Consider the following 115343-nt stretch of genomic DNA (forward strand, 5'->3'; position numbering starts at 1 on the left):
AGTTCTTCCAAGCTTTGTTGATTCACAAATTGTGCTATATAGAATATTAGTTATTACATATATTATCAAGAACATTGGTTGTCTTTGTGCAATGTAAAAACCTGCGAATTTTAATAAAAAGTCAAAAACTAATAATAAAAGTAAAGCTAATGCTATAGCTACTATTTGATCTATAGTTGCAGCTAAAAGTCTTTTTATAAACTTAACTGCCTTTCCATCTTCTTTTACTTCTTCATTATTTACTTCTTCGTTATTTACTTCTTCGTTATTTACCTCTTCGTTATTTACCTCTTCATTATTAATTATTTCATTATTAGCCATTCCCTCTTCATTATTCATTACTACATCTTCTCTATCTACCAATTTTATATCCTCCTAAATTAAAAGTTAAAGTATGTACTATTTTTTAAAATCATAGTTTTTAGAATCTAATTTGTATAATAAGAAATCATCCTTTATCGTTATTGTTTCTACTAATCCATTTACATTTGTTTCTATAGTTCCATTACTATTTTGGTTTACAACTATATCTTTTATTTGATTATCTAATTCTGAGTAATCTCTTTCTGGATTATTTGTCATAGCTTCTGAAAATAATGCTATGGATGTTTCTTCAAAATTGAATTTGTCTTCAGTTTTTATTTGGTCCAAATCTAACTTAAATCCTATCTTTAGATTTAAGCTTCCACTAGCCATATCTGCCCCATACATCTTAAATCCATAATACATACTTTCCATTCTATTTGGTTCAGGATTTAAATTGTCTATATATATATGGTTATCGTTAATTGTTTCTCCATTTTCTTCTGTAACTTTTTCTTCCTTAGAATATTCTAAGTCATAAAAAGTAGCCACCTCTTCTATTCTTGACATTATTTCATCATTTAAAATAGTCACTTGGTCTTTTGTATAATCTTCTGCCCATACACCTTCACCTATAAATTGCTTTTCTTCAACTTTAGGTGGTTCTTGAACTGTTTTTGCTTGTTTATCATTTGAATTTCCGCTACACGCCACTAATGATGTAGCCATTATTCCGCTAATTACAATCATTAAAAATTTTCTTATCATAATAATCCCCCCTAGGATTTTTTAATCTTATGTATTTATAGTTTCCTAAATCCAATTTATTATAACACTAAAGTGGCTATTTTAAAAGCCTCTGTCACATAACTGCCATAATAGCAAATGGACAAAGATAAATTTTCTCTGCCCATTTTATTACTAATTATTTTACAACTTGTGATACTATTATTGCTATTCCAATTAAAGCTCCTGCTAAAAATATAGCTATTGCTATGTTCCCCTTCTCTAATTCTTTATTAAAATCAGCTGGTATTATTGCATCAAATATCTTGTATCCAATTACCAATACCAATATTCCGACTGCCCCAAATAATAAACTTAATCCTAAGTTCATAAGTGTACTTAAAACTATATCCATATCCCATTCCCCCTTCAATTTAGATAGTTATATAATTAATTTTATCACAAATATCAAATCTATAATATAACATATTTTATAATTTATAGGATTATATTGTTATTTTATCTTTCATCTTTTCGAAAGTCTTATCACCTATTCCTTCTATATTTTTCATTTCATCTATTGATTTAAATCCTCCATTTTTTTCTCTGTACTCAATTATACTTTTTGCCTTAACTTCTCCTACTCCATTTATTTTTTGAAGTTCTTCTAAAGTGGCAGTGTTAATATTAATGACTCCATTTTCTGAAGTGCTCCCATTATTAATATTTGTATTATCATTAACATTTGCATTTGATAAGTTATTCTTATTTGGTATAACTATAAGTTGATTATCTCTTAATTTATCCGCTCTATTTATTTTCTCTATGTTAGCCTCATCAGTTAGCCCTCCAGCTTTAGTTATTAAGTCCCTAATTATACTTCCTTCACTTATTTCATAAACATCTGGATTAACAACTTCCCCTTTTATTTCAACAACTATCATTTTAGTGCTTTGGGGAGATTTATTTTTTCCATTTACTTCTTTAATAGGCTCTGCACTTACTTCTGCACTATCCTCAGCATGAGATTCTTCATCTACAAATATATTTTTCATATATTCATCTTTAAATACCTTAGATTTATTTCTTCCATACAAGATAAATGATGTTAATATACATATGAAGACTAGTATAATTAATACTATATTTCTCTTTGTTAAAAATTTTTCCATTTTTTTATCCATAAATCACCTCTAATTGATAAATCTTTATCTTAATTATTAACTTTTTATTAACATTTTAACTAAAATTTACTTAATTATTCATAAAATATAGAATGATGTCCTTATTTCTGATAAAATATTTTTGTCTATATGTAATAAGTTTATTATGGGAGAATTAATATGAAAAAATTTATGAGAAAAATCTTCCTATTCACTGCTTTTATATGCAGTGTTTTTGCTGTAAATGTAAAGGCTACTGAATTACCTCAAGTATATTCTGAAGGTGCAGTATTAATGGATGGAAGAACAGGTAAGGTTATTTATTCTAAAAATGAGCATACTCAATATGAGCCTGCCTCAACAACTAAGGTTATGACAGCATTAGTTGTTCTAGAAAATACAAAGTTAACTGATAAAGTTACTATTGGTGAAAAACCAACTCTAGTAGATGGATCTGCAATTGGTATAGCTAAAGGAGAAGTTTATACTGTTGAAGAACTTATGCTAGGCCTTTTATTAGAATCTGGTAACGACTGCGCTGAAGCATTAGCTGAACATGTTTCTGGATCTAATGAAGAATTTGCAAAACTTATGAATGCTAAAGCTAAAGAGCTTGGTGCATTAGATACAAATTTTAAAAACCCAAGTGGTTTACACGAAGATGGGCACGTTACTACAGCTTATGATTTAGCACTTATAATGAGGGCTGCTTATCAAAACGAAGACCTTGTGAGAATTGCGCAAACTGAATCTCACAAATATGTAAATCATCCATTTTCTGATGGTAGTGAAAAATGGGCTACAAATAGAAACCAGCTATTTAATGAATATACTCCTTATTATTATCAATATGCTTATATTGGTAAAAATGGATATACTCCAGAAGCAAATCATACATACACCGCTACTGCTATGAAAGATGGACAATTTTTAGTAGCAGCATTATTAAATGCTACAGATAAGGATAACTTTTATACAAATATAGGTCCGTTATTTAATTATGGATTTGATAATTTTGAAACTATAAAGCTTATCAATAAAAATGATGTGCTTGATACATATAAAATTAATGATGATATATCTATCCCTTTACTGGCTAAAGAGGATTTATATTATACTAAATCTAAATCAGAAGGAATACCTTCATATACTGTAGATTATTCAAAAAAGGATATAAGTAAGAAAAATATAAATAAAGGGGATATTCTTTTAAAAGCTAAAATAAATATTAATGGAGAAACTATATCGTCCTTAGATTTGGTAAGTGGAGCTAATAGAGAATATAATAGTCAGGTTAAGATAAAAGAAAAATTGTCTAATTTAGTAACTACACCTAAATTTATTGTCATTGTTGTAGTTGTAGTAGTTATTTTAGTAATTCTTATTAGATACTTATTTTTATCTATAAAAAGAAAAAATCTTAGAAGAAGAAGACCTAGGTTTAAATAAGCTTGAAGTCATAATAAAAGAAAAGTGTGTTGTAAAATGATTTATAAGTCATTTTACAACACACTTTTCTTTTATTAGTAAAATATACATTGTAGTTACTTTTATATATAAAAAAGTAACTACATCTCTGCATCTAAGTGCAAATTTAAAAAGTAAAATGTAGTTACCTTAATTTTAAAAAAGATAACTACATTTGTATAACCATATATTACTTTAAATATTCTATAAGCTTTTCTATGTCCTCTGGAACTCTTGCTCTAAGACTTAATTCCTTTTTAGTTCTTGGAGATTTAAAATCTAATCCATAAGCATGAAGCGCTTGCCTGTTTATAACTTTTCCATCTTCTTCACATCCATATAAAGTATCTCCCCAAATCGGATGTCCTAATGAACTTAAATGAACTCTTATTTGATGTGTTCTCCCTGTTTCTAACAAGCATTCAACTAAATCTGAATCGTTAAATCTTTCTATAACCTTATAATGAGTTATACTTCTCTGTCCTCTTTCATCAATAACTCTTCTTATAGTTCCTTCTTCTTCTGGCCTATATATCGGTAAATCTATAGTTCCTTCATCATTTTCCATATGTCCGTGCACAACTGTAAGATATCTTTTTTCAACATTATTTAAAGTCATTTCTTTAGATAATTCCATATGTGCATATTGATTTTTAGCTATAATAATAAGTCCAGATGTATCCATATCTAGTCTACTTACAAGCCTAACAATGCACTTTTGATTACTTTCTTTAAAATAATGCATTAAGGCATTAGCTAAAGTACCACTTTGATATCTTTTTGTTGGATGAACCACCATATTAGGTCCCTTATTCACCACTATTATATCTTCATCTTCATATACAATATCTATTGGTATATCTTCTGGATCTATATTTTGAGTTTCTTCTTTTACTAAATCGATTATCACTTCTTCATTGTTTTTCAGAACATAATTCATTTTTACAGCTTTATTATCTACAAAAATCCTTTTATCTATTGAAGCACTTCTAATTAACCTAGATGATAATCCTAGTTCCTCTTTTAAAAATTCTCTAATTTTTCTTCCTTCGTATTCTTTTGAAACAACCGTTTTTATAGTACTCATTTTTCCTCCTAGTAAAAAGGAGCTGTCGCACATTTCTACAATTTACATTAAACTGCTTTCTGCGACAGCCCCTTTTAGTTTCCAAATAAGTTATAATCTTTACCTAATAATATTACAACATCATATTGTTTATATTCTGATTTGCCTATCTTTTCAAACTTTTGTATACCTGTATCATTTTTAAGCAAATCCTTCAATTCCTTATTATCTGATTGAATTACACTTTTCTCTACATTATCAGTATTTCCAACTTCTACATTTGCATATCCAAGAGAAAGTAAACTATCTTTTGCACTAGATGCTAATCCATCAATTTTTGTTCCGTTTAATACTAATACTTTTAGATCTTCTTTATTTATTGAAGTTATAACTGGAGCTGATGAAGAGCTTTCTGCTCTTAATGCATTTATTAAATCTCTATTTGTATCTTTATCGGCAATCAAGAAAGATTCGCCATAAAGATATTCTGATTGACCTTGAAGAGTAGTCATAACTATATTCTCTGACTTTAATCTCATAATTTTCATACCAAGAGAAATTAAAGTCTTAGCTGGAATATTAGTTTCAACATTTTCACTTATAGCTTTTAATATTTTTGGTGCCTTAAAAACTATACTTGGGCTTAAAGCCTTATCTACAACCTTACCAATAAATTGATGTTGGTTATTGATTCTACCTAAATCCCCTTCTTCTCCTCCACTTCCATCATTATTTTTTCTCCATCTAAAGAACTCTTCTGCTTTTTTACCATCTAATTGAACAGTTTCTCCAGCTTTAAAGTTTATGTGAAGATCTTGTTCATCATCATCATAGAACATATCTTGCTCTATATACATTTCTACGCCACCTAAAGCATCTATTATACTTCTAAAGGCATTATAATCTACTTCAACTATATAATTTAAATTTATACCTAATAAATCCTCTACATGTGTCTTTATCTCATCTTCCCCACCTATAACATATGCAGCATTTATCTTCCAATACCTTCTATATTCACCAGTGTCTAAATAAGCATCTACTTCAATCATAGTATCTCTTGGTATAGACACTATATGAACCTTCTTAGTATTAGGATTATAATTTAAAACCATTATAGTATCACTTCTTCTACCAGCTTTATTTTGATTTTCTGTATCACCTACATCCATACCTAAAATCAAAATATTTACAGGATCTTTAGATGATACTGGTGCTACTCCAGTACCTAAATTATTTGTTTTTAATCCTGACAAGAAGTTAAATATATATATCGCACTTCCAAGTATTAATACTAATAGAATTGTTATTATAAATGTTGCTATTCTCTTTCTTTTTCTCTTTTTCCTTCTAGCTTCAATTCTTTTTCTTTTAATTTGGTCATCTTTAGAAGGTCTTCTTCCCTCTCTATTTTCCAGGTTTTCTCTCCTACTCCCCATCCTTTTAATTCCTCTCTGATTTTTTTCATAGTTAAATAAATTCAGTTCTTATTTATTTAGTAATAAATAATTTCTAGCTTTTATACTATTTATATCAATAGGAAACCCTTTATCTAATAAATATTTAATAGTATGAGTTAATCCTTGAAGAAGGCCTTTATCTAAATCAGCAAAGCTTTCTTTTCTAATTAAATCTACTCCTGGAAAATTTCTACCTGGCTCTATCATATCAGCCATATAAATAATCTTGTCTAGATTACTCATATTTTCTTTTCCCGTAGTATGCCATCTCATAGCACTTAATATTTCTTCATCTTCTATTTTAAAAATCTCCTTACCTAATATTGGTGACACAATACTATGCCATAATTCAGGAGTTTTTTCTTCATCATATGATAAATTGATATTATTTTTAGCCATGATATCCTTTAACTCATAGATAGTCATATTTTTAGCTATATCATGAGCTAATGCTGCTATTTCAGCTTTCTTTTTATCTACCTTATTTATTTCAGCTAATCTTATTGCTGTTTCAACCACACCTAAAGTATGTTTATATCTACTTTCAGTTAAATGCTCTTTAAGGTAGATTTTCATTTCTTCTTTACTAAGCATATATCTTCTCCTTAAATATCGTTATAAATTCATCTCTCTTTAATATTTTCACAATAATCATAAATATTATTTTCTTTAATAAAATCTAGAACTCCTTTAGGAATAAAAAAATCAATTCTTTTCCCCTCTTTAATTCTAGATCTTATCATAGATGATGAAATTTCTAAGTCCATTATATCTAAAAAGTTGATACTTGTGTTATATTTTTTCTCAATTTCATTCTTTTGTAATTTTAATGACTCTTTGTCATATCCTGGTCTATTAAATACTACTAAATTAGAAGTCTTAAGTATTCTATCTGGATTTTTCCACTTTTCTATATTTATAAGACAATCAGCTCCAGTAATAAAGTATAATATATTATCAGTAGATTTAAAGTTTTCTAAGGTTTCATAGGTATAACTAAAACCTTCTTTTTCTATTTCATAATTACTTATTTCAAAATCCTCATAACTTTTTATAGCTTCTTGAACCATTTTATACCTTAAAGGAGCCTCTAATATATACTCATTTCTTTTATGAGGTGGGCTCCCTGCAGGCATAAAAATCAATTTATCTAAATTCAATTGACATTTAGCTTCATATGCAATATACAAATGTGCTAAATGAATAGGATTAAAGGTTCCTCCTATTATGCCAATCTTTTTCATAAAAATTCTCTATTTACTAGGTATTTCTATCTTAGGTTTTTTTGAGGATTTTTTATATAGAACTATTTTGCTTCCTATAGCTTGAATTCCTTCACAATCAATCTTCTCACATATATAATTTGATACTTCTCTAGCTCCTAAACCACTATTTTCAAGTACCTTTATCTTAATAAGTTCTCTTGCTTCTAAAGCTTCAGTTAATTGTGTTAAAAAAGCTTCCTCTACTCCATTTTTACCAACTTGGAATATTGGATCTAAGTTATTTGCAAGCCCTCTTAAATATGCTCTTTGCTTTCCTGTTATCATTATTTATCCTCCTATAAAATATACTCAAACTCAAAATCGTTAAGTCTTACCATGTCTCCATCTTCTATTCCCATTTCTCTTAACTTATCAAATACACCTTTGTTTCTTAGTACCTTATGGAAATATCTTAATGAGTCAGCATCATGGATATTTACTGAATTTAATAGTCTATCTACAAATGATCCATAAACTACATATACCTTGTTATCATCTTCTCCATCTTCGATAGATACATCATATGTAAATCTCTTTTCTTCTTGTACAAATCTTTCTTCGTCACTGATTTCTAAATCCTTTATTGGAATTTCTGAAAGCATTCTACCTGCTTCTTTAATTATTTCTTCAACACCTGATTTTGTTGCTGCAGACATCTTATATACTTTATCAAAGCCTAGTTCATTTACTTTTTTCTTAAAGTCTTCAAAAATTTCTTCGTCATAAAGCATATCTGTTTTATTTGCTACAACTATTTGAGGTCTATCCCATAGTTTAACTGAATATTTCTTAAGTTCTTCATTTATCTTAACGAAATCTTCGAAAGCATCTCTACCTTCTATTCCTGATATGTCTACTACATGTATTAATAATCTAGTTCTTTCAATATGTCTTAAGAAATCTAATCCTAATCCTACACCTTCAGCAGCACCTTCAATTATTCCTGGTATATCAGCCATTACAAAAGCATTCATTCCTTCAGCCTTTACAACTCCAAGGTTTGGCTTTAATGTTGTAAAATGATAGTTTGCTATCTTTGGTTTTGCTGCAGTTACTGTTGAAAGGAAAGTTGATTTTCCTACATTAGGGAATCCTACTAATCCAACATCTGCAAGTAATTTAAGCTCTAATGTAATCCATCTATCTTCACCTGGCATACCTGGTTCTGCAAAGTGTGGAGCTTGCCTTGTTGGTGTACAGAATTTGCAATTTCCTTTTCCACCTTTTCCTCCTTTTGCAATTACAAAAGTATCATCTTTATGTGAAAGGTCTGCTATAATCTTATTAGTTTCAAAATCCCTGATTATTGTTCCCATAGGAACTTTAACATGAAGATCATCTCCATCTTTACCATAACATTTTGAACCTTCACCTTTTCCACCAGCTTCAGCTACAAACTTCTTTTTATATTTAAAGTCTAAAAGTGTAGTTAAACCTGGATCTACTTCAAATATTACACTTCCACCTTTTCCACCGTCTCCTCCATCTGGACCTCCAAGTGGAACATATTTTTCTCTTCTAAAAGACACACATCCGTTTCCACCATCTCCAGATTTAACGAATATCTTAGCCTTATCTATAAACATAAAATCACCCATCTTTCTTTAAATTATTTATAATAATATAAACACTTACTTACTTTATATTATCTCACTATTTTTAATGTTTATTATATCATGCGCAAATTAATTTCTAATCCATTAAATTAATGGACAATTGACAGTGTACAATGGGCAAGTTTTATTCATTGTCAATTGCCCATTTTTTGTTCTTACAAAATAAAGCACCCTAAAACAGGGTGCTTTTTAGAAAAAATAATATTATTCTGCTATTTCTTCAACATTTACTGGGTAAATGCTAACTTTCTTTTTGTCTCTACCCATTCTTTCAAATCTAACGATTCCGTCTTCTTTAGCAAAAAGAGTGTCATCTCCACCTTTACCAACATTAGTTCCTGGATGGATCTTTGTTCCTCTTTGTCTAACTAAAATGTTACCAGCTAAAACGAACTCCCCGTCAGCAGCTTTAACTCCTAATCTCTTTGATTCAGAATCTCTACCGTTCTTTGAGCTACCTACCCCTTTTTTGTGGGCAAATAATTGAAGGTTCATTATTAACATACTATTGCACCTCCTCTTTCAACATTCTTATATATTCACTGTCTTTTTCATTTCCCAAACTCAATTTAAGAGATTGTATCAAGCTTTCTATACTTTTTTCAAAAGTTAAAAGTAATACTTGGCACTTCTCTATATCCTCGTTATTAAGATTAGATAAGTCTATGTGTAAGAAACCATCATCTATATCATACTTAACTTTAAGCTGCAGTACTTCTTGAATACCTATTAGGGTACTTTGAGATAATACTGAAACCGAATTGCAAATCATATCATAAGCATCTCCGACCTTCTTCATTTCAGCTCTTGATAAAGCATGACCTTTTATCTTAAATCCAAGGCATAAATTATCTTTTTCAAAAATCTTTACTTTAATCATAATAATTAAGCTTCGATTTTTTCGATTACTAACTTAGTGTATGGTTGTCTGTGTCCAGTTTTCTTTCTGTAGTCCTTCTTTGGCTTATACTTGAATACTGTAACCTTCTTAGCTTTGCCTTGAGCAACAACTTTAGCAACAACCTTAGCACCTTCTACAACTGGTGTACCAACTTTTAAAGCATCACCATTTGAAACTGCTAATACTTCTGTTAATTCAACTGTTGAGTCAACTTCAGCGTTAAGTTTTTCAACGAATATTACGTCTCCTTCTTGAACTCTGTATTGTTTTCCTCCTGTAGATAATACTGCGTACATTAAAAACACCTCCTCTTATTACGGTCTCGCCAACCGAGGTACAAAGCTCTAAACTTTGTTTATATAAAAACCTCATATGTGCGGTTTAACATCTGATATTGTATCATAATATTATGTTGCTTGTAAAGAAGTTTATTCATATTTTTCATAGCCACTTATTCTTAAGTTTTTTATATTTTCCTTTTGACTATTAAATATAAGTGGTTCTATTTTATATCCTTCGATTCCATCCATAAAATTCAAATAAATTTCTTTATTTAATGAATTTATATTACTTAAAAATGAAAAAATATCTTCTTTTACCATTTCTTCATAATTACTATCTAGTTCTATATAAAATGAATTAATAGAGTTTTCTTCTTCACCTTTAATTATCTCATTTCTTATCAACTTTTCTATATATGATAGCTTTAAAACATATCCTTCTTTATTACACCTTTTGCAGCCTTCTTCTAAATATTCATATATTGATTTCCCTCTTCTTTTTCTGGCTATTTGAACAAGGTCTAGCTCTGTAAAAGGGAAAATTTTCATATTACCTTTATCTTCTTTTAAAGCTTCCTTTAAAGCATCCATAACAAAGGCTTTTTGTGAAAAATCCCTCATATCAATAAAATCTATAACTATTATTCCACCAAGATTTCTAAGTCTAATTTGTCTTCCTATTTCACTAGCCGCTTCTATATTTGTTTCTAATATAGTTTTATCAAAATTTCTGCCTTTAATATTTTTAGATGAGTTAACATCTATAACGTACATAGCTTCTGTTTTATCTATTACTATATTTCCTCCACAATTTAAAGCCACTTTTTTATGTCTTAATTTTAGGATTTCCTTTTCTATTCCATAGTAATCAAATAGACTTCTCGTATTATTAAACTTCTCGATGCTAACTTTATCATTACCTTCTAACAATGATTTTACTTCATTTAAATCTTCTTCATGATTTAAAATTATTTTACATTCATTGCCTAAGTTTTCTCTTATTACTTTATTTAAAATAATATTTTCTCCATAGACTTTTCCTAGCTTTAAACTATATCTTAATTTTTTTATAATTGCTTCTAGTTCTGATAAAAGACTTACTTTTTCTGATAATAAATCTTCATCACTTGCATGAACTGCTTCTGTTCTTATTGTTATTCCATATCCATCTATATTGTTAATAGCCCTTAATATTCTTTCTTTTTCTTCTGTATTACTAATTCTCTTGGAAAAGTTAATTTCTCTTCCTCCTAAAGTTAAAACCATAAATCTTCCTGGTATGCTTATATTTTTACTTACTTTAGCACCCTTATTGTTTATTGGCTCTTTTATTACTTCAACTAGTATTTCATCGCCTTTTTTTATTCCTTCACTTTTAAGTTCATTGCTAAAATACATATATGCCTCTTTTTCTAAACCAATATCTACAAAAATAGAATTGATAGCGGGCACTATATTTTTCACTCTTCCTTTATATATCTCGCCCATTTTAGGTCCTGAAGAGTGCTCCTCCACGAAGCACTCACTTAAAATTTTATTATCCCTTATAGCAATTCTTAAAAGCGGCTCATCTCTTTCAATGAAAATCTCTCTCATAAGATACACTTCCCTAAATACATTTATATATCGGTATGTACTTATTATCTTTCAATACATACATTTCTTCTCTCTTTATATCTATAAAAGCATCCTCTAATATTTCAGGAATATTGCTCTTTATATACTCTGCCACTAAATCTGGTGATAAATGTTCTCTACTTCCTGATGATATTAATATATTTAAAATTAACTCATCATTGTTTATCCAATGCTTCATTTCTTTTATCATTGTCTTTAGATTTACTTCTTTTTCACCTTTTTTACTTTTCTTTATAGTAGTCCACTCTGACTTATTAATAAGCTCTTCTATTTTACTTTCAACCACATTTGAATCGCTACAAAGCATCTTTATAGTAAATCTAGCTGCATCTACTAAAGCCATAGTTTGAGGTAATTTCTTTTCCCCTTCTTTAGTTATAACTTTTCTTGCATTTAAGAACTTAATTCCAGATGCTGTCTTAGCATTTAATCTATCTATTATTTCTTTTTCTTCTAATTCTTCAACTAAAACTATATCCATATATTCAGCATCAGAATAAACTCCAACAGATAAGGGTTGTGCTATAGATAATGCCATATGTGGATTAAATCCCTTTGAGTACTCCATTGGAAGATCAGCTCTTCTTATTACTCTTTGTATTGTTCTCATCAAATCTAAATGAGATATAAATTTAACGCTAGATTCTTTAGTAAACTTAATTACATAACGCACCTTCAAAACACTTCCCTTCTTTAAAGTTTACATTTATTCCACAACCTGTACATCCTTTTCTACAATTTTGTGTAAGCTCTGCTCTTTTTGCTTTTTCATTTTCTACTTCTAGATATTTTCTGTTTACTCCAATATCTATGAAGTCCCATGGAAGTATTTCATCATAGCTTCTATCTCTATATACATAGAAATCTTCATCTATATTACATTCTTTCATAGCTTCCATCCATATATCATAATCAAAGTACTCTGACCATCCATCAAACTTAGCTCCCTTTTCAAAAGCTTTAATTAAAAGATCACAAGTTCTTCTATCTCCTCTTGCAAATACAGCTTCCATAAATGAAGTCTTTTGTTCATGATAGTTATAGTGTATAGCTCTTGACTTTATTGCACCTTTTACTGCATCAATCTTTTGCCAAACTTCATTTGGTCTAGCCATAGGAGCCCATTGGAATGGAGTAAATGGCTTTGGTACAAGTATTGAAGTACTTACTGTAATCTTTAAGCCCTTTGCTCTCTTTTCTTTAGGAATTCCATAGTAAACGGCAGCCATCTTTTCTGCAAGTTCACCTATACCAGCTGCATCTTCTATTTCTTCATAAGGAAGTCCTACTATAAAGTAAAGCTTTATAGTGCTCCAACCTGACTCAAAAGCACTTTTAGTCGCTTCTAATATTCTTTCTTCTGTAAGTCCTTTATTTATAATATCCCTCATTCTTTGAGATCCAGCTTCTGGTGCAAAAGTTAAACCCGTCTTTCTAACCTTTTGTATTTCTTTTATTAAATCAACAGAAAAAGCATCTACTCTTATAGACGGAAGGGCAACCCCTACATTTTTACCACTATGTTCTAAAATTAAATTGCTTACAAGACTTTGTATATCTGAATAATCACATATACTTAATGATGCTAAAGATACTTCTTGATATCCAGTTGCATCTATCATCTTTCTTGCTTGGTCTAATAATGTATTGGTAGTCTTTTCTCTAACTGGTCTATAAATCATACCAGCTTGACAGAATCTACATCCATTTGTACATCCTCTTGAAGTTTCTAAAACTACTCTATCATGTACTATTTCAGAATATGGAACTATCATATCTAATGGAAAATCTACTTTATCAAAATTATTAACTATTCTCTTTTTAATTTTAGCTGGAACATCTTCAAACTTAGGCTTAAACTCTTTTATAGTTCCATCTTCCTTGTATGTAACATTATATAAAGAAGGAACATAAACACCTTCTATTTTTGCTATTTCTCTTAAAAACTCTTTCTTTTGTCCTTTTCCCTTGTACTTCTTATATACATCAAGAACTTCATTCATGACTTCTTCACCTTCTCCAATTTCAAAGAAGTCTACTATATCATATAGAGGTTCTGGATTATATGCACAAGGACCTCCAGCCATAATTATCGGTTCTTCTTCTCCTCTTTGTGAAGCTCTGATTGTGATACCAGCCATATCTAGCATATTTAGTATATTTGTATAACTCATTTCATATTGAAGTGTAAATCCTAATATATCAAATTCAGTAAGAGCATCTTTTGTCTCTAATGTCATTAGAGGTATTTCATTTTTTCTAAGCTCAGCTTCCATATCTGGCCATGGAGCAAATACTCTTTCACAGTATGTATCTTTTCTTTCATTTATTGTATGATAAAGTATTCTTGTACCTAGATGAGACATCCCTACTTCATATACATCCGGGAAACAAAATGCAAATCTTATATCAACATCTTTTGGGTTCTTAACTACTTGATTCAATTCACCACCAACATATCTTGATGGCTTTTCAACCTTATGTAAAATATGGTCTGTAATTTTGTTCATAATCTTTCCTCCTAAAGTGAGAATAATCCATTAAAAAAGAAGTATATCTCTATACTTCTTTTATATCTTTTATATCTTTTCTATTCTAGCATATATACATCTAAAAAGTAAATCTATTACTCACTATATACACCTTATAAATTTATACCATTTTTAGATATCAAAGCTTTCTGTTTTATATACTCCTCCAAAGTCATATTTCCATAAGCCTTTAACCCATCAATTAGCTCATCTTCATTTAATATATAAATAAGCTTCATATCATCATCTAAAATATAAAATGTATTAAATTTGTTTCTATCAACTAAAGCTAATACATTAACAAGTCCCTGCTTGTAATATACTGATATGGATTTATTTTCTATATATTTATTTTTTAAAAGCTTATTTCTTTTTTTAACTACGTTGCTCATAGTTATATACATTGTAGTATGCTCTTCCATTCTAGTAATGTATATTATGATTACTGCACCTATAATCATACTTATATTTAGACTATGTAGAAATATATAAATAATAACTGATATTATAATAAATAAAGCTGCTATTGAAAAACTAACTATACTAATTATCTTTTGGGCTTTTTTAAACAATATTTTTTTTGATAAAATAATTTCTAATATTCTTGATCCATCTAGTGGATATGCAGGTAATAAATTAAATACTGCTAACCCTATGTTTAAATACATACTAGTTTCTATAAAACTAGTATTATAACTAATATTTATAATATAGAAAAATATCGCAAGAACTATATTTAATAATGCTCCCGATAAATAAACCATAATTTTTTGATTTTCTTTTAAACTATCTATATCTATAAGTTCTGCCTTCATTCCAAATACATGGAATTCCATATTATAAAACTTACAACCAAACCTTAATGCAACTAGTATGTGCGCTAGCTCATGTAGAAATACCCATATTAACGCAAATATAAACATACTGTTATAACTGCAAACTAAAACTATTAATATTATTTCTGCCAATATTTTTTTTGTCTCTCTCTTCATTTATATCTCCCTAAAAATTGCTACATCTCTATATAAATCACCCTCTATTTCTAACCTCTTGAAATTAAAATCACCTTTGATAATTATTGATTATCTGTAGTATTCTCTTCAGTTAATGTGCTTTGACTTTCATCTATGTTATCTTGTTCTTGTGTATTAGTATCTTTATCTATACTTAATTTATCATTAGCTTCCAATAGATCTTCTTTATTTTGCATATCTCTAGAGTCTCCGGATTCATCAATATTTGTTTTTGCTCCTTCTTCTTTAAAGCTTGGAACTTCTTTATCTAAATTTTTTATTTCACTCATTACATCAGTATATTTTTCTTCTATAATATTAAATACACTTTTATAATCAATCCCCATCTTATCCATGCTTAATAATATATTATCGTAATTAAAATTAGTACCTACTGTAGTTTTACATATATTATATAGCTCCTTCGCATTACTATTAGGTATAGTCTTTAATGTAAAAACTCCTAAGAGCAATAAAAAAGTACATATTAATCTAAGAATAAACTTATCTATATATCCCATACTTTTTTTAGGTGTTGCAGCTCCATAACTTCCCCTTTGATAACTAAAATTATGAACATTTCTTACATTTGGATATATGTCATCCCTCGTACTAATTATCCTTTCTTGCTTATCAGGTTTTCCTTTTACTTTTTTCCTTATTTTATCGTAATATTCCTTGTACTCCTCTCTGTACCTGTCCATACACCTCACTCCTATCTCTTAATATTGTATTTATATTTTCAGTAATAGTGATTTATGCTACATACGATATATTTTGCAATCTTAAATAAAAAAAGCTATAGAAGATTCAAAGCCTTCTATAGCTTTTTTATTATTAAAAATATATTTTTTTCCTTCTCATTCCTACGTTTAGAACTAATCCAATTGACATTACAGTTGTAAGTAATGAAGTACCTCCATAACTAAGTAAAGGTAAAGTTATACCTGTAATAGGCATAAGTCCTATAGTCATACCTATATTCTGTAAAAGTGCAAATAAGAAATATGCAACAAGACCTACACAGATTATTGAACCAAAAGTATCTTTAGCTGTTCTTCCTATCGCTATCATTTTAGAAATCAAAAGTCCATATAGCAATAATAAAAGTGCTGCACCTGCTATTCCCCATTGTTCACCTATACTTGCAAATATAAAGTCAGTTTGAACTTCTGGAACATATTGAGCTGCATATCCTACAGAGTTTTCCTTAGTTGAAGATCCCTTTAATCCCAAAACTCCTCCATTGCCTATACTTATAAGAGATTGTCTAAGTTGATATCCCGACTGTGAAGTATCTGACTCTGGATTCATAAATGAAGTTATTCTTTTCTTTTGATAATCTTGAATAAGTCCTGAATTCCAAACTATTATCACGGCCAAAAGTAATGATAAAATTCCACCACCAATAATTTTTAAATCTAGTCCACCAATAAAAAATATTCCTAAAACTATAAAGAATAAAACCATTGTCATCCCCATATCTGGTTGTATAACTATAAACACTGCTGGAACTATAGCATAGAATGCCATTGTTAAAAAGTTCTTCCACTCATTGATTGTCCCATTCATTTCTTCTAATGTTTTTCCTAGCATCATTATAGTAGCCATTTTGGCTAATTCTGATGGTTGAAAGGATAATGGTCCAAGTCTTATCCAACCTCTTGCTCCATTAATGTCAGTTCCTATAAATATAGTAACTATAAGCAGAAGTATAGATCCCCAATAAAAAAGAGGAGTATATGACTTTAATAATGTATAGTCAATTGCTACAACAAAATATAAAGCTACTAAACAAACAACAAACCATAATGATTGTCTCTTTAAGAATAATGTTCCAAATTCAGCTACACTAGCTAAATATATATTAATTATTCCGAATATCATTAAAGCAATCATTGAAAATAACATCACTTTATCTATTTCTTTTAACTTTTTAAAGTCTATTTTAAATTTTGATAACATATTTCACCTCCATCTTTCAACCTAAGAATTATTATATCCAAAAATCAATGCTTTCTCTATAATAATTGAGATAAATAATTAAAATTTAAGAAAATATTAATTAAATTTAATTTAAAAAGAGAAAAAGTGTGTTAACTTTTTCTCTTATGGTTGTTTTATGTTTTTTATTGGAATATTAGCTACTAAAGCTGGATTATTTCCCTCAACATTTTCAGTTTTGCTTACGGCTATTTCAACATCATCTGCCTCTATTTCTACATACTTAGATAGAACTTCTAATATTTCCATTCTTATTTTTTCTAGGGTTTCATGAGGTAAATCCCCTCTATCATGTATTAATATTAACTTCAGTCTATCTTTTGCCACCTCTTTAGGTGTTGGTTTATTTGAAAACTTTCTAAAAAATTCCACCTCTCATAACCCCCTACTAACGCTTAAATAATCTTTTTAGTGATGCAAAAAAACCTTCTCCCCCTGTTTTTAAATCTAAAAGGGGTACTTCTTCTCCATTTATTCTTCTAGCTATGTTTTTAAAAGCTTGTCCAGACATTGATTTATCATCAAGGACTATAGGTTCTCCTTTATTTGTTGAAACAGTTATATTTTTATCATCAGGAACTACACCCAAAAGTTCTATTGATAAAGTTTCAATTATGTCTGGAACATCTAGCATATCTCCTCTTTGAGTCATTTCATAATTTAATCTGTTAACTATTACTGCATGATCATCTAGACCTTTTGCATCTAATTTCCCAATAACCCTATCAGCATCTCTTACTGAAGTTATTTCTGGATTAACTACAACAATAGCTCTATCTGCTCCAACAACTGAATTCTCAAACCCTTGCTCTATTCCTGCTGGGCAATCAATTAAAACATAATCAAAATCTTCTTTTAATTCATTAACTAGTTTCAGCATATCTTGTGGTCTTATATCATCTTTATCTTTAGTTTGAGCTGTAGGTAATAAACATAAATTTTGATACCTTTTATCTTTTATTAAAGCTTGCTTAAGTCTACATCTATTTTCTATAACATCTGTTATTGTATAAACTATTCTATTTTCAAGCCCCATTAAAACATCTAAATTTCTAAGACCTGTATCACCATCTACAACCACAACCCTTTTATTTAGTGCAGCTAAAGCAGTACCAATATTAGCTGTAGTTGTTGTTTTTCCAACTCCACCCTTACCTGATGTAATAACTATAGAAATTCCCATTTTTTCTCCCTCCAACGCTATATATATTTCTTTGGTAAATATGGCTCTACCACGATAATATCGTCTTTAATCTTTGCTAGTTCCGGATACGATGGCTTTACACCATCTTCTGGCGCTATAGTAACTATCTCCGCTATTTGGAGTATTTCTGGTTGAAGGCTAAAAGCTGAAATTATAGCTTTTTTATTGCCACCTACCCCAGCATGCACTTGACCTTTAATTGTTCCTAAAACAATTATATTTCCCCCTGCGTAAACCTCAGCTCCATTATTAATATCACCTATTATAACAATATTCCCATGATACCTTACTAATTGTCCGCCTCTTATTGTTTTCTTTATAAATTTAGTTTTTCCTTCATATACGCCATTAAAAATTTTACTTTCTTTTTGCTCTTCTTCTTCTTTAACCTCTTCAAAAGCACATTCTTTGATTTGTATTTTTTCAAATAAAACATCTTTTAATCTTAAAATATCATTTTCATCTACATTCTTTAAATTAGCTGAGATTTTAAGAGATGCGCCTTTGTAAAATCCTTGCCCTGCTGTTAGCTTATCTACTAATACTTCCAGCATTTCATCAAAATCACTAAATCTCTCCATATCAATAGTTGCATTGATACCTTCTTTTGTACCTTTTATCTGAATTCTATCGTCATTCATTGGTCACCCTCCACCAATAATTAAAGCTTCAATAATTATAAACTTTATTATATATCTATAATTATACAATTATATTATATCACTTAACAACAATAATTTACATAATTTATAATAAAATAAAAAAAACCATGTAAAAACATGGTTTTTATTGGTTATTGATTATTTGTACTAGTATTACTATTACTATTTGTATTAGTATTTGTTGAGCTGTTATCTAGCTTTATACTATCATCTTTATTATCTTTAAGAGGTGATTCTACAACATATTTTCTAAATGATTCTGATTTAGAAGCATATGAAGGATCAAGTTTCAATAATTCATCCTTAAAGAAAGCTTCGTATATAGCTTTATGAATTGTTGCACCTTCACTACCTTTTTTACCATCATAAATAGTAGAGAAAATAGCTATTTGCGGATTATCTAAAGGTGCCATACTTATATAGTTACCATATGCTAATCTACCTTGAATAGTATATTGTTCATCTGTACTAAAGTCGGCTGTACCTGTTTTTCCTCCAACCTTAATAGGGAAATTAGCAAAACTTGTATATGCAGTCCCATTACTTGGACTAGTATTAACTCTATACATTCCTTCTTTTATAGCTTGTAAATAATCTCCTGGTATTTCTAACTTATCAACAACCTCAGGTTTATATTCTTTTATAACTTCTCCTGTTGGTGATGTTATCTTATCTACAATAGTAACCTTATATCTTGTTCCACCACTTGCTAAAGTTGCAACATAGTTTGCAAGTTGAACTGGCGTAAAGTTATTAATCCCTTGCCCAATAGCACTTGATACTATTTGGCCTGCAGTTTTCATCTCTGCTGGCTTATTATTTATAGTGTAGAATGCAATTGCATCTGAAATAACGCCTGCTTCTTCATCAATATCTACAGTTCTTCTCTTTGATGCTTCTTCAACAGCACTCTTATACTGTGGCGATATATCCATTATCTTTTTAATATATGGTAATATGCTTTCGGCAAATTTTGTATTATCTCTTATTTCTTCATCCGTACCAACTTTAGATAGTGCATCCTTCATTTGAGTCTTAAGAGCAGTTTTTGCTTCTTTTAATTCATCAGAATCATTTTCATTATCCTCTATATCAAATGGTATAAATGAAAATGAATAATAATTTCCAGCCTTTAGTGCACCAACTATTTCAAACATTGGAGTACTAAGTACTTGATTTTTCCAAGAATAAAAGTTGTATACTTGCCCAAAATTCTCTTGTATTTGAATTCCTGTTGCTGGATTAGCTGCTTGTGGTGACTTTGGATCTACTCCAAGCCCAAATTTCCATGCATATTTTGCTAGGGTATCTAAAGCATTAATATCGCCACCATTTTGCTTATACAATCTATATCCAAGTTCATAAAAATAATAGTTAGATGATACTTGTAAAGCCTTTCTTAAATCAGTTGCTCCATTTGCTACCCTTTCAAAATTTTCACGTACTTCAGGTAAATCTTCATTGCTCCATGTACCACTAGTATCATTCATAGATTCATATTGAGTAACTACACCTTCCATCAATCCAGCCACAGCTGTAAGTGGTTTAAATACTGATCCTGGTGGTAATGAACCTTGAGTTGCATAATTGAAAAAGTTTTTTGGGTATGCATCTATTCCATCCCTTCTTTTTCCTGTATCTTCATCTACCGGGAATAGCTCATCTATATTTCCTGTGGCACCAGTTCTTTTCATATACTCTTTAGCAAAACTATCTATATCTGGATCAAAGTACTGCTTTGATAAATCTTCTGTTAGCCTTCCTGGTATTGAAAAAATATTAGGATCATATCCTGGATAACTAACCATAGCAATTACTCTTCCAGTATTAACTTCTATTGCTACAACAGCACCTCTAGTTGCATTTGGCGCAATACCTTTTATACGTTCCATGGTATCTTTCATCGCTTGTTCAGCTGCATATTGAACATCCTTATTTATTGTTAAGTGAACATTATTCCCTGGATAAGAATCTAATTTAAATAGTTCTTCTGTCACTCTTCCTTTAGAGTTAACTTTAACAGTTGTTCCGCCTTTAGTTCCCTTTAACTGATCCTCAAATGCTGATTCTATTCCTGCTACACCAATTAAATCAGAAGACACATCATATCCTCGTAATTCATAATTTGTTTCTTTAGAAGCATCTATAGATGATAAATATCCTAAAGCTCCTGATGCTAAGTTATTGTAAGGATAGTATCTAATAGGTTCTATACTTACATCTATACCTGCTAAGTCATTTAATTTTTGATATATTATAAATGCAGTATCTTGCTTTATATTAGAAGCAATTGTAACTGCTCTATACCCCTTAAAACTTTGCATTTTTACAGCATCTTTTATTACTATATAATTTCTTATATCATTAATTGAATATGTGGCTAAAAGCTCATCTAATATTTCCTTACCTGACATATCATCATAAGCTTCCATCTTATCTTCATATGCATTTACTCTTGCCTCATATTCTTTATCACTTTCCCCATCTTCTTGGATAGGAGATGGATTTATAAGCTCTTGCATATCATAAATCTTAACTAATTCATAAAAAGTTTCCTCTGCAGATAGCTTTAAAAGTTCACTATCTACTTTAGCAATTTCTTCATCTGTATAATCTGACTCCTTACCTTCAAAAAGCTCTTTTTCTATAGCTTCATTTAAGCCTCTATCTCTTTTAAATCTAACTTCTACTATTTTTTTAGTCTCTGCATCATCAGTCTTAAAATCAAAATAGAATTTTCCACTACTATCTATCTTAAGCATTAAATCATCTTGAAATTTTTCTCCATTTTCAGATAATATTTTAAATACTTTATCCATAGTCTCATAGAAATTCTCTTTTTCATCACTTGGCTTAGTATATGTTAATGTATATGTTTGAATATTTGTTGCTAAAACATTTCCTTCACTATCATATATCTTTCCTCTAGGTGCTTTTTCTGATATAAATCTTGTCGAACTTATATCTGCCTTTTCCTTATAATCCTCATGTTTATAAATCTGAATATATATGAGCTTTGACATTATTACAGTGAAAAGCGCTAGCATTATAATATTTAAAACAGTATATCTTGAAATCTTCTTCTTCTTTTTCGGTTTATTTACTATCATTTAAACCTCCATGACTTTTTCTTATATTCAATATCATAAAGCCTTAAAACAAAATTATACCCTAAAAACATTACTACTGAACTATATAAAGCAGTAAACATTCCTATTTGTATATCTATAGATTTTCCCATGAACTTAAATATTGTAAACACTGCTAATACCTTTAATATATATAAAAATATAACCGATATTACTGGTATAAGTTTCTTTTCTCTATAAATGTTTTCACCTATAATTGCAGCTATTAAACATATAAGCATATTTATTAATGCATTGATACCAAATCCATTATAGAAAAATACATCCTGCATTAATCCAGTCATAACCCCAATAAACACAGCTTCTGATTTTCCATTTATTATAGAATACGCAATTGCAAAAACAAAAAGCAAACTTGGATAAGCACCTTTTATAGCAAAAAAAGGCATAAGAGAATTATCTAGTATTAAAAGTACTAATGAAATTAAAATTAAAACCCACTTTTTCATATATTAACCTCTAATTATCATATTTTACTTCTCTTGTTTCCTTAGGTATAACTACAAAAAGTTCTTCTAGCTTATTAAAATCAACAAAAGGCTTAACTATAGCTGTTTTCATTACTTTAACTTCATCTGTTTCTATAGATAAAACTTCTCCAATTCTGATTTCCTTAGGATATATTTGTCCAAGTCCTGATGTAACTATTACATCACCTTCTTTTATTGATGAATCTATAGGCAAATTAGTAACTTTTGTTAATCCTTGCTTGCTATTACTTACATATCCCTTTAAGATTCCAGTTGTTTCCCTTGTACTATTTACCATTACTGAAACTGCTATATTTTCATTTAGCAAGCTTTGAACTATAGCCCAATTTGACCCAGTACTAGTTACCTGTCCCACAAGTCCCTTGTTTGAAATCACAATCATGTCTTTTTTCAAGCCATCATTTTCACCTTTATCAATAACATATCCATTTGAAAAGCTTTCTCCGCTATACCCGATTATTTCACAACCTAAGTAATCATAGCTGTTCTTTGAATTTTTAAAATTTAAGACTTCTCTAAGTCTATCATTTTCTTCTTTTAACTTATCGTATTCTAATAATTTATTTTCTAAATCTATATTTTCTTTAGTTAATTCTTCATTTTCTTCTTTTATTTTTGAGAAATTTAAGAAGAAATCTAATGTTCCTTTTATCTTATCATTTATTGAATAAACTACTTTTTGAAGAGGATTAACAGCACTACCTACACCACTAGAAACAATACCTTTTTGTTCATTATTCATTGTATAAATAATTATGCCTAAAAAGGCAACTGACAGCACTATTATAGTAACTGCCAGTTTATTTTTTAGAAGCTTCATTATTGACCTCTTTGACTCTTACTTAATTCATCAAAGTTATCTAATGCCTTACCTGCTCCTAAAACAACACAATCAAGCGGTGTTTCTGCTATGTGAACAGGCATATTTGTTTCGTGGTTAATTAATTGATCTAAACCTCTTAGTAGAGCTCCTCCACCAGCTAACATTATTCCTTTTTCCATTATGTCTGCTGCTAATTCAGGTGGTGTCTTTTCTAAAGTTGTCTTTATTGATTCTATGATAGCATATACAGGTTCTTTTAATGCTTCTCTAATTTGAGTATCTGTAACTGTTACTGTTTTTGGTAATCCAGTAATCATATCTCTACCTTTAATTTCCATACTCATTTCTTCATCATCAATCTTATATGCTGAACCAAGTTCCATCTTAACTTGCTCTGCTGTTCTTTCCCCTATCATTAAGTTAAATTCTTTTTTAATGTATGCCATTATTGCTTGGTCTAATTCATCACCAGCAACTCTTAATGACTTACTTGTTACTATTCCACCTAATGAGATTATAGCAACTTCTGTTGTACCGCCTCCGATATCAACTATCATGCTTCCTGTTGGCTCTCCAACTGGAAGTCCTGCTCCAATAGCTGCTGCCATAGGTTCTTCCATTAATACAACATCTCTTGCCCCTGCAAACTTAGCTGCTTCTTCTATAGCTCTTCTTTCAACTTCTGTTACCCCTGAAGGATAACAAACTATAATTCTTGGACTAGTAAATGCACTCTTGCTAGTTACTTTTTCTATTAATTTTTTTAACATTGTTTGTGCTACATCAAAATCAGCTATAACACCATCTTTTAATGGTCTAATAGCTACTATATTTCCAGGTGTTCTTCCTATCATAAGTTTAGCTTCAGCACCTACAGCCAAAGGTTTTCTTGTTGTACTATTAATAGCCACAACTGAAGGTTCGCTTAAAACTATACCTTTACCTTTAACAAAAACAAGCGTATTTGCTGTTCCTAAATCTATTCCCATATCCTTATTACTACTGAAAAATCCCATATGAATTCCCCTTTCGCTTAAATTATTCCTTTTTCTTTTAAACTTACAAATTTATCTTTTCCAATTATTAAGTGATCCAATAAATCTATCCCTATTATTCTACTACATTCCTTTAATCTTAATGTAATATTTATATCCTCTTTGCTCGGTGTAGGATCCCCTGATGGATGATTATGACAAATAATTATACTTGAACTGCTTTTCTTAAGAGCTTCTTTAAATATTTCTCTCGGATGCACTATAGATGTGTTAAGGCTTCCCTTAAAAACATCCTTGATACCTATAATATTATTTTTTGTATCTAACATTATTAACTTTAATATCTCTTGCTTTAAACTCATCATCTCATTTATTAAAAGCTTTGCTATATCACTTGGAGAAGATATACTTTTACCTTCTCTTATTAGATTTAATGAATTAAACCTTCTAAAGAGCTCTCCTATAGCTAATATCTGACTTGCTTTTATATTTTTTATTCCTTTTATACTAGTAATTTCACTGATACCTATGTCCAATAAACCATTAAGTCCATCAAACTCTGAAAGTATTCTTGTACTTAAAGAAATTACATTTTCGCCTCTTGTCCCCGTCCTCAAAATCACAGCAAGAAGTTCTGCATTACTTAGTATTTCAGGTCCGTTTATAAGCAATTTTTCTATAGGTCTTTCTTCTTTTGGTATATCTATCACTTTTATACTATTATTCATATAAATACTCCTCAAAATAATAATAGTTTTATTAATAAATATACCCTAAATCCCTATTATTTAACCTTCTTAAGCATTTTATTTAAAAGATTTAATGGTAATCCTACTACATTATAATAACAGCCATTAATACCTTCTATAAAAACTCCACCATACCCTTGTATTCCATAAGCACCTGCCTTATCAAGCGGTTCTCCAGTCTTTATGTAACTTTTTATCTCCTCTTCAGTTAAATTAGAAAATTTAACTTCAGTATAAAGAGATTCTTTTTCAACTTTATTATTGTACATGTTTATCACTACTAATCCAGAATAAACTCTATGAGTTTTTCCACTAAGTTGTTTTAACATGCTATATGCATCTTCTTCATTATTTGGTTTTCCTAAGATTTTATCATCTAAAACTACTACTGTGTCTCCTGCAATTATTATAGCTTCTTCTTTTAGACTCTCTTTAACGCTAAGAGCCTTTCCCTTAGCTAAATCAATTACATATTCATCTACATTTCCGTTAAATAAAATCTTACGTTCATCGAAGTCACTTACTATTATGTCAAATTCATCTACTATTCTATGCAATAGTTCCTGTCGTCTTTCTGAGCCAGACGCTAATACATAATTCAAACCTATCACATCCTATTTTTACACATATTTTATAGTATTGACAAAACGGTATGGTTTAATCATTTAAGTTTTAAAATATTTAAATTAGCAATGCAAAGATATAAAGACAAAGCCATTTATCCCTATCTTATATCTTATATAGTGTATCATTATATAAGTTTTCAAACAAGTGGCTTTGTCTTTCTTTATTTAATTTTTATTTATTTGTAATAGTTTTGTTATTTTTATCCATATGCTGTTTTTTATTTCTGCCAGTTCACTAAAATAGAATAAATATACCCTAATTCTGATACTATATTTTCCTTATTAATAGTTTCTGGTAATGATTCTATATGCGCCTTATATTCTTTAAGTACATCTACCCCATCACCTTCATTAACCTCATTTAATTCCTTGGTCCAATTTTTAAAATCACTAGTATTTATTTCTTTTACTTCATCTTCACTTGCAGTATTTATTATTTGTAGATATCCTTCTGTTATAGCTCCTATTTGTCCTTGGACTTCATCATTTTTATTTAATGATACACCTATTTTAGCATTTTCAATTGACTTTTCTTTTAATTTTTCTGTTATTTCAGAACTATCCTCTTCTTTTGCTATACCAGCTAGGACTTTAAATTTTCCTGTTTCGTCTTTAATCATAAAAGAGTTAAATTCGTTTTCTATTTTGGCTAACACTTGTTTAGCATTATCTTCTTTTGAAAAATAACCACATTGTATAAATGCAAATTTTTGCTCTTGAACCTGCTGTGTATTATTTTCGGCATTATTATTTACATTCACTACCGGCTCTTGTGTTATTACATTTCCTTTATTGATATCAGGAATAATCTTAAGTAATACCCATGCTCCTATTAGCCCTATAACTACAGCTGCAAGTGTTGTCATAACTAAGGAAGTCAAAAACTTAGCCCCCTCATTTTTCTTTTTGTAATTATATTTTGTGTACTTCATTTTATCATCCCCCTCTTTTTATATTAAATATATATTCAAGTGGATTTAATAATATTCATTATGTAAATTATTTTTTTTAATTTTGCATAACAAAACATCCTCAACCTCTCCATTATTTCCATTTTAACTTTTCAGTAAATATAAATAGCTAGACTATAAAATAATAGTCTAGCTATTTATATTTACATATTTATTTAATTATTAATAAGTTTATTTTAATTCTTTTAAAACTTCTAATAAGTAATCCCAAACATTTTTAACTGATGTTATACTCATGTGCTCTTGTGGTGTATGAACATCATAAAGGTCTGGTCCAAAGCTAATCATATCTAGCTTTCCTAGCTTTTCATTAAATAATCCACATTCAACTCCAGCGTGAATAGCAACGATCTTAGCTTCTTTACCATACATTCTCTTATAAACATCTTGGCAAATTCCTCTTACTTTTGATTCGCTATCGTATTGCCATTCTGGATATCCTGCAGTTGTTTCAAATTCTGCTCCCATAAGTTCTGCTATAGTTTTACTTCTTAAAACTATTTCATCTTTTAATGATGCAACTGAACTTCTTATAGCACTGTCAAATTCTACTTTATTACCTTCAGTAGTTACAACTCCTAAATTAGTTGAACTTTCTACTAAATCCTTTATTTCCACACTATTTGTGTTTATTCCATTAGGTATTAAGTATAATAAGTTTACAACTTTTTCAGTAGATTCTTTTGTAAATACTTTTTCTACATTTTCTGTATTTTCTAAGATAGTGATATTAACGCCAGGATCTTGAGTCTTTAATTCATTTAATAAAACTTTATTCCAGCTATTTATTAATTCCTTAGCCTTTGCTACATCTTCTGATTTTAATCCTATTATTGCATCAGCTTCTCTTGGTATAGCATTATTTTTAGATCCACCATTTACTGAAACTAATTTATAATCTACAGCTAATAAAGATTTTAAAATTCTACCCATTATCTTGTTAGAATTTCCTCTTTCCTTATTTATTTCCATTCCAGAATGGCCACCTTTTAATCCCCTCACTGCAATATGTAAGAAGTTATTATAATCACCAGCATCTTCTAGAGTTACATTTAATGTATGTTTGCTTCTTATTCCACCTGCACAACTTACTAATAAATGACCTTCTTCTTCATTATCTAAGTTTAATAATATTTTTCCATTTATATGCTCTTTTGAAATTGCCATAGCTCCTGACATACCAGTTTCTTCATCTGTTGTTATTAATACTTCTATTGATGGATGTGGTATATCTGTTGATTCAAGAATTGCTAAAGCATATGCAACTGCAATACCATTATCTGCTCCTAAAGTAGTGTCAGTTGCATAAACCATATCATCAACTACTCTTAACTTTAATGGATCTTTTTGAAAATCATGGTCTGTTCCTTTATTTTTTTCACAAACCATATCCATGTGACCTTGAAGTATAACAGTTTCAGAGTTTTCATATCCCTTTGTTCCTGGTTTTTTTATAATAACATTTAATGCTTCATCTTGTATTACTTCTAAATTTAATTTTTTTGCTACATTAACTAAATAATCACTTATAGCCTTTTCATTTCCTGAGCCTCTAGGTATTTGTGATATTTCCTCGAAGTATTTAAAAACGCTCTTTGGTTCTAAATTTTGTAAAATGTTCATATTTTTTTCTCCCTTCATAGTAAATTATGTTAGAATTATTATATAGTTTTAAGTATATCATAGTATATATAATACTTAAATTATATTTTTTTATTATGATTATTCAAAATATTCTTTATATTGTATGTGCTAATTTAAATGTGAGGTGATCTTTATGCAAAAAACAAAAATGATTTTTACAATCGGACCTGCTAGTGATAACGAAGAGACTTTAAGAGAATTTATCAAAATAGGAATGAGTGCTGCCAGATTAAATTTTTCTCATGGTACTCATGAAACTCATAAAGAAAAAATTGATCTTATAAAAAAATTAAGAGAAGATTTAAATGCCCCTACTGCTATCATTCTAGATATTAAAGGACCTAAAATTAGAACACATAATTTTGTAAATGACGGAGTTGATCTTAAAGAAGGTCAAAATTTCACTTTCATTTGTGGTGAAGAAATACTTGGCGATACCGAAAAGTGCTCCATATCTTATGTAGATTTATATAAGGATGTTAAAGTTGGTGGAGAAATCTTAGTTGATGATGGTCTGTTAAGATTTAAAATAGAAGATGTAACAGGAAATAACATTAAGTGTAAAGTAACAGTAGCTGGAACTATTAAAAATCACAAGGGTGTTAATGTTCCAAATGTAAAAATAAATTTACCTTCAATAACTGAAAAGGATAAGAAAGATTTAATCTTTGGTTGTGAGAATAAAGTTGATTTTGTTGCAGCTTCATTTATTAGAAAAGCTTCCGATATTGAAGATGTAAGAAATGTTTTAAAAACTCATGGTGGTAATTATATACAAATTATTGCAAAGATAGAAAATCAAGAAGGCGTAGATAACATAGATTCTATAATAGAAGCAGCCGATGGAATAATGGTAGCTAGAGGCGATATGGGAGTTGAAATTCCTATTGAAAAAGTTCCTATTATTCAAAAGAACATAATTAGAAAATGTAATGAAGCTGGTAAAATAGTTATAACAGCTACCCAAATGTTAGATTCAATGATTAGAAATTCTCTTCCTACAAGAGCTGAAGCTTGTGATATATGTAATGCAATATTTGATGGAACCGATGCAATCATGTTAAGTGGTGAAAGTGCAAATGGAAATTATCCTATAGAAGCTGCCGAAACGATGTCTAGAATAGCAATAGAAACAGAAGATAATTTAGATTATAATTATTTAAATCAAAGATTAAAAGAACCTTCATTAACATCATTTTCTGAAGCAATTAGCTATTCTGCTTGTAGAAGTTCAAACCTTTTGCATGCAAAAGCAGTTGTTGCTGCCACAAATAGCGGCGCAACAGCTAAGCTTATATCAAAATATAGACCTAAGTGCCCAATTATTGCTATAACTCCCCACGATGAAGTTAGAAGAGGATTAAATCTTAATTTTGGTATTTTCCCTACTAAATGTGATGTATTTACTACTACTGATGAAATATTAAGTGAAGCTAAAAAAGTTGCTACTAATTTATCTATAGCTGAAAAAGGTGATGATATAATAGTTGCAGCAGGAATGCCAAGTGCTACTACTGGTGGAACTAATATGCTTAAAATAGAAAAGGTGTAGTATAATTTTGCTTGCTTATTCAGCTCACTAAGTTAAGACATAATTATATATCAAACTTATAAATTAATAAAAAATTCAGCTTAAGCTGAATTTTTTATTAATGTCTATTTTTAAAATTATAGAATGCTCCTAACATTCCTGCATCATTCTTATGCTTTGCAAATTCCAACCTTGTTTTTTCAGCAATGCTCGGCAAGAGATATTTTTTTATAGCCTTATCAAATTTCGGTTTTAGATATATATCTTGAGCCATAATTCCTCCCCCTAGAACAACTACTTCTGGATTAATGACATAACATATATTAGCTATGCCTATTGCAATAACTTCCACCATTTCATCGATTGCTGTGATACATATTTCATCACCTTTTTTAGCTTCTTCAAAAATATTATAGCCATCCCACTTTTCTTCTGAAGACTTTTTTCTTTCGGCAACTTTTTTTGTCAGAATACTAGTTGCTCCTAAACTCTGAAAATCACTACTAAACATATGCATATAACCTATTTCACATGCACTATTACTAAAGCCATGAAATACTTTTTCATCAATTAGTATACATCCACCAATTCCAGTTCCTATGGTAAGACACAATGTTATTTTACTATCAATAGCTGCCCCGGAAATTCTCTCTGCTAATCCTGCACAATTCACATCATTCTCAACTTCACATGGAATTAGAAATCTTTCTTCTAATTCTTTTTTAAATTTAGTTCCGGCATATCTAGGTATTAGAGGAGAAGAATAAAAAATCTCTCCTTTTTCAATATCAACCATCCCTGCTGTCGAAATACATATTCCTACCAATTCATATTTTTCTAAATATTTTTCTACTATTCTAAAAACTTTATTTAGAATCTCAGGTCCACCTTTATGTGCTTCTGTATCCATATTATCTTTTATTAATATTGTTCCATGCTCAGCAATAACTCCATATTTTATTGCAGTTCCTCCAATATCAATACTTATATAGTTCTTCACAATTTCACCTCTTCTAAGAACTTTTTACTTAACAATATTTTTTAATAGCTCTTTTAATCATAAGAGCAGCTTCTTTTGCAATTGGAATATCTTCATTACTCAATGCTACTAATGGTTCTCTTACACTTCCTATATCTAAATCTTCATTTATACGAAGAATCTCCTTTATTACTCCATACATATTTCCATGACATGAACACATTTTGTATATAATTTCATTAATATCATATTGAAGTTTTTTAGCTTCTTCTATTCTATTTTCAATTACAAGATCATTTAATTTTAAAAATAATTCTGGCATAACTCCATAAGTACCACCAATGCCCCCCTCTGCACCAATAGCACGTCCACTAATGAATTGTTCATCTGGACCATTAAATACAATATAATCATCTCCACCAGCTGCACAAAACATTTGAATATCCTGTACTGGCATAGAGGAGTTCTTTACCCCAATTACTCTAGGGTTCTTACGCATCTCTGAGTAAAGCCCCTGTGTTAAAGCAACTCCTGCGAGCTGTGGAATATTATATATTATAAAATCTGTATTTGGAGCAGCATTACTCATAGCATTCCAATAATCTGCAATTGCATACTCAGGAAGTTTGAAATATATTGGAGGAATTGCTGCAATTGCATCTACATCTAAACTTTCTGCATGTTTTGCAAGTTCTACACTATCCTTTGTATTATTACATGCAACATGAGCAATCACCGTAAGTTTTCCTTTTCCAACTAACATTACATTTTCAAGAATAAGCTTTCTCTCTTCTACACTTAAATAAATACATTCTCCGGAAGATCCATTTACATAAATGCCTTTAACACCTTTTTTTATGTAAAATTCAGTAAGCTTCCTCACGCTTTCAGGACTTATCTCTCCATTATCATCATAGCATGCATAAAATGCAGGAATTACTCCTCTATACTTATTTAAATCCCTCATAATAATCTCCTTTCGCCACACAAGGCTAATTTATTTATTATATCGTAACTCATCTACAAATGCTTTTGTAATAAGCTGAGGTCTTGTTATAATAGAACCAACTACAACACTATAGCATCCTAATTCAATTACACGTTTAACTTTTTGTGGTGTATTTATATTACCTTCTGCTATTACTGGATGTTTTGCTTTTGAAAGAATCTCTCTAATAATCTCAAAATCATTATTTTCGATTTTAAGATTTACACTCTGTTCTGTATAACCAACCATTGTTGTACCGATAAAATCAAATCCTAGTTCATCTGCATGAAGAGCTTCCTCTACAGTAGAACAATCTGCCATAAAAAGTTGATCTGGATATTTCTTCTTTACTTCTTTAAAGAATTCATCTAATGTCTTTCTCTCTGGTCTCATTTCACAAGTAGCGTCAAGTGCTATAATCTCCGGTTTTACTTCCATCAATTCATCAATCTCATTCATAGTTGGCGTAATATAAACTTTAGAGTCATCATAATCTCTTTTTATAATTCCAATGATGGGAAGATCCACTTGTGACTGTATCTCAGCGATATCCTCTTTTGTATTTGCACGAATTCCAGCTGCACCGCCTTCTTTAGCTGCAAGTGCCATTCTGCCCATGATAAATGAGGAATGAAGTGGTTCATTGGGCAATGCTTGACATGAAACTATTAATTTGCCTTTTAAACTATTAACTTTATTATTCATAACACATTCCTTTCTGTATAACATTATTTGAAATTCATTACTTAAAGCCCATGATAATTTTCATGTCTTTTGAATATTTTGTAGAAAATAAATGACTGAATCAGCGCTAAGACAGAAAATCCACATATAATTAATATTGTAAAAAGTAAGAACATAGATATTCCAGAGTAAAATAGCATCAACATAAAAGGCACATTAAGAATTATAAGCAGTATAGTCCATTTAAAATTAACAATACTAATTACAAATGAATTTTTAAATACTTCTTTTATTGTAATTTCAAATCTAGACAAAATCGGAAATGCATATAAAAATATAATGTATCCCCAAATTGCTACTATATAACATAGCACTTGTAATACCTTTAATCTATCACTTCCAGTTATTCCTATAATTCTTAAATCAATTATAATGAAAAGTGTTATTATAATTGCTATCATTCCAATTATTGTTCCTTGCCTAAAATTTTGCTTAAATGATTTTAAGAAGCCTCTTATAATATGCGATTCTTCATTTATTACCATTTTTAATGTTACTGAGTACATAGCAGTAAAAGATGCTCCTATTGTCACAATAGGAATACAGCATATAATGAACAAAAGATTCAATACCACCAAATCAAATATTCTTGAAAAAAAGCGCATAATTCCATTATCTAGATTAAATATTTTGCTTAACAAATACTCTCTATTGCCTGACATATTCTTCTCCTATCATTTATTTTAACTACTAATTTACAGCTACTTTTACTCTCAGGTAAAAACTTAAAATGGAACTATCTTTCACATACCTGCTAATTAAAGGTCATTGCGTCTCGACAGTTCCATTTATATAAATTAACCTTTTATAGCTCCCATTGTAATACCTTGTGTAAATGATTTTTGGAACATTAGAAATACAGCAACTATTGGAATTGCTGATAAAGCTGCACCTGCCATTATCAATCCATAGTTTGTTGCCATTTCAGCTTGCATAGTTGCTACACCAAGTGAAACTGTAAGTTTATCTCTTGATGAAAGCATTACTAACTGCATAAAGTAATCATTCCATGTATTAATAAATGTAAATATTGCTAATGCAGCAAATCCAGGTTTTATAATTGGAAATGCAATATTTACAAATGTTCTTAGTTCACCACAACCATCAATTTTTGCTGACTCTAATAATTCGCCAGGAATATTTTCACTAAATTGCTTCATTAAAAATACTCCAAAAGGCCATCCAATCAACGGAAGAATTACAGCTGCTAATGTATCATGAATCCCTAAAAAATTTACAATCCTCACTAAAGGAACTAATACAACTTGCTTTGGTAATGCCATTGCTGCAATAAAAGCAGAAAATAAAAGTTTTTGACCATAAAATCTCTTCTTAGCCAAAACATATCCTGCAAGTGAGGATGTTATGCACACTAAAATCATTGTAACTAATGAAATGAAAATACTATTAAACAACCATTTTCCTGCTGGATTTTGAATAAGTAATTGTTTAAAGTTCTGCAATGTTGGAGCTGTTGGCCACCATTGTGGTGGAATTTTAATCGTATCAGGCTGAGCCTTAAACGCACCTGTCATAATCCAATAGAAAGGAAATACAAAAATAATAGTTAAGATACTCAAAAGTATTATTGTTATTACCCCAAAAGGTGTGATTTTTTTCTTCATTATGTTCTCCCCTTCCTAATATTCTACATCATTACCTAGAATTTTGAATTGTGCAAAGCTTATAAGACCAATTAATACAGCTAAGAATACTCCCATTGTATTAGCGTATCCATACTCAGAAAGTTTAAATGCTTTCTCATATAGATAGTACATGATTGTACTAGTAGAATAATTTGGTCCACCTGATGTCAACAACTGAATTAAGGCAAAGCATTGAAATGAGTTTATTGTTGTTATAACTACTATATAAAGTGTTGTCGGCAATAAGCTTGACCATTTAATTTTCCAAAATACTTGGAATTCATTGGCTCCATCTACACGAGCTGCCTCTACTAACGACTTATCTATATTTCCTAATGATGCTATATAAAGTATAATCGGCTGTCCAACTGACGTAGTAAGTAATATAACTACAATTGCAATTAACGCATACCTTTTATCACCCAACCAGCTAATATTCTGATCAATAATATTTCCTGTTTTTAAAATATAATTTAATATACCTGACAAAGGATCATAAATCCATTTCCATACAACCGTAACAGCCACACTTCCTGTAACAACAGGTAAGAAAAATACACAACGAAAAAAGGAACGAGTGAATGCACTTTTTTCATATGTTTGTGAAGCTACAAATAAAGAGAAGATAACTACAATTGGAACTGATCCTATTACAATTATTAGGGTATTTATTAATGATTTAACAAATACTTTATCATTAAACATATTTATGTAATTATCTATTCCAACAAATGTAAAATCAGTCATTGTATAATTAAAGAAACTTGTAACAAATCCCATGATCATAGGAGTCAAAACAAATATTACAAAAAATATTAATACAGGAGCAAGAAAAAAGTATGACACAACAGTCTCTCTCATCTTTAATTTGCTTGAAACTTTCATATTTTCCCTCCAATCACTTATCTAAAAAGTAATATTTGAAAAATATCTTCTTGCACATTAAAATAATGTACAAGAAGAAATTATTTCACTATACTTATTTCTTTATTGTTTCATTTGCTTTTTTAGTAAAATCATCTAAAGCTGCTTTTGGTTCTGCTTCTCCATTTGATACTGATTGAAGCATCGGGAACCATAAAGTTCTCATTTTAGCAAATCCATCAATTGTATTGTAATAAGTAGAATAATATTCTGTCCAAGAACCAATTTCTTTCATTCTTTCATCACTATATATTTCACCAAAAGATGTACGAACTGGGAATGCACCTGTTCTTTCAACGTTCTTTGGACCCCATTCTTTGTTATCACAAATAAATTGAATGAATTTTTTAGATGCAGCTATTTTAGCTTCATCACCATTATTGAATACGCAAAATCCATTTACTAAGTATTCTAATTCTGGTTTTCCATCCTCTGATGGGAATGTTACTTCTAAGTAATCAACTTTACTTGATTCTAATAATTTAGCCTGTGTGCCTGGTTGTGCTGATGACCATAAAAGCGTAAATGCAGTTTGTCCATTTGCAAAATTTTGAATATCAGCAGAACCATCATATTGAGATCCATTCATTAATAAACCTTTTTCTATTAGACTCTTGATTAATTCCATTGATTTAACAGAATTCGCATCATTTGTGGTATATTCTGTAAGTGAATCATTTGTTATGCTAGTGCTATATAAGTTTGTGAAGAAAGCACGTGTACCTTGGTCTCCACCTTGTCCATTACTGAATAATGATCCTGGATTATATCCCTTAGCTTTTAAGGCTTCCAAAACCTTTACAAAGTCATCAGTTGTCCATCCTTCTTTTACTAAATCAAGAACTCCTGCATCTTTTAACATTGTTTTGTTAAATGCCATGTAGAAAGGACCAGAACTTATTGGATACATATAAGCAGTATCTCCTGCTTTACAAGCTTGTAACAACGTATCATTATTTACATCTTTTACAAATTCATCTGTAAACATATCATTTAATTCTACTAGTTTTCCTGATTTCCCATAGTTAATTATACGCCCTGGAGCATCGAATAAAACATCTGCCATTGTACCTGCTTCAATGGCTGTAGTAATCTTCTCAGCACCTGAAGTGAAGTCTATAGTCTCTAATTTTACAGTTATGTCTGGATTTTCTTTTTCAAATGCAGCAATTATTTTTTGTTCCCATGTTCCTACTGCATCACTTGCATTTTCTTGAGTAAATGTTGGAAATGCCCACCAAGTTATCTGTGTTTTTCCACCGTCATTACCTTTTGAGTCATCAATAGACTTTTTGCCACAGGCTACAAGTGAAACGGACATCACTCCGGCAAGTAGAGTAACTAATAATTTCTTTTTCATTTAATATACCTCCCATAATAAACTTTATTTAAATTTTTATAGATTATCATTACCCTCAGTTTCTTATTTCCTTTTAAACCATATTAGAGTCATATAATTATTTTTAATAGCTTCTATTAATTTTTTATTTAAATTATCTAAATATACAATTGTATTTTAAAATTATATAAACGAAAATTATTTGTAAACATTTTCTAAAAAGAATATATCATGTCTGAAAATTTTTTTCAATATATTTACATAAAAAAAATTTTTTTTATTATTTGTTTGTTTTTTCCATAATATATGATATCATCATATTATGATTAATATATAAATCAAAGGAGGATAAAAATATGGTAAATATGAAAAAAACTATTTTATGCTTTGGTGATTCAAATACTCATGGATATAACTCTTCAAATAATGGTCGGTTTACAGAAGACGAACGATGGACTTGTCTTTTATCTAAATATCTTGGAACTAATTATTCTGTAAAAGAAGAAGGCCTTAGTGGAAGAACAACTGTCTTTAGTGATCCACTTTTTGAAGGTCTAGATGGAATTTCATATATTTCTCCATGCTTAATGACACATGAGCCTATTGATTTATTAATCATTATGCTTGGAACAAATGATACTAAGGAGCGTTTCTCTGCTACATCTCAAAACATTGCAAGAGGCTTAGAACGTCTTACTCAAAAGGCAATCTCAACTACTGCTGCATGGAGAAGTAATCCTAATATTCTGTTGATTGCACCACTTCCAATTGAAGTTGGTTATGAAAATACCGCTGTTTCGGGTGAAATGGGAAAAGGTTGTGCAGAAAAATCAAAAACACTTGCTTATCTATACAAAGAAGTGGCAGAAAGAAATAAGTGCCATTTTTTAGATTCAGCTTCTATCAAAGGTATGACTATGTATCCTTATGACTATATGCATCTCAGCAAGGAAAGCCATCAGTTACTTGCATGTAAACTTTCTGAGCTTATTCCAGATATTTGCTGATTTTAATCTTTTTAAGTAACTTTTAAATATAAGAACTAAATCTTATATTTACTTTTTAATCTTTATATTTTTATCCCCCTAATTTATAAAAAAAAAATTTAGTTAAAACTAAATTTCAGATTACTTAAAACCCTATATTCAAAATTGTAATATTCATTATTAATAATTACTTGTAGTTAATATAACTTTTATTATATAACTAAAGGAACTTATAATAAAATAAGTTCCTTACAATAAATTTATATTTATATTTATATTTATTTTTAAATATTAAAATAATCCTTTAAACAAGTCTCCTAATGATACACCTTCATCATTATCGTTATATTGTAAATATTCCTTTGACTTTTCTTCTGCATCTTTTATAGTTAATGATATTCTCTTATTTGTCTTATCAACATCTAAAACTTTAACTTTTACATTTTGTCCTAGTTTTAACACATCTGATGGTTTAGCTATGTTTTCTTCTGATATTTCATTTATATGAACTAATCCTTCTACTCCAGGGAATAACTCTATAAATGCTCCAAAGTTAAGGAACTTAACTACCTTACCTTCTAAAATACCACCAATTTTTAAGTTTGATACGTTTGTTTCCCATGGATCTTGATCTATATCTTTTAATATTAATGATACTCTTTCATTTTTAGTATCTACTTCTCCAATAAATACTTCAACTTTATCTCCTATATTAACCACATCTTCAGCTCTGTGTACTCTTCCCCAAGATAAGTCATTTAAATGAATTAAACCAGTTATTCCTCCAATATCAACTATTGCACCTGCTTTAATTATCTTTTTAACTATTCCAGTTCTTTTTTCTCCTGACTTAATTGATTTCCATAATTCTTTTTTCTTATTTTCATATATAGCATCTTCTAAAACTCTTTTTGATGCAACTATCTTTCTTGATTTAAAATCTAACTCAATAATTCTAACTTCTAATTCTTTTCCTACTAATGTGTTTAATTCTATTCTTTCTCTTGAAGCTAATGATGCAGGTATAAACACTCTTATATTTCCATAATAAGCAACTAAACCTCCCTTAACTTCTTCCTTAACATAAACAGTTACATTTTCTTCATTTTTAAAAGCTTTTTCAATTTCCTCTCTCTCAGTTATTTCTAAAGCCTTTGTTCTTGAAAGCTTAACATATCCTTCTCCATCGTTAGGTGATAAGACATATACTTTTATTTTATCTCCTTTACTTACAACTTCCCTAGGATCTTTCTCAGTATTCGTTAAATCTTCCTTTAAAATCATTCCGTCAAATGCATAATTGATATTTACCATAACTTCTTTATCATTTACATCAATTATTTCACCATCTAATATATCGCCTGTTCTTATTCTTTTAACATCGAAGTCTTTTAATAAATCTCCCATTGTTCCTTCTAAATTTTGATTTGTCATGTATTTCACTCCTTAAAAATGTTGTATAATAAATTAATTTTAGAATAATCTGATATTGATTACAAGACTTTAAATTTATTAATATCTTCATAATCTCAAATATATTTATTATATATACTCAAACTTATATAAATTATTTAAATATGCTATAATTAAATATATTATAAAAAAATCTTAAATCATTTCCATAAGTTATTTATTAACTCTTAAAAGGTTATTATTAAATATTAAATGGTAGTATCATTACGATATAGTGAGATGTATTTAGATTTTTAATGCTTTCCTTAATTTTTGCTACTATTTACCTTTAAATGAGTTTTGAGAAATTATTATTTTTACTATAATATATAAATACAATCTTTTCTTGGAGGTGAAATTTATAAAAAAGAATAATAGAAAACTAATTTTCACGTTACTATTAACTTTTGTTTTCCTAACTTCTAGTTTTCTTATTGATGCAATCTCTGTATTTGATAATATTACGCATGGGGAAATAACTGTTTCTGCTAAACCTAGAAGCTCCGGAAGCTTTAAATCTAGTTCTGGCTTTAAATCTAGTTCTAAATCTAGCTCTAGTAGCTTTAAATCTAGTGGTGGTAAATCAAATGTTTCTAAATCAAGTAGTAGTTTTAAAAGCAGCTCTTTTAGTAATAGCTCAAAGAGTTCCAACAGTTCTAAATCAAGTACTAGTAGCAGTAATAGTAAATCAAGTACATCAAGTTCAGACTCAAAATCCACATCGACTTCATCTAGTGGATATAAAAGCGGTTCCTTTAGCAATGTAGATAAAGGTAAGTCTGGAACCTCTAAGAACTTTTCATCTGGATCATTTAGTACAACTTCAGATGATGAAAAGAAGAGTTCAAGTAATTCTACAAGTGAAAACAAAAACACCCAAGATAAAGATAATACGAATACAACAACTAATTATGATAAAGGCTTTTCTTTCGGGAAAATGGCATATGGACTTTCTGCTATGAGAAATTTTGGTTTTAGCAGAGGGGGAGGTGGCATCTCCTTTGGTTCTATATTTACACTTGCTATTATCTTCATAATTATAGTTATTGTAATACGAATTTATTTGAAAAATAGAAAATATTAATTTCAGGAGGACAAATTATGGGAATTTTTACAAGGATGTCAAATATGTTAAAATCAAAGGTAAATTCAACTTTAGATGAAATGGAAAATCCAATAGAATTATTAGATCAAAAAATTAGGGATATGGAAAAACAACTTAATTCAGCTAAATTAAACTCTGCACAAATCATAGGAAATGCACATGAAATTAAAAAGAAAATGGAATCTGCTGAATTAGAAGTTAAGGATTTTGAAGATAAGGTTAAATTAGCTTTATCTAAAAACAATGAAGATTTAGCTAAAAGAGCTTTAGCTAAAAAGATTGAATCTGAAAAGAAATATACAAATTTAAAATCTAGCTATGAAACTGCAAGAGCTCAAGCAGATACTATTAAAAAGAATCTAGCTGCGTTAGAATCAGAAATTGAAAAGACAAGAAATTATAGAGATGAAGCTGCTGCAAGATATAGCAATGCAAAGGCTACTCAAAAAGTTAATGAAGTTCTTGCTAATGTGCAAACAAAATCAAATTCAATTGAAATTGATAGCATAGAAAGAAAAATTCAAAAACATGAATCACTATCTAATGGTCTAGGTGAGCTTAGAGATGTTGATAATTTTGATAGTGAATTTGATGCTTTAGATACTGTTGATCTTGATTTAGAGCTTGAAAAATACAAAAATGCAAATTAGGTGATTAAATGTCAAGTACTATTGATTTCATAAATGAAGAAAAGGCTACTATTGGTAAAGTATATACCGATATAACTTATGCTATAAGTGAAGTTAGCCCTTTCCTTGATGAAAATATTTTAAAAAAGAGAAAGTATTATTCTAAACTTCCCATCTTAAAAGAATATATGGATATGTTAAATGATGCAGAATACTCTAATAAAAATAAAAAATTTAGTTTTTTCAAAAAAGATAATAGTGTTTTAAAACTAACCGACTATAAACAAAATAACTTAGCAGCCTTTAATCAATTTGAAAATTGTTCTAAATGTTCATGTTTAAACTGCATAAAAGAATGTCAATTTCAAAGTTGCAGTGGTTGTAGAGCTAATTCATATATAAAAACCTGTGATAAATCTAAATTAAATGTTCGCTTTAATAATAACTTTATTTTGGATTTAACTAATAACAATACAGGTAAAGCTAGTAGATATAAGGTTCTTGCTACTATAGAAAATTGTGAATATGATAGATTGTATATAGCATTAGAAAACCTTAGTGATTCTAACGATAAATTTATTCTTTATTATTATCCTGGAATTTCATCTGATGAGTTTGGTGAAATAACTGATGAAGAAGAATTTAATTTGGTTGTTGAAACCTATGAACAAGCTTAAATTTTATTAGTAATTCTTAGCGAAGAGAAATTTTTGCACAGTGAACTATTTTCTCAATATATAAAAGGGGCTCGCGAAACGCGAGCCCCTTAGCTTATTTTAATGCGCTAATTCTAATAGCTTAATACTATTAAAATATGCAACATATAAATCTTTTTATTATATTTTCATATTTTATCTTATCCTACTAAAGTATTTCTAAAAATATTACTCTTTCATTATTCTCTAGTAAAAACTAGTTCTTTTTCCGTAGACATTTCTTCATTAAATTCATATCCATCTAAATTGAATCTTTTTACATCCTCAATATCCTCTATTTCATTTTGAATGATGTATCTACTCATCATACCTCTAGCCCTCTTAGCATTTAAAGAAATTATTTTATACTTATCACCTCTAAATTCCTTAAATGTTATTGTAATCACATTTACTTCTTCTCTATTAACCAATCCTTCAATAGATTTAAAATACTCTTGAGATGCTAGATTTATTATAGTCTTATTTTTATGCCCCTTTATTTCTTCTAATATACTTTCTTCTAAAGTTTTATCCCAAAATTCATATAAATCTTTTAAATCATTAACTGGTAACTTTATTCCCATTTCTAATCTATATTCATTAATCCCATCAAATGGTCTTAATACTCCATATAAACCAGATAAAATCCTTAAATGATCATTTGCATAAAAAAGCTCAGAATGAGATAAACTTCCAACGTCCATCCCTCTATAAGCATCCCCCCTAAAGGCTAACAATGCTTGTTTAGAAGTATCTAGTCTAGTTGTCCATTTTTCAATTCTATCCCTATTTACTGTTGCTAATTTAGTACTTATCTTCATAAGTTTTTCTAAAGAATAACTATCATATTTAGTTAATTCATTCATAATTTCCTGCGACTTTTCTAAAAATCTCGGCTCACTCATTGGTAAGTTATTATCTTTTTCTTCAAAATCTAAAGTTTTTGCAGGAGAAATAACTATTATCATAACCAATCCTCCTATATATTTTTATTATACTATTTTCTTCTTTCTCATTTCGCTATAGCAATAATTAATTATATCACTTCTTTTTATTATACCAATAAATATTCCTTCATCGTCTACTACTGGTACAAAATTTTGATTTGTAGCAAGTGAAATTAAACTTTCTACATCTGCATTTATTGAAACGCTTTTATGCTTTCTTTTTCTTGGAATATCTATAATTCTAACATTTTCAGTATTTTTAAAATTTAAATCCGGAGTATTTTTTAGCTTCCATAGCAAATCTCCCTCTGTTAATGTTCCTACATATTTTCCTTCTTTATCTATTAATGGAATAGCTGTATATCCATGATGTTCCATTCTCTCTATAACTTGTCTCATGGTTGCATCTAAATATTCATATATAACCTCATTTTTAGGTGTTAAAAAAAATGCTATATTCATATTTTATCAATCTCCCATACTTATAATTTAAAACTAAGACACATATACATTTTATCATAATTACAATGTAATAGTTTTAAAATTATAATTATTTAATATTTTATTAATTTATCATCTAGTTTTTTGATCTTATAACTATAATTCATATATTCTATTTCATCTACAATAGTAGAAATTTCTTTATAAACTTCCTCTCCACTAAAAGTCTTTTTTACTATTACCTCATTTAAAATCTTATTGTTACACTTAGGACATTTACAAAGAGATACAAATCTCCATTTTATAGGTATAAAATCATGCTCAATTTCTAAATCCACATTACACTTAGGACATTTGCAGTTTATCTTATCCAAATCTAAATTATACTCTGATAAATTTTTTATATCTACTGCAGGCATATTATAAATATCTTTAATTATATAATTTTTGAGCACTCTTGAATTATATATTCTTTTAAATACTAAAGAAGTATAAATAGCATCATTTAAAGCATCATGCAACTTATCGTTATCTATTCTTATTTTTAATTCCTCTAAGGCATTTTTCAAGCTAAGTGATTTCTTTTTAGCTAGTATTTTTGTTGAATACTCTTGTAAATCAAGATAGTTTTTAAGCCAATCTAAATTATCATATTTATGATATACTGCATTGTTAATTATTTCAATAATATCATCCTTTGCCCAAGAGCAGATAATATCACCATCATCTATAATTCTTGATAAATTCTCAATTCCTACCTCGAATGATACTCCATTTTCTAAATCCTCTTCTTTTATGTTTGTTATTTCTGATATTTTAGGGTTTAGCACAGGAATAACAGATGGTTTTATATATTCTTTAAATTCTTCAAGCGGCTTCATATAATTATCTAGTTTTATTGCACCTATTTCTATTATTTCATTATCTAAATCTATATTTTGTAAATTAGGATAATCATCAAATATATTTGGATAATACTTATGTATTCCTTCTAGATTATTAAATTCTAAATCAATTATTATAAATGCCATTTTTATACCTCTCATCAATTATTATTATAGGTATATTATGCCATTTTTATTAATATTTTTCACTAGTATTTAGAATTTTTACTATATAAAATTTGAAAATATATCATAAAATTCAATTTAAAATATTAAATTCAAAATTATATAAATACTATTATTTTAAATTCACAATTTTAAATAGAGCTGTCTTAGACAGCTCTATTTATTTATCATTAAACTCTATGCCTGCTAACTTCATCAAATGGACTGCATTTTGAGTTGTACTTCTTCCTTCTCTCAACTTATAATCAAATTTAATATTGTTTTTTTCATAGTATTCTTGGAAGTTATAATTTTTAATCCATTTCTTTGTTTTTTCTAAATCGCATAATTCTAAATCATGAGTAGAAACAAGTCCCATAGCATTATTTTTTACTAATTGGTTTATAAGAACTTGTGCACCTTCATGTCTATCCTTTGAATTTGTACCTTTAAAAATTTCATCTAATAAGAAAAATACCTTTTCTCCATTTTGGGCAGCTTCGATAAGTATCTTTATCCTTAATATTTCTGCATAAAATGATGATATACTTTCCTCTAAGTTATCCTTAGTTCTCATACATGTATATATACTAAAAATACCACAAGTAAAACTTTTACTACAAGTAGGAGCTCCTATATAGCTTAAAAGTAAATTTAACCCAATAGTTCTTAAAAAAGTACTTTTACCCGACATATTTGAACCTGTTATTAAAGCAACCTTTGCATCATCTTTTAATGTAAAACTGTTAACTACAGCTTTTTCACCTAACATAGGATGACCTACATTTATACCTTCGACTACATCTGATGTACTAATCTTAGGATAAGTCCATTTATCAAAATCAAATGATAAATTAGATACACTAGATAAGGCTTCAAACTCTCCCATTATATTAAGCCATTGTTCTAGTTTATCTCCATTTAGTCTTCTCCACTCTTCTAAATTTCTTAGAATAAAAGTGTCTGACAATACAGTTACATTTAATAATAAATAATATGCGTTAGATGAGCTATCCCCTAACCAGTCAACTAATCTTTTAAGTGCTTTCATTTCATCAACACAACTTTTATTTTCAGAAGAATATAATTTATTCTTTAGCTCTTTTAAAAGTACTGAATCAAAATTTTCGCTATCTATAAGAGTTAATAAATTTGTATATGCCTCTATATCTTTTTTATGTTTATCAAATAATCTTATAATTTGTACTAAATCCTTTGTAAGTATTTTTACTACTAAGTAATTAATCATAAAAACTAAAATGATATAACTTATTGGTAATACTTTTAAAATTACTAATACTATTGATATCATAGTAATTGCTATAAATAAATAGGGAACTACCTTAAATAATGGTTTTATTTCACTTTTTCCATTTGCCCACTCTAAAAGTTCATTTATATCTTTTGTCCCGCTCTTTTTAATAGTGGATTTAACTTCTAGACGTTGTCTCCACTCTACTTTTTCACCTAACTCATTTATAGCTTCTTGCTTTTTTAATATTTCTTCTCTATTTGGAATTGTCTTTAAGTTTAGCATTTGAGATAGCTTATTTCTTCCAAACTTAGTTTTTGTTGAATTAATCATTTGAAAAAGCGAATTTCTTCCAAATATATCTAAATCACTTGCAAAAGGATGCTCATCTCTTAAAAATTCTTCACCTTTATCTTCTTTTTCTTTAAAAGTCCCCTTTATTCTAGCTATTCCATTACTATTTATATTTATATATACTTTATATTCTTTTTTCTCTTGAATTTTTTTATTATGATAATATGCTACTACAATAAATATGGCTGTAAACATAACTATCGATAATATTAATAATACTATGCTTTCTCTTTTGTAAAAATAGTATGCCGATAATATAGCCATAATAACTATAATTAACCTTAAAGTAGAAAGCTTAGTTATAACTTTATTTAGATCTTTTATCTTCTCTTCATATTTTGAGATTTTACTTTCATAAAAACTTAATGCTCTGCTCATAATTTACACCACCCTTACTTAATAATTTTATCATATAAACTTACTATCTTCTAATTAGAAAATAAAATATCGGATATAAGCATTCTTACTATACCTATTATCCGATATCTTTTAAATCTTTATTTAATAAAAAAATATTTCAACTATAGATATTAACTTTTTAATGAATTATATATGGTTTCTAAATTATATTTCATACCTTCTAAATAGCTTTTATTATCTTCCTTAGTTTCAAGACTATATATCTTTTCTACTTTAGCTCCAACTTCTTTTGCTAAAGTTTCTGATTCCTTTGCACTTGCTGTAGATTCACTAAATACAACTTTAACACCATTTTCCTTACAGTAATTTATTAAAGCTTCTAAATTTTTTGGAGTTAATTCACCTTCTCCAAAAACATCTGCTATACTTTTTTGAGTTAATCCAAAGTCTCTACATAAATAAGCAAAGGCTGCATGTCCAGTAACAAAATCTTTATTTGTTATTTCTTGAAACTTAGTTTTGTATTCATCCTGTAAAGTAGTGAAATCTTTATTTAACTTTTCATAATTACTTTCATAGTAATCTTTATTTTCTGGGTCTATCTCAATTAAAGCATTCTTTATGTTCTCAGCTTCTTTTGCTGCATCGCTTAAGCTTAGCCACATATGAGGATCATTTCCTCCATGGCTGTGATCATGATCATCTTCTTCGCCCTCTTCATGATCATGATCTTCTTCTGATATACTAATTGGTTTTATACCATTACTAGCTTCTACTACTTTAATATCTTTGCCTTCTATTGTATTTAAAACAGAGTCTATCCATTCCTCCATTCCAAGCCCATTATATACAAACATGTTTGTATTTATTAAATCTTTTAAATCCTTTGGCTTAGGGTCAAAACTATGTGCATCACTACCATCTGGTATAATTGAAAATACTTCTACCTTATCTCCACCTATTGCTTCTGTAAAGTCTTTAAGAGGATTAATTGTAACACCTACTCTTAATTTTTCTCCATTATCATCATTACTTTTATTTACACATCCAGAAAAAGAAAAGATGATTCCCAGTATAAAAGTTAATCCCAATAATTTTTTCTTCATTTCTCCACCTCTTTTGCAAATGATTTGCATTATTCATTGGTATAATTTTATCTTCTTATACTATTATTGTCAATACTACAATGAAATATAATTAATTTCTATATTTTTCTTTTCCAATATATTCTTCTCTCTAGATTGGCATGTAAATATTAATAATTGTTTAAATTTACAACTTAGAAGCAAATCAATGGCTTTCTCAGTTCTATTATCGTCGTATTGTACAAAAGCATCGTCTAACGTAACTGGGAAATCCATATCCTTATATATCATATTAATAAATGCTAGCCTTAAAGATAAGTATAATTGATCATTTGCTCCATTACTTAAAATAGCTCCAGGTAGAACATCCAACCCCCTTCTTACTTTCATCTCATATGAATCCGACACCATAACATCATCATAGCTCTTATTTGTTAAATCCTTAAAGTATTCTATAACACTAGAATTTAAAATATTTCCAAAGTTTCCTCTAACTTCTCTTATAGACTCATTCATTTTTTCTATAGCTAATTCGGTAGCTTTTAACCTTAATTCAAACTTATTAATCTTTTCCCTAACATCTTCTATTTCTTCTTCTATTTGAGGTATATTTCTTTTACCTATAAACCTATTATTTAAATCATTTTCAACATCTTTTATAGACTTCTCAATTTCTATTAATTCATTTGATTTTATTGAAATCTGATTATCTATCTCATCTTCTGAGGAATAAGTATAATTTATATTTTCGTTAATTATGTCTTTTAAATCTTCCTTTATTGCATCTATATCCTTATCCTTAGTTAAAGCCTTATAAGTTTCATCTATACTTTCTAATGTTCTAACAATTTCATCTCTTTGCTTTACTTTTTGTTTTATTTCTAATAACTTTTCTTCTAAACTGAATAAATCTATATCTTCTAGGCCTATAAATTCAAGCTTTTCTCTTATTCTTTTTTCTCTTATTTCAAGTTCTTTTTGTAATTTATTTATTGATTGCTCTTCTTTTTCTATGTCTATTTTTATAGATAAAATTTCCTTATTTACTTCTTCGTATTTAGATAACATTAATATTACTTCATTTACATCTCTTGTCTTTGCTAAATCTAATATATATTCTATATAATCTTCGTTATTTTTATAGTTTTCTTCAACCGTCCTTATATTTAGAACAGAGACTTGAATTTCCTTTTCTGTTATCTTTATATTTTGCTTTTCTTCATACAAGACAAACTCATCAAAAAGCTTTAATTTTCTAATAAAATCTTCATAAGAAGTTGCTCCAACTAACTTTGTATATTTGAAAATATCTTTTTCTATTTCTTTTATATCTTCTTCTAATTTATCAATATTAAATAAACTATTATGCTTATCAATATTATTCATCTCTGTTCTTAAATTAAAAGATTTAAATGTAAGAAGGCTTATAATGCCTGTTAATATAACTATTAAAAGTAAGTTATCTCTAAATAGAAAAATAGATAAAGCTAAAATAACAGCAAAAATTATGATTGATAAATTAATCAATTTATGCTGACTTTTCAATTTAATGTCTATATCTTTTTCTCCTACTTTATTAGATGAATTCTCTAATTTAAATTTAAGCTCTTTTAACTTATCTTCATATTTTTCTAATATCTTTCCTATTTCATCTCTTATTCCTCTAAAATTAATAGAACTTCCTATATAATCCTTCTTTTTTTCTATATCTCTTTTTATAAGATTTATATCATTGTTTAAAACTTCATAGTTTTTCATTTTCTCCTTTAGGTTTTCTCTTTCCATGATAGCTTTCATAAACTTATTTTTATCTTCACTTGATAAGTTTTCTATGAAAAATAAATTTTCAAACTCATTTCTTTTATTTAAATAAATTTCTTTACTATTATTCAACTTCTTTTCTTCTTCAGATTTCATATCCAATATACTAAAGTATAATGAATTTTCATCCTTTATATCATTTAGTAAAACTTCATCTATTACACCATTTCTAGAAGATATACTTTCTTCTATATATCTTTCCTTTTTCTTCAACTCTTCTTTCTTCTTTAAATATTCAGTTATTTCTTCATATTCTTTTTGAAGCTTTGCTTTTTTCATATATTTCTTATATATATCTAAATTCTTAAGTTCTTTTCTTAATTCTTCTCTATTATCTTTTAAAGTAATTAAATTTTGTTCTTTGTCTATACTAGATTCCGATAATTTATAAGCCTCATATTTTTCTTCGTTTAATGAATTATATTTATTTCTAAGTAAATCTAATTCTCCTGTTTTTCTGCTTGTAGTTATAGATTTTTTTATAGTATCTAACTTCTCTAATGCTTTTTGCAGTGAAACACTTTCTTCGCCACTACCTAATAAGTTTGCTGCCTTATCTATTATTTCTTCTTCCTTATCCTTCGAGATAGCTACACCTAATTGACTTATAAATAATGTTTTTAGAAATGTTGATGAGTTTACATTAAAAAAGTACTTTCCTGGTTCATCTTTTGGTATATCTAAAACTATATCACCTGATTCAGCATCTATTACTTCTGATACATCTTCCTTCTTAGTTGAACCAAAACTTCTCCTTATAATATAACTTCTGTTATTATGTGTTACATATAGTTCTCCTCTAATCTTATCTCCATCAATAGGCATAAATCTTACTCTATCATTATTTTTAATATCCTTGCTTCTTTTGGAATTCATACCATAGAGCCAAATTCTAATAAAATTTTGAATAGTACTTTTACCTTTTTCATTTTCACCGTATATTAGATTTATTTCATTATTAAGCTCAATCGTCTTATCTTTTAATCCCGCAAAAGAAATAATATTTATCTTATTTATAATCATTTAAATTCACTTCCTCATGTGACAAACATTGGATGCCTATCTTTAATGCTAATTTTATCACTTCGTCATCATAGTCATCATCTGCCATTTTATCTAGTAGCTTTCTTGCATAAACCCCTTTAACAGAATAATCCTTTGATATTTTATCAAAATCTAACTTTACATCAGTATTATCAATTACTTTAACAAAGTAAAAATAATCTTTTACTTTTTCAAATGCTATATCTTCATTTAAGTTGATATATGATTCTATTTCACCCTTTAAAATAATTTTATATAAATTATTCCTTCTGTCTTCTTCATTTATAGAATTTATTATCTTTTCTTTTATTTCTTCATAACTAATAGAATTACTTATATCTACATCAACTACATAATAATTTCTTTTTGAAGTTCTAATAAATCTAAGATCAACAGCACCTTTTGAAACATCTCCAACTATAACACCTTTATCTCCAAGTTCATCAAAGCCTCTTCCCTGAGGACATCCTGCATAAGCATAGCAAGTATTTTTTTGTCTTAATATTCCACTGTAGTTATGTCTATGACCTATAGCTATATAATCTAATTTACTCTCTTCTATATCCCTTAAGGTTATTGGATTATAATCATTTCCTTCATCACTATTTGATATATCACCATGTATAACCATTATATTTATATATTTTTCATTTATAGAAATATTCTTTAACATACTCTTTTTAACATGATGAGTATTAAAGCCTGCTCCCCATACAACAGTTTCTAAATCCTGCAAAACTACAGATTCAATTGAACTTTTGAATATATGAACATTATTTGGCCATTCTATCATTTTATAAAATGACTTTTCGTAATATGGATCATGATTACCAGGAGATATAAACACTTTTATGTTGATTATTCTTTCTAATTGATTTTTAATAAAACCTAGTGTTTTTTTATTTACTGTTAAATTATCAAAAATATCCCCAGTTAATAGTAAAATATCAACAGAATTTTCTATACACATGTTTATAATCCTACTAAAAACTTCTAAAAGCTCTTCTTTGCTTATTAAAGCTATATTTTTATTTAAATCTTTAAATGGAGTATCAAAATGCAAATCTCCAGCTTGTAATATCTTAACTTTTTTCATATTATCACCTTAATTATAATTATTCCCAACGAACTTTTGTTCTCATTTTATCATTTTTCATCTTTCAGCACAATATTTATGCCCATAGATAAACGCTATATTTATTCATTATTAATCATATCATATATAAGTAATAATAAAGCTTTAATATTTTAATACACCATCCAGTTAATTAATAGTATACAAATAAAGATGCAGGCAAACTTACCTGCATCGATTTTAGTTTGTTATATTTATTTCTCCAATTCCCATGCTAATATCAAATACATATTTATTTTCCCCAGATGTTTTAGCATTTATATTAGCTTTTCCAAGTCCAGAATCTGTTCTTATACTTACTGGTGAATCTGATGGTATCCTTATATTAGTATTTCCAACGCCACCTTCAAAGATTAAATTTCCATTTACATTTCCCAATGATACTTCTATGCTTCCGACTCCACCTTCAATATTTATATCTCCAGTCATTTCTTTTGTTTCTAATTCAACATCTCCTACTCCACTTTCTAAATCAAGTTTATTAAATGAAATATCTTTTATGAGTAACTGTCCTACTCCTGAACTAATACTTATATTATCTACTTTCAAATCTCTAACTTCATATTCCCCAACACCAAATTCTAAATCTATATTTCCGTTATAGCTATTTGGTATCTTTATCTTTAAATCGCTAGTAGAATCTCTATTTATACTATTACGCTTCTTTGATTTTTCATTAATTGTTAGTTCATCTGAACTTTTATCTATTGTTATACCTTTAGATAGCTTTCCTAAAGTACCTGAAACTTCAATATCCTTACCTTCATAGTACATTACTTTTACACTACTAACTTCTATTTTTATATTAATATTATTTATACCTTCTATTGTTTCAACCTTATTTATACTTTCCCCACTATAATTAGTTGAATTGCTATCATTATCATCATTTCTACTTTCAACCCCAAACTTAACACTACAACCTCCTAACATAACGCTGAGCGATAGTACTAAAAATATCTTAAATAGCTTTTTCATAATTATATCCCCCTTAAATAATATCTAATTTTTTATCTAGATGATTTATTGCTATTGTTACAAGAATACCTACCCACAAAATCCCCAAAAGCATAGAAATCAAATCAATTTCTATAAATGATCCTAATTTTAAATAAATATATGGAAATAAATTAGTTATAAACCTGTTTATTCCTGAAACAAAACTTTGGATAATTCCACCGCCTACTATAACAGCAAGTATGCATAATCCTACATTATAAATATATGATGAAAATATTACTATAAATGAAATAATTACAATATATGCTGCTGTAGTTCCAAAAGCCACTCCAAATACCGCCATCTTAACTACTTCTGCCATTGCATTGCCAGAAAGGCTTGATACTATATATGCAACAAGAGCTATACTCCATTGCAAAATTATAAATTCTATATACTTAGCAATCATAAATTCCCAAGCCTTTATTGGTAATGTAAAAATTAATTTACCATTATCTTTTGATATTTGTGATATAAACTTTATTATTGAAGTAATGAAATTTATTGCTAGAAATGTTGAAATGAAAGCAATACTCATAACCGACATTAACTCTCCAATAAATGGTACCTTTATAAATATTCCTAAAGTTAACATACATAAAATTATAAATACACTCATATACAATATCTTGCTTATTCCTGAATTGTATTTTCCAAAATTATATTTTAAAATATTTAAAATATTTTTCATACTATCCCTCCTTATTCAAATTACTCTGCAAATACTTTTCTATAAACTTCATCAATAGATAGTTTATACTTTTCTCTCAACTCTTCTGCTTCTCCAGATTCTATTATTTTTCCATCTCCTAAAAAAGCAACTTCATCGAAGATTCTCTCAAGCTCACCAATATAATGAGTAGTTATTATCATTGAACTTTCCTCTGATAAATTTTCTAATATAGCATCTAAAATTTTTTCTCTTGAAACAGGATCAACCCCTGATATAGGCTCATCTAACAAATATAACTTAGCTTTTCTACTTAAAGTTAATGATAAGTTAAATTTTTCATTTGTTCCTTTTGATAAATCCTTTATTTTAGATTCAATATCTAAGTTCATAAAATCTAAATAATATTTCATCTTTTCCATATCAAAATCATTAAAGAAGTCTGAATATAATTTTATTGCATCCTTTATTTTCATCGCTTTATGAAAAATATTTTTATCTTGTAAAAATGCAATATAATTTTTAGTTTCAACTCCTAAAGATAATCCATTTACCTTTATTTCTCCTTCATCAGCTTTTAAAAACCCTTGTATAGTATTTAAAAGAGTTGTCTTCCCCTGAGCATTAGGTCCCATTATTCCCAACACTTTTCCCTTTTCTAGCTTTAAATTTATTCCATTTAATACTTTCTTTCCTTTTATAGTTTTATATAAATCTTTTATTTCTAATAAATCACTCATATTAATCCTCCATATATCTTTCTAATATAATTGCTAATATTTTTTCTTTTGTGAATCCTAAGGCTTTTGAATCTTCAATAAATTTATCTATGGTTTCATTAAATATCTCTTGTCTTAAATCATTTATCCTTTTCTCATCTTCTGTAACAAATTTTCCAATTCCTCTTTGAGTATAAATTAAATCTTGATTTTCTAATTCAGAATAAACCTTTTGCACTGTATTGGGATTAACTTTCAATTCGCTTGCATATTCTCTTACAGACAAAATTCTTTCTCCTCCTTTTAAATCCCCTGAAACTATTCTTTTTTTCATATAAGCAATTATTTGAAGATATATCGGTTCTTTTGAATTTAATTCAAGTACCATTTTTTATCTCCTTCCTCAACAGTATTAGTGTATTAATTAAATAATACACTAATACTGTTTTTTTTACTATTTTTAATTATATGTAAATTTAATCATTATATTCATTTATCCGTATTTAGTATTGATTATCTTTAACTTTCTTTATTTTACTTATTATTTGGGAAACATAGCTTTTTATAAATATTTTTATAAAATTATTTATAATTCTATATATTCATAATAAGATTAAATTTTTTTATAAATAAAAAAGAGGCATCTAAAATAAAAACTTTTGTTTTTATTTTAGAAATACCTCTTCTTTTTTTGAATGGTTACAATACTAAATTCTTTGGCGGTATATCCATCCTGTCTTCTTAACCCTTAGTTAATTTGTTCCTGTGGCTTACTTTATTGAACTTTCGTATTGTTCAACCATTCTTTTTACCATCTCGCCACCTACGGAACCACATTGTTTTGATGTTAGGTCGCCATTGTAATCGCTAAATGGAACTCCTAACTCTGCTGCAACTTCATTCTTGAATGCACTTAATCCTTTTCTTGCTTCTGGAACTAATGTCTTTGCCATTTGTAATTCCTCCTTTGGCTATTGGTTTTGTAAACTACTTTTAAAATTGAACTCCCTCTCATTTAAAAGTTTTCTGTTTACACTATTATATTAACCTTAATCTAAATTTATATTCTTAGTAAATTATAGATAGTTTAGAATATTTTATATGCAGGATATTTTATCATTTTGTGCACAAAATATTTAGTGAATATACTAAAAAGGAGGTTCTCTATGAAGATTTCTATGTTAAAATTTAAAAATATTAAATATAAATCAATTTCTATTTTTATAGTTTTATCTACATTACTCTCTATATGTAACATATCTAATATATCCATGGCAATTATAAATTCACCAGATACTATCCCATTTCTTGAGGATAAATTTTTAATATTAGATATTAAAAAAAATTATAAACTTCCTCCTAGATTTAGAAGCATTCAAGAACTAAATATTTCAGGTTGTGCTCAATTTAGACCTAGCCAAATAGATAATATAAAAGTAGCTATAAATAGCCCTAAAATAACTGTAGTTGACTTAAGACAAGAATCTCATGGATTCATTGATGATAGTCCAATAAGCTATTATAGTTTTTTTCAACTTATAAATAGCAATTTGAATGCTCAAGAAACATTAAAAGCAGAAAAAGAAGATTTATTAAAAATAGCGATAGGTTACAATATTCCAATTTTTAAAACAACAGGTGAATATCTAGAATCATTAAAAGCAAATACTGTATCAAATGAAGAAAGTACTTGCAAAAATTTCGGGTTAGGCTATAAAAGAATTTCAGTAAGAGATAATTCAATCCCCAAACCTGAATCAGTAGATGACTTTATAAACTTTGTTAATACTACATCTGATGATGTACATATACTATTTCATTGTGATGCTGGAGATGGAAGAACAACCATGTTTATGTCCATGTTCCAAATGATGAAAAATCCAACCAATGCATCACTATCAACAATACTTAATGACCAAATTGCTATCGGTGGAATAGTACTAACAGAAAATATTCCAAGAGCTACTTTCCTTGAATATTTTTATAATTATACTCTAGAAAATAAAGAATCTGGATTTAAGACTAACTATTCCACATGGCTAAAAAATAAAAAAGGCCTATATAGTGAGAGTGCTCCATTACCTGATGAAAATGAACCTATAAATGAAAAAAGTTAAAAATAAAAGGGTCTCACATTTCGTGAGATCCTTCATAAAAATAAGAAATTAACTTTTTTAAGGCAATAAACTAATTGAAATTAAATAAATCTTATATCAAATAACTTTTTGAGACTACGCTTTCAATCTATAAATATAATATTCCTAAAAATATAGCAACATAATGTAATGTGCTTCCTGCAATTACAAATAGATGCCATATAAAATGATTGTATGGCATTTTGTCTAATGCATAAAATATACATCCTATAGTATAAGCGAGCCCTCCAGCTACTATATATATTAATATTTTCATAGGTACTAAAAGCAAAACTGCCTTAACATTAAGTACTATGATCCAACCCATTAATATATATAGTATTGTTGATAAAATAGCAAATTTATCTATCCAAAACACCTTAAACATTATTCCTAGAAATGTAATTATCCACAGTGCTAATAATATTTGCATAGATTTTTTATCACTATTCAACAATATTAATATAATAGGAGTATATGTTCCTGCTATTAATAAATATATTGATGAATGATCTAATATCCTTAGTATTCTTTTTACTAAATCACCTGGAATACTATGATATAAAGTGGATCCAAGATATAGTATTATTAGACAAATACTATAAACCCAAACTCCAATAACAGCATAATTACTACCAGAGTTTGATGCTGCTATAATTAAAAACACGCTTCCAATAATAGCTAGTATAGCTCCCACTCCATGTGTTACAGCATTTGCTATCTCTTCACCTTTAGTATAAAAATTATAAACTGTCTGTTCATTTTTATTGCTCATAAGTATCTTTTTCTTCACCCTCTAACATTTTTAATTACTTTAATATATTGCTCTTTAATCAATATATTATTCTTTTTATAAAAAGGAACAATCTTTTTAACCTTAAAGATTGTTCCTAAAACTTTACTTATTTTTTTTCTCATGTATTTCAACTTTATTTATATCTCCGGATATCACATCTATATCGTTATTAAAATATATAAATTTCTCCTTAGGCAAGCCTTTAAATATAACAGGTATAATTGGTGATTTCAAATTTTTTCTCATTTCATCTAAAGGAAATTCTATTAATATGTCTCCTTCATTTACTATATCTCCCTCTTGAACAAAAGCCTTAAAGCCATTCCCATTTAAATTAATACTATCTATTCCTATATGAATGAATACATCAAATCCATCTAATCCCCTAATAGTTATAGAATGGCATGTTTTCGATATTGTTAATACCATTCCTCTTATTGGAGATATTAAAACATTATTTTTCGGATCTATAGCAAAGCCATCACCAATAAGCTTCATAGAAAATATAGGATCTGGAACATCCTCTAACCTCAAAAGTTTTCCAGTGGAAGGGATCATAATAGAACTTTCTATTTTAATACCTTTTTCTATTTTCTCTATCTGTTTTTTCTTTTTAATTTTTATTTCTTTCCCATCTATGATATCTTTCATTTGCTCCTTAAGCATATCTGACTTAGGTCCAAATATAGCTTGAATATTCTCTCCGATTATCATTAAATCAGCTGAACCTAATGCCTTAAGTTTACTTCTGTTTACTAAACTTATATTCTTCACTGTAACTCTAAGCCTAGTTATACAAGCATCTAGGTATTTTATATTCTTTGGCCCTCCAAAAGCATCTAATACCTTATAAGCTAAATCTCCATCAGAAATATCTATATCAATTTCACTTTCTTCTCTCTCTCTTCCTGGTGTCTTTAAATCTAATTTTCTTATTATATATCTAAACCCCAAATAATATATAGATGCAAATATGATTCCCACAATTAATACCCACCACCATTTTGTTCTATTGGGAATCACACCAAATAATATAAAATCTATAAGCCCACCAGAAAATGTTAATCCTATCTTCACATTTAATATTTGCATTATCATAAATGACAAACCTGCAAATATACAATGTACAGCAAATAAAATTGGAGCAACAAATAAAAACATAAATTCAATTGGCTCTGTTATTCCTGTTAAGAAAGATGTTAACGCACCAGAAAATAATATACCAGCTACCACTTTTTTCTTATCACTATCTGCCTCATGATACATTGCTAAAGCAGCTGCTGGAAGACCAAACATCATAAATGGAAATTTTCCAGTCATAAATGTTCCTGCTGTAAACTCTACTCCATCCTTTAATTGAGCAAAAAATATTGCCTGATCTCCAATTACTAATTGTCCAGCTAAACTAGTATATTCTCCAAACTGATACCAAAATGGATTATACCATATATGATGCAATCCAAAAGGTATTAGCGCTCTTTCTATAATTCCAAAAATTAAAGCTGAAATAGTTGGATTAGTTCCTATCATACTCCTTGAAAAAGCTAATAAAAAATTCTGTATAGGTGGCCAAATTACTACCATCATTATCCCTATTATTAATCCTGCTATTGCAGATACTATTGGTACAAATCTTTTTCCTGAAAAAAATCCTAAGAACTCTGGTAACTTTATGTTATAAAATTTTTGATATATAACTGCTGAAATCATACCAATCACTATCCCACCAAAAACTCCTGTCTGAAGAGTAGGAATTCCAAGTACAACATCATACATTGGATTAGTATCAACCTGTAGTAAGTCAACTCCAGCTGTTATTCCGACAGTCATATTCATTATTAAAAAGGACACTATTGCTGCTAATGCTGCAACCCCGTCTCCATTGCTCATACCTATAGAGACTCCTACTGCAAATATTAGTGGCAAATTAGAAAATATAATATCACCTGAAGATGACATTATATTAGCAATTAGTTGAAAGTTTTCTCCAGATAACATTGGAAAATTGCTTATTATATTGGGATTTTGTAGAAATGTTCCAATTCCCATTAAAAGTCCAGCCGCTGGTAGTAATGCAACTGGTAACATTAAAGATTTACCTATCCTCTGAAGAACTCCAAAAGATTTTTTTAGAAATATAGTATTCATTTTTCCTCCTAATAATCCTATATTAAAGTAAAGACTTAAGCACTAAATTCTTAGGCTTAAGTCTTAATAAACATATTAATGATTACTTCGCAGTACAGAGATAACTCTGTGTATATGCATAGTTAAATATACTATTTCATCTTCATTTACTTTATAATCATAATTACTTTCTATATATTTTTGTATCTTTTTAGCGCAATCATAAGCTTCGGGATAACTTTTGGATGCTATATCCAAAAATTCGCTACTATCATCATTATTTTGATTATTTGTTACTACTCTCTTTGCAAAATACTTAAGGTGAGTTAATAATCTATCATAGTTTAAATCTTCTTCATTAAACTCAACTGAGTAGTAATATCTAATTACGTTTAACACACCTTTAATTATGTTAGTTGCAAGTACTGATTCTTTTGCCGTTTCCTGATAACTTGCATTAACCAGATGTAAAGCAATAAACCCAGCTTCATCTTCAGGTAAATTTATTTTCAATCTATTATTTATATAATCTACTGCCCATAGGGCTATTTTATATTCTTCTTTGTGTATTCTTCTTATTTCATCTAATAAATCATTTTTAATTTTAACATTATTTTTATATCTCTTAATCGCAAATGCAATGTGATCAGATAAAGAAATATATATTTGTTTATCTAAATTTCTATTTAACTCTTTATCTGCATAAGATATAATTTCATGAGATAATTCAAATATACCATCAGGTATTTGATTTATAAGCTTTTTAAGTTTATTACCCATTCGCTTATCATCTACTACAAATATTTTTTCTATTTTATTTTCTTCTATTTCTTGCCCTACTTTCCTCTTGAAGGCGATCCCAGATCCCATAAGAATAACTTCTTTCTTAGTCTTTGGATCTATTGAAACAACAACATTATTGTTTAATATCTTTTCTACAACCATATTACCTTCATTCTCCTAACACTTGGAAAATAAAATACCTAAATCAAGATATTATCTTAATTTAGGTATTGCCTGCTTTACAGTAACAATCCATTTACTTACTTATTTATTATGATAGCATTGTAAACAACTACTGTCAAGCGCATACCATTAAATTTATACATATTTATCCATTTTTTTAATTCATTAACATCGCCATTACATTTATCTACTTTACATAGTATATTTAGTAGGTAATATTATTATAAATTCACTACCTTTTTCAGGTGCACTTCTGACAAATATTTTACCATTATGTAATGTAACTAATTGCTTTGTTACTGTTAACCCTAAGCCACTTCCTCCATGTTCTTCTGATACATCATTATAAGCTTGACCAAATCTATCAAATATAGCATCATGATATTTTTTTTCTATTCCAATACCAGAATCCTTAACCGATATCTTTACCTTCTTACCTAAATCTATTATTCTTACTTCTATTTTCCCACCCCTTGGTGTAAACTTAACTGCATTTCCAACTAGATTTACAATACATTTTTCTATTTCACTACCATCGCACTCTATTATTTTCTCTTCTACTTCTGGATCAATTATTAGCTCTATACCATTTGCTTCAACAAAATCCTTCATAGATAAAACAACTTCCTCTACCAAATAAACAATATCATATTTTTCAATTCTTAATTTATAAGATCCAGATTCAATTTTAGATGTATCTATTATATTATTTATTAACTTCAATAACCTATCAGAATTTCTTCTCAAAGTACTCATATAATAAGAAAGCTTTTCTTTAGGTATTTCCTTATCTTCTTCATTTAATTTAGTTATTAATTGTTGAGTTGATATAATAACATTAAGTGGAGTTCTAAGCTCATGAGATAAATTAACAAAATAATTATTTTTATATTTTTCATTTTTTATTAGCTTATCATATAACTCTTTGTTTTCTTTAAACTTATTATTTAACTCATGAGTTCTTTGCTCTACTAAACTATCTAATATCTTCACCCTGTTCCATATTATATAAAGTGCTAAGAAGCCTATTAAAGCATATATTACATAAGCTAATGGTGTTTTCCAAGGTTTCATTTCAACTTCAAAAGTTACTGTGGTCGCTTTACTCCAATCTCCGCTTGAATTTCTTGCAACAACTTGAAATTTATATATTCCTGAATCTAGGTTTGTATAACTTACATAATTTCTATCATCAGAAAAAATCCAATTTTCATCTAATCCATCTAATTTATATGCATATTGAATTTTACTTACATTTCTATAATCAGGCATAAAAAAGTTAAATTGTATATTGCTATTCTTATAACCTATTTTTATATTAGATATATCTAGAATTTCTTTTTCTCCACTATAGACACTATCAATAACTACATTAGGAGAAAACTTTTTCTCTTCCAATTGGTTTGGATAAAAACAAGTTAGCCCATTTATTCCTCCAAAAAACATTTCTCCACTTTTGCTCTTAAAATATGAATAACCATTAAATTCATTGCTTTGAAGTCCATCTGTAACATTATAGTCAACAAATTTATCATTTTTTATATCAAATTTTGATATTCCATAATTTGTACTTATCCATGGATTATCATAATCATCTATTAAAATACCATTTATAAAGTTATTTGATAAACCTGAACTTTCTGTGTATTTATGAAACTTTTCTGTACTTCTATCAAATTTATTTAATCCGTATTGGCTTCCTATCCAAATATTATTTTTACTATCTACCGCTATAGCTTTTAATGCATTAAAGCTTATGCTATGTTTATCTTCTTCATCATTTCTATAACTTTTTATCTCATTTGTATTTTTATTTATTTTAATTAATCCACCGTTTAAGCCTGAAGCTATCCATATAACCCCATCCTTATCTTGAACTATATCTGAAAACATATTTTCAGTTATTCCATTTTTAATAAAAATGTCCTTATATGATTTAAATGTATTCTTTCTATCAAAAGTACATAGTCCATATCTAGTTCCTATCCATAATAGACCTTCATTATCAATATATAATGTTCTAACATCATTAGACACTAAGCTATTTTTATTATCTTCATCATAATATCTAGTAAATTTCTTTGTTAGTTTATCATACTTATTTAATCCCGATTCTGTTGCTATCCAAATTTCATTTTCTATCCCAACTATATCTCTTATATAATCATTGCTTAAAGAATTTTCATCATTTGAGCTTTTAAATTTAGTTATCATTCCACTTTTTCTATCTATTACATTTAATCCTTCATGTACTGTTCCAACCCATAAAAGGCCTTCATCATCTTCATATATTCCAGCCATCATATTTTCACTTAATGAATTAGTATTAAAAGGATCATTTTTATAATTCTTGAATGAATTTTGAGGGTTAAATAAACTTATTCCATCATAAGTTCCAACCCAAATTGCACCAGATTTATCTTCAAACAAACTTAATATATTATTACTTACTATGCTTTGTGGATCATATACTTTAGATTTATAATTAATAAATTTATTTTCTTCCTCAATCAGTCTACTTAATCCATTATTAGTTGCAATCCATAATTCACCTTTGCTATCTCTTAATATGTATCGTACAAAATTTCCTGCTATGGAAGAGTCGTCGTTAGGATCATTTTTAAAAATTTCTATTTTATCAGTTTTTAAATTAAGTTTATTCAACCCACCATTATATGTACCAATCCAGAGATTATCCAAATTATCAGCATATAGCTTAAATATGAAATTATCACTAATAGAGTTATCTCCTCCATTAGAATAGTATTTAATAACTTCATTTGAAGTACCTGTTATTTTATTTAAGCCATTATCCGTTCCAACCCAATAGCTACCATAAACATCCTCTACAATCGAATATACAACTTGACTACTTAATGAATGCTTTTTATCTTCTGAATTATATAGTCGTATAAAATTATCATCTTCTTCATTATATAAATTTAAGCCATCTTCTGTCGCTATGTATATATCACCTTTTGAATCTACTAATATTTCTGTTATATTGTAATTTGATAAATTACATCCATTTACTTCTGGCAAATATGTTGTTATTTCATTTGTATGTGTATTTATCTTATTTAATCCTATAGATGTACCAACCCATATGTTTCCTTCATAATCTTCTGTTATTGCAGAAATATAGTTAGCACTTATACTATTCGGCTTATCTTCAATATATCTAAATACTTCAAACTTATCTCCATTGTATCTGTTTAATCCATCTGCTGTTCCAATCCACATATATCCTTTACTATCCTGAAACAAATACTCTACAGATGTTTGCGATAACCCATCTTCAACTGTTATTCTTTTAAAATTTATATTTTTATCATCATTTGTTATAGCAAATGTACTCATTGTACTCATATTTATTATTAAAATAATACTTACTATAAATATAAGCAAAACTTTACATGACCTTTTTCTCATATTCATCCCTCGTAAAAATTCTAAGATTCTTATAATTAAGTAAATATATTATATCAAATTTCTTATCTATTTATATAAATTTATAGTATATTTACATAATTATTTACAGTTTTTCAACAAAAAATAAGAGAGTGTAATTTTTACACTCTCTTATTTGGCAGGGGCAGTAGGAATCGAACCCACAACCAACGGTTTTGGAGACCGCTACTCTACCAATTGAGCTATACCCCTTCAACAAGACATATTTTATCATGATATTTTGATACTTGTCAATAAAATAATTTACTTATCTTTCAATTATTTAATATACTATTCAGATTATTAATTGTATATTTTTTTAATATACAATTCTTATCTACATACATTTTTTAAGTTATAGTACTAACAAAAATCTTCAAAAAAATAAATCGATAATATTCATTACCGATTTATTTGGCAGGGGCAGTAGGAATCGAACCCACAACCAACGGTTTTGGAGACCGCTACTCTACCAATTGAGCTATACCCCTTTGCAACAATAATTATTATATATTATGTATCAGTAAAAATCAACTATTAAAATTAGTTTTTATTTTTCACACTATCGATTATCTTAGTAACATTATCTTTTAATATATTATTGTCACCTTCAGTATTTAACTCTATATAATTACAGCTTATTGCAATTTTATTTTTTAAGTCATCTAAATTTCCTAATTTATTATCATGAATAAATATAATCTTAGAATCCTTACTTTCATTTACTATATCTTTAACCTCTTCATTACTCTTTAGCTTTTTCGCTTGAATTCCAAGATCTTTTAATAAATAATCAAACTTATCACTATCTGTAACAATATAATACTCTTTATACTTATTTAATTCTTCCTTTGATTTAGTTAAAAATTCATCTAATTCCTCAACAATAGTATTATAATTTTCTTCATAATAATTTCTATTTATTATATCTCGTTCTTGTAATGCCGTCTTTATATTATATAAGGCAATCTTATATTCATTAAATCCTAATAAATAATAAGGATTTTCTTTATTCTCATTAAATAATTCTGTAGTAATTGCTCTTATACCTCTGCTCATATTTATAATACCTACGCTTGAATTTTTGGCATCATCTATTATATCATTTATCCAAGTTTCGTATCCCAATCCATTGTATATAAACAAATCCATATTTAATATGTTACTTTTAACATTATCGCTAACCTCAAAAGATTTCATATCACTTTCATTACTAAATAAATATTCAACATTATGTTTATTTCCAACTAATGCTTTAGTCATATTATATTGCTCTTTATTAACTGTTAATATATTTAAAAACATATCCCTTTCCTCATCAAATTCATCAGTAGGATTAGCCATTAATGGATTATAGGAAAATGTTAGTCCCAAAAATAAAAGAGAAGTAAAAATAACTAAAGCATATGTTAACTTCTTCATAAATCTTTCCTCCAGGAAACAAATAATTATATATGCTTCAATTTATATATCTATCTATGTAAAATATCAAAATTAAAATCATATATTATTTAATTTTTTATATACTTTCTTAACTCTTTTTAAATTCTATCAATTATTTATAGTTTAATTAAATTTTAAATCTTTATTACAACTTATATACTTTCATAATATATTATCATTGATAAATAAAAATTACAATTCTATTACATCTTAATTACAATTCCAATTATATTATTATTTTACTACACACAAACCAAATTTGCCATATTATGTATATTATTTTATCTTTCTTTTTTTTCGTATTTTGGATAGAATATATGAATATAGAATATTTAGAAAGGAGTCTATTTATGCATTTTTATGTTAATGATATTGAAGAAACAACAAAAATTGGTTTTTCCATAGGTAAATTACTAAACCCTGGTGATATAGTTTGCTTAACTGGCGATTTAGGAACAGGAAAAACTCATATAACTAAAGGAATAGCTAAAGGTTTAGATATTGATGATCATATAACGAGTCCAACATTTACTATTGTAAATGAATATGATTCAGGAAGATTAAAATTATACCACTTTGATGTTTATAGAGTAAGTGATCCTGATGAAATTTATGCCATAGGATTTGATGATTATATATTTTCTGATGGTGTTTCTATAATTGAATGGGCAAATTACATAGAAGAGATTTTACCTAAAGAGTACTTACATATATTAATAGAAAAGGACTTATCAAGAGGTGAAAACTTCAGAAAAATTTCTATTACTCCATATGGAGAAAAATATAATTATATAAAGGAGTTAGTCTTATGATAGTTTTAAGTATAGATTCAGCCTCTAAAGTAGCAACAGCAGCTCTTTTAGATGAAAATAACTTAATAGCAGAATATACATTAAATAATAAAATGGAACACTCTACATTAATAATGGACATGATCGATAAATTATTAAAAGATTCTAATCTATCAATTGATGATATAGACGGATTTATCGTATCAAAAGGCCCTGGATCATTTACTGGACTAAGAATAGGCATGGCTACAGTTAAAGGTTTAAGCTTTGGTTCAAACAAGCCCTATATTAGCATTTCAAGCTTGGATGCCCTTGCATATTCCCTTATAAATTTTGATGGTATTATTTGCCCTATAATGGATGCTTTAAGAGACAGCGTTTATACATGTCTATATAAAAATAATAACGGTAACTTAGAAAAATTAACGGATTATTCGGCATTTGATTTAGATGAATTAATCGAAATTCTAAAGGAAAAAGGTGAAAAAGTAATATTTACTGGAGACGGCTTAACTAAGCATAAAGAATATTTGTCAAACAATCTCCCTAATGCCTACTTTGCACCTAATCACCTTAGCATAATAAGAGCATCATCATTAGGAGATTTAGGTATAAAATTATTATTAAATAATGAGTCTGATGAATTAAACTCGTCTCCTTTTTATCTAAAAAAACCTCAAGCACAAAGAGAATTAGAAAAAAGGTTAGCATTAGAAAATGAAAATAAGCTATAACTTGATGAATGAAAATGATGTTGATGGTGTCTTAGATATTACAAATTTATGTTTTTCTACTCCTTGGAGCAAAAGTTCTATTACTGGTGAATTAAATAATCCTTTGGCAAAGTACATAGTTGCAAAAGATATAGAAACAAATTTAATAGTTGGATTTGTTGGAGTTTGGATAGTTGTCGGCGAAGCTGATATAACGAATATAGCTGTCCATCCAAACTATAGAAAGCTTGGAATTGGAAGTAAACTACTTTCTTGTTTAATAGATCTTTGTGAAGATTTAAATTGTTCACTAGTAAACCTAGAGGTTAGAGTTTCAAATATTTCTGCTCAAAATCTATACAAGAAATTTTCTTTTATAGAAAATGGTCTTAGAAAAGGATATTATGAAGATAATAAGGAAGATGCCCTTTTAATGACTTACTTTTATAATAAGAAACAGGTATAAACTTTACTGTTTATACCTGTTTCTTATTAATTTACTTCTCCAAGCAATTCTTCTTCAACTTCTTCTTTAACTTTCATACTTTTTACTAATATAAAAATCGTTATTACAGTTGATAATACATCACTTACTGGTTGGGCAATCCACACTCCATCTAAGCCTAATCCAAACGTTCTTGGAAGAATAATTATAAAAGGAACCAATAAAATTACCTGTCTAAGTAAACTTAAAAACATTGCAGTTTTAGCTTCTCCTATGGATTGTATGTAATTTGAACCAGTTATTGATATTCCCACTATTGGAAGCATAAGTAGATATATTCTCATTCCCTTAACTGATATATCCATAAACTTAGGATCCTTATTAAATACTCCTATTATAGCTTCCGGGAATGCTTGAACTCCAATAAATGCAATTACTAATATTAGTGTAGCTACTGTTGCTGAAAGTTTAAATGCCTTTTGAGCTCTTTCTACTTGTTTTGCTCCATAATTAAACCCAATTATAGGCTGTGCTCCTTGATTTATTCCAAAGATAGGCATTAAACACATTAAACTTACAGACGATATAGTTGCCATAGCACCTATAGCTAAATCAGTTCCATATGCTTTAAGAACATTATTCGCAATAACTTGAACTAAACTTGCTGCTATTTGCATAGCAAATGGTGCTGCTCCAATTGCCAATATTTTTAAAGTTATTTGTTTATCTAACTTCAGACTTGATTTAACAAATCTTAAATTAGACCTTCCACTAATATAATACCCTAAACCTATAACTGCTGTTGCAAATTGAGATATTATTGTAGCCACTGCTGCACCTTGTATTCCCATATTAAATGTAAATATAAATACTGCATCTAAAATTATATTAGTTATGCATCCAATTACCATAATAGTTGCTGCTAGTTTAGGATTTCCATCTCCCCTTATAGTATTGTTTAGAGTAAATGCAACCATATTAAATACTGTTCCTAATAAAATTATATATATGTAAGCTTTGGCATAATATAAAGTTTCATCACTAGCACCAAACTTTGTTAAAATTATATCTCCAAAAACTAGTCCTACAACAGTTATTATTAACGCTAAAATAACTGATAATGTTATTGCATTCCCAATTACTTTAGCTGCTTCTTCTTTCTTCCCTTGCCCAAGTTTTATAGAAATAGTTGTTGTAGCACCTACTCCAATAAGCATAGCAAATCCAAGTATAATAGTTGTAATAGGCATTGTTACACCAACACCAGTAATAGCTAAAGACCCTACCCCTGGTATATTCCCTATAAAAATTCTATCAACTACGTTATATAATGCATTTACAATCATTCCTATTATAGCTGGTACAGAATACTTTAATAATAATTTTCCTATTGGTTCTTTTGCAAGTAATTCTTGTGTTCTCATTTAATCACCTCTCCTTATTTTTTATTGAATCTTTTTTGAATCAAATTTATTTTCTTAATATGTAGAAACATTTTATAATTATATAAAAAAAGAAACTGCCCAAATAAAATTTAAAGTTGAGCTAATTCCTTTAAAAAGATCATATATTATTCTTACTTCGTAATATTTATTTTAATTTTTATATTATTATAAGTGAATTTTTCTCTAATTTCATACATAACTGATTTACATTATATCATATTTAATTACTGTTTCAACTAGTTTTATATGGTTGGGATTCTTAGAATAATTTTATCAATATATAGAGTCCTTCATACATATACTATAAGTAATTATTATATCTATATATCGGAAGGAATAAAAATGGATAAGATTATACAAACTCAAGTTAATATAATGAGCCTTTTTACATTACTTATGCTTATTTTTCATAGTTATGTAAAGCTCGATATGAAAAAATTATCTAATAAACTATTCGTAAATATATGTTCTTTGATTTCTGTAATACTAGTTTTAGAAATTTTAAAGATTTTTGTAAGTATAAATATATTAAATTTTAAATTTATATTTGTTAATAAACTAATTAATACTCTATTATTTATAATTTCACCAATTCCACTATATATGTGGAATAAATATTTATCTATTTGGATGAGTAAAAAAATCTTTATACCTAAAACAAAAATAAGTTATTTTGAAATCCCTCTAGTAATAAATACTATATTACTTATTATAAATTTAAAGTACGATATAATTTTCTCTATTAGTAATTCAAATTTATATCAACATGAAAACTTTTTTATAACACCATTAATAACTTGTGCCTTTTATTATATAAATAGTTATTTAATTTTAATAAAAGAAAGGAATAATATCTCTAGAGATAACATTAAGTTTTTACATATACTTTATATTTTGCCAATATTGGCATTTGCAATACAGTTATTAATACCCCAATGCCTATTCCTTTGGGCTAGTATCACAACTATTCTTGTATTTACTTATATTTTAGTTCAACAAGAATTATTAGAAACCGACCCTTTAACTGAAGCTTTTAACAGAAATTATTTTAATAGCTTTATTTCTAAAGTAAATACATTTAATATCAACCTATCTGAACTAGGTGCTCTAAATATAGATTTAGATGACTTTAAATCTATAAATGATACTTATGGACATCAAGCTGGTGATGATGTTCTTAAGGATTTTGTTCTTATATTAAATAAATCCTTTGGAAAAAAATCTAAAATTATTAGAATGGGTGGCGATGAATTTATAATTATTTTAGAAAATACCTCTGAACAAAAGATTGAAACTAAGTTAAATTTATTAAACTCTTTAATTGAATCTCATAATTCTCATAGTAAATATACTATTAAATTTAGTTTTGCATACTGTATTTATTCTAATGATTTTGATAACATATATGATTTTTTCAATTGCATTGATAATAAAATGTATCAAAATAAATACTTAAAAAAGAGCGCTAATATAAAATAATAAAGCTAACTATTAAAAATATAATAGTTAGCTTTATTATTTTATATTGAATTTAATTTACTTTTTCTAGAATTATCTAAATTTGAATCTACTTTAAAAATAGATGAAGAAACTCTTTTATATAATACGTATGTTATCCCACATACTAATATAGCCTTTATTCCATTAAAAGGTAATAATCCTATAGTAACATATTGAATCAGTTCATCTTTTACCATATTCATTCCAAATGCAGGTAATAATAAATAAACATTTGCTAGTATTCCTATAACTTCTATTGATAATGTTCCTAATGCCATTCCAAGTAATGCATTTTTTCTACTTTTATTTCTATGATAAACCCATGCTGCTGGAGCTACCAGAGATACCCCTACTATAAAATTAGCAAGTTCTCCAACAAAATACGTTGATGTTCCCTTAACTATTAGAATTAATAAATTCTTTATCAATTCTACAGCAATACCTGCCATAGGCCCAAAAGCAAATGCTCCCATAAGTGCTGGAATATCACTTAAATCAATTTTAAGCCATGGAAATGGTAAAAACGGTATTGGAAAATCAAAGTACATAAGCACTACTGCTATTGCACCTAAAAGTGAAATTTTAATAAATTTGTTTAGGTTTCTGTTTTGTTGACTATTCATTATTTCTCCTCCCAAAAGTCTATCCACTGGGGCAATAGGTTAGATCATATCATTTAAATGATATTAATTTAACAATTCGCTTTATTAATTTGCCCATCTTCTCTTAATTAAATACATATTAACAACTAAAAAAGCCCTGATATATTAAAATACATCAGGGCTCAAAATCCATAAGAAATAAGATGTGCTTAAAATAAATATCAAGCAATATCTAACCACTTACCTTCTTTCATCCAGACTATACTGTCGGCCTCGGAGTTTCACCGAATCATGCTAAAACTTAGCTCGCGGGCTATACCGCCGGTGGGGAATCACGCCCCGCCCTGAAGATAATTTATTTATACTCATATTATATGACTTACTATGCCTTTTTGCAAGTATCTTTTTTAACAATTGTTATATATTATTCAGTAATGTCTTTCATTGATAGTGATATTCTATTTCTCTTGCTGTCTACTTCTAATATTTTAACTTTTACTATATCGCCGACTTTAACAACGTCTAATGGATGTTTTACAAATCTATTAGCCATTTGGCTTTTATGAACAAGGCCATCTTGATGGACTCCAATATCAACAAAGGCTCCAAAGTCTGATACATTTCTTACTGTTCCCATAAGTATCATGCCTTCTGATAAATCTTTTAAATCAATTACTCCAGTCTTTAAAATAGGCTTTGGCATCTCTTCTCTTGGATCACGCCCTGGTTTTTTAAGCTCTTTTATTATATCTGATAAAGTAAGTTCACCAATTTCTAACTCTTTAGAAATATTAGCTATCCCTTTATCTTTTACTCTTTCATCTATATCTTTAAGCTTATTTTCTTTTAAATCTTCTTTTGTATATCCTAATAATTGAATTAAATTTCTGGCAGCTTCATAAGATTCTGGATGAACTGATGTGTTGTCTAAAGGTTCATCACTTTCCATAACTCTTAAGAACCCTGCACATTGCTCATAAGCTTTTTGTCCAAGTCTTTTTACCTTTAATAACTCTTTTCTATTTTTAAATCCACCAGTTTCATCTCTATAACTTACTATATTATTTGCTATACTTGAATTTATGCCAGCAACATAAGTAAGTAATGATGGTGTTGCAGTATTTAAATCTACTCCAACTTTATTAACAGAATCTTCAACAACACCCTTTAATGATTCGTCAAGTCTTTTAGGTGTAACATCATGCTGATATTGGCCAACCCCTAAAGCTTTAGGATCAATCTTAACTAGCTCAGCCATAGGATCTTGTAATCTTCTTCCTATAGATATTGCGCCTCTCACTGTAACATCTAAATCTGGATATTCCTTAGTAGCAAGCTCTGATGCTGAATAAACAGACGCACCTGACTCTGAAACTATAACATATGCTATTTCTTTTCCTGTTTCCTTTTTTATTTCTGATATTATTTCAGATACTACTTCTTCTGATTCTCTTGAAGCAGTTCCATTTCCTAATGAAATTACTTCTACATTATACTTCTTAATTAAATCCTTTAGTATGTCTTTAGTTTCCTTAACTTTGTTTTGTGGAGCTGTCGGATATACTGTTGACTTATCTAAAAACCTTCCAGTATTGTCTAATATAGCTATCTTACATCCTGTTCTAAATCCAGGATCATATCCCATAACTACTTTTCCCTTTATAGGTGGTTGCATTAATAATGCTTTTAAATTTTCCTTAAAGATTTTTATAGCACCTTCTTCACCTATATTGGTAAGCTCGCTTCTAACTTCTCTTTCTATAGATGGATATATTAACCTTTTTAAAGAATCTCTTATTGCTAATTTTAAGTACTCATCAGTAATGTTATTATTTCTTAATATTTCATTTTCTAAATAACTTATTATTTTATCTTCATTTACTGCTATTTTTACTGATAATACCTTCTCCTTTTCTCCTCTATTTATAGCTAAAATTCTATGCGGTGGTATCTTAGCAATTTCTTCACTATAATCATAGTACATTTCAAACGGTGTATGTTCATCACTTTCACCTGTTGATTGTATCTTTCCTTCTTTGAATACTAATTCTCTTATCCACTTTCTATATTTTGCTTCATCAGATATTTCTTCTGCTATTATATCTAAAGCTCCATTAATTGCATCTTCTTTACTATTAACTCCTTTTTCTTCATCAACGAATCTAAGTGCTTCACTATTTAAATCAGCATTAAACTCACCATTTGATATAATATCTGCAAGTGGCTTTAATCCCCTTTCTAATGCCATAGTTGCTCTTGTTCTCTTCTTTTGTTTATAAGGTCTATATATATCTTCCACCTCAGTTAGAGTCTTTGAAGCTTCTAAGGCTTTTACTATATCATCATTTAGTTTTCCCTGTTCATCTATAAGTCTTAAAACATCCTCTTTTCTTTCTTTTAAATTTCTAAGATATATAAGTCTCTCTTGAAATTTTCTTAATACTTCATCACTTAAAGCACCAGTTTGTTCTTTTCTATATCTTGAAATAAAAGGAACAGTATTTCCATCATCAAGCAATGATATTACATTATTTACTTGAGTTATACTTATCCCTAATTCTGATGACAATCTTTCAACAATATCTACCATAAAGTCCTCCTAAGCTATAATAAAAATTTTTCTCCAAAATTTACATAATGATATTATAATACAATATCATACTTTTATGTACCATATAATTTATTTTATAGAATATATAAAATAAATATTTAATATTTACTTTAAGTACAATGTTGATATTATGTAAAATTAAGTTTATAATATAATTGTAAAATTTTTACAAATGGGTGGTTGTATGAATAAATTTATAATGATAATTAATAAAATAATAAGTATCCTTCTTATCTTTTTTATAGTATTTATTATACTAAACGAGTATTATGTTATTGAATTCTCAACTACTTTAAAGTATGTATTATATTTCTTAACATTAATACTTATACTTATTTCATCCACAAAAGAAATAATCGTAAATAAATCTGGGCTATCTAAGTTTATAAATTGCATAATATTATTTTCATCAATAGTTGGCGGCGTTTTTTCAATAGTTTCAAACCAAATAAATATCCTGATTTATATATGTATTCTTTGTTCCCTAATTTATGGATTTATAGAACTAGTTTATAAAAAAGCCTAAAGTAATATCCTTATTTTTATTTTTTTCATAATCTCATGCCTCAAGTAATAGTATTAAGTATAACTATTATTTGAGGTATATTTTATGAAAAGAAAATTGTTTTATTCTGTATCGCTAGTTACTAGCATAGTATTTTTATCTATTTCTATATTTTTTAATTTTACATATTCGCCTTTTGACGCTAATAATGTAAAAGAAAATATTGCGGTATTTTCTTCTGAAACTTATGGTGGTAGACTAGCTGGTAGTGACGGTAATTTACTTATTGGAGAAATAATTAGAAAAAACTTTGAGGATAACAAATTAGTTCCACTTAATGAAAGTTATAAAGAGAGCTTTAAAACACTCTGTCCAATAAATAATAATAGCTCTCCCTATCTTAAAATATCATTAGATGACGAAGTAGTTGAAACTTTAAAATACGGCGTTGACTATAAAGAAGATATGATTAACTTCAAGATTAATAGTTTAAGTTTTTCTGAAGATGATAAAGTAAATATCTATACAACGTCAATAGAAGTTGTAACAGATGAAGGAAATTGTTTATTTTACGTAGCTCCTAATAATGATTTTTCATTTAGAAGCTCATTTATGAGTAATTTCCCTTATGATATGATTGTTTTAATAACTACTGATACTTATAACAAAATATTAGATTCTGTAAGATCTGGATTAACTGTTTCAGTTAATTTACCATTTTCAACTTGTGAAAAGGAACTTGTAAACATAGTTGGTGTATTAAAAGGATCTTCTAGTAATCTTCCGCCTCTTGTTTTAACTGCTCATTATGATCACTTAGGTCAAGATGGTCTTAAAAACACTTATTACGGTGCCTTAGATAATGCATCTGGAACAGCATTTTTATTAGAGCTACAAAGGTCTCTTTCAAGCTTTGGAACACCTAAAAGAGATATAATTTTTGCAGCTTTAAATGCTGAAGAGTTTGGATTACTTGGTTCTAAAAGTTTTGCAGAAAATAATCTTGAAAAGCTAAAAGATGCTGAGGTTATTAATTTTGATATGATAGGTAGTGATAATTATCCTCTTACTTTAATGCTTGGAGCTTCTTATAAAGATAAGGATTCTGAACTTCTTAAATCTGTTGAAAAGATTTCTAAAAAGAATAATGTAGATACTAATGTTGTTTATGAAGATTCAAGTGATCATGCTAGCTTTAACAATTTAGGTATAGATGCTTTAAGCTTTTGTCATAGTGATATGACTAAGATTCACACACCTAATGATACTGTTGATCATATAAGTATTGGTGCAATAAATAGTGCATATAGCGTTATAGAAGATAAGATAAACGAATCTTGCTATGGAACACTCACCTTATTTTTCCATGGTAAAACTTCATTATTAATATTTGCAATAATATTTGGCTTCCTAGTTTCAGCACCATTTATATCTTATATAAGAAAGAAAAAAATAAGTTAATAAAAGTAGTTACTTCTTTAAAATTATAAAAAGTAGTTACTTCTTTAAATTATAAAGTAACTACTTTTTTAATTCTATATTAAAAGTAAAGGGGATATATATAAATCCCACTTTACTTTTGTTAAATTTTTTAGTTGTTATTTTTTAAGTACGCCGTAATAAAATTATCTATTTCTCCGTTCATAACTGAATTTAAGTTAGCTGTTTCTTCTCCAGTTCTATGATCCTTAACCATGTTATATGGATGGAACACATATGATCTTATCTGACTGCCCCATCCCATGTCTTTTAATTCGCCTGTTAAATCTTCTATTTTTTCTTTATGAGCTCTTTCTTTTAACTCTATAAGTTTAGATTTAAGCATAGCCATTGCTGTATCTTTATTGGAAAACTGACTTCTTTCACTTTGACATTGAACAACTATTCCAGTTGGTATATGTGTTATTCTTATTGCTGATTCAGTTTTATTTACGTGTTGACCACCGGCTCCACTTGCCCTATAAGTATCTATTTTTAAATCTTCACTTTTTATGTCAATGTCTTGGTCTTTTGTTAATTCTGGAAGTACTTCAACTGATGCAAATGAAGTTTGCCTTTTACCATTTGCATTAAAAGGGGATATTCTTACTAATCTATGAACTCCCTTTTCAGCTTTTAAGTATCCATATGCAAATTCACCCTTTACCTTTAATGTTACACTCTTTATTCCAGCTTCATCACCTTCTAAATAATCAAGAGTTTCTACCTTGAATCCTCTTTTTTCACACCATCTTGTGTACATTCTAAGTAGCATTTCAGTCCAATCATTTGCATCACTTCCACCTACTCCAGCATGTAAGGTTAATATAGCATCGTTTCTATCATACTCTCCTGATAAAAGTAGTTCTATTCTATACTCCTCTACATCTTTCTCTATAGACCTTATCTCTCTTATAACTTCATTTATAGACTCTTCATCTTCTTCATCTATTAATTCTGATAGTATCTCAACATCTTCAACTCTCGATACTAATGATTCATATCGATCTATCTTATCTTTAACTCTTTTGCTTTCTTTTGTAACTTCTTCTGCTCTTTTTATATCTTCCCAAAATCCACTTTCTTGCATTTGAAGTTCTAATTCTTTTAATTGCTTTTCAAGTGCTTCTTTGTCAAAGAGAAGCCCCCATTTCTTTTATAACTTTCTTTATATCATTAAGCTTAGCTAATTCTGATTCTAACTTAATTATCATATAATCACCCTATCTTTTTTAAATTTACTCAAATTAACTTATTAGCTTTAAAAAAGTGCCCAAAGGGCACTTCTTTATACTTCTCTTCCACAACAGTTTTTATACTTCTTACCACTTCCACATGGACACAAATCATTTCTGCCTACTTTAGGTTCATTTTTAACTGGTTGCTTCTTTACATCTGAATCGTCTCCACCATGGCTTGCTGTTGTCTCTTCTGCTACTCTTTCTCTTTCAACAGGTTTTTGAACTTGAATATGGAATAAGAATTTAACTGTATCTATCTTTATTCCATTTATCATTTCTTCAAACATAGCACTACCTTCCATTTGGTATGCTTGTATTGGATCTAATTGCTTATACGCTCTTAGCCCTATACCTTGTTTTAAGTGATCCATGTTATCTATATGATCCATCCACTTTTGGTCTACTACTCTAAGAAGTATTACTCTTTCAACTTCTCTAAAGTGTTCTTCACCAAATTCTTCTTCTTTTTCATGATAAACTTTCATTAATATATCTAACACTTTACTAATTATTTCATCATTAGATAATTCTGCTAAATCTTCAACCTTAACTACTCCATGAGGTAAGCAAATATCCTCTAAATATTGAATTAGCTTTCCTATTTCTTCTTCAATATTTTCATTTGAACCATCTAAATGAGCTTTAACCGCATCAGATACTATTTCATTTACCATTCCATTAATTTGCTCTCTTAAGTCTTTACCTTCTAAAACTTCAGATCTTTGCTTATAAATAACTTCTCTTTGCATATTCATAACATCATCATAACCGATAAGGTTCTTTCTTATGTCAAAGTTATTACCTTCAACCTTCTTTTGTGCATTTTCTATAGCTTTACTTACCATTTTATGATCAATAGCTTCATCTTCTTCTAAGCCTAACTTATCCATCAATCCTTGAATCTTTTCTGATCCAAATATTCTCATTAAATCGTCTTCCAAAGAAATATAGAATACTGATTCTCCTGAATCTCCTTGACGACCAGATCTACCTCTTAATTGGTTATCTATTCTTCTTGATTCATGTCTCTCTGTACCTATTATCTTTAGTCCACCAACTTCTTTAACTCCTTCTCCAAGCTTAATATCTGTTCCTCTACCAGCCATATTAGTAGCAATAGTAACACTACCTAACTCACCAGCATGAGATATTATTTCAGCTTCTTGTTCATGGTATTTAGCATTAAGTACCTTGTGCTTAACTCCTCTTTTCTTTAGTAAAGAAGATAAGTACTCTGATTTTTCTATACTTACTGTACCAACTAGAACTGGTTGACCTTTCTTATTAGATTCTATTATCTCTTCTATAATAGCATTATACTTTCCTTTAGTATTTTTATAGATTAAATCACTTTTATCTACTCTTGCAATAGGTCTATTTGTTGGAACAACTATAACGTCTAATGCGTAGATTTCTCTAAATTCATTTTCTTCTGTTAATGCTGTACCTGTCATACCTGATAACTTATTATACATTCTAAAATAGTTTTGGAATGTTATTGTAGCAAGAGTTTTTGACTCTCTTTCTATTTTAACGCCTTCCTTAGCTTCAATAGCTTGATGAAGTCCATCTGAATATCTTCTACCTTCCATAAGTCTACCAGTAAATTCGTCAACTATTATTACTTGACCGTCCTTTACCATGTAGTCCTTATCTATCTTCATTCCATAGTTTGCTTTTAATGCTTGAGTTATATAGTGTTGTAATTCTAAATGATCTGCATCTGCATAGTTATCTATTCCAAATGCTCTTTCAGCTTTTTCTACACCTGAATCAGTTAACATTACAGAATTAGCTTTTTCATCAATTGTGTAATCTGTCTCAGCTAATAATTGCTTAACAAAATTATCCGCAACATTATAGAATTTAGTTGATTTTTCTCCAGCTCCTGAAATAATAAGTGGTGTTCTAGCTTCGTCGATAAGTATTGAGTCAACTTCATCTACAACTGCAAAGTTTAGTTTTCTTTGAACTTTTTCTTCTTTATAAATTACCATATTATCTCTTAAGTAATCAAAACCGAACTCATTATTAGTTCCATATGTTATATCTGCAGCATACGCTTCTCTTCTTTGCTCAGATGTTAACCCATGAACTATACATCCTGTACTTAATCCTAGGAAATTATATAATTTACCCATCCATTCAACGTCTCTTGATGCTAGGTAATCATTAACTGTTACTAGATGTACTCCTTCTCCAGTTAATGCATTTAAATATAACGGCAATGTTGCAACTAAAGTCTTACCTTCACCAGTCTTCATTTCTGCAATTCTTCCTTGATGAAGAACCATACCACCTATAAGTTGGACTCTATAATGTTTCATACCTAAAACTCTCCACGCAGCTTCTCTACAAACTGCAAAAGCTTCTGGTAATATATCATCAAGAGTTTCACCATTTTCTAATCTTTTCTTAAATTCATCTGTTTTTGCCTTAAGCTCATCATCTGATAAGCTTTGCATAGTTTGATCTAAGGCTTCTATTCTATCTGCAATTTTTTGTAGTTTTTTAACTTCTCTTTCACTATATGACCCAAATAACTTTTCCAAAAATCCCATTATAACTTTCCTTCCAATCGTTTTATTTTATTAATTAGTTTAATCATGTACATGTATTTTATTTATCAAATTTCATGTATTTTATTTATCAAATTTTATTTATTGAATTTCATTTATAAATTATACCATTTTACTAATAATTAATTCAATAAATATGTTACTTTTAATAACATTATAACTAAAAAGGAAGTGCATTGCACTTCCTTTTATTAATTAAAAATACTATTCGTAAAATTTTAAATATAATCTGGTTCTAATAATCCATAATCTCCATCTTTTCTCTTATATACAACGCATATCTTATTTGCTTCTGAATCTTGATATACAAAGAAATTATGTCCTACTAACTCCATTTGAAGTACTGCTTCTTCAATAGACATAGGCTTAACTCCAAATTTTTTAACTTTAACAACTTCTCCATTTGCTTCTGCAACTTCGTCACTTAAAGCAACTTCATCTAATTGTGGGAATCTTAATGACTCATGGTTTCTTCTAGATAATTTCGTTCTTTGTTTTCTAATTTGTCTTTCTAGCTTTGCAACTACTAAATCAATTGATTTGTACATATCCTCAGTTGATTCTTCAGCTCTTAAAACTATTCCATTAAATGGTATTGTTATTTCTACCTTTTGTTTATTTTTTTGCACTGATAAAGTAGTCTTTGCTTCTACCTCTGGATCAAAATATCTTTTTACCTTGGAAAGCTTTTTCTCAACCATTTCTTTTAACGCTGGTGTTGCTGTAGTATTTTTTGCTATTACTGAAACTCTCATATAAGTTCATCCCCTCTCTATAAGCTTAAACCTTACTCAGTAGTGTTAAAATTATTTGTTTTATGATTATATTATACTACTTACAAACCTTCTCAATCAAGAGTAATATGATTAATTGGCAGAAAATTCACTTTATTTTACTCAATAAATCTTCTGTTTACTCCTTGTTTTATATATTTTAATTTTGAAAATTTTTTAAATTTTTATACTCTTATATACATAAAAAATAGCCATTAGCAAACACTAATGGCTATTTTTTATAAAGCTAGCTGACCTGGATTTTGCCCCCACACTCGCCTACTGGAGCTTTTGCTACTCGGAATTAACCTCTCACTACTAACCCTCTCAATTTTCTTGGTAGGACTTACTTCTATACCGCACCATGCTCATTAGGAATTTTTCCAAACTTACGTGGATCGTTTCGCCTGCGACTGGCATCGACTTTCATCCACAGACCTAGACTTTACATTATTATTATATATAACTTTTTGCAACTGTCAACATTTTTATAGATTTAGCACCACTTTTTTTTAGTAGTTTTTCACATTCAATTAACGTTGCTCCTGTTGTTATTACATCATCTATTAAAATTATATTTTTATTTTTTATATTTTTATCACTTTTAACATCAAAGGCACCTTCTATATTTTTTAATCTATCTTCCCTTGATAAAGTTTTTTGTTCTTTTATATTTTTCACTTTAATTAAATCTCTATATATTGGTTTATTTAGTCTTCTACTTATCTTTTGCGCCATAAACTCACATTGATTAAATCCTCTATCTTTTAAAGCTTTTTTACTGCTAGGAATAAAAAATATTGCATCTGCTTTGATATTATTTTCACTTATTAACTCACATAAATAATCTGCTAATATATTTCCAGCTAGAAAATTTTTATTGTATTTAAACTCAAGTATTAATTTTTTCATTACTCCACTGTAATATCCGTATGATAATACTTTAGATTCTTCCCTTACTCTCATTATTTTACTTTTACATATTGGGCATAATCCTATAACTTCATTATCACAGGAAATACATTTAGTTGTAGGCGGGTATATTATATCCAGAAACTCATCTATGATTTCTCTTAATAGTTCAATAATCCTTTTTCCCATATTTCTTTATTATATCCCCTTGTTATTTCTTTAGCCAAATCCATATCTTCTGATATTTCCTTTCCAACTAAAATCACTTCTCCTATTTTATTACCCTTTATATTTTTTCCTACTTCAGCACAAAAATATATTATTTTTTTATAACTATAGAATATTTCATCTGAGAATAATGCAACTATATCTATGTTTTCTGAGTCTATTTTATATTCTCTAATATTATTCGTAATTACAAAAACACTTTTATTTTTTAATTTATATAAAGGATCTATTTTCCTTAAATTTTCTCCCCTAAAAAATTTAATTATCTTTACATCCTTTATCTTTAGTTCTTGTGTATAATAATCGAATAATTTATTAATTTTTTCTTCATTAGGAACATATATTATAACCTTACGATTATCATTTTTAAACCACATTAAATAATCATATAGTGTATAAGGCATATCTTCATCTAATTTTACTCTAGTTACGATTATTCTAGGCTCTACAAATGGTTTATCTCTAGTTAAATCGGAAACAGATATTAATCTTCCCATATTAACTACTTTTTCTATAGAAAATATTATCATTCTTTTACTACATAAATATAAGTATTCAACAGATTGTCTAAACTCCTCTTTTGAAATAACTGAATATATACTTATATCATCAATTATACATAATTCATAACAATTATTTATTTTATTAATATTTTTAAAATTTACAAAAACTAAATCATCATTTCCTTCATTTTCTTCTATATATGAATATTTAAATTTATAATTACTATTTTTTAAATTTTCTATTATTTCTTTATTAAAATTTGTTCCTGACCACACATATAATACTTTCTTATTTTGTTCTAGTAGCAATTTTATTAAGGGTAAAAATATAGATGTACTATTATATGGATTAGTTATTATAGTTAGTATTTTTGATTGTTTTGTATACCATTTATTTATCTTAGATGTACAATTATTAAACTCTTTTAGGTTTATTAATTTTTTATCTAACATTTAACCTCTCCTTATTTATTCACTAAACATATCTTGATTTGTAATATCTATTATTCTATCTCTAAGTGAAGAATATCTCTCCATACTTCTTGTATTAGATACCATATACTTTAAAGCTTTTGGAATACCTACAACTACTACAAGCTCTTTTGCTCTAGTTATAGCTGTGTATAATAAATTTTTATTCATTAATAATGGTGAACCCATAAACGCAGGAGTAATTACTACTTTAAACTCACTTCCTTGGCTTTTATGTATAGTAATTGCATATGCTAACTCTAATTCATCTAAATATATGTAATCATAAATTACTTTTCTCTCATCATCAAAAATTATAGTAATTGTTTTTTCCTCTTCATTTATACTTTGAATAAAGCCCATATCTCCATTAAAAACGCCTACACCTTCATTCTCCCCACTTCCATTGACTCTAATCCATTTTAAAGAATAATTATTTTTAGTCTGCATTACTTTATCACCTTCTCTAAAAACAACTTCTTTCAATTCTTTCTCTTTTTTGCTAGGTGACTTAGGATTTAAAACTTCTTGAAGTTTATTATTTAAGTTTTGCACTCCTAATATACCTTTTCTTGTAGGTGTTAATATTTGAATATCTCTATATTTATCCCATGATTTTTTGAAGTTAGGTAATCTTCTATTTATTAAATCTATTATGGTATTTAGTATTAAATCTACATCTTCTTTATTTTCAAAGAAGAAATCTCCATCCCTTCTATTTATATATGGCATTTCACCATTATTAATTTTATGTGCATTTGTTACAATAAGACTTTCTTCCCCTTGTCTAAAAATATCTTTAAGCCTTACAACTTTTATAAAGTTACTTTCTATTAAATCCTTTAGCACATTTCCTGCACCAACTGATGGCAATTGATCTACGTCGCCAACTATTATTAATCTTGTTCCAAGCTTTATTGCTTTAAGCAAACTATGCATAAGCATTATATCTATCATAGATGCCTCATCTATTATAATTACATCCGCTTCTAAAGGTTCCGATTCTCCCTTGCCATAATAAGAATTTTCATCTTCACTTACTCCCATTTCTAATAATCTATGAATTGTTTTTGCTTCTCTACCAGTAGATTCAGTCATTCTCTTAGCTGCTCTTCCTGTTGGTGCTCCTAATAAAACCTTCATGCCATTATTTTCATATATTTCTATGATAGATTTTATAATTGTAGTTTTTCCAGTTCCAGGCCCTCCAGTTATTATCTCTATACCATTTTCAAAAGCACCTACGATAGCCTCTCTTTGGGAATTTGCAAATTTTATTTTATTTTTTCTTTCAAATGCTTCGATCTCGAATTCAACATCTGAATTTATCGTTCTAAAATTTTCTATGCTTAATGTTATTATCTTATTTGTAACACCTAATTCACAATAATAATATGGTAAAGAAAAAACTGCTTCTATGTCATTAATTTTCTCTATTTTTATTTTTGTTTCTAATGCTAAGTTATATAAGTTTTCTTCTACCATTTGCCCTGGTACACCTAATATTTTAGATACCTCATCAATTAAATTACTTTTAGGCATGTATGTATTACCTGATGCTGAAAATTGATTTAATATATATCTTATTCCACTTTGTATTCTAAATGGTGAAATAGACTCTATCCCTAAGCTTTTGGCTATTCTATCTGCCGTTATGAATCCTATTCCTGAAATCTCATCACAAAGAATATAAGGATTTTCTGATACAATAGCCTTGGCATCTACACCGAACTTTTTATATATTTTTATACATTGATTGGTAGTCATACCATGGCCTTGGAAATAAATTATTATATCTTTTAAATCCTTTTGTTCTATATAAGATTCATAAATTATCCTAAATTTTTTTTCACCAATACCTTCAATTTCTTGAAGTCTCTCAATGTGATTTTCTAATATATCTAAAGTTTCTTCTTTAAATTTATCCACAATCTTTTTAGCAGTTATAGGACCTATTCCATGAATTATACCTGTACTTAAATATTTTTTTATTCCTTCTACGGAATTTGGTAATACTTCTTCATATTCCTCTATATTAAACTGACGTCCAAATTGTTTATGAAGTACCCATTGCCCTTTTAACTTAACATGTTGCCCTTCTTTTAAAAAAGGAACTATTCCAACTGCATTTATACAATCTTTATCTATCCTTACTTTTGATACAACATACCCTGTATCATCACTCTTGAATACAATAGATTCTACTATTCCGTTTAGACATTCCATGTTATCTCTCCAAATCTTCCAATAATATTTTAATCTCACTATTTTTATTATATAATTATATCATATATAAGTTGTAATAAAGATTATACATTTATATTAATTATACTATATTTAGTGTGCTATAATTAAATAAATAAGTGTACTAACTTATATAAATAATAAGCTTTATATTATTTCAATTTTATACTATTTTTGAATACGTTTTATAGCTATTTATACCATTCTAGCTTTTAATGTTATAGCTTTTAATTGAAATTTATATAAAAAAATGTGGAGGTGCTCATATGTTAATTAAAAATTGTAATATAGTATATCTTGATAAGATAGAAAAAGGATCCGTTTTAATCGAAAATGGAAAAATAAAGGAAATAAATCCTAGTAATATTAATGATTCTGAAGTAATAGACGCAGAAGGTCTATATCTATCTCCAGGATTTATAGATGTTCATATCCACGGTGCAGGTGGACATGACACAATGGATGGTACATTTGAAGCAATAAATGAAATTTCTAAAACTATAGTTAAGCATGGGACTACTGCTTTCACTCCAACTACAATGACAGTATCAGTAGATGATGTAAGAAAATCTATGGGTGTTATAAAAGAAGCTAAAGAAAATGGTACTGATGGCGCTATTGTTTTAGGAGCTCACCTTGAAGGTCCTTTCATTAGTCCAAAAGCTATTGGTGCACAAAATCCTAATTTTTTAATCCCTCCAACTCTTGAGAACTTTAATGCTCTTGTCGGAGATGCTGAAGATGCTGTCGTATCAATAACAATTGCCCCTGAAGTTCCTGGTGCTAAAGAATTAATAAAGGAATTGTCAAAAAAAGGAATAGTTTGCTCTATTGGACATACAAAAGCTACCTATGACGAAGCTATGGAAGGCATTAAATGTGGCTGCTGTCACTCAACTCATTTATTTAACGCAATGACACCATTTGCTCATAGGGAACCTGGAGTTGTAGGCGCTATATTTGATAGCGAGATAACTACAGAAACAATTTCTGATGGTATTCATATATCATATCCATCACTTAGAATAGCTTATAATCAAAAGACAACTGATAAAGTATTATTAGTTACTGATGCTATGATGGCTTGTGCAATGCCTAATGGAATGTATACATTAGGTGGTCAAGATGTTGTTGTTAAAGACGGTGCTGCAAGGCTTTTAAGTGGAAGCTTAGCGGGTTCAATCTTGACTTTAGATAAGGCAATTAAAAATGTATATAAAAATGTTGGTCTTCCATTAAATGAAGCTGTAAAAATGGCTACTTTCAATGCTGCTAGACATTGTAAAGTTGAAGATAAAAAAGGTCTTGTAAAAGAAGGCTACGATGCTGATTTAGTTTTATTTGACGAAGATATAAACATAAAAAATGTAATAGTTTCTGGTAAAATACTAGTATAAATAAAAAATGCTCCAATCATAAATTGGAGCATTTTTTATTTTAAATATATTTTTTTATTTCTTCTACCTTATTTAAAGCTTCCCAAGGTAAGTTTAAATCATTTCTTCCAAAGTGACCATATGCAGCTGTTTGCTTGTAAATTGGTCTTCTTAATTCTAAATCTCTTATTATAGCGCCTGGTCTCAAATCAAATACTTTTTCAACTATTGAAACTATTTCTTCCTCTGATTTCTTTCCTGTTCCAAATGTATCTATTTCTATTGATACAGGCTTAGCTACTCCAATAGCATAAGCTAATTGAATTTCTAATTTATCTGCAATTCCTGCTGCAACTAAGTTCTTAGCAACCCATCTAGCTGCATAAGCTGCTGATCTATCAACCTTAGTTGGATCTTTTCCTGAAAAAGCACCCCCACCGTGTCTTCCATATCCACCATAGGTATCAACTATTATCTTTCTTCCAGTTAATCCACTATCTCCTTGTGGCCCACCAACAACAAATCTTCCAGTTGGATTAATGTAATACTTAGTACTATCATCTAATAGTTCAGCTGGTACTACAGCTTTAATTACATGTTCCATTAAATCTTTTCTTATTTGCTCTTGAGATACCTCTTCACTATGTTGTGTTGATATTACTATTGCATCTATTCTTACAACCTTATTATCATCATATTCAACAGTAACTTGAGTCTTTCCATCTGGTCTTAAGTATGGTAAAGTTCCGTTCTTTCTTACCTCTGATAATCTTCTTGATAATCTATGAGCCATAGCTATTGGTAATGGCATATATTCTTCTGTTTCATTCGTTGCAAAACCAAACATCATACCTTGATCTCCAGCTCCAACTGATTCAACATCATCCTTTTCTCCTGATCTTGATTCTAAAGCTTCATCTACTCCCATAGCTATATCGCCTGATTGCTCATCTATTGATGTTAAAACTGAACATGTTTCACAGTCAAAACCATATTTAGCTCTATCATATCCAATTTCTTTTACTGTTTCTCTAACTAACTTTGGAATATCAACATAGCAATTAGTTGATATTTCACCCATAACTAGTACCATTCCTGTCGTAACTGCTGTTTCACAAGCAACTCTTGCCATAGGATCCTTAGCTAAAATACTATCTAATACTGCATCTGAAATTTGATCACAAATTTTATCTGGATGCCCTTCTGTAACTGATTCTGATGTAAATAATCTTTTCATTTCCATTTCTCCTTTCATTTTATTTGATATTAATTCTAAACTATATTAATTCTAAACTAAATTAATTTATAAAATAAAAAAATCTCTTCGATAAGAAGAGATGTTAAAAATCTTAATCTTTCTTATCTTGCAAAATTACTTTGCAGGAATTGGCACCACACTCAAATTTAATGAAGTAGGTTGCCGGGTTTCATCGGGCCCATTTCCCTCCGCCTCTCTGGATAAGAACTAATATCAAATTTTACCTTTTAGAGTATATCACTTTTAATATTCATAGTCAACTAAAAAATATAAATTCATTGCATATTTAAACTTTTTAATTATAAAGTTCTAGCTTATTTACAAATAAAAAAAGACAAGAATTCTTGTCTTTTTTGGTGGGGGAGGACGGATTCGAACCATCGAAACGAAACGTAACAGATTTACAGTCTGCCCCCTTTGGCCACTCGGGAACTCCCCCATATTATTGGAGCTGGCAATAGGAATCGAACCTACAACCTGCTGATTACAAGTCAGCTGCTCTACCGTTGAGCCATGCCAGCATATTTATTTTTTAAAATGGTGGAAACAACAGGGATCGAACCTGTGACCCTCTGCTTGTAAGGCAGATGCTCTCCCAGCTGAGCTATGCTTCCATATTAATATTATAAAATGGTGGGGGAGGACGGATTCGAACCATCGAAACGAAACGTAACAGATTTACAGTCTGCCCCCTTTGGCCACTCGGGAACTCCCCCATTTTATGGAGCTGGCAATAGGAATCGAACCTACAACCTGCTGATTACAAGTCAGCTGCTCTACCGTTGAGCCATGCCAGCATATTATTATTTCATTCTAAACAAATTTTATATGGTGGGGGAGGACGGATTCGAACCATCGAAACGAAACGTAACAGATTTACAGTCTGCCCCCTTTGGCCACTCGGGAACTCCCCCATTAAAATTTATTTAATTTCAGTTAAGTAAACATTATCGCCTCAACTGACAATGACTAGTATATATTTATTGCATACTAATTTCAAGTGCGTTATTCACTCATTTAACAAGATTATATTCATTATTTTCTATATTTCTTTAATTTTCTCCTATTTAATACTAATATCATTTTTTATTGTCTTATATTGTCCTAAAATTTAATTCATTCAAAGTAATATAATTACCTATTTAATATTACTGATTATTCAATTTTTACTCTAAAACTGAAATATATATTCTGACTAATATTTAAAATATTAAACTTCGTCTTCAATAATATTTAAATCAATATATCTACTTATAATCTCCATAAATTCTTCATAATCCAATAACGACATTCTCTTTTTTACTAATAAAATCCCTTCTTTTACATTATCATTATCATATTTATTAGAAAAATGATCATTTAATTTAACTATATCTATAATAGATAAACTTTTTAACATTCTATCTACTTCTAACTTTTCACTTTTTTCAAGTTCTGCAAATAAATTATTTTCAATATCACTTTCCTTTATTGTTAACCCTTCTATTTTGCTATCACTTTCTATTATATTTTCATTAGAATTAATATTATTATTAGATTCCTCTTTAATATTAAATCTTTTTAAATTATTATCTACTTTTTTTTGCTTCTCCTCTTTTGATATATCTTGCTCATTTAGAGTTTCATCACTATGTAGTTTTTTTTCGGTAGTTACTTCCTTAGAATTATTACTTATAACATCTTCACTTTTTAATGGATTCCATACTAATAGATAATAGATAGGGATACTTGCTCCAAGAATTATAGTAATTATATAAGAAAATATTTTTTTCATATTTATTCATCTCCTTTTATTTAATTAATTTCCTTTTTATGTTTTTTTATACATTTTATTATATTTATTAGTTTCAAAACATATATTGTATAAGCGGAGGTGAATTTTTAGTGAAGCATAAAGTATTATATAATTCTTATAATTCTCATATTGAAATAGCAAAATTTATCAAAGACTATATTACGAATAATACTGTAATTGTATGTATAGGTACTGATAAGTGCATTGGTGACTGCTTAGGTCCAATGGTTGGTACATTTTTAAAAGAAAAAAATTTCCCTCTTCCAGTGTACGGAACTATAGAGTCTCCAATACATGCTCTTAATATAAATAATAAATTAAATGAAATTAATAAATTGCATCCCAAAGCTTTAATCATAGGAATAGATGCCTGCCTAGGTGAAGCTAGTTCTATTGGCGAAATACATACTAGAGATTATCCAATACATCCTGGAAAAGGGGTCGGTAAAAATTTACCTGACGTTGGTATAGCTTCTATAATCGGTATTATTGATTCTAGTGAAAATGCTGAATTTTTTACATCTAGAAGTATTCGTCTGCATTTAGTCATGGAAATGTCAAAAATAATATCATCTGCCATTATTCATGCATATAATCTTGCTCACAACCAAAAGGGGAGTTTTTAAACTCCCCTTTAACAATTTTATCTATTTAATATATGTATTTAATTGTATCTATAATTTACTCAACTAATGATATTTCATTGTCTGAAGAATTTGTATCTATTTTGTCTAAATATCCCAAGACCTTGCCTGTTCCCTCGGCTACTGCTTCTACTGAATTGTTTGCAACTTCAACAGTAACACCAGTTTCATGTTCTATTAGCTTATCTAATCCATCTAATAAAGAGCCTCCACCTGTCATTAGTATCCCTCTCTCTATTATATCAGCAGCAAGTTCAGGTGGTGTTTTTTCCAATACAGATTTAACGCTTTCAACAATTAAAGATACTGATTCTTTTAATGCATATATTATTTCATCTGTTGAAATAGAAAGCTCATCTGGTAACCCAGTAATTAAATTTCTTCCCTTCATATTTGCATTTAAGTTTCTTGATCCCTTAAATGCTGATCCTATAGTCACCTTCAATTCTTCTGCTGTTTTCTCACCTATCATTATCTTGTACTTATTTCTTACATATTTTATTATTGCATCATCAAAAGTATCACCTGCTACCTTAATAGATGATCTTACAACAACTCCACCAAGTGATATTACAGCTATATCAGTAGTACCTCCACCAATATCTACCACCATAGATCCACTTGGCCTAGTTATATCTAATCCTGCCCCTATTGCAGCAGCTAAGGGTTCTTCTATTAAATGAACTTTTTTAGCGCCAGAGTTTCTTGCAGCATCAATTACTGCCCTCTTTTCAACTTCCGTTGCTTGGGATGGAACACATACCATTACTTTAGGAGCTGTAATCTTACTCTTTCCATACGCCTTTTTAATGAATTCTTTTAACATCTTTTCTGTTATATCATAATCTGATATAACCCCATCTCTTAGCGGTCTTACCGCAACAATGTTACCTGGAGTTCTTCCAATCATTTTCCTTGCTTCTTCACCAACTGCAAGCACTTTATTATTATTCTTATTTATTGCAACAACTGACGGTTCTTTTAATATTATTCCTTTACCTTTTGCATAAACTAAAACAGTCGCTGTACCTAAGTCTATTCCTAAATCGCTCCTACTTCTCCAAAACCACATTCCTTGTTCACTCCTACTCTATTCGCACTATATAATATTTGAAATCTCTCTTATTTTACAATATTCGCTCTATTTCTTATTATATATGGAATATGGTAATCCTTCAATATATTTGTATTTAATTTTGTAATCAATTACTACTCTGCAGTCTTATATTTCATCTTGGTAGCTTTTCCACCTCTTATGTGTCTTTCAGCTTTATTTAATTCTAGTATTGAATGAGTTTGTTCTGCTATAGCTGGATTTATCTTAGGTAATCTTTCTGTCATATCTTTATGAATAGTACTTTTACTTACTCCAAATACTTTTGCAGTTTTTCTGATTGTATCTTTTGAATCTATAATATATTTTGCTACTTCTAAAACTCTTTCTTCTATATAATCTTTCAAAATATTACCTCCCTTTGAATAACTTATTAATACGCGACTATAAAATTTTAATATTATTCATCAGTCATTTTAGATTAATGACTGATGAATGTTTATTATTCTTGACTAAATGTAAAATATGCTGTTGGATCTAAGTCTTTTCCATCTACATCTTGAACTTGAATATTTAAATGTTCACCAAATTCACCATTTGTAAATATTTTAGAACTATCTCCTACAGTTCCTATAACAGTTTCTTCTGTTACTTTATCCCCAACGTTTACCCTTATGTCCTTGGATAAATTACAATACTTTGTATATAATCCATTTGCATGGGCAATAACTACATAATTTCCTTCTTCGATTTTGCTTGAAACTTCTTTTACTTCGCCAACAGCTGCGGCTTTAACTTCTGTTCCAACGCTAGCTTTTACGTCTATTCCTCTAATATTTCTACTACTTCCATCACTCATGGCTTGTGGTTTTGGATAAGAATATCCTCTTGCAATTGATCCATCTAAATGATTTGCAAAACTCACTTCTACATTAGTTCCTGTAGAAACATTAACATCCTCTTCTGCAGATGCTACTTCATTTTGTTCTTCTTCTGCTAATTCATTATTTTGAGTATTTTCAACTCTATCAGCATTTTGTTTTTGTACTTCTGAAGTTGCTTTATCATCAACATTTAAAGTAAATTCATTTTGTGATTTATTACTTTGTTCTAATGCTTTATTTTTCTTTGTTGTAACAACAGCAACAGTTGCAATTACACATAAACAAAGGAATAGTACTAAATAAAAGCCCTCCTTTCTGAAAAAGTCTTTTACCTTATCTTTCTTATTTTGGTCCATATCAACACCTCCTTTTTGTATTCTTGCCAGTTATACTAAATTAATACAATCAATATTAGATTTATTTGCATCAAATTTCTACATTTACCAACAATTCTAATAATGCTCCTCAAAATCAATAATTAATAAGATTAATTAATTAAAATTTTATTATCTTAAAATAAAAAAGGAGTAAGATATATCGCTACTTCATATAGCCTTATATCTTACTCCCGTATAATATATTTATGTTTTAAGGAATCAGGTTATCTACACGCCTCTTACTTTTAAATAAATAAATAATAATTAATTAAATTTCAACTCTTTTAATTCAATCCCAGTGTAGTAATGCTTTAATATCTCCTCATATCCCTTTCCATCTCTCGCCATAACATTTGCTCCCCATTGACTCATACCAACACCATGACCGTATCCTTTGCAATTAAATATTATCTGATTACCACTTATACTAAATTGAAAGTTAGTTGAACTTAATCCAAATGCTAGCCTAAAATCTGACCCTTTAACTTTTACTCCTCCAAATCTTATTTCCTTTACCCCACCAGCTTCACTTCTACTTAAGATTTCTATGTCATTTTGTAAACTTCCCTCACTTATTTTTGCATCTTTATATTTCGAATTAATATCACTTACAAATTTAGATATATCAAATGGGAACTCACTTGTAAATTTAGGTGCTATTTCTTCTCCTTTACTTTCTGTAGATACTAAATAAGGAACATTACTTGAAAATACATCTACAGCATTTTCTGTCATTCCTGAACTTGTAGAGAAAAATTGTGGATATTGTACTAATTCATTATCATATGTTAAAACCATACCTTTTGTTGCATCAACAGCTTCTGATACTTTCGCCCAGTATTCATTTCCTTTATCTCCCCATTTTTCTAATCTACTTTCTTTAGTTATATATACTTGACAATGAGTAGTATCACATACATCTCCTCCTTTAGCTTCATTACAAGGTCTAGCTCTTTTTGCAGCTACATATGTCCTTGCTGCTATAGCCTGTGATTTTAAAGCTTCTAATTCAAAGCTAGCTGGCATTTCACCTGATACTACACTCTTTACATATTCTTCTAAAGGAACTTCTATTATTTTGTCCTCCTTTGTTAAATGAACTTTTATAACATCATTTCCAGCTAAAGTTACAAAGTTAACTTCTTCCACTTTATTATTTACATTAGTATTATCTACTTGCTTTTCTTCAAGTGCACTGACTGGAGAAGACTTAATTACAAGCATTGGAATTACAATCATAGATATTAAAACTAGAGCGCTAAAAAAAATAAGAGATACCAATCCTTCTATTGAATTTAATTTATTTTTCAATAACATAACCTCCTAAATTAAATAAATACAATTTAATATATGTGAAAATTTATTAAGTATACTTTATTTTTTATTTTTTATGTTAAGTTGCTTTAAGTAATATATAAAAATAAAGAACCTAGATTCAATTCTAAGTTCTTTATTTAGGCGAATATAGCAATTAAAATATATTTATCTGTCAACCCTATATATATTAGCTCCTAATCCTCTAAATTTCTCCTCTATATTCACATAACCTCTATCGATGTGATATATGTCACTAATTTCAGTTTCACCTTGTGCCACTAGTCCTGCTAGTATCATAGCTGCTCCAGCTCTTAAATCTGTAGCTTTCACCTCACAGCCAGTTAGCGATTCAACACCTTCTATTATTGCAGTTCTTCCATCTATCTTTATGCTAGCGCCCATTCTTACTAACTCAGCAACATGCATAAATCTATTTTCAAATACAGTTTCTGTTATAATACTTGATCCTTTTGTCACAGCAAATAATGTCATCATTTGTGCTTGCATATCTGTAGGGAATCCAGGATAAGGCAATGTTTTTATATCAACAGGGCTCTTTTTTCCGGTTCCATCAACTAGGATAACATCCTCTCTTATATTCTCAAATTTTACCCCACATTCTTTTAACTTTTCTATAGTGGGTCTTAATTGTTCTTCATTGGCTCCATTTATAGTTATCTTACTATTTGTTATAGCTGCTGCTACCATAAATGTTCCTGCTTCAACTCTGTCATATATTGGTTTATAAGTTACTCCTTTTAATTCTTTGACACCTTCTACTGTTATTTTCCCCATTCCAGCTCCGTGAACTTTTGCTCCCATTGAATTCAGAAAGTTTGCTAAATCCCATATTTCTGGTTCTTCAGCTGCATTTTCAATAATCGTTGTCCCTTCTGCTAAAACAGATGCCATCAATATATTTTCAGTTGCACCAACGGATGGAAAATCTAAATATATTCTATTTCCTTTAAGTTTCTTTGCTTTAGCTTCCACAAAACCATGTCCCATTTCAATATCTGCACCTAAAAGTTTAAAGCCCTTTAAATGCAAATCAATAGGTCTACTCCCTATATTACAGCCTCCTGGCATTGATATTTTACATCTTCCAAATCTAGCTAACGTAGGACCCATAATTAAGAATGATGCTCTCATTTTTCTTATTAGTTCACTATTCATATCTGTTACTTTAATATTAGAAGTGTTTATTTTAAGATTGCCATTTGATTCATTATAAATCCGACAATTCATTCCAGATAATAAATCGGTTAAAACCACTACATCTTCTAACATAGGCGCATTTTGAATAATTATATCATTTTGACTTAAAATACTTGCAACTATTATTGGTAAAACAGAATTTTTAGCTAAACTAATATTCACTTCACCACTTAGTTTATTACCACCTTCAACTATAATTTTTTCCATATTGTCCTCCATAATGAATTGTTAGTATGTTACGAATATCACTGGTGTTCCAATAATTAAATATTCTCCTGTATCATATTTAGTAAAACCCATATTAATTTTACTTCCATCGTATAGCTCTGCTTTTCCTACTGAACCATTATGAATATTTAATACTTCCAGAGTTTCCATATCTATATTGTTCTTTAGTATATCTAAAAGATTCTGCTTTTGATCTTCTATTATTTTTACCTTTATAAAATTAAAATATTTTATATTTTTTGCTGCAATATTTTGTATTTGTTTTATTTCTTTCTTTAATTGAAAAGTATTAGCATTTTTATCATTATTTATATAACTAATTTGAACTTTAGTATTTTCATTATTACTCCATAATATTGCCTTTATTTCTTTAATTGAATCTTTATAAACAATTATATTTTCATTAGATTGTACATTTTCTCCAAAACTTTTTTTAAAGTTCTCTTTAAGTAAAGAAAACTCTTTATTAATAGGTTGGCTTATACTATATTCTACCTTGATACCATTTTGAATAAAATCACTTGTTTCTATAAATTCAGTTTCCATAAAATCAAAATTATCTGAGAATAACTCAGATTTAATTGGAACTGCACCAATAATTAATAAAGATAAGCTTATAACAAACATTAATTTCATAATATTCTTCACAATATCCCCCTACCTTTCTATTTAATTATTGTCCAGTTTATTTTTTTTTATTCAAAATTAATAGCTATAATATAATATATAGATTTAGTTGAAATTTGTGATTAATTGTCACTATTTATACAAATGGAAATTGATCATAAAAATAGAGGGATAAAAGAAATTATCTTTTATCCCTCTATTTAAAGCTAATGATACATACTTATAGTACCAATCCTTGCATTAGCTCTCGCCAATGCTCTTCTAGCTCTTTCAATATCTATATTTTTGCCTTCTTTTAATCTTTTTTCCGCTCTTTCCTTTGACTTTCCTGCTCTATCTACATCTATATCAGATTCTCTCTCTACAGCATCACAACAGAATTTTAATTCATTATTTTTTAAATATATTATTCCTGATGATGTAAATATTTTTTCTTTCTTATTCCCATTGATTATCAATGTAGTAGTTGGTATAGTACTTAATATTATAGGAGCATGATTTGCTTTGAATTCAATTTCACCATCTTTAGTTGAAGTAATTAAACTTTCAACTTCTAATTTTAATGGTTCTTTTCCTGGGGAGATTATACTTACTTCAAAAGTTTTACTCATAATTCCATCCCCTATCTTAAGGTCTTAGCTTTTTCTATAGCTTCTTCTATAGATCCTACAAATAAGAAAGCTGATTCTGGTAGATCATCGTGTTTACCTTCTAAAATTTCCTTGAATCCTCTTACAGTTTCTTTTACTGGCACATATCTTCCTTGCATACCTGTAAATTGTTCAGCTACTGTAAATGGTTGTGATAAGAATCTTTGAACTCTTCTTGCTCTAGCAACAACTTTTTTATCTTCATCTGATAATTCATCTACTCCTAGAATTGCAATTATATCTTGTAATTCTTTATATCTTTCTAGAATATTCTTTACTTCTGTAGCTATATCATAGTGTTCTTTTCCTACTACTCTTGGATCTAATATTCTTGAGTTTGATTCTAAAGGATCTACAGCTGGATATATTCCAAGCTCAGCAATGCTTCTTGATAAAACAGTTGTTGCATCAAGGTGAGTAAATGTTGTAGCTGGAGCTGGGTCTGTAAGGTCATCAGCTGGAACATATACTGCTTGAACAGATGTGATTGATCCATTTTTTGTTGATGTTATTCTTTCTTGAAGTGCTCCCATTTCAGTTGCAAGAGTTGGTTGATATCCAACCGCTGAAGGAATTCTTCCTAATAAAGCAGAAACTTCTGATCCTGCTTGAGTAAATCTAAATATATTATCTATAAATAGAAGAACGTCTTGACCCTTATCTCTAAAATATTCAGCCATAGTTAGCCCTGTTAATGAAACCCTCATTCTCGCTCCTGGTGATTCGTTCATTTGTCCAAATACTAAAGCAGTCTTATCTATAACTCCTGACTCTTTCATTTCATAATATAGATCATTACCTTCTCTTGATCTTTCACCAACCCCTGTGAATACAGAAAGACCTCCGTGTTCTTTTGCTATGTTATTTATTAATTCTTGTATAAGAACTGTCTTACCAACACCTGCTCCTCCAAATAATCCTATCTTTCCACCTTTTTGATAAGGAGCTAATAAATCTATAACTTTTATTCCAGTCTCAAACATTTGTGGTTCTAAAGCCTGCTCCTTAAAGCTTGGTGCTGGTCTATGAATTGGATACATTTCTTTAATCTCTACATCTCCAGCATTATCAATAGGATGACCAAGAACATTAAATACTCTTCCTAATACTTCTCTACCAACTGGAACAGATATACATCTTCCCATATCAGTAGCTTTCATTCCTCTTTTTAATCCATCAGTAGATTCCATAGCTATTGTTCTAACAATGTCATCTCCCATGTGCTGTTCAACTTCCACTATTAGTAGTTTATCACCCATATCTATTCTAATTTCATTATAGATATTAGGTAAAGCATCTGAATCAAATTTTATATCTACTACTGGTCCAATTACTTGAACTACTTTTCCTACTTTTTCAGGCATAGTAATACCTCCTTGCTATTTTTGAGCTTCTGCGCCTCCTACAATCTCTGATATCTCTTGTGTTATCATTCCTTGTCTGATTCTATTATACTTAAGATTTAAGGATTGTAATATATCATTAGCATTTTGTGTTGCTCCATCCATGGCCGTCATTCTAGCATTTTGCTCGCTAACTTTTGAATGCAACATAGCTCTTCTTAATTTACTCTTAAAATATACATCTAAACTTGAATTTAAAACCTCTTCTAAACTAGGTTCAATTAAGAATTGTTCTGACTTTTTATTTTCTATATCTATTGGAAATAGTCTTTCTATTTTTACTTCTTGCTTTATAGGTGATTTAAATTCTGTGAAAACTATATTAACTTCACCTATTTCTCCAGTTTTAAACATATATAAAGCATCATCGTATATAGCTCTTACTTCTCTTATTGTAGGTATATCTGGAATTTCTACATATTCTCTAACTGTATCAAATCCATATTTCTTCATGTAAGAAATTCCCTTACTTCCTGCAACAACTATTCTAGCTGATCCTTTATCCTTGATCATCTCATTCATGCTACTAGCTATATTTCCATTGAAGCCTCCACAAAGACCCGTATCAGAAGCTATAACAATATATAGTTTATCTAAATCTTTAGAAGCTTTCTTAAAGAAAGAACTTTCATAGTCTTCTGGTAATGCTGACATTAAATTAATTAATATCTCTTCACATAATTTATAGTATTCTTCATTATCATTAAGCTCTTTCCTTGCTTTTCTAAGTTTAGAAGTGGCTACAAGATTCATAGCTTTTGTTATCTTTCTTGTACTTTCAACCGACTTTATTCTTCTTTTTATTTCTATAAGTCCTGCTGATCCCAAATTTCCACCTCCTAAAGAAGTGCATAGCTATTTAAGCTATGCATCTTGTAAGAATAATTTCTTAAACTCTACAATAGAGTTTTCTAATTCTGCCTTTATATCATCTGTCAATGATTTCTCATCTACTATTTTCTTTAATAATTCTCTATTATGAGTATCCATATATTCTAAAAGTTCTCTCTCAAATCTTCTAACATCACTCACTTTAACATCTGATAGAAAATCTTTTACTATTGCATATAAAATTACAATTTGCTTTTCTACTGCCATAGGAGAATATTGATCTTGTTTTAATACTTCAACTAATCTCTTACCTTTTTCAAGTCTCTTTTTAGAATCTTTATCTAAATCTGAACCAAATTGAGCAAAAGATTCAAGCTCTCTATATTGAGCTAATTCAAGTCTTAAAGTTCCCGATACTTGTTTCATTGCTTTAATTTGGGCATTTCCACCAACTCTTGATACTGATATACCAGCGTTAACTGCTGGTCTTTGTCCTGAATGGAATAAATCAGATTCTAAGAATATTTGACCATCTGTTATTGATATAACGTTAGTTGGTATATATGCAGTTACGTCTCCAGCCAATGTTTCTATTATTGGAAGAGCTGTCAATGATCCTCCTCCGTTTTCCTTAGAAAGTTTTGCAGCTCTTTCTAAAAGTCTTGAATGGATATAGAAAACATCTCCTGGATAAGCTTCTCTACCTGGTGGTCTCCTAAGTAATAATGACATAGTTCTATAAGCTACTGCGTGCTTAGAAAGATCATCATATATTATAAGTACATCTTTTCCTTGATGCATAAAATATTCACCCATACTGCATCCTGCATAAGGTGCTAAATATTGTAATGGAGCTGATTCAGAAGCTGTACCACTTACAACTATTGAATAATCTAATGCACCAAATTCTTCTAAAGTATTAACTATATTTGCAACTGTTGATTGTTTTTGTCCAATAGCAACATATATACAAATTACATCTTTTCCTTTTTGGTTTAAGATTGTATCTAAAGCTATAGCTGTCTTACCAGTTTGTCTATCTCCAATTATAAGTTCTCTTTGACCTTTACCAATTGGAATCATAGAGTCTATTGCTTTTATTCCTGTTTGTAAAGGTTCATTAACAGAGCTTCTATCTATAATACTAGGAGCCGAAACTTCTATTGCTCTGTAACCAGAATTATTTATTGGTCCTTTTCCATCTATAGGTTCTCCTAGTGAGTTAACTACTCTTCCTAATAATGCTTCACCTACTGGTACTTCAACAATTTTATTAGTTCTTTTAACTATATCGCCTTCTCTAATTCCTTCTTCTGATCCTAAAAGAACACAACCTACGTTATCTTGCTCTAGATTTAGAGCCATACCATAAACATTGTTAGGGAATTCTAATAATTCACCTTCCATACAATCGTCTAATCCATAAACTCTTGCGATACCATCACCAATTTGAATTATAGTACCTGAGTCTACTGTCTTAATTTCTTTTTCGTATCTTTCTATTTCTTTCTTAATTATGGAAGTTATTTCTTCAGGCTTAATATTCATACCTTCACCTCTATTCTGTTCTAAGCATTAAATCTCTTAGTTCATCTAATTTAGATTTAACTGTTCCATCTATAACATCATTATTAACTCTTACATATATTCCACCAAGAATACTTTCATCAATAATTTGTTCTAATATAATGTGTTTGTTATATTTTTCTTCTAATGTTTTTATTAAATTATTGAATTCTTCTTCATTTAAAGGAACTGTAGTTTTTACTATACCATTTAGAGTATTTTTTTTCTCTAAATCTATTTTTTCCATTTCCTTAAGCTTTTCTTTTAAATAAAGTATTCTATCTTTTTCTATAAGAATTAATAAAAATGATAATAATTCCTCGTCTATATGTCCCTTAAAAATATTAATAAAAGTTCTTTTTTTCTTTTTAGTACTAATTTGAGGGTGCTTAATTACTTCGTAGAATTCCTTATTCGTTTCTATAAGGTTACAAATTTCTCGTAAATCTTGTAGATACTGTTGAACTTTCCCTTTTTGTTCTGCTACTTCATATAGAGCTAATGCATATCTACGGTCTAAATATTCATACATTATGAATTACCTACCTTAGTTATAAATTCTCCGATTAACTCTCTATTTTTTTCTTCATCTATATTCTTTTCTATAACCTTTTTAGAAAGTTCGATAGCTAAATCTATAGCTTCCTTCTTTAATTGATATTCTACTTTTTCTTTTTCTCTATTTATTTCAACTTTAGCTCTTTCTAAGATAACTTTAGCTTCTTGATTAGCTTCTTCAACTATCTCATCATATATCTTTTCAGCCTTTTGCTTATGTCTTTCTGTAATTAACTTCCCTTCTTCTCTAGCATTTTTTAATATTCTTTCATTTTCTATAGCTAGCATTCTAGCCTTTTCAGCTTCTTCTTCAGCATTATCTAATTGTTCATTGATAAGATTTTCCCTTTCATCAATAATAGCCTTAACTTTATCGAAAAAGAAATACTTTAGAACTGCAAAAAGAATAATAAAGTTAATTATAGTAGCTATAAGGGTACTAGGGTTTATTTCCATTAACATATATTATTTCCTCCCTTCTGGAGCCCTAAAACACTATTTTACTCCAACGAATATTAAAAGGATTGAAACTAATAAACCATAAATAGCAGTTGCTTCTGCGAAAGCTGATCCAAGCATTAATGCAGTAGTGATCTTACCACTTGCTTCTGGTTGTCTTGATATTCCTTCTACAGCTTTAGCTGTTGCATTTCCTATTCCAATAGCAGCTCCTATACCTACTAATACAGCTATAGCTGCTCCTAATGCTCTCATTGATATTTCCATAATAAAATCCTCCTTTATAATAAAACAAAATAATAATTATATAATTGATAAATTAATATAATACTTAATTAAAATTTAATGTTCTGCATGCCCTGAATGTTCTGCTATCATTTTAATATTAATCATGGTTAACATTACAAAAATTACTGTTTGAATACCACCATCAAAAATATCAAAATACGCATGTAAAGGTACAGGTATTCCTATTTGCGCTATAAAACCTATATGATGCAGTGCTTCATAACATAATTCTACTAAGAATGTAGCTGCAAGTATATTACCAAATAATCTTAGTGCTAATGATACAGGAAGCATTATTCTTTCTAGTATATTTATTGGTGTAATTATAGCAAGGGGGAATGTATATCCTCCAAAATAACTTTTTAAACCATACTTTCGAATTGTATAAAACTGTACCATATAAAAAGTTATTAAAGCTAAAGCTACTGTTACACTAAAGTTTTTAGTAGGTACAGGTAGCCCTATTAATCCGGTAAAATTCATGAATAATAAGAATACTCCTAAACTTCCTATAAAAGGAATAATGTCTAAAAATTCTTCTCCCATATTTGCTGTAACTACATTTTTTAGCATAGTGTATATATATTCCACTACAGCTTGTTTTTTATTAGGTCTAAGCTTCATATTCCTTGTAGCCCATATAGCAATAAGAGCTATTAAAACAATAGTTATCCACTGCATTACCACTTCAGGAACTATTTCAATTTTTATAGGTCCAATAGCATAAGACCACATCGGTTCTAGTGGTTCCACCTAATCACTTCCTTTCCCTATTCTTATCGAATAGAATACAATAAAAATAAAATGTGATAAATATCCTATAAGATATGCCATTAGTTGTATTAAGTTATTTAAAAATGGCAATGCTATAATAATGATAGTAGCTATTCTTATAATATAACTAAATGCTAATAATGTTTTTTTATTGTTACTTAAAGAATATTCTAAAATTAATCCACTAGCTATTGTATTTAATAATGATATCATTAACCCTAGAAGAAATATAAGTGCCACTTTTAAATCAATCAGAAGAGATACTATAAGTACAAAAATGAATCCTGCTATTAAATCATATTTTACCAACTTAAATATTAACCTATTCATTTCTCTACTCATTTTATCCTCACCCCTAACTAACTCTTGTTATTATAGTACTCTGAAAACATTAATGAAAATCTTATTTTAATTCATTTAACTCATTTAATCTTTATATTTGATTGTTAAATGAATCTATATTCATTTTACTTAAGTAACTTCACTTTTTTTTCCATTCTCTGCACATACGTATATATTAAAGGAATATTATTCATTTTTCAGAATTTTTATAATATCTTTGAAATAGATTTTTGTCAATGATATCATTTTCATACGAATTTTCCACTTAATATTTTTTCATATTTTTCCTTTTAAATGATTTATTCAAGATTTCATAACTTTTTTTAATATCAAACTATTTATTATTATTTTTAAAAATGAATAAACATTTATTTAATTATTCATTTTTTTGTTTTTTATATTATTTTTTTCTAAATTTTTTTATAAATTTTCATAAATTGCATTTTTTTATTCAAAGTAACTAATTTATAAGTTTCTAATAATATTATTTCTGGCTACATTGATTATTATATGAGTTCTTTATTAGTAAATCTACATTTTATTTAATATTTCCCTTCGTAATAATATTATTATCTATTAATATTATTATAATTCATTTAAATATAAAAACTCTTGATGGTATATCAAGAGTTTTTATATTTTTATTCAATTATTTTCTTTCAACTATAAGTGCTGTTCCCATTCCTCCACCTATACATAAAGTTGCTAAACCTTTTTTAGCATCTCTCTTTTGCATTTCGTGAAGTAATGTAACTAATATTCTAGCACCAGATGCTCCAACTGGATGACCTAATGCTATAGCTCCTCCATTCACATTAACTTTGCTCATATCAAAGTTTAAATCTTTTGCTACAGCTAAACTTTGAGCTGCAAATGCTTCATTAGCTTCTATTAAATCTAAATCCTCTATTTTAAGATTTGCTACTTCCAAAGCTTTTTTAGTCGCATGGAATGGACCATATCCCATTATTGATGGCTCTAATCCTCTTTGTCCATAAGAAACTATTTTGGCTAATGGAGTTATTCCTAATTCTTCAGCTTTCTCTGCACTCATTACTACAAATGCTGCTGCCCCATCATTTATTCCTGAAGCATTGGCAGCTGTTACAGTACCATCTTTTACAAATGCAGGTTTTAATTTAGCCATTCCTTCAAGTGTAGCACCAAACCTTGGGTATTCATCAGTATCAAATATTTTTGGCTCACCTTTTCTTTGAGGTATAACTACTGGAACTATCTCATCCTTAAATCTACCTTCTTTAATAGCAGCTTCAGCTTTTAACTGAGAATTTAAAGCAAATTTATCTTGTTCCTCTCTTGATAAATTCCATTCCTTGGCTATATTTTCAGCTGTTACCCCCATATGATAATTATTAAAAGCATCCCATAGAGCATCATTAATCATGGAATCTACCATTTTCCCATCACCCATTCTTTGACCCCATCTTGATGTTTTTAATAAATAAGGCGCCTGAGACATATTCTCCATTCCACCAGCAACAACTATATCTACATCTCCAGATTTTATCATTTGAGCAGCTAAGGCAACTGTCCTTAATCCTGAACCACACACCTTATTTATTGTCATAGCTGGAACTTCTACTGGTAAACCTGCTTTTACTGCAGCCTGTCTTGCTACATTTTGTCCAAGTCCAGCTTGAATTACATTTCCCATTACTACTTCTTCCACTAATTCGCCTTTTATACCTGCTTTAGCTACTGCTTCTTTTATTACTAATGAACCTAGATCTACTGCTGACACATCTTTTAAAGCTCCTCCAAATGAACCAATAGCAGTTCTTACTGCACTTGCAATTACAACTTCTCTCATATTCCAAATCCCCCTCTATACAATCATCAGAATTGTCGAATTTGTTAAACAATTAACACAATTTAATTATACCACTTTATTCCTTTTAATCAACCACAAAATTTTATCTTTTTATTTATCTTAAAAACTCTTCTATTTCCACTGTTCTTATATTAAAGTATTTTTCTATTATATCTGCAATTCTTTTGGATGCTAGACCATCACCATATGGATTTGCTGCTTTACTCATCTTTGTATATGCATCTTTGTTATTTATTAAATTATTAGCTTCTAGAACTATCTTATCTATATCGGTTCCGACTAATTTTACTGTACCATATTCAACAGCTTCTGGTCTTTCTGTTACATCTCTAAGAACTAACACTGGTTTTCCTAGGTGTGGAGCTTCCTCTTGTAGTCCACCAGAATCCGTCATTACCATAAAACATTTATTCATTAAATTATGCGTTTCTTTAGTATCTAATGGAGGTAATAAATGTACTCTTTTTTTATTTCCTAATTTACTATAAACAACATCTTTTACTACTGGATTTAAATGAACTAGATATATAAGTTCAACATCTTCATTTTCATCTACTATTTTATTCAGAGCTTCGCAGATATTATCTATTCCTTCTCCCCAATTTTCTCTTCTATGTGCAGTTATCATTATTACTTTTTTATTTTCAAAATCTATTTTATTTAATATATCATTTTCAAATATATAGTCTTCTTTTACAGTATGAAGCATTGCATCTATAACTGTATTTCCTGTTATATAAATATCAGATTCATTCACCCCTTCTCTTAAAAGGTTTGATTTTGAACTTTTAGTAGGAGCAAAATGTAAATCAGCTAAAGCTCCTGTAAGCTTTCTATTCATTTCTTCTGGAAATGGAAAATACTTATCAAATGTTCTAAGCCCAGCTTCTACATGCCCAACTTTTATTTGTTGATAAAAAGCTGCAAGAGCTCCTGAAAATGTAGTAGTAGTATCACCATGAACTAAAATCATATCTGGCTTTTCTTGTAAAAATATTTCTTCTAACCCTTCTAAAACTCTATTAGTTATTCCTGTTAGAGTTTGCTTATTCTTCATTATATTTAAGTCAAAATCTGGTTCTATATCAAAATAATCTAAAACTTGATCTAACATTTCTCTATGTTGAGCTGTTACACAAACCTTTGAATCAATTCCTTCTCTTTTCTCTAACTCTTTCACTAAAGGAGCCATTTTTATCGCCTCAGGCCTAGTACCAAATATAGTTATTATTTTTTTCTTATCCATTTTAGGTTCCTCCTAATTAAAATTAAAAATTAATTCTTTCACTACTATATAATTACTATTTCTAAATATTTAGGGCTTTATTCTAATTAATTCTACATTCTTTATAAGTGGAATGTTTATCTAATTATACACTTTTAAATATAAATAAACAAATAATACTATGCTTTATAAGATAATCCATAATTCAGCAAATAGAGGGTAGCTTATATATAAGCTACCCTCTATTTATTAAATTATTTTGTTCCAAATAATCTATCTCCTGCATCACCAAGCCCAGGAACTATGTATCCATGTTCATTTAACTTTTCATCTATTCCAGCAACATATATGTCTACATCAGGATGAGCTTTTTGAACAAGTTCAATACCTTCTGGAGAGCTTATTAAGCACATAAGTCTTAAATTTTTAGCGCCTCTTTTCTTTAACATCGTTATAGCATCTGCTGCTGATCCTCCTGTAGCTAACATTGGATCTACTACTATTACGTCTCTCTCTGCTATATCTTGAGGTAGCTTACAGAAGTATTCTACTGGTTGAAGAGTTTCTTCATCTCTATATAATCCTACATGACCAACTTTAGCCGCTGGTATAAGCTTAAGCATACCATCTACCATACCAAGTCCAGCTCTTAATATAGGTACTATAGCCATTTTCTTACCTGATAACATCTTACATTTTGTTTTACAAATTGGAGTTTCTATTTCTACCTCCTCAGTGCTTAAATCTCTAGTTACTTCATAGGCCATAAGCATTGAAACTTCTTCTACTAATTCCCTGAAATCCTTTGAACCAGTGTCCTTACTTCTTATGAAAGCTAATTTGTGTAATATTAATGGGTGATCTATTTGTGTTACTTTACTCATTTATATTCCTCCTACAGCATTTTAATTTTTTATTGTTCATAATATTTTTTCTCTATCTCTGTTATTTTATCAATTCTATTTTGATGCCTTCCACCTTGGAACTCAGTATTTAAGAATGTTTTTACTATATCTAATGCTAAACCTGGTCCAACTACCCTTTGACCAAGAGTTAATATATTAGCATCATTGTGTTCTCTTGTTGCATGAGCACTAAAAGTATCAGAACATAATGCTGCCCTAACTCCAGGTACCTTGTTTGCTGCGATACCTATACCTATACCTGTTCCACATATTAAAATTCCAAAATCGAACTCTTTTGCTACTACCGCTTCTGCCACCGGTAATGCATAATCAGGATAATCACATGATTCAGTAGAGTTAGTACCAAAATCTTTCACTTCATATCCTTCTGTAATTAGATAATTTTTTATTTCTTCTTTTAAATCAACTCCACCATGATCTGAGCCTATTGCTATCTTCATAAGAATGTACCTCCTAACTATTGTAATTGTAAATTTTATATAATAAAAAAGGAAAGGTGTCCCCCTTCCCTCCCTAATTATACTTCTAATATATCAAAACCTGCTGCTTTATTTAATCTATTCATTATAGCAAGGCCTACTCCCTTTTCATCAAAAGCCTGACATAATATAATATCAACATTTAAATCATCACATTCTCTAAGTGATTCAAATAAATTTCTTGCTACATCATATAGATTTTTTTCACTTCCTAAAGAAATCACTTTACCTTTATTGAAACAACTACACAATTCATCTGTAGATAGTATTGCAACCTCTTTTTGATTTTCTATATAATTTTGTACTATTTCATTAATTTTTTCAATAGTTTTTTGCTTATTTCCCTTGATTATTTTTAATTTAGCCTTTGGAGCATAATGTCTGTACTTCATACCAGGCGCTTTAGGCTTCAAATTTTCATCTGGCTTTCCTTGTATTGCTTTGTCTATTTCTATCTCTTTACAAACCTCTTGTAGCATTTCTAACGTTATTCCGCCTGGTCTTAAAACCATAGGTGGATTAACTGTGCAATCTACTATTGTAGATTCAACCCCAACATTACTTTTTTCTCCACCAATTATATAATCTATTCTTCCATTTAAATCCTCAATACAACGCTCAACTTCTGTTGGACTAGGCCTTCCTGATATATTGGCTGATGGTGCCGCAATCGGACATCCAGATAATTCTATAAGCTTTAATGCTATATTATTGTTTGGCATCCTTACACCTATTGTATCTAGATTGGCACTAGTTCTATTTGGAATTATTTCTTTCTTATTTAAAATTATAGTCAATGGACCTGGCCAAAATCTATCAATAAGTCTTTGTGCTATTTCAGGAACTTCTTTGACTAAACCACTTATATCTTTCGAAGAAACATGTACTATTAATGGATTATCTTGGGGTCTACCTTTCGCATTAAATATTTTTTCTACAGCCTCATCATTTAACGCATTAGCGCCCAATCCATATACTGTCTCTGTTGGAAATGCAACAACCCCTCCATTATATATAATGTCAGCTGCTTCTTTTAAATATTTAATATCTTTATCAATATTTTTTATAATAGCTACCTTTGTTTCCAAAAGTTCTACCTTCCTTCTCTTTATATTTCTATTTGTTCTCTTGCTATTTTTATATTTTCTATAGCTGAAGATGTATAGGATGCTCTAACACAACTTTTATATATCTCATCTAATAAGTTATATTTTTTCAATGCACCCTTTCTTATAACTTGAAAATAGTAATTTTCCTCTGGATTTATTCTTTTTACTTTTATGTATTCTTCTGCTGCTTCTGGATATCTCTTAATAAAAGCTTTTGTTACAGGTTTTAAATATTTATTTCTAAATCTAACAGTAGCTATTAATATAATATCCATGTCTTCCTTTGTTTTATCTGTATGTACAACTGCTACCTTATCACATAAAATAACTGATTCTTTTGAAAATAATCCACTGTTAAATTTAAGTTTATTATTATTGCAGTAAAATATTAATCTATGATAATTCAATTTATTTATACATGATATTACTATCAATCCTTCTATAGTCACTAAGTAAATCCATAAAAATATTTGTTTAATTTGTGCTAAGAAAGCTACTAAAGGAAGTATTGTAAATAGCATGAACATTAATATAAAGAATTGTCTTTGATGATTCTTTTCTTTTTTTAATGCTTTGTTTATTTTCATTCTTCCCACCTACTTTAAAAGCCCCACATTATAAAATGTAAGGCTTTTTTATTAAATAGCGTCTGTATTACCCATTTGTTTCATTTTTTCAGCTTGATCAGCAGTAATTAACGCATTAATCACTTCTTCTATATCACCATTTAAATATGATTCTAACTTATAAAGTGTTAATCCAATTCTATGATCTGTAACTCTTCCTTGAGGATAGTTATAAGTTCTTATTCTCTCACTTCTATCCCCTGAACCTACTTGGCTCTTTCTATCTTCTGCTATACCAGCATTTCTTTCTGCTTCTGCAGCTTCATATAATCTAGATCTTAAAACCTTCATAGCTTTTTCTTTATTCTTTAATTGTGATTTTTCATCTTGACATGCAACAACAACTCCTGTTGGTAAGTGTGTAATTCTTACTGCTGAATCTGTTGTATTAACGCACTGTCCTCCATTACCAGAAGATCTATAAACATCTATTCTTAAATCTTTTTCGTTTATTTCTATTTCAACATCATCAACTTCTGGTAAAACTGCTACCGTTGCTGTAGATGTATGAATTCTACCACTTGATTCTGTATCAGGAACTCTTTGTACTCTATGTACACCACTTTCATATTTTAGTTTAGAATATGCTCCTGATCCCTTAATCATAAATACTACTTCTTTAAATCCGCCAATATCAGTTTCATTAGCACTCATTAATTCAACTGACCATCTTTGTGTTTCTGCATATCTTGTATACATTCTAAATAAATTCGCTGCAAATAGAGCGGCTTCATCTCCACCTGCACCACCTCTTATTTCCACAAAAACGTTCTTATCGTCATTTGGATCTTTAGGTAATAAAAGAATTTGGATATGCTTTTCTAACTCTTCTTCTCTTGCCGTTAAGTCTGAGATTTCTTCTGAAAGCATTTCTCTCATTTCTTTATCACTTTCTTCTGCTAACATTTCTTTGTTAGCTGCTAAATCATCTATAACTGTTCTATATTCTCTATATGCAGTAACTATAACTTCTAAATCAGCATGTTCCTTACATAGCTTTCTCCATTCATTTTGGTTAGCCATTATTGAAGGATCTGATATCTTAACAGATAATTCATCGTATTTATTTTCTATAAAAGCCAATTTATCTAATAACATAAATATCACTCCGTACTATATTTTTTAATATCTCCATATTATATCACAAGAGATAGAAATTTATCAATATTTAAAGTATCCCAGCACAACTCTGTCTAACCCTGCCAAGTCTTTTACCAATTTTATATTATAAAATCCAGCTTCCCTCATTAAATTACTAACTTCTTTCCCTTGATCATAACCAATTTCAAAAGCTAGTATTCCTTCATTATTTAATGTAGTTTTACTTTCCTCTATTATTCTTTTATAAAATACTAATCCATCATCTCCGCCATCTAGTGCTGTATGAGGCTCATATTTTTTTACATCATCCATTAAATTGCTTATTTCATCTGCTTTTATATATGGTGGGTTTGAAGCTATTATATCATACTTCTTCCCCTTACTTATTGGCTCCTTTAGTAAATCACTTTTTATAAATTTGACTCTATCCTCTAATCCATGCTTAATAATATTTTTTTTAGTTATTTTTTCTGGGGCTTCATAAAAATCAATTTCTTCTACATTTATTTTTTTTCTATAATTTGCAAGAGATATTCCAATTGCACCACTTCCAGAACATAAATCACAAACATTTAGTTCATCTTCTTCATTTATTACTGATAGTAATTCCTCAACTAATATCTCTGTATCTCCTCTTGGAATTAAGACGCCTTCTTCTACATTAAAATCTAATCCCATAAATTCTGTTTCGCCTAAAATATATTTTATAGGCATTTTATTTTTTCTTTTTTCAACTAATTCAAAATATTCCTTCTCATCTTTTATAGAAACATTCTTATCTCTATTTGTTATTATATACAACTTATCTTTTGCTAAAACAGTACCTAATAATAATTGAACATCTAAAATATAGGTATCTATATTCACTTCTTTTAACTCTTTAGAAGCTATATCTAGCAATTCACCTATTGTTTTTTCTTTAGGTTTAAGACCTTCTGCTTTCATAAGAGCTGCAATAGCTACTTCTATTTGATTGTCATCTGGCTCCTTTGTTGTAAGCTCTTGAAGCTTTAATCCTGGGTATGCTATTACCTTCGATAATTTATTATTGCTTTTTCCAAGCCATTTAATTAACTCATATGTTATTCCTGATACAACTGGAATTAATAGTATTCTAAGCAATAGCCTTTGGAAAAATCCACCCCAACCGGTAAAGCTGAAAATTATAATACTGACAAACATAATTAAAAATAGGAAGTTAGTCCCACATCTTGGATGAAACCTACTAAATTTTTTTACGTTTTCTACTGTTAATTCCTCTTCCGCTTCATAACAAAATATTGATTTATGCTCTGCTCCATGATACTGAAAAACTCTGTAAATATCATCCATCTTACTTATGGAGTACATATAGATAAGTAAAATCGCAATTCTAATTATCGCTTCTATTAAATTTAAAGCTATAGCTGGAATATTGAAATAACTAAACAATGATGCAATTGCTGTAGGTAAAGCTACAAATAAACCTATAGCAATAGTAAATGATAAAAGCATAGTTGCTCCCATTATTAAATCATTGCTTTTCTCTCCGAATTTATTTTTTAGCCAAAGCTCAAATTTTGATTCACTTTCCTCTTCATCTTCAAAAAACTCTGCTGAATAATTCAAAGTGTTAATTCCTGTAATAAGGGAATCAACAAGTACAAATATTCCTCTAATAAATGGAATATTTAAAAACTTATATTTTTTTGTTATAGGAACTATTTTTTTTAAATCTATTTTTATTTCCTTATTGGGAGTTCTAACAGCTGTAGCTTGCCCCTTGCTTCCTCTCATCATGACTCCTTCAATAACCGCTTGGCCTCCAACTTCACATTTCCTCAATTTTACCACTCTTTCTATTTATAAATTATTCTTATATTTGAAATAGCAGTGTCCACATAGAGATTCATACTCAACATTATCAACATTATCTATAGCTATTTGTTCGCCTTCAAAAACAAATCTATCGTTGATTTTTCTTCCATTCAACACAGCTTTTCTTCCACACTTACATATTGTTTTCATTTCCTCTATACTATGAGCAAGTAACAATAATCTTATACTTCCTTCAAATCCTTGCATTTTAAAGTCAGTTCTTAAACCATAGCATATTACAGGTATATCTAAAACAACTGCTATCTCAAATAATTGGTCTATTTGCTTTGATTTTAAAAATTGAACTTCATCCACTAATATGCAATCTATTTTTTTATTTTTTTCTTTATATTCTTCAACCTTTTCTAATATATTATCTTCATCATAAATAACTAAATCTACTTTTCTTTCAACACCTAATCTTGAAACTAATCTTTCTCCACCCTTTTTATCCGTAAAAGGTTTAATTAATGCAACATTCATTCCTCTTTCTTCATAGTTATAAGCAACCTGCATTAGATGTGTTGATTTTCCTGAATTCATAGCCCCATATCTAAAATATAATTTACTCATAATACGTCTCCTTTTCATTAGATATACTAAGATTATAGCATCTTATATAATAACTAATCAAAGATATTTTTATTATGTAATTCCTTGACTCAATAAAGCACCTATGATATACTCAAATGGTTATTTAAGTAGTCGAAAGAGGTGAAAAATATGAGAGAAGGCATACATCCAAAATACAACCACGAAGCTGTAGTTAAGTGTGCATGTGGAAATACTTTTACAACTGGTTCAGTTAAAGATGAACTAAAAGTAGAAATATGCTCTAAATGCCACCCATTCTTCACTGGTAAACAAAAAATTATTGATGTTGGCGGAAGAGTTGACAAATTCAATAAGAGATTTAATCTTAACAAATAGAAATTCTGGGAAAGACATAGTCTTTCCCATTTTTTCTTTTATTTCTTAATTTTATCTTAGAATTTTACTTTTTTATGTTTTACATCAATTTTTATAATATAATATAATTGTAATTATATTTAAATAAATATTTTTAATTTTTTATTTAAATCTGAATTAACTATTTATCTTTACAGAATTAATATATAATTCAACTCGTAACTTAATTATATTATGTTATTTAGAAAAGTGAGTGTTATTTAATCATGAAAAAAATTTTAATATTAACAACTTCTACAGGGGAAGGTCATAATCAAGCTGCAAACTCAATATCTAGTTCATTCGAAAACTCTGGATATGAAGTTATACGCCATGATTTTTTAAAAAATAATAGTAAAATATTAACCAAGCTATTTATTAGTGGTTATGAAATATCAGCATCTTTTTTCCCAAAAACTTATGGATTAGCATATAAACTTACTGATACAGGTTTTACAAATAAACTTTTATCTCTTGTTTTTTGCTTTACTAAAAGAAAAATATCTAAACTAATTAATTCAATTAGTCCTGATATAATATTAGTTACACATCCATTTGCAGTAAATATAATGGGATCGCTTAAAAGAAAAGGCTTAAACAAACCTGTAATAGTTATAGTAACTGATTTTAAGGCTCATTCAACATATATAGATAAAAATATAGATGCTTATATTACTGCAAGCGAAAATACAAAAGAGGATTTAGCCAAAAGAGGAATAGATTCTAGAAGAATATTTACTTTTGGAATTCCTGTTAAAGATGAATTTTTAGAAAATAAATCTGATATAAAGGCAACTAAAAACGATGACTATTTCAATATTTTGCTGATGAGTGGTAGCATGGGGTTGAAAAATATTTCTTATGTTTTGAAAGAATTATTAAATAACTCAAATAAACTTAGAATCACAGTTGTATGCGGAAAAAATGAGAAATTAAGGGAAGACCTACTCAAAGAATATAAATATTCAATTAAAGATAAAAAACTTCATATACTTGGTTTCTCAAGAGATGTTGATTCTTTAATGGAATATTCAGATTTAATAATAAGTAAACCTGGTGGTCTTACAGTTACTGAAGCAATAACTAAAAATTTACCGTTATTAATTCCATTTGCCATACCAGGGCAGGAAACTCAAAATGTAGAGTTTTTAACCTCCAATGGATATGCTTTATATGTAGATAATCTTTTAGAGTTAAATTTTGCAATAGATAATTTAATTTCTAATCCAAAGGAATTAGAAAAAATGCGTTACAAATTATCTAAGTTATCCTCTTGTTATTCAAAGGAAAAAATAGTAAATTTAGCTGATAAATTAATATTTAAATAAAAAATGTGTATAAGGTATTACCCTATACACATTTTTTCTTCAGATTATTTTTTCTCTATTTCACTTTTACTAAATATATTTATGAATTCCTTGTTATTTTTAGTTTTTGTAAGCATATTTATTAATTTTTCAGTCACATTTTCTATGTTTCCATCTCTATACATAACTCTTCTAATTGAATATGCAACTTCCTTCTCTTCATCTGATAAAATTAAATCTTCTTTTCTAGTTCCAGATTTGTATATATCAATTGCTGGGAATATTCTTCTTTCTTGAAGCTTTCTATCTAGATGAACTTCCATATTCCCAGTTCCCTTAAATTCTTCAAATATCATATCGTCCATTCTAGAACCAGTATCAATTAAGGCTGTTGCAAGTATAGTTAAACTTCCACCCTCTTCGATATTTCTAGCTGCCCCAAAGAATTTTTTAGGCATTATTAAAGCACCTGGATCTAATCCGCCAGATAATGTTCTCCCTGTTGGAGTAATCGTTAAATTATATGCTCTAGAAAGTCTAGTTAAACTATCTAGTAATATAACTACATCTTTTCCTTGTTCAACCATTCTTTTGGCTCTTTCTAATACCATTTGAGATACCTTTGCATGGTTTTGAGGTTCTTCATCAAAAGTTGAATATATAACATCACCATTTATTGATCTCTTCATATCCGTTACTTCTTCTGGCCTCTCATCTATAAGTAGAACTATAAGTTTAACTTCCGGATAATTTTTAGATATATTTTGGGCAACCTTTTTTAATAAAGTTGTTTTACCTGCCTTAGGAGGCGCAACTATTATCCCTCTTTGCCCCTTACCTATAGGACAAATTATATCCATTAATCTTGAAGATAAATCTCCTTCATTATTAGTTTCTAAATGTAATCTATCTTGAGGATATATAGGCGTTAATGTTTCAAAAGATTTTCTTCCAACTGCTCTTTCAGGATTTTCTCCATTTACTCTTTCAACATAAAGTAATGCTTTAAACTTTTCTCCTTCTTTAGCTTCTCTTACCTTTCCTTCAACTTCATCACCGGTCCTAAGATTAAATCTCCTTATTTGAGATGGTGATACATATACGTCATTTTCACCAGTTTGATAATTGTTACATCTCAAAAAGCCAAAGCTATTATTTTCTAATATTTCTAATACGCCTTTAGCAGTATTAGACTCATTTATCATAACTTTTAGTCGTTCTCTTTTTTCCTCCCTATTTTCCTCTTTAATTTCTTCTTTTTTTTCTTCTTTTTTTTCTTCTCTGATTTCCTTATTAAAATTATTATTCACTACATTTACTTCTTCAGCTTTTACTTTAGGTGTTATCTTTTCTTGTAATATAACTCCATTTTTTTCTATACTTTTTGGTGAATTTTCAATTATTGCATCAATAAGCTCATTCTTCTTTAATTTACTTATATTTTTTATATTAAGTTGCTTAGCTATTTCTTTTAATTCAGCTAATGTTTTTCTTTCATATATTTCTTTAGTCAAAACTGCACCTCCACGGATAATTTTATTTATAATTCAATTATGAATAAAAAATCAATATTTAAATTTAATAAATTCTAAATTGGGATATTTTCAGATATAAATATTAAAGATATGAATCTCTTGGATTTTATATATGTATTTATATTATGAATTAATATATTTAATTTATCAAGGATAATTTTATTAATTATAATATTACTATTATTTCCTTATTTATAATTTTAATACTTATTTAATTAAAAAGGAGCTATCTATATCATTAAGATAGCTCCTTAAAATATTACTAACTAGCTTTTTCTTCACTCTTCTTTCTAAACATTACATATCCAACGCCTGATATTAATATAGCAAATACTAGCAGGTTTATAGGATTTTGTCCCCCAGTAGTTGGTAAATTACTTTGATTATTTGAACCTTCTTCTCCACTATTATTAGGGCCTTCTTCTCCACTATTGTTTCCACCTGTGTTTCCACCTGAATTTTCTCCTGGATTTGTAGGTGTTTTTGTGTCATCTACTCCAGCAATTAATAAGTTGTCTATATTTGTATCTACGCCATTAGCCTTCCATTCTTTAACTATCTCGTCTCTCATAACTAAATTTGTATCTTTCATATTTTTAGCATTACTAAAATTATATCCATCTCCACCAGTTGCCATAAAGTCATTAACTACAACTGTATAATATTTATTCATATCTAATGAAGTTCCATCTGCTAATCTGATTGAAGTAATTCTTTCTCCTGCTTTAGCATCTTTATCATACCAAACTTTAATTCCTGAGAATTGTCCCCAACCAAAGTTATCTGGCATAATTCCATGTTCTATTGCAGCTTTTACATCTGCCCCCTTCAATTCCATTGTTACTAAAGTATTATCAAAAGGTAGTATTGTATATAAATCTCCAATTGTTAATACTCCTGCTGACAATGGTGCTCTTACTCCTCCACCATTAGTTATAGCAATATCTACTCCTGCAATTTTTCTCATTGCCTCAGAAACAACTGTTCCAAGAGGTGTAAGTCCTTCATTTCTATCATGTGATAGATCTTTATCTAAATCCGCTACTTTTTCACTTAATATTGGTTTTAATTCAGCCTCATATTTACTAACTATTTTTGTTGATGTTTCATCTGGTATTATATTAGCAC

108 protein-coding genes, 8 tRNA genes and 2 riboswitches (2 of these 118 running past the window's edge) are annotated in these 115343 nt (G+C 28.7%); of the genes, 15 read left to right on the forward strand and 101 right to left on the reverse strand.

The window, feature by feature from the left end; genetic code table 11:
• The 4 genes from I2A75_RS01385 to I2A75_RS01400 form a co-directional block, all read right to left on the reverse strand.
• Positions 1–363 carry the 5' portion of an RDD family protein gene (locus I2A75_RS01385; RefSeq protein ID WP_195262680.1) on the reverse strand. The gene continues 27 nt to the left of window position 1, outside the view, so the window shows 363 of its 390 coding nt (coding positions 1–363); its start codon is at positions 361–363; the stop codon falls past the left edge of the window.
• A 36-nt stretch (positions 364–399) separates the two neighbouring features.
• Complete coding sequence (locus tag I2A75_RS01390) at positions 400–1071, reverse strand: hypothetical protein (protein ID WP_195262681.1); 672 nt, start codon at positions 1069–1071, stop codon at positions 400–402.
• A gap of 157 nt (positions 1072–1228) precedes the next feature.
• Positions 1229–1444, reverse strand: coding sequence for a DUF350 domain-containing protein (locus I2A75_RS01395; protein WP_195262682.1), 216 nt, complete (start codon positions 1442–1444; stop codon positions 1229–1231).
• A 91-nt stretch (positions 1445–1535) separates the two neighbouring features.
• Complete coding sequence (locus I2A75_RS01400; RefSeq protein ID WP_195262683.1) at positions 1536–2213, reverse strand: helix-hairpin-helix domain-containing protein; 678 nt, start codon at positions 2211–2213, stop codon at positions 1536–1538.
• 159 nt (positions 2214–2372) lie between these two features.
• Here I2A75_RS01400 and I2A75_RS01405 point away from each other — a divergent pair, with 159 nt between their 5' ends.
• Entirely contained in the window at positions 2373–3641 is a 1269-nt protein-coding gene (locus tag I2A75_RS01405; protein WP_195262684.1) for a D-alanyl-D-alanine carboxypeptidase family protein, read from the forward strand.
• Between the two features lie 208 nt (positions 3642–3849).
• On the opposite strand, the gene I2A75_RS01410 is transcribed toward I2A75_RS01405, so the two are convergent.
• The 26 genes from I2A75_RS01410 to I2A75_RS01535 all read right to left on the reverse strand — a co-directional run bounded on the left by I2A75_RS01410 (position 3850) and on the right by I2A75_RS01535 (position 28727).
• On the reverse strand, positions 3850–4746 hold the full coding sequence (locus tag I2A75_RS01410; protein WP_195262685.1) for an RluA family pseudouridine synthase: 897 nt from the start codon (positions 4744–4746) through the stop codon (positions 3850–3852).
• Between the two features lie 74 nt (positions 4747–4820).
• Positions 4821–6164, reverse strand: a complete 1344-nt coding sequence (locus I2A75_RS01415) for an LCP family protein (RefSeq protein WP_195262686.1) — start codon at positions 6162–6164, stop codon at positions 4821–4823.
• Positions 6165–6212: 48 nt separating this feature from the next.
• A complete protein-coding gene (yqeK, locus tag I2A75_RS01420; protein ID WP_195262687.1) occupies positions 6213–6779 on the reverse strand; it encodes a bis(5'-nucleosyl)-tetraphosphatase (symmetrical) YqeK in 567 nt (188 codons plus the stop codon).
• Positions 6780–6808: 29 nt separating this feature from the next.
• Entirely contained in the window at positions 6809–7429 is a 621-nt protein-coding gene (nadD, locus tag I2A75_RS01425; RefSeq protein ID WP_195262688.1) for a nicotinate-nucleotide adenylyltransferase, read from the reverse strand.
• Positions 7430–7438: 9 nt separating this feature from the next.
• Positions 7439–7735, reverse strand: a complete 297-nt coding sequence (gene yhbY, locus I2A75_RS01430) for a ribosome assembly RNA-binding protein YhbY (RefSeq protein ID WP_195262689.1) — start codon at positions 7733–7735, stop codon at positions 7439–7441.
• Positions 7736–7746: 11 nt separating this feature from the next.
• A complete protein-coding gene (obgE, locus tag I2A75_RS01435; RefSeq protein WP_195262790.1) occupies positions 7747–9036 on the reverse strand; it encodes a GTPase ObgE in 1290 nt (429 codons plus the stop codon).
• 234 nt (positions 9037–9270) lie between these two features.
• Positions 9271–9570 (reverse strand): 50S ribosomal protein L27, encoded by a 300-nt coding sequence (gene rpmA, locus I2A75_RS01440; RefSeq protein WP_008676729.1) that lies wholly within the window; start codon positions 9568–9570, stop codon positions 9271–9273.
• 1 nt (position 9571) lies between these two features.
• Positions 9572–9946, reverse strand: coding sequence for a ribosomal-processing cysteine protease Prp (locus I2A75_RS01445; protein WP_195262690.1), 375 nt, complete (start codon positions 9944–9946; stop codon positions 9572–9574).
• 5 nt (positions 9947–9951) lie between these two features.
• A complete protein-coding gene (gene rplU, locus I2A75_RS01450; RefSeq protein ID WP_008676723.1) occupies positions 9952–10263 on the reverse strand; it encodes a 50S ribosomal protein L21 in 312 nt (103 codons plus the stop codon).
• Between the two features lie 132 nt (positions 10264–10395).
• Positions 10396–11844: an Rne/Rng family ribonuclease gene (locus I2A75_RS01455; protein ID WP_195262691.1), complete on the reverse strand. Its 1449-nt coding sequence runs from the start codon at positions 11842–11844 to the stop codon at positions 10396–10398.
• A gap of 13 nt (positions 11845–11857) precedes the next feature.
• Positions 11858–12559, reverse strand: coding sequence for a TIGR03936 family radical SAM-associated protein (locus tag I2A75_RS01460; protein ID WP_195262791.1), 702 nt, complete (start codon positions 12557–12559; stop codon positions 11858–11860).
• The gene (locus I2A75_RS01465) at positions 12543–14396 is read right to left on the reverse strand and encodes a TIGR03960 family B12-binding radical SAM protein (protein ID WP_195262692.1); all 1854 of its coding nucleotides are present in this window, start codon (positions 14394–14396) and stop codon (positions 12543–12545) included. The genes I2A75_RS01460 and I2A75_RS01465 overlap by 17 nt, the downstream gene beginning before the upstream one ends.
• A gap of 134 nt (positions 14397–14530) precedes the next feature.
• Complete coding sequence (locus tag I2A75_RS01470; RefSeq protein ID WP_195262693.1) at positions 14531–15409, reverse strand: site-2 protease family protein; 879 nt, start codon at positions 15407–15409, stop codon at positions 14531–14533.
• An 83-nt stretch (positions 15410–15492) separates the two neighbouring features.
• A complete protein-coding gene (locus I2A75_RS01475) occupies positions 15493–16134 on the reverse strand; it encodes a peptidase M23 (protein ID WP_195262694.1) in 642 nt (213 codons plus the stop codon).
• 133 nt (positions 16135–16267) lie between these two features.
• A complete protein-coding gene (gene rodA / locus I2A75_RS01480) occupies positions 16268–17395 on the reverse strand; it encodes a rod shape-determining protein RodA (protein ID WP_195262695.1) in 1128 nt (375 codons plus the stop codon).
• Between the two features lie 144 nt (positions 17396–17539).
• Entirely contained in the window at positions 17540–17806 is a 267-nt protein-coding gene (gene minE / locus I2A75_RS01485; RefSeq protein WP_195262696.1) for a cell division topological specificity factor MinE, read from the reverse strand.
• A gap of 16 nt (positions 17807–17822) precedes the next feature.
• Positions 17823–18617 carry a septum site-determining protein MinD gene (gene minD / locus I2A75_RS01490; RefSeq protein ID WP_195262697.1) on the reverse strand — a complete coding sequence of 265 codons (795 nt, stop codon included), beginning with the start codon at positions 18615–18617 and terminating at the stop codon, positions 17823–17825.
• 17 nt (positions 18618–18634) lie between these two features.
• Entirely contained in the window at positions 18635–19279 is a 645-nt protein-coding gene (minC, locus tag I2A75_RS01495; protein WP_195262698.1) for a septum site-determining protein MinC, read from the reverse strand.
• 152 nt (positions 19280–19431) lie between these two features.
• The gene (locus I2A75_RS01500) at positions 19432–22410 is read right to left on the reverse strand and encodes a penicillin-binding transpeptidase domain-containing protein (RefSeq protein WP_195262699.1); all 2979 of its coding nucleotides are present in this window, start codon (positions 22408–22410) and stop codon (positions 19432–19434) included.
• Positions 22407–22898: a rod shape-determining protein MreD gene (gene mreD, locus I2A75_RS01505; protein ID WP_195262700.1), complete on the reverse strand. Its 492-nt coding sequence runs from the start codon at positions 22896–22898 to the stop codon at positions 22407–22409. The genes I2A75_RS01500 and mreD overlap by 4 nt, the downstream gene beginning before the upstream one ends.
• 10 nt (positions 22899–22908) lie before the next feature.
• Positions 22909–23760, reverse strand: a complete 852-nt coding sequence (mreC, locus tag I2A75_RS01510) for a rod shape-determining protein MreC (protein ID WP_195262701.1) — start codon at positions 23758–23760, stop codon at positions 22909–22911.
• Positions 23760–24779 carry a rod shape-determining protein gene (locus I2A75_RS01515; protein WP_195262702.1) on the reverse strand — a complete coding sequence of 340 codons (1020 nt, stop codon included), beginning with the start codon at positions 24777–24779 and terminating at the stop codon, positions 23760–23762. Before I2A75_RS01515 ends, mreC begins: the two co-directional genes overlap by 1 nt.
• Before the next feature lie 17 nt (positions 24780–24796).
• Positions 24797–25486: a DNA repair protein RadC gene (radC, locus tag I2A75_RS01520; RefSeq protein ID WP_195262703.1), complete on the reverse strand. Its 690-nt coding sequence runs from the start codon at positions 25484–25486 to the stop codon at positions 24797–24799.
• 56 nt (positions 25487–25542) lie between these two features.
• Entirely contained in the window at positions 25543–26109 is a 567-nt protein-coding gene (locus tag I2A75_RS01525) for a Maf-like protein (RefSeq protein WP_195262704.1), read from the reverse strand.
• Positions 26110–26351: 242 nt separating this feature from the next.
• A complete protein-coding gene (locus I2A75_RS01530) occupies positions 26352–27065 on the reverse strand; it encodes an SPOR domain-containing protein (protein ID WP_195262705.1) in 714 nt (237 codons plus the stop codon).
• 210 nt (positions 27066–27275) lie between these two features.
• Positions 27276–28727, reverse strand: a complete 1452-nt coding sequence (locus I2A75_RS01535; protein WP_195262706.1) for an aminoacyl-histidine dipeptidase — start codon at positions 28725–28727, stop codon at positions 27276–27278.
• Positions 28728–28881: 154 nt separating this feature from the next.
• Between I2A75_RS01535 and pyk the strand changes: the two genes are divergently transcribed.
• Complete coding sequence (pyk, locus tag I2A75_RS01540; protein ID WP_195262707.1) at positions 28882–30300, forward strand: pyruvate kinase; 1419 nt, start codon at positions 28882–28884, stop codon at positions 30298–30300.
• A 97-nt stretch (positions 30301–30397) separates the two neighbouring features.
• On the opposite strand, the gene I2A75_RS01545 is transcribed toward pyk, so the two are convergent.
• The 7 genes from I2A75_RS01545 to I2A75_RS01575 all read right to left on the reverse strand — a co-directional run bounded on the left by I2A75_RS01545 (position 30398) and on the right by I2A75_RS01575 (position 36920).
• Positions 30398–31279 (reverse strand): ROK family protein, encoded by an 882-nt coding sequence (locus I2A75_RS01545; RefSeq protein ID WP_195262708.1) that lies wholly within the window; start codon positions 31277–31279, stop codon positions 30398–30400.
• A 28-nt stretch (positions 31280–31307) separates the two neighbouring features.
• Positions 31308–32225, reverse strand: a complete 918-nt coding sequence (locus tag I2A75_RS01550; RefSeq protein WP_195262709.1) for a dihydrodipicolinate synthase family protein — start codon at positions 32223–32225, stop codon at positions 31308–31310.
• 30 nt (positions 32226–32255) lie between these two features.
• Complete coding sequence (locus I2A75_RS01555; protein WP_195262792.1) at positions 32256–32951, reverse strand: N-acetylmannosamine-6-phosphate 2-epimerase; 696 nt, start codon at positions 32949–32951, stop codon at positions 32256–32258.
• Between the two features lie 41 nt (positions 32952–32992).
• Positions 32993–33652, reverse strand: a complete 660-nt coding sequence (locus I2A75_RS01560) for a DUF624 domain-containing protein (protein ID WP_195262710.1) — start codon at positions 33650–33652, stop codon at positions 32993–32995.
• Between the two features lie 135 nt (positions 33653–33787).
• Positions 33788–34615, reverse strand: a complete 828-nt coding sequence (locus I2A75_RS01565; protein ID WP_195262711.1) for a carbohydrate ABC transporter permease — start codon at positions 34613–34615, stop codon at positions 33788–33790.
• Between the two features lie 15 nt (positions 34616–34630).
• A complete protein-coding gene (locus I2A75_RS01570; RefSeq protein ID WP_195262712.1) occupies positions 34631–35521 on the reverse strand; it encodes a sugar ABC transporter permease in 891 nt (296 codons plus the stop codon).
• 94 nt (positions 35522–35615) lie between these two features.
• Positions 35616–36920, reverse strand: a complete 1305-nt coding sequence (locus I2A75_RS01575) for an ABC transporter substrate-binding protein (protein WP_195262713.1) — start codon at positions 36918–36920, stop codon at positions 35616–35618.
• Between the two features lie 335 nt (positions 36921–37255).
• On the opposite strand from I2A75_RS01575, the gene I2A75_RS01580 reads away from it, so the two are divergent.
• On the forward strand, positions 37256–37906 hold the full coding sequence (locus I2A75_RS01580) for a GDSL-type esterase/lipase family protein (protein WP_347707742.1): 651 nt from the start codon (positions 37256–37258) through the stop codon (positions 37904–37906).
• A gap of 270 nt (positions 37907–38176) precedes the next feature.
• On the opposite strand, the gene rpsA is transcribed toward I2A75_RS01580, so the two are convergent.
• On the reverse strand, positions 38177–39319 hold the full coding sequence (gene rpsA, locus I2A75_RS01585) for a 30S ribosomal protein S1 (protein ID WP_195262714.1): 1143 nt from the start codon (positions 39317–39319) through the stop codon (positions 38177–38179).
• Positions 39320–39616: 297 nt separating this feature from the next.
• The gene (locus tag I2A75_RS01590; RefSeq protein ID WP_207733738.1) at positions 39617–40213 is read right to left on the reverse strand and encodes a hypothetical protein; all 597 of its coding nucleotides are present in this window, start codon (positions 40211–40213) and stop codon (positions 39617–39619) included.
• A 225-nt stretch (positions 40214–40438) separates the two neighbouring features.
• Here I2A75_RS01590 and I2A75_RS01595 point away from each other — a divergent pair, with 225 nt between their 5' ends.
• Positions 40439–41092 (forward strand): PspA/IM30 family protein, encoded by a 654-nt coding sequence (locus I2A75_RS01595; RefSeq protein WP_195262716.1) that lies wholly within the window; start codon positions 40439–40441, stop codon positions 41090–41092.
• Between the two features lie 8 nt (positions 41093–41100).
• Positions 41101–41748, forward strand: coding sequence for a DUF1292 domain-containing protein (locus I2A75_RS01600; RefSeq protein ID WP_195262717.1), 648 nt, complete (start codon positions 41101–41103; stop codon positions 41746–41748).
• Between the two features lie 218 nt (positions 41749–41966).
• On the opposite strand, the gene yaaA is transcribed toward I2A75_RS01600, so the two are convergent.
• The 12 genes from yaaA to I2A75_RS01660 all read right to left on the reverse strand — a co-directional run bounded on the left by yaaA (position 41967) and on the right by I2A75_RS01660 (position 54595).
• A complete protein-coding gene (gene yaaA, locus I2A75_RS01605) occupies positions 41967–42734 on the reverse strand; it encodes a peroxide stress protein YaaA (RefSeq protein ID WP_195262718.1) in 768 nt (255 codons plus the stop codon).
• A gap of 24 nt (positions 42735–42758) precedes the next feature.
• Positions 42759–43175 carry a CBS domain-containing protein gene (locus I2A75_RS01610; protein ID WP_008676675.1) on the reverse strand — a complete coding sequence of 139 codons (417 nt, stop codon included), beginning with the start codon at positions 43173–43175 and terminating at the stop codon, positions 42759–42761.
• 92 nt (positions 43176–43267) lie between these two features.
• Complete coding sequence (locus I2A75_RS01615; protein WP_195262719.1) at positions 43268–44185, reverse strand: 3'-5' exonuclease; 918 nt, start codon at positions 44183–44185, stop codon at positions 43268–43270.
• 199 nt (positions 44186–44384) lie between these two features.
• Entirely contained in the window at positions 44385–46187 is a 1803-nt protein-coding gene (locus I2A75_RS01620) for a MutS family DNA mismatch repair protein (protein ID WP_195262720.1), read from the reverse strand.
• A 152-nt stretch (positions 46188–46339) separates the two neighbouring features.
• A complete protein-coding gene (locus I2A75_RS01625; protein WP_195262721.1) occupies positions 46340–47275 on the reverse strand; it encodes a zinc ABC transporter substrate-binding protein in 936 nt (311 codons plus the stop codon).
• A gap of 75 nt (positions 47276–47350) precedes the next feature.
• Positions 47351–50098, reverse strand: coding sequence for an AAA family ATPase (locus I2A75_RS01630; RefSeq protein WP_195262722.1), 2748 nt, complete (start codon positions 50096–50098; stop codon positions 47351–47353).
• Positions 50085–51215, reverse strand: a complete 1131-nt coding sequence (locus I2A75_RS01635) for a DNA repair exonuclease (protein ID WP_195262723.1) — start codon at positions 51213–51215, stop codon at positions 50085–50087. Before I2A75_RS01635 ends, I2A75_RS01630 begins: the two co-directional genes overlap by 14 nt.
• A 219-nt stretch (positions 51216–51434) precedes the next feature.
• Complete coding sequence (locus I2A75_RS01640; protein ID WP_195262724.1) at positions 51435–52232, reverse strand: DUF4097 family beta strand repeat-containing protein; 798 nt, start codon at positions 52230–52232, stop codon at positions 51435–51437.
• 13 nt (positions 52233–52245) lie between these two features.
• A complete protein-coding gene (locus I2A75_RS01645) occupies positions 52246–52944 on the reverse strand; it encodes a hypothetical protein (protein ID WP_195262725.1) in 699 nt (232 codons plus the stop codon).
• 20 nt (positions 52945–52964) lie between these two features.
• Positions 52965–53663, reverse strand: a complete 699-nt coding sequence (locus I2A75_RS01650; protein WP_195262726.1) for an ABC transporter ATP-binding protein — start codon at positions 53661–53663, stop codon at positions 52965–52967.
• A gap of 1 nt (position 53664) precedes the next feature.
• Positions 53665–54030 carry a GntR family transcriptional regulator gene (locus I2A75_RS01655; protein ID WP_195262727.1) on the reverse strand — a complete coding sequence of 122 codons (366 nt, stop codon included), beginning with the start codon at positions 54028–54030 and terminating at the stop codon, positions 53665–53667.
• Between the two features lie 382 nt (positions 54031–54412).
• Positions 54413–54595 (reverse strand): alpha/beta-type small acid-soluble spore protein, encoded by a 183-nt coding sequence (locus tag I2A75_RS01660; RefSeq protein ID WP_195262728.1) that lies wholly within the window; start codon positions 54593–54595, stop codon positions 54413–54415.
• Between the two features lie 213 nt (positions 54596–54808).
• Here I2A75_RS01660 and I2A75_RS01665 point away from each other — a divergent pair, with 213 nt between their 5' ends.
• Positions 54809–55759 (forward strand): phosphatase, encoded by a 951-nt coding sequence (locus tag I2A75_RS01665; RefSeq protein ID WP_195262729.1) that lies wholly within the window; start codon positions 54809–54811, stop codon positions 55757–55759.
• 127 nt (positions 55760–55886) lie between these two features.
• Here I2A75_RS01665 and I2A75_RS01670 read toward each other — a convergent pair whose 3' ends face one another.
• The 7 genes from I2A75_RS01670 to I2A75_RS01700 form a co-directional block, all read right to left on the reverse strand.
• On the reverse strand, positions 55887–56552 hold the full coding sequence (locus I2A75_RS01670) for a hemolysin III family protein (protein WP_195262794.1): 666 nt from the start codon (positions 56550–56552) through the stop codon (positions 55887–55889).
• A 123-nt stretch (positions 56553–56675) separates the two neighbouring features.
• Positions 56676–58721 (reverse strand): glucose-specific PTS transporter subunit IIBC, encoded by a 2046-nt coding sequence (gene ptsG, locus I2A75_RS01675; RefSeq protein WP_195262730.1) that lies wholly within the window; start codon positions 58719–58721, stop codon positions 56676–56678.
• A gap of 75 nt (positions 58722–58796) precedes the next feature.
• On the reverse strand, positions 58797–59645 hold the full coding sequence (locus I2A75_RS01680; RefSeq protein WP_195262731.1) for a PRD domain-containing protein: 849 nt from the start codon (positions 59643–59645) through the stop codon (positions 58797–58799).
• A 213-nt stretch (positions 59646–59858) separates the two neighbouring features.
• Complete coding sequence (locus I2A75_RS01685) at positions 59859–63098, reverse strand: sensor histidine kinase (protein WP_195262732.1); 3240 nt, start codon at positions 63096–63098, stop codon at positions 59859–59861.
• Between the two features lie 155 nt (positions 63099–63253).
• Positions 63254–63329 (reverse strand) — tRNA-Trp (locus I2A75_RS01690).
• Between the two features lie 202 nt (positions 63330–63531).
• Positions 63532–63607: transfer RNA gene (locus I2A75_RS01695), tRNA-Trp, on the reverse strand.
• A 52-nt stretch (positions 63608–63659) separates the two neighbouring features.
• Positions 63660–64538, reverse strand: coding sequence for a zinc ABC transporter substrate-binding protein (locus I2A75_RS01700; protein ID WP_195262733.1), 879 nt, complete (start codon positions 64536–64538; stop codon positions 63660–63662).
• A gap of 371 nt (positions 64539–64909) precedes the next feature.
• Here I2A75_RS01700 and tsaE point away from each other — a divergent pair, with 371 nt between their 5' ends.
• Genes tsaE through rimI form a run of 3 tightly spaced genes read left to right on the forward strand, consistent with a single transcriptional unit; the run spans position 64910 to position 66529 of the window.
• Positions 64910–65371, forward strand: a complete 462-nt coding sequence (gene tsaE, locus I2A75_RS01705) for a tRNA (adenosine(37)-N6)-threonylcarbamoyltransferase complex ATPase subunit type 1 TsaE (protein WP_195262734.1) — start codon at positions 64910–64912, stop codon at positions 65369–65371.
• On the forward strand, positions 65368–66084 hold the full coding sequence (tsaB, locus tag I2A75_RS01710) for a tRNA (adenosine(37)-N6)-threonylcarbamoyltransferase complex dimerization subunit type 1 TsaB (RefSeq protein WP_195262735.1): 717 nt from the start codon (positions 65368–65370) through the stop codon (positions 66082–66084). The genes tsaE and tsaB overlap by 4 nt, the downstream gene beginning before the upstream one ends.
• Positions 66068–66529 carry a ribosomal protein S18-alanine N-acetyltransferase gene (gene rimI, locus I2A75_RS01715; RefSeq protein WP_195262736.1) on the forward strand — a complete coding sequence of 154 codons (462 nt, stop codon included), beginning with the start codon at positions 66068–66070 and terminating at the stop codon, positions 66527–66529. Before tsaB ends, rimI begins: the two co-directional genes overlap by 17 nt.
• Positions 66530–66555: 26 nt before the next feature.
• Here rimI and I2A75_RS01720 read toward each other — a convergent pair whose 3' ends face one another.
• Positions 66556–67932: an MATE family efflux transporter gene (locus I2A75_RS01720; RefSeq protein WP_195262737.1), complete on the reverse strand. Its 1377-nt coding sequence runs from the start codon at positions 67930–67932 to the stop codon at positions 66556–66558.
• A gap of 363 nt (positions 67933–68295) precedes the next feature.
• On the opposite strand from I2A75_RS01720, the gene I2A75_RS01725 reads away from it, so the two are divergent.
• Positions 68296–69432, forward strand: a complete 1137-nt coding sequence (locus I2A75_RS01725; protein ID WP_195262738.1) for a GGDEF domain-containing protein — start codon at positions 68296–68298, stop codon at positions 69430–69432.
• Positions 69433–69473: 41 nt separating this feature from the next.
• On the opposite strand, the gene I2A75_RS01730 is transcribed toward I2A75_RS01725, so the two are convergent.
• Together I2A75_RS01730 and I2A75_RS01735 are read right to left on the reverse strand one after the other, a co-directional pair.
• Complete coding sequence (locus I2A75_RS01730) at positions 69474–70076, reverse strand: ECF transporter S component (RefSeq protein WP_195262739.1); 603 nt, start codon at positions 70074–70076, stop codon at positions 69474–69476.
• Between the two features lie 217 nt (positions 70077–70293).
• Positions 70294–70411: riboswitch (FMN riboswitch) on the reverse strand.
• 68 nt (positions 70412–70479) lie between these two features.
• Complete coding sequence (locus tag I2A75_RS01735; protein WP_195262740.1) at positions 70480–72645, reverse strand: Tex family protein; 2166 nt, start codon at positions 72643–72645, stop codon at positions 70480–70482.
• Between the two features lie 631 nt (positions 72646–73276).
• Between I2A75_RS01735 and I2A75_RS01740 the strand changes: the two genes are divergently transcribed.
• Entirely contained in the window at positions 73277–74632 is a 1356-nt protein-coding gene (locus tag I2A75_RS01740) for a M28 family metallopeptidase (protein WP_195262741.1), read from the forward strand.
• 130 nt (positions 74633–74762) lie between these two features.
• Here I2A75_RS01740 and prfB read toward each other — a convergent pair.
• The 6 genes from prfB to I2A75_RS01770 form a co-directional block, all read right to left on the reverse strand.
• Positions 74763–75864, reverse strand: a protein-coding gene (gene prfB / locus I2A75_RS01745) for a peptide chain release factor 2 (RefSeq protein WP_195262742.1) whose coding sequence is annotated in 2 segments (ribosomal slippage) — positions 74763–75785 and positions 75787–75864 — 1101 coding nt in all. Because the reading frame shifts where the segments join, the coding sequence is not laid out codon by codon here.
• Between the two features lie 74 nt (positions 75865–75938).
• Entirely contained in the window at positions 75939–78452 is a 2514-nt protein-coding gene (gene secA / locus I2A75_RS01750) for a preprotein translocase subunit SecA (protein WP_195262743.1), read from the reverse strand.
• 236 nt (positions 78453–78688) lie between these two features.
• A complete protein-coding gene (gene raiA, locus I2A75_RS01755) occupies positions 78689–79225 on the reverse strand; it encodes a ribosome-associated translation inhibitor RaiA (RefSeq protein WP_195262744.1) in 537 nt (178 codons plus the stop codon).
• Positions 79226–79699: 474 nt separating this feature from the next.
• The gene (locus I2A75_RS01760; protein ID WP_195262745.1) at positions 79700–80344 is read right to left on the reverse strand and encodes a ComF family protein; all 645 of its coding nucleotides are present in this window, start codon (positions 80342–80344) and stop codon (positions 79700–79702) included.
• Positions 80317–81339 carry a hypothetical protein gene (locus tag I2A75_RS01765; RefSeq protein WP_195262746.1) on the reverse strand — a complete coding sequence of 341 codons (1023 nt, stop codon included), beginning with the start codon at positions 81337–81339 and terminating at the stop codon, positions 80317–80319. The genes I2A75_RS01760 and I2A75_RS01765 overlap by 28 nt, the downstream gene beginning before the upstream one ends.
• 15 nt (positions 81340–81354) lie before the next feature.
• Complete coding sequence (locus tag I2A75_RS01770; RefSeq protein ID WP_195262747.1) at positions 81355–83583, reverse strand: ATP-dependent RecD-like DNA helicase; 2229 nt, start codon at positions 83581–83583, stop codon at positions 81355–81357.
• 284 nt (positions 83584–83867) lie between these two features.
• On the opposite strand from I2A75_RS01770, the gene nagA reads away from it, so the two are divergent.
• Positions 83868–84998 (forward strand): N-acetylglucosamine-6-phosphate deacetylase, encoded by a 1131-nt coding sequence (gene nagA, locus I2A75_RS01775; RefSeq protein ID WP_195262748.1) that lies wholly within the window; start codon positions 83868–83870, stop codon positions 84996–84998.
• A gap of 40 nt (positions 84999–85038) precedes the next feature.
• Here nagA and metK read toward each other — a convergent pair whose 3' ends face one another.
• From metK to I2A75_RS01815, 8 genes are all read right to left on the reverse strand, one after another.
• On the reverse strand, positions 85039–86214 hold the full coding sequence (metK, locus tag I2A75_RS01780; protein ID WP_243241917.1) for a methionine adenosyltransferase: 1176 nt from the start codon (positions 86212–86214) through the stop codon (positions 85039–85041).
• Between the two features lie 119 nt (positions 86215–86333).
• A riboswitch (SAM riboswitch) is annotated at positions 86334–86442 on the reverse strand.
• A 147-nt stretch (positions 86443–86589) separates the two neighbouring features.
• Positions 86590–86674: transfer RNA gene (locus tag I2A75_RS01785), tRNA-Tyr, on the reverse strand.
• Positions 86675–86681: 7 nt separating this feature from the next.
• Positions 86682–86756 (reverse strand) — tRNA-Thr (locus I2A75_RS01790).
• A gap of 17 nt (positions 86757–86773) precedes the next feature.
• Positions 86774–86849 (reverse strand) — tRNA-Val (locus tag I2A75_RS01795).
• Between the two features lie 17 nt (positions 86850–86866).
• Positions 86867–86951: transfer RNA gene (locus tag I2A75_RS01800), tRNA-Tyr, on the reverse strand.
• 6 nt (positions 86952–86957) lie between these two features.
• A tRNA-Thr gene (locus tag I2A75_RS01805) sits at positions 86958–87032 on the reverse strand.
• Between the two features lie 32 nt (positions 87033–87064).
• Positions 87065–87149, reverse strand: a tRNA-Tyr gene (locus tag I2A75_RS01810).
• Positions 87150–87445: 296 nt separating this feature from the next.
• The gene (locus I2A75_RS01815; protein WP_195262749.1) at positions 87446–88009 is read right to left on the reverse strand and encodes a hypothetical protein; all 564 of its coding nucleotides are present in this window, start codon (positions 88007–88009) and stop codon (positions 87446–87448) included.
• A gap of 110 nt (positions 88010–88119) precedes the next feature.
• Between I2A75_RS01815 and yyaC the strand changes: the two genes are divergently transcribed.
• Entirely contained in the window at positions 88120–88656 is a 537-nt protein-coding gene (gene yyaC / locus I2A75_RS01820) for a spore protease YyaC (protein WP_195262750.1), read from the forward strand.
• Between the two features lie 55 nt (positions 88657–88711).
• Here the strand turns inward: yyaC and mreB are convergent, their stop codons facing one another.
• From mreB to I2A75_RS01940, 24 genes are all read right to left on the reverse strand, one after another.
• On the reverse strand, positions 88712–89746 hold the full coding sequence (gene mreB / locus I2A75_RS01825; protein ID WP_195262751.1) for a rod shape-determining protein MreB: 1035 nt from the start codon (positions 89744–89746) through the stop codon (positions 88712–88714).
• Between the two features lie 137 nt (positions 89747–89883).
• Positions 89884–90135 carry a sporulation transcriptional regulator SpoIIID gene (gene spoIIID / locus I2A75_RS01830; RefSeq protein WP_195262752.1) on the reverse strand — a complete coding sequence of 84 codons (252 nt, stop codon included), beginning with the start codon at positions 90133–90135 and terminating at the stop codon, positions 89884–89886.
• A 95-nt stretch (positions 90136–90230) separates the two neighbouring features.
• A complete protein-coding gene (locus I2A75_RS01835) occupies positions 90231–90968 on the reverse strand; it encodes a M23 family metallopeptidase (protein ID WP_195262753.1) in 738 nt (245 codons plus the stop codon).
• A gap of 285 nt (positions 90969–91253) precedes the next feature.
• Complete coding sequence (spoIID, locus tag I2A75_RS01840) at positions 91254–92300, reverse strand: stage II sporulation protein D (protein ID WP_195262754.1); 1047 nt, start codon at positions 92298–92300, stop codon at positions 91254–91256.
• A 171-nt stretch (positions 92301–92471) separates the two neighbouring features.
• The gene (murA, locus tag I2A75_RS01845; RefSeq protein ID WP_195262755.1) at positions 92472–93731 is read right to left on the reverse strand and encodes a UDP-N-acetylglucosamine 1-carboxyvinyltransferase; all 1260 of its coding nucleotides are present in this window, start codon (positions 93729–93731) and stop codon (positions 92472–92474) included.
• Between the two features lie 21 nt (positions 93732–93752).
• A complete protein-coding gene (locus tag I2A75_RS01850) occupies positions 93753–94400 on the reverse strand; it encodes a hypothetical protein (protein WP_195262756.1) in 648 nt (215 codons plus the stop codon).
• A gap of 185 nt (positions 94401–94585) precedes the next feature.
• Positions 94586–94990, reverse strand: coding sequence for an ATP synthase delta/epsilon chain alpha-helix domain-containing protein (locus I2A75_RS01855; protein ID WP_195262757.1), 405 nt, complete (start codon positions 94988–94990; stop codon positions 94586–94588).
• An 11-nt stretch (positions 94991–95001) separates the two neighbouring features.
• Complete coding sequence (atpD, locus tag I2A75_RS01860; protein WP_195262758.1) at positions 95002–96393, reverse strand: F0F1 ATP synthase subunit beta; 1392 nt, start codon at positions 96391–96393, stop codon at positions 95002–95004.
• A 15-nt stretch (positions 96394–96408) separates the two neighbouring features.
• On the reverse strand, positions 96409–97260 hold the full coding sequence (gene atpG, locus I2A75_RS01865) for an ATP synthase F1 subunit gamma (protein ID WP_195262759.1): 852 nt from the start codon (positions 97258–97260) through the stop codon (positions 96409–96411).
• A gap of 36 nt (positions 97261–97296) precedes the next feature.
• Entirely contained in the window at positions 97297–98811 is a 1515-nt protein-coding gene (atpA, locus tag I2A75_RS01870) for a F0F1 ATP synthase subunit alpha (protein ID WP_195262760.1), read from the reverse strand.
• A gap of 10 nt (positions 98812–98821) precedes the next feature.
• Positions 98822–99361, reverse strand: coding sequence for a F0F1 ATP synthase subunit delta (locus tag I2A75_RS01875; protein WP_195262761.1), 540 nt, complete (start codon positions 99359–99361; stop codon positions 98822–98824).
• Positions 99361–99843: a F0F1 ATP synthase subunit B gene (locus I2A75_RS01880; RefSeq protein ID WP_195262796.1), complete on the reverse strand. Its 483-nt coding sequence runs from the start codon at positions 99841–99843 to the stop codon at positions 99361–99363. Before I2A75_RS01880 ends, I2A75_RS01875 begins: the two co-directional genes overlap by 1 nt.
• 39 nt (positions 99844–99882) lie before the next feature.
• Positions 99883–100113, reverse strand: a complete 231-nt coding sequence (gene atpE, locus I2A75_RS01885; protein ID WP_008676605.1) for an ATP synthase F0 subunit C — start codon at positions 100111–100113, stop codon at positions 99883–99885.
• A 75-nt stretch (positions 100114–100188) separates the two neighbouring features.
• The gene (locus I2A75_RS01890) at positions 100189–100887 is read right to left on the reverse strand and encodes a F0F1 ATP synthase subunit A (RefSeq protein ID WP_195262762.1); all 699 of its coding nucleotides are present in this window, start codon (positions 100885–100887) and stop codon (positions 100189–100191) included.
• Positions 100888–101250 carry an ATP synthase subunit I gene (locus I2A75_RS01895; RefSeq protein WP_195262763.1) on the reverse strand — a complete coding sequence of 121 codons (363 nt, stop codon included), beginning with the start codon at positions 101248–101250 and terminating at the stop codon, positions 100888–100890.
• Between the two features lie 649 nt (positions 101251–101899).
• The gene (locus I2A75_RS01900) at positions 101900–103081 is read right to left on the reverse strand and encodes an acetyl-CoA C-acetyltransferase (RefSeq protein WP_195262764.1); all 1182 of its coding nucleotides are present in this window, start codon (positions 103079–103081) and stop codon (positions 101900–101902) included.
• A gap of 115 nt (positions 103082–103196) precedes the next feature.
• The gene (gene wecB / locus I2A75_RS01905; RefSeq protein WP_195262765.1) at positions 103197–104348 is read right to left on the reverse strand and encodes a UDP-N-acetylglucosamine 2-epimerase (non-hydrolyzing); all 1152 of its coding nucleotides are present in this window, start codon (positions 104346–104348) and stop codon (positions 103197–103199) included.
• Positions 104349–104581: 233 nt separating this feature from the next.
• Positions 104582–105211 carry a uracil phosphoribosyltransferase gene (upp, locus tag I2A75_RS01910; RefSeq protein ID WP_195262766.1) on the reverse strand — a complete coding sequence of 210 codons (630 nt, stop codon included), beginning with the start codon at positions 105209–105211 and terminating at the stop codon, positions 104582–104584.
• A 29-nt stretch (positions 105212–105240) separates the two neighbouring features.
• Positions 105241–105693, reverse strand: a complete 453-nt coding sequence (rpiB, locus tag I2A75_RS01915; protein ID WP_195262767.1) for a ribose 5-phosphate isomerase B — start codon at positions 105691–105693, stop codon at positions 105241–105243.
• A 77-nt stretch (positions 105694–105770) separates the two neighbouring features.
• Entirely contained in the window at positions 105771–106820 is a 1050-nt protein-coding gene (locus I2A75_RS01920; RefSeq protein ID WP_195262768.1) for an L-threonylcarbamoyladenylate synthase, read from the reverse strand.
• A gap of 20 nt (positions 106821–106840) precedes the next feature.
• A complete protein-coding gene (locus tag I2A75_RS01925) occupies positions 106841–107428 on the reverse strand; it encodes a hypothetical protein (RefSeq protein ID WP_195262769.1) in 588 nt (195 codons plus the stop codon).
• Positions 107429–107479: 51 nt separating this feature from the next.
• Entirely contained in the window at positions 107480–108565 is a 1086-nt protein-coding gene (gene prfA / locus I2A75_RS01930; RefSeq protein WP_195262770.1) for a peptide chain release factor 1, read from the reverse strand.
• 63 nt (positions 108566–108628) lie between these two features.
• The gene (gene prmC / locus I2A75_RS01935) at positions 108629–110392 is read right to left on the reverse strand and encodes a peptide chain release factor N(5)-glutamine methyltransferase (protein ID WP_195262771.1); all 1764 of its coding nucleotides are present in this window, start codon (positions 110390–110392) and stop codon (positions 108629–108631) included.
• A gap of 18 nt (positions 110393–110410) precedes the next feature.
• Positions 110411–110998, reverse strand: a complete 588-nt coding sequence (locus I2A75_RS01940) for a thymidine kinase (RefSeq protein WP_195262772.1) — start codon at positions 110996–110998, stop codon at positions 110411–110413.
• Between the two features lie 150 nt (positions 110999–111148).
• Between I2A75_RS01940 and rpmE the strand changes: the two genes are divergently transcribed.
• Together rpmE and I2A75_RS01950 are read left to right on the forward strand one after the other, a co-directional pair.
• Positions 111149–111355, forward strand: coding sequence for a 50S ribosomal protein L31 (gene rpmE / locus I2A75_RS01945; protein ID WP_008676589.1), 207 nt, complete (start codon positions 111149–111151; stop codon positions 111353–111355).
• A gap of 245 nt (positions 111356–111600) precedes the next feature.
• Positions 111601–112701, forward strand: coding sequence for a glycosyltransferase (locus tag I2A75_RS01950; RefSeq protein ID WP_195262773.1), 1101 nt, complete (start codon positions 111601–111603; stop codon positions 112699–112701).
• Positions 112702–112745: 44 nt separating this feature from the next.
• On the opposite strand, the gene rho is transcribed toward I2A75_RS01950, so the two are convergent.
• The gene (gene rho / locus I2A75_RS01955; protein WP_195262774.1) at positions 112746–114194 is read right to left on the reverse strand and encodes a transcription termination factor Rho; all 1449 of its coding nucleotides are present in this window, start codon (positions 114192–114194) and stop codon (positions 112746–112748) included.
• A 283-nt stretch (positions 114195–114477) separates the two neighbouring features.
• Positions 114478–115343, reverse strand: partial view of a 5'-nucleotidase C-terminal domain-containing protein gene (locus tag I2A75_RS01960; protein WP_195262775.1) — the end only. Its footprint extends 2701 nt past the window's final position; the window shows 866 of its 3567 coding nt (coding positions 2702–3567); its start codon lies beyond the right edge, outside the window — the gene reads right to left on this strand; it ends in the stop codon at positions 114478–114480.

The organism is Clostridium sp. 1001275B_160808_H3, from assembly GCF_015550425.1.
Lineage (GTDB): Bacteria > Bacillota > Clostridia > Clostridiales > Clostridiaceae > Clostridium.

Bases quoted from the DNA above. Each gene is read 5' to 3' on its own strand.
- I2A75_RS01475 (WP_195262694.1), bottom strand. From the start codon at position 16,134: ATGGACAGGTACAGAGAGGAGTACAAGGAATATTACGATAAAATAAGG.
- minC (WP_195262698.1), bottom strand. From the start codon at position 19,279: ATGAATGACGATAGAATTCAGATAAAAGGTACAAAAGAAGGTATCAAT.
- I2A75_RS01670 (WP_195262794.1), bottom strand. From the start codon at position 56,552: ATGAGCAATAAAAATGAACAGACAGTTTATAATTTTTATACTAAAGGT.
- I2A75_RS01640 (WP_195262724.1), bottom strand. From the start codon at position 52,232: ATGAAAAAGCTATTTAAGATATTTTTAGTACTATCGCTCAGCGTTATG.
- I2A75_RS01415 (WP_195262686.1), bottom strand. From the start codon at position 6,164: ATGGGGAGTAGGAGAGAAAACCTGGAAAATAGAGAGGGAAGAAGACCT.
- I2A75_RS01530 (WP_195262705.1), bottom strand. From the start codon at position 27,065: ATGAAGTACACAAAATATAATTACAAAAAGAAAAATGAGGGGGCTAAG.
- I2A75_RS01925 (WP_195262769.1), bottom strand. From the start codon at position 107,428: ATGAAAATAAACAAAGCATTAAAAAAAGAAAAGAATCATCAAAGACAA.
- I2A75_RS01730 (WP_195262739.1), bottom strand. From the start codon at position 70,076: ATGAATAGTCAACAAAACAGAAACCTAAACAAATTTATTAAAATTTCA.
- raiA (WP_195262744.1), bottom strand. From the start codon at position 79,225: ATGAGAGTTTCAGTAATAGCAAAAAATACTACAGCAACACCAGCGTTA.
- I2A75_RS01500 (WP_195262699.1), bottom strand. From the start codon at position 22,410: ATGATAGTAAATAAACCGAAAAAGAAGAAGAAGATTTCAAGATATACT.
- nagA (WP_195262748.1), top strand. From the start codon at position 83,868: ATGTTAATTAAAAATTGTAATATAGTATATCTTGATAAGATAGAAAAA.
- I2A75_RS01815 (WP_195262749.1), bottom strand. From the start codon at position 88,009: ATGAAAAAAATATTTTCTTATATAATTACTATAATTCTTGGAGCAAGT.
- I2A75_RS01620 (WP_195262720.1), bottom strand. From the start codon at position 46,187: ATGAGCAGAGCATTAAGTTTTTATGAAAGTAAAATCTCAAAATATGAA.
- I2A75_RS01875 (WP_195262761.1), bottom strand. From the start codon at position 99,361: ATGTATGAATATTTAGACCGTAGATATGCATTAGCTCTATATGAAGTA.
- atpD (WP_195262758.1), bottom strand. From the start codon at position 96,393: ATGCCTGAAAAAGTAGGAAAAGTAGTTCAAGTAATTGGACCAGTAGTA.
- I2A75_RS01445 (WP_195262690.1), bottom strand. From the start codon at position 9,946: ATGATTAAAGTAAAGATTTTTGAAAAAGATAATTTATGCCTTGGATTT.
- I2A75_RS01740 (WP_195262741.1), top strand. From the start codon at position 73,277: ATGAAAAGAAAATTGTTTTATTCTGTATCGCTAGTTACTAGCATAGTA.
- I2A75_RS01655 (WP_195262727.1), bottom strand. From the start codon at position 54,030: ATGGTACTTGAATTAAATTCAAAAGAACCGATATATCTTCAAATAATT.
- yaaA (WP_195262718.1), bottom strand. From the start codon at position 42,734: ATGATAATAGTTATTTCTCCTGCAAAAACTTTAGATTTTGAAGAAAAA.
- I2A75_RS01470 (WP_195262693.1), bottom strand. From the start codon at position 15,409: ATGAAGAGAGAGACAAAAAAAATATTGGCAGAAATAATATTAATAGTT.
- wecB (WP_195262765.1), bottom strand. From the start codon at position 104,348: ATGGATAAGAAAAAAATAATAACTATATTTGGTACTAGGCCTGAGGCG.
- mreC (WP_195262701.1), bottom strand. From the start codon at position 23,760: ATGAAGCTTCTAAAAAATAAACTGGCAGTTACTATAATAGTGCTGTCA.
- I2A75_RS01610 (WP_008676675.1), bottom strand. From the start codon at position 43,175: ATGAATATAGCATTTTTTTTAACACCTAAAAATGAGGTTATATATGAA.
- mreD (WP_195262700.1), bottom strand. From the start codon at position 22,898: ATGAAAAAGTGGGTTTTAATTTTAATTTCATTAGTACTTTTAATACTA.
- I2A75_RS01950 (WP_195262773.1), top strand. From the start codon at position 111,601: ATGAAAAAAATTTTAATATTAACAACTTCTACAGGGGAAGGTCATAAT.
- I2A75_RS01630 (WP_195262722.1), bottom strand. From the start codon at position 50,098: ATGATTATAAATAAGATAAATATTATTTCTTTTGCGGGATTAAAAGAT.
- I2A75_RS01410 (WP_195262685.1), bottom strand. From the start codon at position 4,746: ATGAGTACTATAAAAACGGTTGTTTCAAAAGAATACGAAGGAAGAAAA.
- I2A75_RS01550 (WP_195262709.1), bottom strand. From the start codon at position 32,225: ATGAGGGATTTAAATAAGTATAGAGGAGTAATTCCTGCATTTTATGCA.
- I2A75_RS01465 (WP_195262692.1), bottom strand. From the start codon at position 14,396: ATGAACAAAATTACAGACCATATTTTACATAAGGTTGAAAAGCCATCA.
- rimI (WP_195262736.1), top strand. From the start codon at position 66,068: ATGAAAATAAGCTATAACTTGATGAATGAAAATGATGTTGATGGTGTC.
- I2A75_RS01400 (WP_195262683.1), bottom strand. From the start codon at position 2,213: ATGGATAAAAAAATGGAAAAATTTTTAACAAAGAGAAATATAGTATTA.
- atpE (WP_008676605.1), bottom strand. From the start codon at position 100,113: ATGGAAATATCAATGAGAGCATTAGGAGCAGCTATAGCTGTATTAGTA.
- I2A75_RS01575 (WP_195262713.1), bottom strand. From the start codon at position 36,920: ATGAAAAAGAAATTATTAGTTACTCTACTTGCCGGAGTGATGTCCGTT.
- I2A75_RS01765 (WP_195262746.1), bottom strand. From the start codon at position 81,339: ATGTTAGATAAAAAATTAATAAACCTAAAAGAGTTTAATAATTGTACA.
- I2A75_RS01770 (WP_195262747.1), bottom strand. From the start codon at position 83,583: ATGGAATGTCTAAACGGAATAGTAGAATCTATTGTATTCAAGAGTGAT.
- I2A75_RS01565 (WP_195262711.1), bottom strand. From the start codon at position 34,615: ATGAAGAAAAAAATCACACCTTTTGGGGTAATAACAATAATACTTTTG.
- I2A75_RS01580 (WP_347707742.1), top strand. From the start codon at position 37,256: ATGGTAAATATGAAAAAAACTATTTTATGCTTTGGTGATTCAAATACT.
- rpmE (WP_008676589.1), top strand. From the start codon at position 111,149: ATGAGAGAAGGCATACATCCAAAATACAACCACGAAGCTGTAGTTAAG.
- radC (WP_195262703.1), bottom strand. From the start codon at position 25,486: ATGAATAATAGTATAAAAGTGATAGATATACCAAAAGAAGAAAGACCT.
- I2A75_RS01570 (WP_195262712.1), bottom strand. From the start codon at position 35,521: ATGAAAGTTTCAAGCAAATTAAAGATGAGAGAGACTGTTGTGTCATAC.
- I2A75_RS01600 (WP_195262717.1), top strand. From the start codon at position 41,101: ATGTCAAGTACTATTGATTTCATAAATGAAGAAAAGGCTACTATTGGT.
- I2A75_RS01720 (WP_195262737.1), bottom strand. From the start codon at position 67,932: ATGAGAACACAAGAATTACTTGCAAAAGAACCAATAGGAAAATTATTA.
- rpmA (WP_008676729.1), bottom strand. From the start codon at position 9,570: ATGTTAATAATGAACCTTCAATTATTTGCCCACAAAAAAGGGGTAGGT.
- I2A75_RS01405 (WP_195262684.1), top strand. From the start codon at position 2,373: ATGAAAAAATTTATGAGAAAAATCTTCCTATTCACTGCTTTTATATGC.
- I2A75_RS01680 (WP_195262731.1), bottom strand. From the start codon at position 59,645: ATGGTTGTAGAAAAGATATTAAACAATAATGTTGTTGTTTCAATAGAT.
- I2A75_RS01595 (WP_195262716.1), top strand. From the start codon at position 40,439: ATGGGAATTTTTACAAGGATGTCAAATATGTTAAAATCAAAGGTAAAT.
- I2A75_RS01560 (WP_195262710.1), bottom strand. From the start codon at position 33,652: ATGTCAGGCAATAGAGAGTATTTGTTAAGCAAAATATTTAATCTAGAT.
- nadD (WP_195262688.1), bottom strand. From the start codon at position 7,429: ATGAAAAAGATTGGCATAATAGGAGGAACCTTTAATCCTATTCATTTA.
- I2A75_RS01645 (WP_195262725.1), bottom strand. From the start codon at position 52,944: ATGAAAAATATTTTAAATATTTTAAAATATAATTTTGGAAAATACAAT.
- I2A75_RS01665 (WP_195262729.1), top strand. From the start codon at position 54,809: ATGAAGATTTCTATGTTAAAATTTAAAAATATTAAATATAAATCAATT.
- minD (WP_195262697.1), bottom strand. From the start codon at position 18,617: ATGGGAATTTCTATAGTTATTACATCAGGTAAGGGTGGAGTTGGAAAA.
- rplU (WP_008676723.1), bottom strand. From the start codon at position 10,263: ATGTACGCAGTATTATCTACAGGAGGAAAACAATACAGAGTTCAAGAA.
- I2A75_RS01455 (WP_195262691.1), bottom strand. From the start codon at position 11,844: ATGAGAGAGATTTTCATTGAAAGAGATGAGCCGCTTTTAAGAATTGCT.
- I2A75_RS01635 (WP_195262723.1), bottom strand. From the start codon at position 51,215: ATGAAAAAAGTTAAGATATTACAAGCTGGAGATTTGCATTTTGATACT.
- I2A75_RS01760 (WP_195262745.1), bottom strand. From the start codon at position 80,344: ATGGGAAAAAGGATTATTGAACTATTAAGAGAAATCATAGATGAGTTT.
- I2A75_RS01660 (WP_195262728.1), bottom strand. From the start codon at position 54,595: ATGGCAAAGACATTAGTTCCAGAAGCAAGAAAAGGATTAAGTGCATTC.
- I2A75_RS01835 (WP_195262753.1), bottom strand. From the start codon at position 90,968: ATGGACCAAAATAAGAAAGATAAGGTAAAAGACTTTTTCAGAAAGGAG.
- I2A75_RS01940 (WP_195262772.1), bottom strand. From the start codon at position 110,998: ATGAGTAAATTATATTTTAGATATGGGGCTATGAATTCAGGAAAATCA.
- tsaB (WP_195262735.1), top strand. From the start codon at position 65,368: ATGATAGTTTTAAGTATAGATTCAGCCTCTAAAGTAGCAACAGCAGCT.
- metK (WP_243241917.1), bottom strand. From the start codon at position 86,214: ATGAAAAGATTATTTACATCAGAATCAGTTACAGAAGGGCATCCAGAT.
- I2A75_RS01880 (WP_195262796.1), bottom strand. From the start codon at position 99,843: ATGGAAATAAACCCTAGTACCCTTATAGCTACTATAATTAACTTTATT.
- rodA (WP_195262695.1), bottom strand. From the start codon at position 17,395: ATGTTATCAAAATTTAAAATAGACTTTAAAAAGTTAAAAGAAATAGAT.
- I2A75_RS01725 (WP_195262738.1), top strand. From the start codon at position 68,296: ATGGATAAGATTATACAAACTCAAGTTAATATAATGAGCCTTTTTACA.
- I2A75_RS01515 (WP_195262702.1), bottom strand. From the start codon at position 24,779: ATGGGATTTTTCAGTAGTAATAAGGATATGGGAATAGATTTAGGAACA.
- mreB (WP_195262751.1), bottom strand. From the start codon at position 89,746: ATGTGGTTTTGGAGAAGTAGGAGCGATTTAGGAATAGACTTAGGTACA.
- I2A75_RS01895 (WP_195262763.1), bottom strand. From the start codon at position 101,250: ATGAGTAGAGAAATGAATAGGTTAATATTTAAGTTGGTAAAATATGAT.
- rpiB (WP_195262767.1), bottom strand. From the start codon at position 105,693: ATGAAGATAGCAATAGGCTCAGATCATGGTGGAGTTGATTTAAAAGAA.
- upp (WP_195262766.1), bottom strand. From the start codon at position 105,211: ATGAGTAAAGTAACACAAATAGATCACCCATTAATATTACACAAATTA.
- I2A75_RS01555 (WP_195262792.1), bottom strand. From the start codon at position 32,951: ATGAATAATAAAGTTAATAGTTTAAAAGGCAAATTAATAGTTTCATGT.
- I2A75_RS01855 (WP_195262757.1), bottom strand. From the start codon at position 94,990: ATGAGTAAAACTTTTGAAGTAAGTATAATCTCCCCAGGAAAAGAACCA.
- I2A75_RS01625 (WP_195262721.1), bottom strand. From the start codon at position 47,275: ATGAAGAAAAAATTATTGGGATTAACTTTTATACTGGGAATCATCTTT.
- I2A75_RS01615 (WP_195262719.1), bottom strand. From the start codon at position 44,185: ATGGCATTTATAATAATTGATTTAGAATTTAATAATCTAGAAGGAATA.
- I2A75_RS01735 (WP_195262740.1), bottom strand. From the start codon at position 72,645: ATGGTAGATATTGTTGAAAGATTGTCATCAGAATTAGGGATAAGTATA.
- yhbY (WP_195262689.1), bottom strand. From the start codon at position 7,735: ATGATAACAGGAAAGCAAAGAGCATATTTAAGAGGGCTTGCAAATAAC.
- secA (WP_195262743.1), bottom strand. From the start codon at position 78,452: ATGGGATTTTTGGAAAAGTTATTTGGGTCATATAGTGAAAGAGAAGTT.
- rpsA (WP_195262714.1), bottom strand. From the start codon at position 39,319: ATGACAAATCAAAATTTAGAAGGAACAATGGGAGATTTATTAAAAGAC.
- obgE (WP_195262790.1), bottom strand. From the start codon at position 9,036: ATGTTTATAGATAAGGCTAAGATATTCGTTAAATCTGGAGATGGTGGA.
- pyk (WP_195262707.1), top strand. From the start codon at position 28,882: ATGCAAAAAACAAAAATGATTTTTACAATCGGACCTGCTAGTGATAAC.
- I2A75_RS01395 (WP_195262682.1), bottom strand. From the start codon at position 1,444: ATGGATATAGTTTTAAGTACACTTATGAACTTAGGATTAAGTTTATTA.
- murA (WP_195262755.1), bottom strand. From the start codon at position 93,731: ATGGAAAAAATTATAGTTGAAGGTGGTAATAAACTAAGTGGTGAAGTG.
- I2A75_RS01900 (WP_195262764.1), bottom strand. From the start codon at position 103,081: ATGAGAGAAGTTGTAATTGCAAGTGCAGTAAGAACTGCTATTGGTTCA.
- tsaE (WP_195262734.1), top strand. From the start codon at position 64,910: ATGCATTTTTATGTTAATGATATTGAAGAAACAACAAAAATTGGTTTT.
- prfA (WP_195262770.1), bottom strand. From the start codon at position 108,565: ATGTTATTAGATAAATTGGCTTTTATAGAAAATAAATACGATGAATTA.
- yqeK (WP_195262687.1), bottom strand. From the start codon at position 6,779: ATGCTTAGTAAAGAAGAAATGAAAATCTACCTTAAAGAGCATTTAACT.
- I2A75_RS01535 (WP_195262706.1), bottom strand. From the start codon at position 28,727: ATGAACATTTTACAAAATTTAGAACCAAAGAGCGTTTTTAAATACTTC.
- I2A75_RS01650 (WP_195262726.1), bottom strand. From the start codon at position 53,663: ATGAGTGATTTATTAGAAATAAAAGATTTATATAAAACTATAAAAGGA.
- I2A75_RS01700 (WP_195262733.1), bottom strand. From the start codon at position 64,538: ATGAAGAAGTTAACATATGCTTTAGTTATTTTTACTTCTCTTTTATTT.
- atpA (WP_195262760.1), bottom strand. From the start codon at position 98,811: ATGAATATTAAGCCTGAAGAAATAACTTCCATAATTAAGAAAGAAATA.
- I2A75_RS01685 (WP_195262732.1), bottom strand. From the start codon at position 63,098: ATGAGAAAAAGGTCATGTAAAGTTTTGCTTATATTTATAGTAAGTATT.
- ptsG (WP_195262730.1), bottom strand. From the start codon at position 58,721: ATGAATACTATATTTCTAAAAAAATCTTTTGGAGTTCTTCAGAGGATA.
- I2A75_RS01390 (WP_195262681.1), bottom strand. From the start codon at position 1,071: ATGATAAGAAAATTTTTAATGATTGTAATTAGCGGAATAATGGCTACA.